106 protein-coding genes, 13 tRNA genes and 1 riboswitch (2 of these 120 only partly in view) are annotated in these 115,343 nt (G+C 39.5%); of the genes, 76 read left to right on the plus strand and 43 right to left on the minus strand.

Annotation, left to right across the window (positions count from 1 at the left end; genetic code table 11):
• The 5 genes in view from I6F47_RS09305 to I6F47_RS09325 are tightly spaced (at most 60 nt apart) and all read right to left on the minus strand, a layout consistent with a single transcriptional unit that may run on beyond the window.
• Window positions 1–384 carry the 5' portion of an XTP/dITP diphosphatase gene (locus tag I6F47_RS09305; RefSeq protein WP_197102166.1) on the minus strand. Its footprint begins 216 nt before the window's first position, so the window shows 384 of its 600 coding nt (coding positions 1–384); it begins with the start codon at window positions 382–384; its stop codon lies beyond the left edge, outside the window.
• Window positions 385–388: 4 nt separating this feature from the next.
• Window positions 389–832, minus strand: coding sequence for a DUF4426 domain-containing protein (locus tag I6F47_RS09310; RefSeq protein ID WP_007376526.1), 444 nt, complete (start codon window positions 830–832; stop codon window positions 389–391).
• 60 nt (window positions 833–892) lie between these two features.
• Window positions 893–1,426, minus strand: a complete 534-nt coding sequence (locus I6F47_RS09315; protein ID WP_007585413.1) for a YggT family protein — start codon at window positions 1,424–1,426, stop codon at window positions 893–895.
• Between the two features lie 27 nt (window positions 1,427–1,453).
• Entirely contained in the window at window positions 1,454–2,275 is an 822-nt protein-coding gene (gene proC, locus I6F47_RS09320; RefSeq protein ID WP_197102167.1) for a pyrroline-5-carboxylate reductase, read from the minus strand.
• Window positions 2,276–2,292: 17 nt separating this feature from the next.
• Window positions 2,293–3,006, minus strand: coding sequence for a YggS family pyridoxal phosphate-dependent enzyme (locus I6F47_RS09325; protein WP_007585410.1), 714 nt, complete (start codon window positions 3,004–3,006; stop codon window positions 2,293–2,295).
• Between the two features lie 2 nt (window positions 3,007–3,008).
• On the opposite strand from I6F47_RS09325, the gene I6F47_RS09330 reads away from it, so the two are divergent.
• Window positions 3,009–4,049, plus strand: coding sequence for a type IV pilus twitching motility protein PilT (locus I6F47_RS09330; protein WP_007585408.1), 1,041 nt, complete (start codon window positions 3,009–3,011; stop codon window positions 4,047–4,049).
• Between the two features lie 9 nt (window positions 4,050–4,058).
• Window positions 4,059–5,195, plus strand: a complete 1,137-nt coding sequence (locus I6F47_RS09335; protein ID WP_010553294.1) for a PilT/PilU family type 4a pilus ATPase — start codon at window positions 4,059–4,061, stop codon at window positions 5,193–5,195.
• Window positions 5,196–5,285: 90 nt separating this feature from the next.
• Here I6F47_RS09335 and ruvX read toward each other — a convergent pair whose 3' ends face one another.
• The 6 genes from ruvX to I6F47_RS09365 form a co-directional block, all read right to left on the minus strand.
• Window positions 5,286–5,735: a Holliday junction resolvase RuvX gene (gene ruvX / locus I6F47_RS09340; RefSeq protein ID WP_008170791.1), complete on the minus strand. Its 450-nt coding sequence runs from the start codon at window positions 5,733–5,735 to the stop codon at window positions 5,286–5,288.
• A 38-nt stretch (window positions 5,736–5,773) separates the two neighbouring features.
• Window positions 5,774–6,331, minus strand: coding sequence for a YqgE/AlgH family protein (locus I6F47_RS09345; RefSeq protein WP_007585401.1), 558 nt, complete (start codon window positions 6,329–6,331; stop codon window positions 5,774–5,776).
• A gap of 171 nt (window positions 6,332–6,502) precedes the next feature.
• On the minus strand, window positions 6,503–7,453 hold the full coding sequence (gene gshB, locus I6F47_RS09350; protein ID WP_007585399.1) for a glutathione synthase: 951 nt from the start codon (window positions 7,451–7,453) through the stop codon (window positions 6,503–6,505).
• A 54-nt stretch (window positions 7,454–7,507) separates the two neighbouring features.
• On the minus strand, window positions 7,508–8,242 hold the full coding sequence (rsmE, locus tag I6F47_RS09355; RefSeq protein ID WP_007585397.1) for a 16S rRNA (uracil(1498)-N(3))-methyltransferase: 735 nt from the start codon (window positions 8,240–8,242) through the stop codon (window positions 7,508–7,510).
• 69 nt (window positions 8,243–8,311) lie between these two features.
• Window positions 8,312–8,812, minus strand: coding sequence for a hypothetical protein (locus I6F47_RS09360; protein WP_007585395.1), 501 nt, complete (start codon window positions 8,810–8,812; stop codon window positions 8,312–8,314).
• A 62-nt stretch (window positions 8,813–8,874) separates the two neighbouring features.
• Entirely contained in the window at window positions 8,875–9,768 is an 894-nt protein-coding gene (locus tag I6F47_RS09365; protein ID WP_007585393.1) for a DUF350 domain-containing protein, read from the minus strand.
• A gap of 77 nt (window positions 9,769–9,845) precedes the next feature.
• On the opposite strand from I6F47_RS09365, the gene glnE reads away from it, so the two are divergent.
• On the plus strand, window positions 9,846–12,641 hold the full coding sequence (glnE, locus tag I6F47_RS09370; protein ID WP_197183731.1) for a bifunctional [glutamate--ammonia ligase]-adenylyl-L-tyrosine phosphorylase/[glutamate--ammonia-ligase] adenylyltransferase: 2,796 nt from the start codon (window positions 9,846–9,848) through the stop codon (window positions 12,639–12,641).
• Between the two features lie 122 nt (window positions 12,642–12,763).
• Here the strand turns inward: glnE and I6F47_RS09375 are convergent, their stop codons facing one another.
• The 3 genes from I6F47_RS09375 to tolC form a co-directional block, all read right to left on the minus strand.
• Complete coding sequence (locus I6F47_RS09375; RefSeq protein WP_024590684.1) at window positions 12,764–13,336, minus strand: toxin co-regulated pilus biosynthesis Q family protein; 573 nt, start codon at window positions 13,334–13,336, stop codon at window positions 12,764–12,766.
• Between the two features lie 41 nt (window positions 13,337–13,377).
• A complete protein-coding gene (lpxL, locus tag I6F47_RS09380; protein ID WP_197183732.1) occupies window positions 13,378–14,307 on the minus strand; it encodes an LpxL/LpxP family Kdo(2)-lipid IV(A) lauroyl/palmitoleoyl acyltransferase in 930 nt (309 codons plus the stop codon).
• 109 nt (window positions 14,308–14,416) lie between these two features.
• On the minus strand, window positions 14,417–15,772 hold the full coding sequence (gene tolC, locus I6F47_RS09385; RefSeq protein ID WP_197183733.1) for an outer membrane channel protein TolC: 1,356 nt from the start codon (window positions 15,770–15,772) through the stop codon (window positions 14,417–14,419).
• A gap of 151 nt (window positions 15,773–15,923) precedes the next feature.
• Here tolC and I6F47_RS09390 point away from each other — a divergent pair, with 151 nt between their 5' ends.
• The 10 genes from I6F47_RS09390 to I6F47_RS09435 all read left to right on the plus strand — a co-directional run bounded on the left by I6F47_RS09390 (window position 15,924) and on the right by I6F47_RS09435 (window position 27,301).
• Entirely contained in the window at window positions 15,924–16,550 is a 627-nt protein-coding gene (locus I6F47_RS09390) for an NUDIX domain-containing protein (protein WP_165725184.1), read from the plus strand.
• Window positions 16,551–16,576: 26 nt separating this feature from the next.
• Window positions 16,577–17,035 (plus strand): DUF1249 domain-containing protein, encoded by a 459-nt coding sequence (locus I6F47_RS09395; protein ID WP_197183734.1) that lies wholly within the window; start codon window positions 16,577–16,579, stop codon window positions 17,033–17,035.
• Complete coding sequence (locus I6F47_RS09400; RefSeq protein WP_024590689.1) at window positions 17,022–17,807, plus strand: metallophosphoesterase; 786 nt, start codon at window positions 17,022–17,024, stop codon at window positions 17,805–17,807. Before I6F47_RS09395 ends, I6F47_RS09400 begins: the two co-directional genes overlap by 14 nt.
• Window positions 17,792–18,352: a YqiA/YcfP family alpha/beta fold hydrolase gene (locus I6F47_RS09405; RefSeq protein WP_007585377.1), complete on the plus strand. Its 561-nt coding sequence runs from the start codon at window positions 17,792–17,794 to the stop codon at window positions 18,350–18,352. The genes I6F47_RS09400 and I6F47_RS09405 overlap by 16 nt, the downstream gene beginning before the upstream one ends.
• A gap of 108 nt (window positions 18,353–18,460) precedes the next feature.
• Window positions 18,461–20,350, plus strand: a complete 1,890-nt coding sequence (gene parE, locus I6F47_RS09410; protein WP_197183735.1) for a DNA topoisomerase IV subunit B — start codon at window positions 18,461–18,463, stop codon at window positions 20,348–20,350.
• Between the two features lie 29 nt (window positions 20,351–20,379).
• Window positions 20,380–21,474, plus strand: coding sequence for a PQQ-dependent sugar dehydrogenase (locus I6F47_RS09415; RefSeq protein ID WP_010553286.1), 1,095 nt, complete (start codon window positions 20,380–20,382; stop codon window positions 21,472–21,474).
• 10 nt (window positions 21,475–21,484) lie between these two features.
• On the plus strand, window positions 21,485–23,779 hold the full coding sequence (gene parC, locus I6F47_RS09420; RefSeq protein ID WP_024598878.1) for a DNA topoisomerase IV subunit A: 2,295 nt from the start codon (window positions 21,485–21,487) through the stop codon (window positions 23,777–23,779).
• A gap of 185 nt (window positions 23,780–23,964) precedes the next feature.
• Entirely contained in the window at window positions 23,965–24,678 is a 714-nt protein-coding gene (locus I6F47_RS09425) for a 1-acylglycerol-3-phosphate O-acyltransferase (protein WP_197183736.1), read from the plus strand.
• Window positions 24,678–25,013, plus strand: coding sequence for a ribonuclease E inhibitor RraB (gene rraB / locus I6F47_RS09430; RefSeq protein WP_007585369.1), 336 nt, complete (start codon window positions 24,678–24,680; stop codon window positions 25,011–25,013). Before I6F47_RS09425 ends, rraB begins: the two co-directional genes overlap by 1 nt.
• A gap of 1,115 nt (window positions 25,014–26,128) precedes the next feature.
• Window positions 26,129–27,301: a polysaccharide lyase family 7 protein gene (locus I6F47_RS09435; RefSeq protein ID WP_197183737.1), complete on the plus strand. Its 1,173-nt coding sequence runs from the start codon at window positions 26,129–26,131 to the stop codon at window positions 27,299–27,301.
• 88 nt (window positions 27,302–27,389) lie between these two features.
• Here the strand turns inward: I6F47_RS09435 and I6F47_RS09440 are convergent, their stop codons facing one another.
• Entirely contained in the window at window positions 27,390–28,361 is a 972-nt protein-coding gene (locus I6F47_RS09440) for a zinc transporter ZntB (RefSeq protein ID WP_007585782.1), read from the minus strand.
• A gap of 285 nt (window positions 28,362–28,646) precedes the next feature.
• On the opposite strand from I6F47_RS09440, the gene I6F47_RS09445 reads away from it, so the two are divergent.
• The 3 genes from I6F47_RS09445 to I6F47_RS09455 are packed head-to-tail and all read left to right on the plus strand — an operon-like array spanning window position 28,647 to window position 31,034.
• Window positions 28,647–29,081, plus strand: coding sequence for an ATP-dependent zinc protease family protein (locus I6F47_RS09445; RefSeq protein WP_002961974.1), 435 nt, complete (start codon window positions 28,647–28,649; stop codon window positions 29,079–29,081).
• 2 nt (window positions 29,082–29,083) lie between these two features.
• A complete protein-coding gene (gene rimK, locus I6F47_RS09450) occupies window positions 29,084–29,989 on the plus strand; it encodes a 30S ribosomal protein S6--L-glutamate ligase (RefSeq protein WP_002961977.1) in 906 nt (301 codons plus the stop codon).
• The gene (locus I6F47_RS09455; RefSeq protein WP_007585786.1) at window positions 29,976–31,034 is read left to right on the plus strand and encodes a succinylglutamate desuccinylase/aspartoacylase family protein; all 1,059 of its coding nucleotides are present in this window, start codon (window positions 29,976–29,978) and stop codon (window positions 31,032–31,034) included. Before rimK ends, I6F47_RS09455 begins: the two co-directional genes overlap by 14 nt.
• Window positions 31,035–31,387: 353 nt before the next feature.
• On the opposite strand, the gene I6F47_RS09460 is transcribed toward I6F47_RS09455, so the two are convergent.
• The 4 genes from I6F47_RS09460 to recQ form a co-directional block, all read right to left on the minus strand.
• Window positions 31,388–31,963 (minus strand): mechanosensitive ion channel domain-containing protein, encoded by a 576-nt coding sequence (locus I6F47_RS09460; protein ID WP_010553281.1) that lies wholly within the window; start codon window positions 31,961–31,963, stop codon window positions 31,388–31,390.
• Between the two features lie 69 nt (window positions 31,964–32,032).
• Window positions 32,033–33,742: a ShlB/FhaC/HecB family hemolysin secretion/activation protein gene (locus I6F47_RS09465; protein WP_024609055.1), complete on the minus strand. Its 1,710-nt coding sequence runs from the start codon at window positions 33,740–33,742 to the stop codon at window positions 32,033–32,035.
• Between the two features lie 171 nt (window positions 33,743–33,913).
• Window positions 33,914–34,198, minus strand: coding sequence for a DUF3630 family protein (locus I6F47_RS09470; protein WP_007583724.1), 285 nt, complete (start codon window positions 34,196–34,198; stop codon window positions 33,914–33,916).
• A 7-nt stretch (window positions 34,199–34,205) separates the two neighbouring features.
• Window positions 34,206–36,029 carry a DNA helicase RecQ gene (recQ, locus tag I6F47_RS09475; RefSeq protein ID WP_010553279.1) on the minus strand — a complete coding sequence of 608 codons (1,824 nt, stop codon included), beginning with the start codon at window positions 36,027–36,029 and terminating at the stop codon, window positions 34,206–34,208.
• A 384-nt stretch (window positions 36,030–36,413) separates the two neighbouring features.
• On the opposite strand from recQ, the gene I6F47_RS09480 reads away from it, so the two are divergent.
• Window positions 36,414–36,869, plus strand: a complete 456-nt coding sequence (locus I6F47_RS09480; RefSeq protein WP_007583728.1) for a thioesterase family protein — start codon at window positions 36,414–36,416, stop codon at window positions 36,867–36,869.
• Between the two features lie 51 nt (window positions 36,870–36,920).
• Window positions 36,921–37,838 (plus strand): EamA family transporter RarD, encoded by a 918-nt coding sequence (gene rarD / locus I6F47_RS09485; protein ID WP_101216526.1) that lies wholly within the window; start codon window positions 36,921–36,923, stop codon window positions 37,836–37,838.
• 10 nt (window positions 37,839–37,848) lie between these two features.
• Here rarD and I6F47_RS09490 read toward each other — a convergent pair whose 3' ends face one another.
• Together I6F47_RS09490 and I6F47_RS09495 are read right to left on the minus strand one after the other, a co-directional pair.
• Window positions 37,849–39,084, minus strand: a complete 1,236-nt coding sequence (locus tag I6F47_RS09490) for a diguanylate cyclase (protein WP_197183738.1) — start codon at window positions 39,082–39,084, stop codon at window positions 37,849–37,851.
• Between the two features lie 86 nt (window positions 39,085–39,170).
• On the minus strand, window positions 39,171–39,545 hold the full coding sequence (locus I6F47_RS09495; protein ID WP_002961378.1) for a DUF413 domain-containing protein: 375 nt from the start codon (window positions 39,543–39,545) through the stop codon (window positions 39,171–39,173).
• Window positions 39,546–39,636: 91 nt separating this feature from the next.
• Between I6F47_RS09495 and I6F47_RS09500 the strand changes: the two genes are divergently transcribed.
• The 8 genes from I6F47_RS09500 (at window position 39,637) to ung (ending at window position 47,724) form a co-directional block, all read left to right on the plus strand.
• Window positions 39,637–40,509, plus strand: coding sequence for a LysR family transcriptional regulator (locus tag I6F47_RS09500; protein ID WP_010553277.1), 873 nt, complete (start codon window positions 39,637–39,639; stop codon window positions 40,507–40,509).
• A gap of 166 nt (window positions 40,510–40,675) precedes the next feature.
• Window positions 40,676–41,608 (plus strand): porin, encoded by a 933-nt coding sequence (locus I6F47_RS09505; protein WP_007583738.1) that lies wholly within the window; start codon window positions 40,676–40,678, stop codon window positions 41,606–41,608.
• Window positions 41,609–41,642: 34 nt separating this feature from the next.
• Window positions 41,643–41,792, plus strand: a riboswitch (cobalamin riboswitch).
• Window positions 41,793–42,305: 513 nt separating this feature from the next.
• Window positions 42,306–43,118: an ABC transporter ATP-binding protein gene (locus tag I6F47_RS09510; RefSeq protein WP_197183739.1), complete on the plus strand. Its 813-nt coding sequence runs from the start codon at window positions 42,306–42,308 to the stop codon at window positions 43,116–43,118.
• Between the two features lies 1 nt (window position 43,119).
• Window positions 43,120–44,124 carry a FecCD family ABC transporter permease gene (locus I6F47_RS09515; protein WP_197183740.1) on the plus strand — a complete coding sequence of 335 codons (1,005 nt, stop codon included), beginning with the start codon at window positions 43,120–43,122 and terminating at the stop codon, window positions 44,122–44,124.
• Window positions 44,125–44,128: 4 nt separating this feature from the next.
• A complete protein-coding gene (locus tag I6F47_RS09520; protein ID WP_197183741.1) occupies window positions 44,129–45,613 on the plus strand; it encodes a cobyric acid synthase in 1,485 nt (494 codons plus the stop codon).
• Complete coding sequence (gene cobO, locus I6F47_RS09525; RefSeq protein WP_007376484.1) at window positions 45,606–46,205, plus strand: cob(I)yrinic acid a,c-diamide adenosyltransferase; 600 nt, start codon at window positions 45,606–45,608, stop codon at window positions 46,203–46,205. Before I6F47_RS09520 ends, cobO begins: the two co-directional genes overlap by 8 nt.
• A complete protein-coding gene (locus I6F47_RS09530) occupies window positions 46,205–47,065 on the plus strand; it encodes a cobalamin-binding protein (RefSeq protein ID WP_197183742.1) in 861 nt (286 codons plus the stop codon). The genes cobO and I6F47_RS09530 overlap by 1 nt, the downstream gene beginning before the upstream one ends.
• Entirely contained in the window at window positions 47,062–47,724 is a 663-nt protein-coding gene (gene ung, locus I6F47_RS09535; protein ID WP_197173933.1) for a uracil-DNA glycosylase, read from the plus strand. Before I6F47_RS09530 ends, ung begins: the two co-directional genes overlap by 4 nt.
• A 107-nt stretch (window positions 47,725–47,831) precedes the next feature.
• Here the strand turns inward: ung and I6F47_RS09540 are convergent, their stop codons facing one another.
• Both I6F47_RS09540 and tal read right to left on the minus strand, forming a co-directional pair.
• Complete coding sequence (locus tag I6F47_RS09540) at window positions 47,832–48,020, minus strand: DUF3545 family protein (RefSeq protein ID WP_007583746.1); 189 nt, start codon at window positions 48,018–48,020, stop codon at window positions 47,832–47,834.
• Between the two features lie 202 nt (window positions 48,021–48,222).
• A complete protein-coding gene (tal, locus tag I6F47_RS09545; protein WP_007376481.1) occupies window positions 48,223–49,173 on the minus strand; it encodes a transaldolase in 951 nt (316 codons plus the stop codon).
• A gap of 225 nt (window positions 49,174–49,398) precedes the next feature.
• Between tal and yaaA the strand changes: the two genes are divergently transcribed.
• Both yaaA and I6F47_RS09555 read left to right on the plus strand, forming a co-directional pair.
• Entirely contained in the window at window positions 49,399–50,178 is a 780-nt protein-coding gene (gene yaaA, locus I6F47_RS09550) for a peroxide stress protein YaaA (protein ID WP_197183743.1), read from the plus strand.
• 121 nt (window positions 50,179–50,299) lie between these two features.
• Window positions 50,300–51,256, plus strand: a complete 957-nt coding sequence (locus I6F47_RS09555; protein ID WP_197183744.1) for a mechanosensitive ion channel family protein — start codon at window positions 50,300–50,302, stop codon at window positions 51,254–51,256.
• A 772-nt stretch (window positions 51,257–52,028) separates the two neighbouring features.
• Here I6F47_RS09555 and I6F47_RS09560 read toward each other — a convergent pair.
• Together I6F47_RS09560 and srmB are read right to left on the minus strand one after the other, a co-directional pair.
• Window positions 52,029–52,349 carry a BON domain-containing protein gene (locus I6F47_RS09560; protein WP_010553266.1) on the minus strand — a complete coding sequence of 107 codons (321 nt, stop codon included), beginning with the start codon at window positions 52,347–52,349 and terminating at the stop codon, window positions 52,029–52,031.
• 272 nt (window positions 52,350–52,621) lie between these two features.
• Window positions 52,622–53,848 carry an ATP-dependent RNA helicase SrmB gene (srmB, locus tag I6F47_RS09565; RefSeq protein ID WP_007376476.1) on the minus strand — a complete coding sequence of 409 codons (1,227 nt, stop codon included), beginning with the start codon at window positions 53,846–53,848 and terminating at the stop codon, window positions 52,622–52,624.
• A gap of 75 nt (window positions 53,849–53,923) precedes the next feature.
• On the opposite strand from srmB, the gene I6F47_RS09570 reads away from it, so the two are divergent.
• The 4 genes from I6F47_RS09570 (at window position 53,924) to I6F47_RS09585 (ending at window position 57,986) form a co-directional block, all read left to right on the plus strand.
• Entirely contained in the window at window positions 53,924–54,622 is a 699-nt protein-coding gene (locus tag I6F47_RS09570; protein ID WP_197141955.1) for a tRNA1(Val) (adenine(37)-N6)-methyltransferase, read from the plus strand.
• Between the two features lie 156 nt (window positions 54,623–54,778).
• Window positions 54,779–56,788: an alpha-amylase gene (locus I6F47_RS09575; RefSeq protein ID WP_197183745.1), complete on the plus strand. Its 2,010-nt coding sequence runs from the start codon at window positions 54,779–54,781 to the stop codon at window positions 56,786–56,788.
• A gap of 144 nt (window positions 56,789–56,932) precedes the next feature.
• Window positions 56,933–57,379 (plus strand): DUF2147 domain-containing protein, encoded by a 447-nt coding sequence (locus I6F47_RS09580; protein ID WP_197183746.1) that lies wholly within the window; start codon window positions 56,933–56,935, stop codon window positions 57,377–57,379.
• 139 nt (window positions 57,380–57,518) lie between these two features.
• Window positions 57,519–57,986 (plus strand): YHS domain-containing (seleno)protein, encoded by a 468-nt coding sequence (locus I6F47_RS09585; RefSeq protein ID WP_197183747.1) that lies wholly within the window; start codon window positions 57,519–57,521, stop codon window positions 57,984–57,986.
• A 329-nt stretch (window positions 57,987–58,315) separates the two neighbouring features.
• Here I6F47_RS09585 and fldB read toward each other — a convergent pair whose 3' ends face one another.
• On the minus strand, window positions 58,316–58,837 hold the full coding sequence (gene fldB, locus I6F47_RS09590; RefSeq protein ID WP_007583764.1) for a flavodoxin FldB: 522 nt from the start codon (window positions 58,835–58,837) through the stop codon (window positions 58,316–58,318).
• Window positions 58,838–58,931: 94 nt separating this feature from the next.
• On the opposite strand from fldB, the gene xerD reads away from it, so the two are divergent.
• The 16 genes from xerD (at window position 58,932) to I6F47_RS09670 (ending at window position 75,445) form a co-directional block, all read left to right on the plus strand.
• Entirely contained in the window at window positions 58,932–59,858 is a 927-nt protein-coding gene (xerD, locus tag I6F47_RS09595) for a site-specific tyrosine recombinase XerD (RefSeq protein ID WP_169044283.1), read from the plus strand.
• A gap of 63 nt (window positions 59,859–59,921) precedes the next feature.
• A complete protein-coding gene (dsbC, locus tag I6F47_RS09600; RefSeq protein ID WP_007583768.1) occupies window positions 59,922–60,650 on the plus strand; it encodes a bifunctional protein-disulfide isomerase/oxidoreductase DsbC in 729 nt (242 codons plus the stop codon).
• A gap of 81 nt (window positions 60,651–60,731) precedes the next feature.
• The gene (gene recJ, locus I6F47_RS09605; RefSeq protein ID WP_007583770.1) at window positions 60,732–62,453 is read left to right on the plus strand and encodes a single-stranded-DNA-specific exonuclease RecJ; all 1,722 of its coding nucleotides are present in this window, start codon (window positions 60,732–60,734) and stop codon (window positions 62,451–62,453) included.
• A 143-nt stretch (window positions 62,454–62,596) separates the two neighbouring features.
• A protein-coding gene (gene prfB, locus I6F47_RS09610) for a peptide chain release factor 2 (RefSeq protein WP_139016071.1) occupies window positions 62,597–63,695 on the plus strand; the annotation gives its coding sequence in 2 pieces (ribosomal slippage) (window positions 62,597–62,671 and window positions 62,673–63,695; 1,098 coding nt in all).
• A gap of 26 nt (window positions 63,696–63,721) precedes the next feature.
• Complete coding sequence (gene lysS / locus I6F47_RS09615) at window positions 63,722–65,257, plus strand: lysine--tRNA ligase (protein WP_197183748.1); 1,536 nt, start codon at window positions 63,722–63,724, stop codon at window positions 65,255–65,257.
• A 323-nt stretch (window positions 65,258–65,580) separates the two neighbouring features.
• On the plus strand, window positions 65,581–65,763 hold the full coding sequence (locus I6F47_RS09620) for a hypothetical protein (RefSeq protein ID WP_024597674.1): 183 nt from the start codon (window positions 65,581–65,583) through the stop codon (window positions 65,761–65,763).
• A 128-nt stretch (window positions 65,764–65,891) separates the two neighbouring features.
• Window positions 65,892–65,984, plus strand: a tRNA-Ser gene (locus tag I6F47_RS09625).
• 38 nt (window positions 65,985–66,022) lie between these two features.
• Window positions 66,023–66,099 (plus strand) — tRNA-Arg (locus I6F47_RS09630).
• A 179-nt stretch (window positions 66,100–66,278) separates the two neighbouring features.
• Window positions 66,279–66,355, plus strand: a tRNA-Arg gene (locus I6F47_RS09635).
• 148 nt (window positions 66,356–66,503) lie between these two features.
• A tRNA-Arg gene (locus I6F47_RS09640) sits at window positions 66,504–66,580 on the plus strand.
• A gap of 115 nt (window positions 66,581–66,695) precedes the next feature.
• Window positions 66,696–66,772, plus strand: a tRNA-Arg gene (locus I6F47_RS09645).
• A gap of 1,130 nt (window positions 66,773–67,902) precedes the next feature.
• The gene (locus tag I6F47_RS09650; protein ID WP_165722101.1) at window positions 67,903–69,078 is read left to right on the plus strand and encodes an exo-beta-N-acetylmuramidase NamZ family protein; all 1,176 of its coding nucleotides are present in this window, start codon (window positions 67,903–67,905) and stop codon (window positions 69,076–69,078) included.
• Window positions 69,079–69,087: 9 nt separating this feature from the next.
• Complete coding sequence (gene pbp4b, locus I6F47_RS09655) at window positions 69,088–70,746, plus strand: penicillin binding protein PBP4B (protein WP_165722100.1); 1,659 nt, start codon at window positions 69,088–69,090, stop codon at window positions 70,744–70,746.
• A 191-nt stretch (window positions 70,747–70,937) separates the two neighbouring features.
• The gene (locus tag I6F47_RS09660) at window positions 70,938–72,314 is read left to right on the plus strand and encodes a Na+/H+ antiporter NhaC family protein (protein WP_007583783.1); all 1,377 of its coding nucleotides are present in this window, start codon (window positions 70,938–70,940) and stop codon (window positions 72,312–72,314) included.
• A 252-nt stretch (window positions 72,315–72,566) separates the two neighbouring features.
• Window positions 72,567–74,309, plus strand: coding sequence for a potassium/proton antiporter (locus I6F47_RS09665; RefSeq protein ID WP_197183749.1), 1,743 nt, complete (start codon window positions 72,567–72,569; stop codon window positions 74,307–74,309).
• Between the two features lie 368 nt (window positions 74,310–74,677).
• The gene (locus I6F47_RS09670) at window positions 74,678–75,445 is read left to right on the plus strand and encodes a hypothetical protein (protein WP_024590089.1); all 768 of its coding nucleotides are present in this window, start codon (window positions 74,678–74,680) and stop codon (window positions 75,443–75,445) included.
• A 163-nt stretch (window positions 75,446–75,608) separates the two neighbouring features.
• On the opposite strand, the gene I6F47_RS09675 is transcribed toward I6F47_RS09670, so the two are convergent.
• Genes I6F47_RS09675 through I6F47_RS09685 form a run of 3 tightly spaced genes read right to left on the minus strand, consistent with a single transcriptional unit; the run spans window position 75,609 to window position 77,470 of the window.
• Complete coding sequence (locus I6F47_RS09675; protein ID WP_197183750.1) at window positions 75,609–76,232, minus strand: hypothetical protein; 624 nt, start codon at window positions 76,230–76,232, stop codon at window positions 75,609–75,611.
• Window positions 76,219–76,827, minus strand: coding sequence for a sigma-70 family RNA polymerase sigma factor (locus I6F47_RS09680; protein WP_101216854.1), 609 nt, complete (start codon window positions 76,825–76,827; stop codon window positions 76,219–76,221). Before I6F47_RS09680 ends, I6F47_RS09675 begins: the two co-directional genes overlap by 14 nt.
• 13 nt (window positions 76,828–76,840) lie before the next feature.
• Window positions 76,841–77,470: an energy transducer TonB gene (locus tag I6F47_RS09685; protein WP_197183751.1), complete on the minus strand. Its 630-nt coding sequence runs from the start codon at window positions 77,468–77,470 to the stop codon at window positions 76,841–76,843.
• 155 nt (window positions 77,471–77,625) lie between these two features.
• Here I6F47_RS09685 and I6F47_RS09690 point away from each other — a divergent pair, with 155 nt between their 5' ends.
• The 3 genes from I6F47_RS09690 (at window position 77,626) to I6F47_RS09700 (ending at window position 79,225) form a co-directional block, all read left to right on the plus strand.
• Window positions 77,626–78,132, plus strand: a complete 507-nt coding sequence (locus I6F47_RS09690; RefSeq protein ID WP_197183752.1) for a DUF3087 domain-containing protein — start codon at window positions 77,626–77,628, stop codon at window positions 78,130–78,132.
• 34 nt (window positions 78,133–78,166) lie between these two features.
• Window positions 78,167–78,616, plus strand: a complete 450-nt coding sequence (locus I6F47_RS09695) for a low molecular weight protein-tyrosine-phosphatase (protein WP_010555493.1) — start codon at window positions 78,167–78,169, stop codon at window positions 78,614–78,616.
• 99 nt (window positions 78,617–78,715) lie between these two features.
• A complete protein-coding gene (locus I6F47_RS09700) occupies window positions 78,716–79,225 on the plus strand; it encodes a hypothetical protein (protein ID WP_024607634.1) in 510 nt (169 codons plus the stop codon).
• Between the two features lie 67 nt (window positions 79,226–79,292).
• Here the strand turns inward: I6F47_RS09700 and I6F47_RS09705 are convergent, their stop codons facing one another.
• The gene (locus I6F47_RS09705) at window positions 79,293–80,408 is read right to left on the minus strand and encodes an energy transducer TonB (RefSeq protein WP_121954067.1); all 1,116 of its coding nucleotides are present in this window, start codon (window positions 80,406–80,408) and stop codon (window positions 79,293–79,295) included.
• Between the two features lie 248 nt (window positions 80,409–80,656).
• Between I6F47_RS09705 and I6F47_RS09710 the strand changes: the two genes are divergently transcribed.
• The 6 genes from I6F47_RS09710 to csrA all read left to right on the plus strand — a co-directional run bounded on the left by I6F47_RS09710 (window position 80,657) and on the right by csrA (window position 86,729).
• A complete protein-coding gene (locus I6F47_RS09710; protein WP_010555489.1) occupies window positions 80,657–81,280 on the plus strand; it encodes a GTP cyclohydrolase II in 624 nt (207 codons plus the stop codon).
• A gap of 81 nt (window positions 81,281–81,361) precedes the next feature.
• Window positions 81,362–82,150 (plus strand): BPSS1780 family membrane protein, encoded by a 789-nt coding sequence (locus I6F47_RS09715; protein ID WP_007378958.1) that lies wholly within the window; start codon window positions 81,362–81,364, stop codon window positions 82,148–82,150.
• Window positions 82,150–82,602, plus strand: a complete 453-nt coding sequence (locus I6F47_RS09720; protein WP_024600766.1) for a regulatory protein RecX — start codon at window positions 82,150–82,152, stop codon at window positions 82,600–82,602. Before I6F47_RS09715 ends, I6F47_RS09720 begins: the two co-directional genes overlap by 1 nt.
• Window positions 82,603–82,621: 19 nt before the next feature.
• Entirely contained in the window at window positions 82,622–85,222 is a 2,601-nt protein-coding gene (alaS, locus tag I6F47_RS09725) for an alanine--tRNA ligase (RefSeq protein WP_197183753.1), read from the plus strand.
• 6 nt (window positions 85,223–85,228) lie between these two features.
• Window positions 85,229–86,446 carry an aspartate kinase gene (locus I6F47_RS09730; protein WP_007583808.1) on the plus strand — a complete coding sequence of 406 codons (1,218 nt, stop codon included), beginning with the start codon at window positions 85,229–85,231 and terminating at the stop codon, window positions 86,444–86,446.
• A 91-nt stretch (window positions 86,447–86,537) separates the two neighbouring features.
• A complete protein-coding gene (csrA, locus tag I6F47_RS09735; RefSeq protein ID WP_004587515.1) occupies window positions 86,538–86,729 on the plus strand; it encodes a carbon storage regulator CsrA in 192 nt (63 codons plus the stop codon).
• Window positions 86,730–86,779: 50 nt separating this feature from the next.
• Here the strand turns inward: csrA and I6F47_RS09740 are convergent, their stop codons facing one another.
• The 3 genes from I6F47_RS09740 to I6F47_RS09750 all read right to left on the minus strand — a co-directional run bounded on the left by I6F47_RS09740 (window position 86,780) and on the right by I6F47_RS09750 (window position 87,803).
• On the minus strand, window positions 86,780–87,247 hold the full coding sequence (locus I6F47_RS09740) for a YcxB family protein (protein WP_007583811.1): 468 nt from the start codon (window positions 87,245–87,247) through the stop codon (window positions 86,780–86,782).
• A 132-nt stretch (window positions 87,248–87,379) separates the two neighbouring features.
• Entirely contained in the window at window positions 87,380–87,571 is a 192-nt protein-coding gene (locus I6F47_RS09745; RefSeq protein ID WP_007378921.1) for a hypothetical protein, read from the minus strand.
• Window positions 87,572–87,629: 58 nt separating this feature from the next.
• A complete protein-coding gene (locus I6F47_RS09750; protein ID WP_197183754.1) occupies window positions 87,630–87,803 on the minus strand; it encodes a DUF1328 domain-containing protein in 174 nt (57 codons plus the stop codon).
• A 519-nt stretch (window positions 87,804–88,322) separates the two neighbouring features.
• Here I6F47_RS09750 and I6F47_RS09755 point away from each other — a divergent pair.
• The 5 genes from I6F47_RS09755 to I6F47_RS09775 all read left to right on the plus strand — a co-directional run bounded on the left by I6F47_RS09755 (window position 88,323) and on the right by I6F47_RS09775 (window position 92,806).
• Window positions 88,323–88,565, plus strand: a complete 243-nt coding sequence (locus I6F47_RS09755) for an OadG family protein (protein WP_007583814.1) — start codon at window positions 88,323–88,325, stop codon at window positions 88,563–88,565.
• 11 nt (window positions 88,566–88,576) lie between these two features.
• Complete coding sequence (oadA, locus tag I6F47_RS09760) at window positions 88,577–90,358, plus strand: sodium-extruding oxaloacetate decarboxylase subunit alpha (protein ID WP_165722092.1); 1,782 nt, start codon at window positions 88,577–88,579, stop codon at window positions 90,356–90,358.
• A 13-nt stretch (window positions 90,359–90,371) separates the two neighbouring features.
• On the plus strand, window positions 90,372–91,502 hold the full coding sequence (locus tag I6F47_RS09765) for a sodium ion-translocating decarboxylase subunit beta (RefSeq protein WP_076925246.1): 1,131 nt from the start codon (window positions 90,372–90,374) through the stop codon (window positions 91,500–91,502).
• Between the two features lie 142 nt (window positions 91,503–91,644).
• On the plus strand, window positions 91,645–92,616 hold the full coding sequence (locus I6F47_RS09770) for an aldo/keto reductase (protein ID WP_101217460.1): 972 nt from the start codon (window positions 91,645–91,647) through the stop codon (window positions 92,614–92,616).
• A gap of 13 nt (window positions 92,617–92,629) precedes the next feature.
• Window positions 92,630–92,806 carry a hypothetical protein gene (locus tag I6F47_RS09775; protein ID WP_007583822.1) on the plus strand — a complete coding sequence of 59 codons (177 nt, stop codon included), beginning with the start codon at window positions 92,630–92,632 and terminating at the stop codon, window positions 92,804–92,806.
• Window positions 92,807–92,888: 82 nt separating this feature from the next.
• Here the strand turns inward: I6F47_RS09775 and I6F47_RS09780 are convergent, their stop codons facing one another.
• The gene (locus I6F47_RS09780; protein WP_007585425.1) at window positions 92,889–94,202 is read right to left on the minus strand and encodes a peptidoglycan DD-metalloendopeptidase family protein; all 1,314 of its coding nucleotides are present in this window, start codon (window positions 94,200–94,202) and stop codon (window positions 92,889–92,891) included.
• A gap of 322 nt (window positions 94,203–94,524) precedes the next feature.
• Here I6F47_RS09780 and tyrS point away from each other — a divergent pair, with 322 nt between their 5' ends.
• Window positions 94,525–95,724: a tyrosine--tRNA ligase gene (gene tyrS / locus I6F47_RS09785; protein WP_007585427.1), complete on the plus strand. Its 1,200-nt coding sequence runs from the start codon at window positions 94,525–94,527 to the stop codon at window positions 95,722–95,724.
• Between the two features lie 95 nt (window positions 95,725–95,819).
• Here tyrS and I6F47_RS09790 read toward each other — a convergent pair whose 3' ends face one another.
• The 4 genes from I6F47_RS09790 to folE2 all read right to left on the minus strand — a co-directional run bounded on the left by I6F47_RS09790 (window position 95,820) and on the right by folE2 (window position 99,228).
• A complete protein-coding gene (locus tag I6F47_RS09790) occupies window positions 95,820–96,764 on the minus strand; it encodes a cobalamin biosynthesis protein CobD/CbiB (RefSeq protein WP_197183755.1) in 945 nt (314 codons plus the stop codon).
• A complete protein-coding gene (mtnN, locus tag I6F47_RS09795) occupies window positions 96,765–97,472 on the minus strand; it encodes a 5'-methylthioadenosine/S-adenosylhomocysteine nucleosidase (RefSeq protein WP_024594517.1) in 708 nt (235 codons plus the stop codon). It lies immediately after the preceding gene.
• 122 nt (window positions 97,473–97,594) lie between these two features.
• Complete coding sequence (locus tag I6F47_RS09800; protein WP_007582968.1) at window positions 97,595–98,191, minus strand: DUF2726 domain-containing protein; 597 nt, start codon at window positions 98,189–98,191, stop codon at window positions 97,595–97,597.
• 116 nt (window positions 98,192–98,307) lie between these two features.
• The gene (gene folE2 / locus I6F47_RS09805) at window positions 98,308–99,228 is read right to left on the minus strand and encodes a GTP cyclohydrolase FolE2 (protein ID WP_024589695.1); all 921 of its coding nucleotides are present in this window, start codon (window positions 99,226–99,228) and stop codon (window positions 98,308–98,310) included.
• Between the two features lie 232 nt (window positions 99,229–99,460).
• Between folE2 and arcB the strand changes: the two genes are divergently transcribed.
• Window positions 99,461–101,779, plus strand: a complete 2,319-nt coding sequence (gene arcB / locus I6F47_RS09810) for an aerobic respiration two-component sensor histidine kinase ArcB (protein ID WP_165722089.1) — start codon at window positions 99,461–99,463, stop codon at window positions 101,777–101,779.
• Between the two features lie 16 nt (window positions 101,780–101,795).
• On the opposite strand, the gene arcA is transcribed toward arcB, so the two are convergent.
• The 4 genes from arcA to trmB all read right to left on the minus strand — a co-directional run bounded on the left by arcA (window position 101,796) and on the right by trmB (window position 106,577).
• Window positions 101,796–102,512: a two-component system response regulator ArcA gene (arcA, locus tag I6F47_RS09815; protein WP_002962549.1), complete on the minus strand. Its 717-nt coding sequence runs from the start codon at window positions 102,510–102,512 to the stop codon at window positions 101,796–101,798.
• Between the two features lie 491 nt (window positions 102,513–103,003).
• Window positions 103,004–104,608, minus strand: coding sequence for a sensor histidine kinase (locus tag I6F47_RS09820; protein WP_197183756.1), 1,605 nt, complete (start codon window positions 104,606–104,608; stop codon window positions 103,004–103,006).
• A gap of 151 nt (window positions 104,609–104,759) precedes the next feature.
• Window positions 104,760–105,785, minus strand: coding sequence for a methyltransferase (locus I6F47_RS09825; RefSeq protein WP_197183757.1), 1,026 nt, complete (start codon window positions 105,783–105,785; stop codon window positions 104,760–104,762).
• Window positions 105,786–105,851: 66 nt separating this feature from the next.
• On the minus strand, window positions 105,852–106,577 hold the full coding sequence (gene trmB / locus I6F47_RS09830) for a tRNA (guanosine(46)-N7)-methyltransferase TrmB (RefSeq protein ID WP_007582957.1): 726 nt from the start codon (window positions 106,575–106,577) through the stop codon (window positions 105,852–105,854).
• Between the two features lie 161 nt (window positions 106,578–106,738).
• Between trmB and mutY the strand changes: the two genes are divergently transcribed.
• Both mutY and I6F47_RS09840 read left to right on the plus strand, forming a co-directional pair.
• Complete coding sequence (gene mutY, locus I6F47_RS09835) at window positions 106,739–107,800, plus strand: A/G-specific adenine glycosylase (protein WP_024594521.1); 1,062 nt, start codon at window positions 106,739–106,741, stop codon at window positions 107,798–107,800.
• Between the two features lie 35 nt (window positions 107,801–107,835).
• A complete protein-coding gene (locus tag I6F47_RS09840) occupies window positions 107,836–108,108 on the plus strand; it encodes an oxidative damage protection protein (RefSeq protein WP_007582954.1) in 273 nt (90 codons plus the stop codon).
• 52 nt (window positions 108,109–108,160) lie between these two features.
• On the opposite strand, the gene I6F47_RS09845 is transcribed toward I6F47_RS09840, so the two are convergent.
• Window positions 108,161–110,938: an ATP-binding protein gene (locus tag I6F47_RS09845; protein WP_197183758.1), complete on the minus strand. Its 2,778-nt coding sequence runs from the start codon at window positions 110,936–110,938 to the stop codon at window positions 108,161–108,163.
• A 342-nt stretch (window positions 110,939–111,280) separates the two neighbouring features.
• On the opposite strand from I6F47_RS09845, the gene I6F47_RS09850 reads away from it, so the two are divergent.
• The 10 genes from I6F47_RS09850 to I6F47_RS09895 all read left to right on the plus strand — a co-directional run.
• Window positions 111,281–111,356, plus strand: a tRNA-Phe gene (locus I6F47_RS09850).
• A 71-nt stretch (window positions 111,357–111,427) separates the two neighbouring features.
• Window positions 111,428–111,503: transfer RNA gene (locus I6F47_RS09855), tRNA-Thr, on the plus strand.
• A 55-nt stretch (window positions 111,504–111,558) separates the two neighbouring features.
• Window positions 111,559–111,634: transfer RNA gene (locus I6F47_RS09860), tRNA-Phe, on the plus strand.
• Window positions 111,635–111,691: 57 nt separating this feature from the next.
• Window positions 111,692–111,767, plus strand: a tRNA-Thr gene (locus I6F47_RS09865).
• Between the two features lie 55 nt (window positions 111,768–111,822).
• Window positions 111,823–111,898, plus strand: a tRNA-Phe gene (locus tag I6F47_RS09870).
• Between the two features lie 57 nt (window positions 111,899–111,955).
• Window positions 111,956–112,031, plus strand: a tRNA-Thr gene (locus tag I6F47_RS09875).
• A 51-nt stretch (window positions 112,032–112,082) separates the two neighbouring features.
• Window positions 112,083–112,158, plus strand: a tRNA-Phe gene (locus tag I6F47_RS09880).
• A 102-nt stretch (window positions 112,159–112,260) separates the two neighbouring features.
• A tRNA-Thr gene (locus I6F47_RS09885) sits at window positions 112,261–112,336 on the plus strand.
• 546 nt (window positions 112,337–112,882) lie between these two features.
• Complete coding sequence (locus I6F47_RS09890; RefSeq protein WP_165722085.1) at window positions 112,883–114,298, plus strand: efflux transporter outer membrane subunit; 1,416 nt, start codon at window positions 112,883–112,885, stop codon at window positions 114,296–114,298.
• Window positions 114,288–115,343, plus strand: the 5' portion of a protein-coding gene (locus I6F47_RS09895) for an efflux RND transporter periplasmic adaptor subunit (RefSeq protein ID WP_010554901.1). Its footprint extends 261 nt past the window's final position; only the first 1,056 of its 1,317 coding nucleotides appear in the window; the start codon lies at window positions 114,288–114,290; its stop codon lies beyond the right edge, outside the window. Before I6F47_RS09890 ends, I6F47_RS09895 begins: the two co-directional genes overlap by 11 nt.

Consider the following 115,343-nt stretch of genomic DNA (forward strand, 5'->3'; position numbering starts at 1 on the left):
ATCTGCGTGGCGCATTAATACCAGTACACACCAAAAACGAGCACTACGGATAGGGTTATTACCCAAGTCTACGAGTAACTTATCAATGTTATCTTGATCGCTGGCACCTGGGCCTGCAAAACGGGCAGAGTAAACACCGGGTGCGCCATTTAGGCCATCAACTTCTAAACCTGAGTCATCGGCAATAGCAGGCATGCCAGTGATTTTAGCGGCATGACGCGCTTTAATAATGGCATTTTCAACAAAGGTAGTGCCGGTTTCGGCAACTTCACCTACGTTAAAATCGCTCTGTGGAACTACATTAATATTCAGAGGGCTTAGCATGTTAGCTAGCTCATTTACTTTGCCAGGGTTACCTGTAGCAAGTACTAAAGTTTTGGTCATGTTATTAATCTACGTAAAATTTTTGCTGAAACTGTAATTTTTGAAATTGATTACTTTGTTGTATTTCAATCTCAAAGCGTAAAATCTCTTCGTTGGTATAATCAACTTGGGCAAGGTAATAAATTGAATCACCTTCTTTTACTTCTTTAAAAGTAAGCGTTTGTTTATTGCCAAGTAGGTTTCTAGCTGTGCCAGTAAGCTTTGCTGTTTGGGCTGTATTTTCGGCATCATTTTTTAAAACAGAAATATTCACAATGCCTTTGTATCCGCTTCGCTCAAGGCCATACGCTTTTGCTATTTTTGGCTGAATAAAAGTAGAAGGAAAGGCGATGTAATGCACTTGCCAAGGGCCAAGCTCTTTATATTGTGCGCCTTGCATTTCTTCGCTTTGCGCGTTAAATGCAAATGCTAAACAAGCAATAAAACAAAACTTAATTAAACGGTTCATTATGTATTCCTCAAAACATATAAAAAAGAGGCCTTTGGGCCTCTAATTAAAAAATCCATATTAGACTAAAAAATCCATAAGCAGCATTTGCAAAAACTGAATACCAATAATAAGCACTAAAACTGATAAATCTAAGCCACCCATTGATGGCAATATTTTACGAATTGGTTTTAGCATTGGTTCAGTAAGCTGATGGAAAACCGCTTCTATAGGGTTATAACCTTGGCTAACCCAACTTAAAATAGCGCGAATAATAAGTACCCAAAAAACTAAGTTAAGGCCTTCTTTTAGTACCGTTATAAGTGCTTGTATAATTACTGGCTGTATTGCCCACGCATTATATATAACAAGCATTAAAGTACTAATTTTGGCTACAGCCACTATAAATGCCAACAACAGAGATGCTAAATCAAGTCCGCCAAATCCCGGAATGATTTTACGCAGTGGTTTTACCGCAAACGAAGTGGCTTTAACCACAAACTGGCTCATTGGATTATAAAAGTCGGCTTTTGCCCACTGCAGCCAAAAGCGCAGTAATACCACCATTAAAAACAAATCAAACAGGGTACTGATTAAAAATTGCATGGCATTCATAGTGTAACCTTCAATAAAAAAGTGGTTTTAAAGTTCTTTTTCCATTTGCATCGCACGCGCAATACACGCATCCATTGCATCGCCAACGGTTTTAGTTAAGCCTTCATCTTTTAAGTGCTCAACAGCTGCGTGAGTAGTACCGCCTTTAGATGTTACGTTTGAACGTAGTTGCGAAATAGTAATATCAGGCTGGCTAAGTGCCATTTCTGCGGCGCCAAGGGCTGTTTGTTGTACTAAACGACGAGCGTCTTCATCATTAAAACCCAGCGCTTTGGCTTTTTCTTCTATGGCTTCCATAAATAAGAAAAAGTAAGCTGGTGATGAGCCGGTCACAGCAATAATATCGTTAATTTGTGATTCTTTTTCGACCCATACAACAATGCCAGTGCATTCAAAAACTTGTTGTACAAACTCGTGTTCGCTTTGTGTTTCGCCCGCGCCATATAAACCTGATACACCACGGCCTAATAAAGACGGTGTATTTGGCATGCAACGTACCATTTTAACGTCTTGACCTAGCATTTCACGTAAACGTTTTACAGTTAAGCCAGCAGCAACAGAAATAAACAGTTTATCGCTAAAATCTACGCCCGACTCTTGAAACGATTTACATAAATCGCCCATCATTTGTGGTTTAACAGACAAAACAATTACATCAGCATCGCGCAGGGCTTCGTTATTGTCACTGGTGGTTTGCACCTTGAAATCAAAGGCTACCTTTTCAAGCTTTTCTTGGTTGCGGTTAGTCGCAATAATGTTACTTGCGTTAAAACCGTTTTTTACCATGCCACCAATAATGGCGTAGCTCATATTACCTGTGCCTATAAATGCGATTTTTTTATCTGACATAAATCTATTATCACCTTTTAAGTTCGTGTTCCAAAAATGTCTGTGCCGATCCTTACCATGGTTGAACCTGCACTAATGGCAGCTTCAACATCGTTACTCATACCCATCGACAAAGTATCTACTTGAGGATATTGGGTCTTTAGTTTATCAAAGCAAGTTTGTAATTGCTCAAAAGATTGAATTTGCGTATCCAGATCGTTGCTTTTAGCGGGAATTGCCATTAAACCTCGAAGTGTTAAGTGCTCACATTGGTTAATAAAATCGGCAAGTTCATCTATTTCATCGCGGTGGCAACCCGACTTCGCTTCCTCATTACTTATATTTACTTGAATAAGTATATTAAGAGGCTGTTTATCGTCTGGGCGCTGGGAATCTAATCGTTTCGCTATTTTTATGCGATCAACACTTTGCACCCAATCAAAGTTGGCAGCCACTAAAGCACTTTTATTAGATTGAATAGGGCCAATGAAATGCCAAATGATGTCGCTATATGACTGTAGTTGAGCTATTTTATCTATAGCCTCTTGAACATAAGATTCACCAAATTCGCGCTGACCATGCTCATAAGCTGCAATAACATCTTCGCTTGGTTTAGTTTTAGACACTGCCAGTAGAGTGACTTCGTTAGTGTTTCGTTGTGCAATTTTTGCCGCGTCTGCAATTCTAGCGTAGGCGGATGTGAGTCGTTCTGCTATTGTAACCATATATTTATCAGTTAGTTGTGGAGTCATAAATGGATATTACCGAATTATTAGCGTTTAGTGTGCAACACAAAGCATCCGATTTACATTTATCGTCGGGTGTTTCACCTATGATACGCGTAGACGGTGATGTTCGCCGCATTAATATACCAGCCCTTGCAGACAAAGACGTAAACAGTCTGGTTTACGATATTATGAACGATAATCAACGCAAGGACTATGAACAAAATCTCGAAGTGGATTTTTCGTTTGAAGTGCCTAATTTAGCACGTTTTCGTGTGAATGCGTTTAACTCTAATCGCGGGCCTGCTGCGGTATTTCGTACCATACCAAGTGAAGTGTTAACGCTTGATGATTTAGGTGCGCCAGATATTTTTAAAACAATCTCCGATACCCCACGTGGACTCGTGTTAGTGACAGGTCCAACGGGCTCTGGTAAATCAACAACACTTGCCGCTATGGTCGATTATATAAATCAAAATAAACATCACCATATTCTAACAATAGAAGATCCAATCGAGTTTGTTCACGATAATAAATTAAGCCTTATTAATCAACGTGAGGTACATCGCGATACTCATAGCTTTTCAAACGCGCTACGTAGTGCATTGCGTGAAGATCCAGATGTAATATTGGTCGGTGAGTTACGTGATTTAGAAACAATTCGTCTTGCAATGACCGCTGCTGAAACGGGTCACTTAGTGTTTGGCACGTTGCATACAACATCTGCACCAAAAACCATTGACCGTATTATCGATGTATTCCCAGGTGAAGAAAAATCAATGGTACGTTCAATGTTATCTGAATCTTTGCGTGCTGTTATCTCGCAAACACTGCTTAAAAAGATTGGTGGCGGGCGAGTTGCAGCACACGAAATTATGATTGCAGTACCTGCTATTCGTAACTTAATTCGTGAAGATAAAATTGCACAAATGTACTCGTCTATTCAAACCGGTGCGTCTGTGGGCATGCAAACAATGGATCAATGTTTAACTAATTTAGTTAATCACGGCATTGTTACAAATGCGGCAGCGAAAGAAAAAGCACAAGACAAAACACAATTTGGTGGGTAAGAAACTATTATGGCTTTATCTTTAAACGACTTTTTACTCATCATGATTGAGAAAAAAGGTTCTGACTTATTTGTATCGAGTCAGCTACCTGTAAGTGCAAAAATAAACGGCGAGCTAACAGCCCTCAGTGACGATAGGCTTACAGATGAGCAATCGCTTGAGTTAGTTGAATCTGCAATGAGCGAAAAGCAAAAAGCAGAGTTTCATACAACGAAAGAATGTAACTTTGCGATTGCCACCGACGAAGGGCGCTTTCGTATTTCTGCCTTTTGGCAACGCGATAAAGCAGGTATGGTTATTCGCCGTATTGTGACGCAAATACCTGATGTGAGTGAGCTAGGTCTTCCTTCTATTCTTACCGATGTAATTATGTCTAAGCGTGGCCTTGTTTTGTTCGTTGGTGGTACTGGCACGGGTAAATCAACCTCGCTAGCCGCACTTATTGGCTACAGAAACCGACATCAACGTGGTCATATACTGACTATTGAAGATCCGATTGAATTTGTTCATGAGCATCGCAAAAGTATTATTACTCAACGCGAAGTAGGGCTTGATACCGAAAGCTTTGAGTCAGCACTTAAAAGCTCATTACGCCAAGCTCCCGATGTAATTTTGATTGGTGAAATTCGCTCTCAAGAAACTATGGAATACGCACTAAGCTTTGCCGAAACAGGTCATTTATGTGTTGCAACACTGCATGCTAATAATGCTAACCAAGCGATTGACCGTATTATGCATTTAGTTCCAAAAGAAAAACACGATAAGCTTAAGTACGATTTAGCACTTAACTTACGTGCAATTGTGGCCCAGCAATTAGTACCGACTGCTGATGGTGAAAGCCGTGTTGCAGCTATTGAAATATTGCTTAACTCACCAATGGTTGCTGAACTGATTAAAAACGGTGATATTGGTGGTATTAAAGAGGCAATGGCTAAATCGAAAGAAATGGGCATGCAAACCTTTGACCAAGCATTATTTGAGCTGTATAGACAGCAGCGAATTAATTACGCTGATGCACTGCATCATGCTGATTCGCCAAATGATTTACGTTTAATGATTAAACTGCGCAATAACGAGCAGCAAGGTGCGGGCTTTTTACAAGGCGTTACTATTGATGGCCTTGACGATAAAAATAGCGATCAATAATTTAAAAAGTAATAAATATAAATACTTAATATAAAAAAAAGCGCCAATTGGCGCTTTTTATTTATATAACAGATTATTTATATAGCCTGTTTATTCACCGTAACTAGACTCAAAAAAACTTTCTAAAATAATAACCGCAGACATATTATCTACGTTACCTTTGCCTAAGTTTTTATAGCCACCACTTTCAAAAAGTCGCGCTTTAGCATCCGCAGTCGTTAAACGCTCGTCTTGTGTTTGCACTGGAATGCCATAATGATTATGTAATCTGTTGGCAAACTTTTTTGCTTTAAAGGTAACCTCTTGTGACGTTCCATCCATATTTAGTGGTAAGCCAACAACCATTAAGTCAGGCTGCCATTCGGTTACTTGTACAGCAATATGGTCCCAGTTAGGAATGCCATCTTGTGCTTTTACAGCCTTAAGGCTAGAGGCGCTGCCTGTTAGCTCTTGCCCAATAGCAATACCAATACTTTTGGTGCCAAAGTCAAAGCCCATTACAGTGCGTTCGCCTTGCGGCTTAAGCGATTTTTTTGTCATGTGTATCTTGTTTAAATTTGCTAAGGGTTAAGTTACTATTATGCGTGACCAGCTTCAGGGCTGAGTTGGCTAATATCAAAGCCCAACATTGAAACTGCTTTTTCCCATCGTTTTTCAACGGGGGTATCAAAAATGATCTTCGGATCGGCTTCTATTATCAACCAACTGTTATCAAGTAACTCTTGTTCGAGTTGTCCTTGCTCCCATCCTGAATAACCCAATGTAATAATAAATTGTTCAGGTGCTTGTGCGGTAGTTAAGCTTGCTAAAACATCTTTTGAGGTAGTGATCATAATATCGCTACTGAGTTTTTGGCTTGCTGAATAACCTGATTGAGGAGAGTGCAAAACAAAACCACGGTCAGTTTTAACGGGTCCGCCTGCAAACACACTTACTTTTGCTGCGTTTTGAGTTTTGTCGTTATCAATTTCTATTTTATCTAAAAGTTCGCCAACGGTAACATCAATAGGTTGGTTTATTACCAAGCCCATAGCCCCATCTTCATTGTGCTCACAAATATAGGTAACAGCACGTTTAAAAAAAGGGTCTTGCATCGACGGCATCGCGATTAAAAAATGATTTTCTAATGACTGCATAGATTTCACCCTTTTTAGTTAATGAACTTTGAGTATGGCACATACCTTTGTTTTTAAAACTAAAAAAGCACTTTCATACAGTTTAAAAATTAATAGTTAACAACTATATTAAAATTTATGACACGAAAGTGCTTTTAATAACGATAGGTAGATACTTATTTATTTATTTATTTATTTATCTAGCTTTCTTTCAATGGCATCAAACAAAATACCTGTAATAGAAATATCATAAGCAGCTTCAATTTCGCGCACGCACGTTGGTGCAGTTACGTTAATTTCAGTTAATTTATCGCCAATAATATCTAAACCTACAAATATTAAGCCTTTTTCTTTAAGCGTTGGTGCAACCGCTTGCGCTATTTTTAAATCTGACTCGCTAAGTGGACGGGCTTCGCCTCGACCGCCAACAGCTAAATTACCGCGTGTTTCACCATTTTGTGGAATTCGCGCTAAACAATACGGAATAACCTCACCATCAATAACCAATACGCGCTTGTCGCCTTGTTTGATCTCTGGGATGTAATTTTGCACCATAGCAAAGCGGCTGCCGTGCTCGGTTAGCGTTTCACAAATTACACCAATGTTGGCATCGTCTTCTCTAAGGCGGAAAATAGATGCGCCACCCATGCCATCAAGGGGTTTTAAAATAATGTCTTTATGCTCGGCTAAAAACTCACGAATTTGTTTTTGGCTACGTGTAACAAGTGTGTCTGGCGTATGTTCGCTAAACCATGCTGTAAATAGCTTTTCGTTAGCATCGCGAAGGCTTTGTGGCTTGTTAATTATTAACGTACCTTCTTGTTCTGCACGCTCTAAAATATACGTCGCGTAAATGTATTCAGTATCAAAAGGAGGATCTTTTCGCATTAAAATAACATCAAGGTCGGCAAGGGCTATAGTGGCTTTTTCTTCAAGCTCGTACCATTTTTCTGCATTATTAAACACTTGCGCTTTAGACGCTGTAGCGTACGACTTACCTTTACGAAGAGATAAATCATCCATCTCCATATAATAAATTTCGTAGCCGCGTTCTTGCGCTTGCATCATCATTGCAAAACCGGTGTCTTTTTTGATGTTAAATCCACTAATAGGATCTGAAATAATACCTAACTTAATTGCCATGCGCTGTGCCTTACTATAAATGTTACTGTTTATATGAGGGTGCTTTTAGTTATTTCAATTAGCTAAATCGCCAAATTGAAGTTGTAATGCACTTAAGACCGTTAAAGCGGCTGTTTCCGTTCGTAAAACGCGCGGGCCTAAGCGAATATCCACAAATTCTAGTTGTTTAGTTAGTGCCATTTCATCGTCGGTAAAGCCGCCTTCTGGGCCGACTAAAAAGCGTACGCCATCTTTAGGTACCGTAATGGTTTTAATGCTGTGCTCAGCACGAGGGTGAAGAGTGAGCTTAATTGCATTGGTTTGTTGTGCAAGCCATTGTTTTAAATCTACAGGGGGATGAATAATTGGCACAAAATTACGCCCAGATTGCTCTGCCGCTGCTATTGCAATTTTTTGCCATTGTTGGTGTTTTTTCTCAAGACGATCGCCCATTAGTTTCACGCCACAGCGCTGACTAAAAATAGGGGTGATTTCGGTAATACCCAGTTCAACTGACTTTTGAATTGTAAAATCCATTTTATCACCACGGGATACACACTGGCCTAAATGAATTTTAAGCGGAGATTCTACATCATGAGGATTAAGCTCTAACGGCATTACGACGACTGTTTTTTTTGTTACCTCAATTATTTCACTAAGGTATTCGCCGCCTTCGCCATTAAAAATAGATACATGCTCGCCTACTTTCATGCGCAGCACTCTGCCAATATGCCCTGCAGCATCGTCATCTAAAGTTACAGGGGTGTTTAGGGCAATACTCGATGTTTGATAAATATGAGGAACTCGCATAGGGCGTCACTTATTACTTAGCGTAAAAATATATACTGCTATGGTAAGTAAGCTGGGAGCTGTGCGCAATTATTTATTTTTATTAAGTTGCTCTGCAAGGTCTATTAAATCTTGTGGTGTGTGCGCTATATCGTGGTGATTTTGCGAAGGTTCCGTTAACGTCTCGTCAGTAACTAGGCTTAGTGTATAGCCTGTATCATCAAAGCTTATTAAAAAGCGCTCTTCATGTAACGAGTTATAAATAAAGCGTTGTTTATCGCTTGCTAGTAAGTAATCGGTACTATTAAAAAGGACTCCGTGTAAATCGTGATGCTCTTTTAGATAGTTAATTAATTCAGAAACGCTTATTTCGTTTTCAAGGTCGCAATAACTATAGTCTTTAATAAGTTCGTCAAACATCATTTTTACTAACTGGCGGGTATTGCTGCCTGCAGCAATAAGCGTACTCGCTTTTGTTTTACCATTATTATTTACATAGTATTCGGCAAATGCTCGGCTAAATTCGTTGTCTATGTCAATTAACAAGTAATTCGTTATTTCAAGTGGCATAGAGCTAGGACCTTGTTGCATTTAAGTAATTACCATTATTACTTAAATGCAGACTTTTAATGGCTGTATTTTAGTAAAAAGGTCTAAAGAGAAAACATGCTAATAAGTAAATAGCCTATAGCACAAAAAACAGCAAACTCTATACATGCTACCCCAATATTATCTTGATGGTCTATTTCAAGAGCCGTATCAATATTTGGTAAAGAGATAACTTTTATCACATACGTTAAGCTGTAAAGCAGTATCCACATTACACCGCAATGCATAACGAGTGTAAATATGTTTTCTACCATTTTACCGTTTTGAAATGCTGCGCTAGATAAACCAGCATACACAGCCAATGCTAAGCCGATTGATTTACCAGCATACCTTATACCAATAGATGTATTCTCTAGGTTAAAGTTACTTTGTAGCGAAGCTCCTTGATTTGCTTTTGCAAAACGGTGTTCTCGTATTTTACTATCCAGTGCAAACATTCCCTGAAGCGTAAAAAAGCTAACACAAGCAATAAGTAAGTTGCTGAATCCTTGGGTGTGCGTCCACGTGTACAAGCCAAGTGCGATAATACAGTTAGCGATTAACATGCCTGAATCTACCAATGCAGCACATACATTTTGTTTTAGTATGGCAGCTTCTTCGTTAAACCTGTGAAGTATCCATTTTCTGTGAATTAAATGACCCACTTTTATAAAAGTGAATAAAAGAATAATAATAATTAACACTTTTAACGGGTTTGACTGTGCGGTACTTATGCTTATTTCGTCAAATAAGAAAGCCATAGTGGCTATAACAACTGATATTTCAGATGCAAAACTAATACCCATGGCAAAGTTGTCGTGTTGTGCTAGCTCATCTTTAAGCGCTTGTTTTGCTTTAATTTGAGTGACAACTCGTAAACAAAAAATAGTTATGCAAATAACCGCAAAACTAATGGCAATCGCAATAAAACTAGTGTTAGATAAAGACAAATATGACATGGTGATCCTAATTAAGTTAACCTTTCTAGGTTTTAATCATTCTAGTACGGTTATTGATGATATAAAAGAGAGGATTGATGAGTAACTTAAAGCAACTTCCTATTCAATTACAAAAACTTGGCTTGATGCGCTTTGAAAAGTTATACCCGCAGCAAAGTAAACAAAGTGAAGTTGTAAGGTTATTAGCATTAAGCGACTTTGCTTGGCGCAGTTTAGAATCACAACCTGATTTAAATACTTGGCTATTATGCAAAGACGAAATACAAAATAGAGTAATAGATTCTCCTTTTAAAAACCTCAACTTAGCTGACATTAATGAAGTGCAGTGCCATAAAGTACTTCGCCAATATCGTGAAAAGTACTGGCTTAAAGTCGCCTTTTTAGATTTATGCTGTAATAACCCCATTGCCGATAGTATTAATTACATAAGCCAATTGGCTGACATGCTAATAAATAGTGCTAACCAATGGGCGCATGCACAGGTGGCAAAAGTAAATGGTGAGCCGCTTGATGAGCAAAACCAAGCAATGCCATTAATGGTTTTAGGGATGGGGAAGCTCGGCGGACAAGAGCTAAATTACTCCTCTGATATTGATCTCATTTTTGCATATCCGCGCAGTACAAAAACCCAAGGTGGCCGCAGAAGCCTTGAGGCCCAAGTATTTTATACCAAAGTTGCACAAAAGCTCATTGCATCACTTAACCAAGCCACCGGTGACGGGCAGGTATTTAGGGTTGATATGCGCCTACGCCCGTTTGGCGAAAGTGGCCCTTTGGTTATGAGCTTTAATGCCATTGAAGATTACTACCAAGAACAAGGTCGCGACTGGGAACGCTACGCAATGTTAAAAGGGCGCCTAATTGGCACACCTAATAAATATTGGGATGAATTTATTAAGCTTTTAAAGCCGTTTGTTTATCGCCGGTATATTGATTTTTCGGTAATTGAATCTTTGCGTAAAATGAAGTTAATGATTGCACAAGAGGTTCGCCGTAAACGCTTAACTAATAATATAAAACTAGGTGCTGGTGGCATTCGTGAAGTTGAATTTATAGTGCAAGCCCTGCAAATGGTACGAGGTGGGCGAGAGGCTAACCTACAAACTCAATCATTACTTAAAGCATTAAATGAGTTGGCCCTCATCCAAGTTATAGATGAGCAAGAAGCAAGCGAGCTTAAACGCAATTACCTTTATTTGCGAAAAGTTGAGCAGTACTTACAAATATTTGACGATCAGCAAACGCAAACACTCCCCGATGATGAATTGAATCAGCAGCGCTTAAATTTATTATTAGAACAAGCTGATTTTTCTGCCACTTTAAGGACTATTGAAAAGGTAATGAAGCAAGTTAACGGTGAGTTTGCTCTCGTTATTGGTGAAGAAACCGCGCCACTAGATACCTGTGAAGGCGCATTTATTAGTGCTTGGGATCATGGTGATGTGAGCTTTTTAAAAGAGGCTAGAGATGAATGGCAAACACCCCTTAGCGATTTTAAATTAAGACTGTCTAAGGTAAACATAGGTAACCGAGGGCGTGAAACCCTTGATAAATTAATGCCTGTTTTATTGAGTCAGTTAAATGACTTTAATGCCAGCGCAGCTGCTTTTACAATGGTTTGCCAAATTTTTAATAAGATAATTTCACGTACTGCTTATTTAGAATTGCTGTACGAAAACCAAGGTGCATTAAAGCAACTTGTTTTACTGTGTTGTCATAGCAAATGGATAGGCGAGCATATTTCTCGCTACCCTATATTGCTGGATGAGCTAATAGACCCGGCTGTTCTTTATAAACCGACACCGTTAACCGCTTATAAAGATGAAATAAGGCAGTATTTTTTACGAATAGAGCATGACGATTTAGAACTGCAAATGGAGTCGCTTAGGCAATTTAAGCAAACGCATCAATTACGAATTGCTGCTGCTGATGCAACCGGTGTTCTTGATGTAATGAAAGTAAGCGATCACTTAACCGTACTGGCCGAAGCGATTGTTGATCAAGCTGTTAATATTGCATGGCATAACACCGTTAAGCGTTTTGGTATGCCCCCTGGCACTGATGATGAAAACAAAGGCTTTGCTGTTATTGCATATGGTAAAACAGGCGGCTTAGAAGTAGGGTACGACTCAGATTTAGATTTGGTGTTTGTGCATAATCATGATGGCTCAAGCCAAACCAATGGTGAAAAACCGATAGATTCTCGCCAGTTTTATTTAAAACTCGCTCAGCGCTTAATGCATTTATTTAATACTCGTACTGCATCAGGTATTTTGTATGAGCTTGATACTCGATTACGCCCTGAAGGTGCATCAGGTTTACTTGCTATCAATCTAGAGAGTTTTAATCACTATCAGCAAACTCAAGCATGGACGTGGGAACATCAAGCACTTGTGCGGGCTCGGTTAATTTTGGGTCAAAACGATCTGATAGATCGTTTTTCACAAATTCGTAAAAATATACTTTGCCAGCAGCGAGATGATACCGTGCTAAAAGCTGATGTAATAAAAATGCGCGAAAAAATGCGCGACCATCTAGCGAAGGGAAATACTGAGCAATTTGACTTAAAACAAGATGTTGGTGGTATGGCTGATATTGAGTTTATTACGCAATATTTAGTACTTAAACACGCTAATGAATTTGAGCAGCTTACCGTTTATTCAGATAACGTAAGAATATTAACGGATGCAGCAAATATAGGCTGTATTACTAAAGAGCAAAAACAGCAGTTGATCAAAGCGTATATTGATTATCGCTCGTGTTATCACGTGTTGAGCTTGGATCAAAAAGGCAAATTGATCTCGCGAGAAGCTTTTTTACAAGATATTACTAACGTAACGAATATTTGGAATAGTATTTTTGAATTGAATTGAATTGAATTGAATTGAATTGAATTGAATTGAATTGAATTGAATTGAATTGAATTGAATTGAATTGAATTGAATTGAATTGTAAAACCCAAGCGCTTGCTTGGGTTTTTTGTACGTGTAAACCCTTAAACCTTTAGCTTTAAACAGTTTGTTCGCACAAATTCTGATGGTAACTCGGTAATAACCGCTGCTCTTTGTTTGTGGCAAAAGTAAGTGTAAACCTCATGCTCAAAGTCGTCATTTATAGCACGACCAATTTGATAAAGTGCTGAAGTAAAGTTGCTGTCTACTCTAAAATGATCTTTAACTACGTAATCTTTACTTAAGTACCAGTAAAGCTCAATCCCCTCATTTTTAGCATATTGATTAAGTACATCTTTAAGGGTTGTGCCATTTTCAAAGCGTCTAGGCTCAACTTCTCCAGTCCAATTTGTAGGCATTGGATCTACTGTTCGCGCACGTTCAGCCAATACTCTATCTAAGGTTTGTTCTGGTGTTTTAAGTTTTAAAACAAATTGATCTCGTTCTTTATTACTTTTTACTTGGTTACGAATAGAGGAGTAAAAACGTGATAATCCTTCGGCAGCTGCATTTTTAGATTTTTTAATATCAAATAAAGAACCATCACTCAACAAAAAATATACGGCGAGTGCTATTAGTACAGCTGCAAATGATAAATGTCTAATCCAAAACCACATGATTATTCCCCACCTTATTTGTTCCTATTATTGTTATACCATTACTTTTTATAAAAAGAAGGGGTATTTTTATTAGGTCGAGTTTTAAAACGACGGTGTAGCCACATATATTGTTCGGGTGCGGCATTAACAGATTGTTCCATGCGTTGATTTACACGTGTTACATCAGCCTTATTATCACCACTGGGGAAGTTTTCAAGCTCTGGCAGTATTTCTAAGTGATATTTACCATTTTCATCACGGCGAGTTATTAAACTCATTGTTTCGCAGTTTTTACTGCCTGCAAACATAAGAGTACCCGTTGTAGTTGCAGCGTCAGGTACTGCGTAAAATGGGACAAATTCACAGCGGTTACGACCGTAATCTTGATCGGGTAAGTAATAACATACCTTTTTATTTTTTAATGCTTTTAGTAAACCTTTTACATCTTTTCGACCGATTAAATATTCGTTAGAGCGAAGGCGCCCATTAGTCGTAAAGTATTCCATTAGTGGGTTGTTATGAGGGCGATAAAAGCCAACACCCTGACACTCTAAGCCCATAATACGGCTAGCCATTTCAAGATGCAGAATATGAGGTACAAGCAATAAAACACCTTTACCAGACGCTTGTACGCGTTCAAAGTGCTCAAGCCCTTTAAAAGACCCTAATGCTTTTTGTGCTCGCCACTGCGGCCACCACCAGGCCATACCAGTCTCAACCATTGCAATACCGGTGTTTTCCATATTTTTGAGCACAAGTTTTTTTTGATCTGCTTCGCTCATATCAGGAAAACACAGCTTAATATTTACTTCTGCAATATGGCGACGGCGCTTCATAAATTTATGAACTAAGCGACCAAGCTGTTTACCCATTGCCAATTGTAGTTTTTGCGGTAACCAAGAAATTAAATATAAAAATAGAACGCCAATCCACGTTAACCAGTATCGAGGGCCCAAAAAAGATGCTTTAAAAGGAGATGAGGTGACCACAAAAATATCTCTGAGAATAAAAACGATAGTTTAACGCTAAGCGCTGTAAAATACAAAAAGCCAGCATTTAGCTGGCTTCTAATGTTTTTAACTACATTAATTATGCGATTTAAGCGGCTTTTAAACCTTGGTTTATAGCAACTAAATCTTCACTTGTTAATGTACCCGCAGCTTGTTTTAGGCGAAGGGTAGATAACACATAACGATAACGTACATCTGCAAGGTTACGCTTTGCATCGTATAAATTTTGCGTACTTACTAGTACGTCAACAATTGTACGAGTACCTACTTCAAAACCAGCTTCAGTTGCTTTAAGCGCACTTTGAGCTGAAACTACAGCTTGCTCTAGCGCTTTGTAAGTAGCAATGTCTGAAACAACTTGGTTATAAGATGTAATCACTGTGCGAGTTACTGCGCGGTAATTTGTTTCATAATCTTGGCTCGCACCTACGTAAAACGCACGGGCCTGATTTGTTGCAGCAACTGTTGCACCACCTGAATATAAAGGCACGCTAAAGTTAAGCCCTACAGAGCTTGAGTCTGAACGAGGCTGATCATCAAAGTTAGCGCCATTTATTTGATTGTCTGTAAGAGAATCGCCATAACTAGCACTTAGTGTCAGCTTTGGATAATGACCCGCTTTTGCTAATTCAATTTGATCTTTTGCAATATCAACCGTTACTTTAGACACTTGTAGGTTTATATTTTTATCTTCAGCTACTTTAACAAAGTCGCTTGAGCGCTTAGCTGGTTTAGTTGTTGAGAAAGTATCTGTATTTAAAAAGTCTAATTTTTCGTGATATTTACCTGTAATCTCACGAAGTTGCTCACGTGCTGTTTCTACAGCATTACCTGCAATAATTTCTTGAGCTACAGAGTTATCAAACTGAGCTTGCGCTTCGTGTACGTCTGTAATTGCTGTTAAGCCTACCGCATAACGTTGTTTTGTTTGCTCAAGTTGACGTTCAATTGCACGTTTTTCAGCTTCAACAAATTCAAGGTTATCGCTTGCACTTAATACGTTAAAATAACCCTCAGCAACGCGTACAATTAAGTTTTGTTTAGCTGCATCGTATAGGCCGCTTGCTTGAAGCGCTTGCTTGTCGGCAATATCTAACGTATTCCAGGCACCTAAATCAAATAATGTTTGGCTTAAGCTTACACCGCGAGAGAATTGGTCTGTATCACTTTCAACTTTTACTTGGTTAGATAAGTCGCCAACGCTTTGGTACGACGTTGCATCGCTTTTTGTATAACCCATAGTTAAACCAATTTGAGGTAATAGTGCACTCATCGCCAAATCGCTTTGGTAAGACTGCGCATCGGCTTGGGCTTTTGCTTTTAAAACAGTAGGATCGTTAGCTGTCGCTATTTCAAAAACTTGTAGTAAATCTTCAGCTTTCACTGCTGTTGCACCTAATGCGCATGATAAACTAACTAGCGCCGCAAGAATGTTCTTTTTCATGTGGGGTTCGGTCCTTAGACAATTTTTGTACTAAAAGCATGTTAACCTGTTTTACTGCATAACAAAAAAAATAATTAGTAAAACAGTATGTTCAAGTGTAACAGAATATATTAACGCATTTTAAAGCTTTAGATAAGTAGGAGGTATGTACGTGGTTGATAAAAAGCTCGTTCAATTTACACATAAAGATGTGAATTTAAAGCCAACAAAAAACCTTTATAAAGGTTTTTTTCAGGTTGATTTATACCAGTTCGAACATGCTCTTTTTGCGGGTGGAAAATCTAAAGTTATTAGCCGAGAAATATTAGAACGTGGCGATGCAATTGCAGTACTCCCTTACGATCCAATATCAGATACTGTTCTTTTAATTGAGCAAATACGTATTGGCGCTATTAAAAGCAAGCATTCGCCTTGGCTGCTAGAGTGTATAGCCGGAATGACAGACGGCAGTACGGATTACGAATCAGTTGTAAAAAAAGAAGCGTATGAAGAAGCTGGGCTTGAATTAACTGAACTTGAATTTATGCTTTCATACCTATCAAGCCCTGGTGGCACAACTGAGCGCTTACATTTATATTTAGCGCGTACTGACTTAAGCCAAGTGAAATCAGGTGTATATGGTCTTGAAACTGAAGGGGAGGATATAAAAACTCACATTCTATCAGTTGATGATGCGCTAATGCGCCTCAATAACGGTGAAATGGATAATGCGGCAACGGTTATTTGTATGCAGTGGCTTGCGCTTAATCGTGAAAAAATGGCAAGTAAATGGGCATAAACTCTTACTAATATTATGGTGGTACTTTGACAGCACAATTAGCAACAAAGCGATATATTCAGAGCCTCCCAAAGTATTTAACACTTTGTGAGCATAACTATGTGCGACTATTAAAGTTGTTACCGAGCGAGCGCAATATAGGAAGCATTCGTGAAGTTAAACTTGGCAACAGTGAGTTTGCTACAAAAATAGATGGCAGCGCAAAATACACCATGGATATTTCAATTAAGCAGCTAACAGGAATGGTTAAAGGGATTACGCCACTGTATTTAACGGTACGCATGTATCACGATGCCAAAGTGGCTGAAATTGTTCATCACGATTACCATCAACGCATAAAACCATCTTATGGATACCCTAACCCTAAAATGCATCAAAAAGATGAAAAGTATCAACTTAATGCTTTTTTATACGATTGGTTAGTGGCCTGTATAGAGCACGGACAAGCGACGTTAAATTGGGATGTAAATAATGGCTTGGTTTGATGATACATATACATTTGATAAATCATCTTTAAAAATTGCTCATATTACTGACAGCCATTTATTTGCAGACAAAAGCGGTGAGTACTTTACTGTAAATACCGCAGATCATTTTGAACAAGCCTTGGCACACATAGCAAAACAATCAATAGACTGCATTATTTTTGGTGGTGATTTAACACAAGATCATAGTTTTGAATCGTACTTATTATTTAGTGAACTTATAAATGCCAGTGACATTACTTGTCCTGTATTTTGGGTGCCAGGTAATCATGATGAACTAGCAATGCTTAATCGCATAAGTGGTGGGCAAATAAATTCGGCTAAACATATCATTGCTAATGGGATTGAGCTACTTCTTATTAATTCTAAAGGGCCCACGCCCGCAGGATGGGTTACTGGCACGCATTTAGATGAAGTAACGGACGCTTTAGTCAACTCGAATAATAGTAAAGTTATATTTTGTCATCATAATCCGCTGCCAATAAACGGCTACCTTGATAAACACTTATTAGAAAATGGCCCACAGCTTTTAAATATCTTAGTTAATAGTAATAATGTATCTGCGCTTTTTCATGGGCATGTGCACAATGATTACGAACAAAGTTTTAGAGGGCTGCCCATATATGCGACCCCGGCCAGCTCAATACAGTTTGTAAAGCACACTTCACAGTGGGAGCAAAAAAATGCGGGGCCAGCTTACAGAACGCTAAATATAAAGAGTAAAAAAGATAAAGTAGAAGTAAAAACGGAAGTAGTATGGCTAAACGCGTAATTTATATTCATGGCTTTAATAGTTCACAAAAATCATATAAAGCTGTGCGCTTTGGTGAGCTTATGGCAAACTATGACGTTGATTATTGTGTACCGAACTTAAACCACGAGCCCCTACAAGCTATAATTGAGCTTGAACAATTACTAACGCCAAATACCGTTTTATTAGGTAGCTCGTTAGGTGGTTTTTTTGCCACGTATTTATCGCAGCGTTATCAAATTCCTGCAGTGGTTATTAATCCCGCGGTCGCACCCTATAATTTATTACAGTCGTTACTTGGACCTAATTATAATCCGTATCAAGATTATCATTACGATTTAAATAACAGTCATATTGAGGCACTTAAATTACTCGCTGTAGATAAATTAGCATACCCTGAGTTACTGTACTTATTACAGCAAACAGGCGATGAAGTGTTGAACTTTCAACACGCAGTAAAATATTATTCGCAATGCAAGCAATTGATAGAATTTGGTGGCGATCATAGCTACGTTGAATTTGAACGCACCTTTGCAAGTATTGTAGATTTTCTTAAAATCACGTAAAACTAGTTAGCCTGAACTGAGGTTAGTTACTATATTAACGCTTTAGCGCATATAACAATAAAACTAGTAAAACGTATTAGAGCCTTAGCGGATATAAAGACAAAAACTATGAGTGATCAAAATTATAACGCCGAAGCCATTGAAGTACTTAATGGATTAGATCCGGTAAAACGACGCCCAGGGATGTACACAGATACAACACGTCCCAATCATTTAGGCCAAGAGGTTATCGATAACAGTGTCGATGAAGCTATGGCTGGTCATGCTACTCGTATCGACGTAATACTCCACGAAGATAACTCGCTTGAAGTAAGTGATGACGGGCGTGGTATGCCTATTGATATTCACCCAGAAGAAGGTATCCCTGGGGTTGAATTGATCTTCACTAAATTACACGCCGGTGGTAAGTTTTCTAATAAAAACTATCAATTTTCGGGTGGTTTACACGGCGTAGGTATTTCGGTAGTAAATGCGTTATCTACGCGTGTAGAAGTAACAGTAAGGCGCGACGCTCAGCAATTTAGAATGGCATTTGAAAGCGGCGATAAAGTAGAAGACTTAAACGTAATTGGTACAGTCGGTAAGCGTAACACCGGCACTACGGTTCGTTTTTGGGCTGATGTTAGCTACTTTGATTCACCAAACTACTCAATTACTAAACTTAATCATTTATTAAAAGCCAAAGCCGTTTTGTGTCCAGGGCTGCGAATTAAGTTTGTTAATAAGCAAACAAAAGAAACCCAAGAATGGTTTTACGAAACAGGCTTAAAAGATTATTTAGTTGAAGCAATTAAAGGTTTTGAAACATTACCGCAAGACCCGTTTGTTGGCGAATTTAAAAGTTCAATTGAAGGCGCTGACTGGGCTGTTGTATGGCTACCAGAAGGTGGTGAATCAATAGCTGAAAGCTACGTAAACCTTATTCCTACCGCGCAAGGTGGTACGCATGTAAATGGTTTACGCCAAGGCTTACTTGAAGCAATGCGTGAATTTTGTGAGTTTAGAAACTTACTCCCTCGTGGTGTGAAATTAACTCCTGATGACATTTGGGATCGTTGTAGTTACGTGTTATCGGTTAAAATGCAAGACCCTCAATTTGCCGGTCAAACAAAAGAAAAACTATCATCACGCTCGTGTTCTGCGTTTGTATCGGGGGTTGTAAAAGACTCGTTTAGTTTATGGTTAAATGAACATACAGATACCGCAGAGTTATTAGCTGAGTTATGTATTTCAAATGCGCAAACTCGCTTGCGTGCAGCTAAAAAAGTAGTGCGTAAACGTGTTACTGCAGGTCCTGCTTTACCGGGTAAACTTACCGATTGTAGCGCGGCTGATAACGACCGTACCGAATTGTTTTTAGTGGAAGGTGATTCTGCTGGTGGCTCTGCTAAACAAGCAAGAGACCGTGAATTTCAGGCTATCATGCCGCTACGTGGTAAAATTTTGAATACCTGGGAAGTTGAGTCAGGCCAAATACTAGCATCACAAGAAGTACACGATATTTCAGTGGCGCTGGGTATTGATCCAGAATCAACCAATATGTCGGCATTACGCTACAATAAAATTTGTATATTGGCCGATGCTGACTCGGATGGACTACACATCGCAACACTATTATGTGCACTGTTTGTTCGCCATTTCCCAGAGTTAGTAAAAACAGGGCATGTGTATGTAGCAATGCCGCCATTATTTAGAATCGATATTGGTAAAGAAGTTTATTACGCACTTGATGAGCAAGAAAAAACCGCTATTTTGGCGCGCATAGAAGCCGAGAAAAAACGCGGAAAAGTAAACGTACAACGATTCAAAGGTCTGGGTGAAATGAACCCGTTACAACTGCGTGAAACCACGATGGATCCAAATACACGACGTTTAGTGCAGCTTACGCTTGATGAAGAGGTAGAAACCATGGAAATGATGGATATGCTGCTTGCTAAGAAACGATCGCCTGATCGTCGTCAATGGTTAGAAGATCATGGTAACAAGGCACTCGTTTAATTACCTGTGCTTAACACTAGGAGAGGCGAATGAAAAAACTACTAGGAAGTTTGCTGTTACTTGGGCTGACTACCGCTCCTGTAATGGCGAAAAATATACTCGATAAGCTCACCGTAGCACCGGGATTTGAAATAAGCTTATTTGCAAATGATGTAGAAAATGCACGTCAAATAGCTGTTTCAAAAAAAGGTATTGTGTATGTTGGCTCTCGTAAAGCGGGCAACGTATATGCGCTTATTGATCATAATAGTGATGGCGTAGCAGATAAAAAAATTGTTGTGGCTAAAGGCCTAAATATGCCCTCTGGCATAGCAATTAAAGATGGCGATTTATACGTAGGCGAAGTACATCGTATTATTCGCTTTAAAAATATTGATACCCAATTAAAAGATCCAAAATTTGATGTGGTTTATGACGCATTACCGAGCGAGCGTCATCATGGTTGGAAATTTTTACGTTTTGCACCAACGGGCGAGCTAATCATTCCGGTGGGTGTACCGTGTAATATTTGTGCTGAGGATGAACGTTTTGGTCGTATTTTTGCGCTTAATGTAGAAACAAAACAAATAAAAACAATAGCCAAGGGCGTTAGAAACACCGTCGGTTTTGATTTTCATCCAGCTACTCAAGCTTTATGGTTTAGTGATAACGGTCGCGACATGATGGGCGATGATATTCCGCCTGATGAGTTAAACCGTGCAACGCAAGAAGGTGAGCATTTTGGTTTTCCGTATGTTCATGCCGGCGCAATTATTGACCCTGAGTTTGGGGAAGGTAAAAATATTGCCGATTACACGTCGCCAGCTCTTGCACTTGCTGCGCATGTAGCGCCACTGGGTATTCATTTTTATAACGGTAAGCAATTTCCAGCAAGCTATAAGCAACAATTATTTGTTGCTGAACATGGCTCATGGAACCGTTCTAAAAAGTCAGGTTATAAAGTAGGGCTAGCAACAATTGAAGTAGGTCGCGTAACTAAATATACGCCATTTATTACTGGCTTTATGAAAGACGAAACAACATTTGGACGCCCTGTTGCATTTGCAGAATTAGGTGACGGCAGTCTGTTAGTAAGCGATGATTACGCCAATGTAATCTACCGTGTAAGCTATAAGAAAAACTAGGTAAGCTTTAATGAGTGATACAGATACCTTGCTAATGCAAGGAATTGAGCAACAAACAATGGGGCGTTTTACCGAAGACGCCTATTTAAATTATTCCATGTACGTGATCATGGACCGCGCCTTACCGCATGTAGGTGATGGTTTAAAACCAGTACAGCGTCGTATTATTTATGCGATGAGCGAACTGGGTTTGTCGGCTAACGCTAAGTACAAAAAATCAGCCCGTACAGTGGGTGACGTGCTTGGTAAGTACCATCCACACGGCGACAGTGCATGTTACGAAGCGATGGTATTAATGGCGCAGCCGTTTTCTTACCGCTACCCTTTGGTAGATGGACAAGGAAACTGGGGCGCGGCAGATGACCCTAAATCGTTTGCAGCAATGCGTTATACCGAAGCGCGTTTATCTAAGTTTTCAGAAGTACTATTAAAAGAGCTTGGCCAAGGCACCGTCGATTGGACACCAAACTTTGATGGTACAATGGATGAGCCTGTTGTACTGCCTTCTCGTTTACCGCATATTTTACTAAACGGTATAACGGGTATTGCCGTAGGTATGGCAACCGATATTCCGCCACATAACGTACGTGAAGTGGCTAGTGCATGTTGTTTATTACTTGATAAACCAAAAACAGAGCTTGAAGAATTACTTGAGCTTGTACATGCACCAGATTACCCAACAGATGCTGAAATAATTACCCCAAAAGCCGATATTCATAAAATATATAAAACCGGTCGTGGGTCTATCAAAATGCGTGCGGTTTATACCGAAGAGCATGGCGATATTGTTATTACAGCGCTGCCGCATCAATGTTCTGGTGGTAAAGTACTTGAGCAAATTGCAGCGCAAATGAACGCTAAAAAATTACCAATGATTGCCGATTTACGTGACGAGTCAGATCACGAAAATCCAACACGCATTGTAATTATTCCGCGCTCAAACCGCATTAAAGCTGAGCCATTAATGGCGCACTTATTTGCAACCACCGATCTTGAAAAAAATTACCGAGTAAACTTAAACATGCTAGGCCTAGATGGCCGCCCGCAAGTTAAAGACTTACGCTGTATTTTAAGTGAGTGGCTAATATTTAGACGCGAAACAGTGCGTCGTCGTTTGCAGTATCGTTTAGATAAAGTATTAGCACGTCTACATATTTTAGAGGGTTTGTTAGCCGCCTTTTTAAATATTGATGAAGTGATTGAAATCATTCGCAGCGAAGATAAACCAAAGCCTGTATTAATGGAGCGCTTTGATTTAACTGATACGCAGGCAGAAGCAATTCTAGAATTAAAACTTCGTCATTTAGCAAAACTTGAAGAGTTTAAAATTCGTGGTGAGCAAGACGAACTGGCTAAAGAGCGTGATAAATTAGCGCAAATTTTGGGCTCAGAACGTCGTATGTCGACACTGCTTAAAAAAGAAATTCAAGAAGCCGCTGAAATGTACGGTGACGATCGTCGCTCACCAGTGATTGAGCGCTCAGAAGCGAAAGCACTTAACGAAAAAGATTTAATTCCGTCAGAGTCAGTTACTGTTGTGCTATCAGACAAAGGTTGGGCACGCGTTGGTAAAGGTCATGACTTAGATGTACAAGGCTTAAATTATCGCTCAGGTGACGGCTTTAGAGCCTCTGCTCGTGGTAAGAGTAATCAACCTGCGGTATTTTTAGATTCAGCAGGGCGGGCGTTTGCAACTGATGCGCACAGTCTACCTTCGGCGCGTAGCCAAGGCGAGCCAATGACAGGTCGTTTTAACTTAACACCAGGCGCTAATTTTGAGCACGTGGTAATGAGTGAAGACGAGCAAGTATTGCTTATGGCGTCAGATGCAGGTTACGGCTTTATTACCGACTTTAAAGACTTAGTTAGTAAAAATAAAAACGGTAAAGCGCTCGTAAGTGTCCCTAAAGGTGGAATATTACTTTCTCCTATTAGAGTGAACGATGTTGCTAGCGATTACTGTATGGCTATTTCTAACGAAGGTCGAATGCTTTTATTCCCGCTGCGAGACTTACCAAAATTAGGTAAGGGTAAAGGTAATAAAATCATCTCTATACCAGGTGCTAAAGTACAAGCCCGTGAAGAGTTTGTAAAAGTGCTTGCTGTTGTACCACTAGGAAGCAGTGTTACGCTTCATGCTGGTAAGCGTAAACTAACACTTAAACCAAGTGATTTAGAGCATTATCATGGTGAGCGAGGGCGTAGGGGTAATAAATTACCACGTGGCTTACAGCGTGTTGACGAAGCGGTTGTTGAGTTAACACCTCAAGATGATGAACCAAAAGAAGTTATTAGCGAAGAGTAGCGAATGACTTCTTTTGTACAAATAAAAACGGTCTGCATTTGCAGGCCGTTTTTGTTTTAAAACCATTTTAAAGCAATATTAAAACAAGCAGCTTAAATATTTCAGCGTACACTTGTGCGCTATTGACTCGTTTGTGTCACAAAATAACGCTATAATAATTATAATTCATTTTTGGAGAAGCCCATTTGCTAGCTGTTATACGCGTTTTTATTATGCTGCTGTTTATATTATTCAGTTGTATTTTTGGTTTATTACTTTCGATTGTAAGACCATTTCACCCTAATAATGTACATATTATAGCGGGTTGGTTTGGCTCAATGGCTAAAATGGTTGGCGTTAAGCTAGTTCTAACACGTCATAAAGATGCCGTTGATCCAGGTCCTGCAGTTTATGTTGCTAATCATCAAAATAGCTACGACTTATTTACAGTGCCAGCAATGGTGCCAAAAAACTGCGTAAGTTTGGGTAAAAAGAGCTTAAAGTGGATCCCATTTTTTGGTCAGCTTTATTGGTTGTCGGGTAATATATTAATAGACAGATCGAATCGCTCTAAAGCGGCAGGAACTATCTCAAAAGCAGCCGAAAAAATTAAAAATAATGGCTTATCTGTATGGATGTTTCCAGAAGGCACACGAAGCTATGGAAGAGGGGTACTACCATTCAAAACGGGTGCATTTCACACCGCAATGAGCGCAGATGTACCCATAATTCCGGTATGTATGAATACAACACATAAAACCATTAAGCTAAATCGTTGGGATAATGGTACAATTCACATCGAAATGTTAGCGCCTATACCGCTTGATAAAGAAATTAGCGCGCGTGAGCATGCTAAAAGCGTGCATAGCATTATGGCTGCTAAAATAACTGAATTAGATGCTCAAGTGAGAGAAAAATAATGGAAAACTGGCGTGAAATAAGTGAAGACATCGTAAGTTCACTACTTGAAGATGGGTCAGACCCTGAAATACTTTATGAAGTAGAGCACCACTTTGTGTGTGAAGACTTTCCTAAGTTAGAGCAAGCTGCACTTGCTGCTTTTAAATTGGGTTACGATGTTGAAGAACCAGCAGAGCTTGAGCTTGAAGACGGTAACAAAATTTGGAGCTTTGACATTGTAGTTGAAGCTGAGCTAGACGTAGACGTTATTATGGAAGACGTTGATAAGCTAGCGCAACTAGCCGTTGAGTGCGAAGTTGAGTACGATGGTTGGGGTACTTACTTTCAAGAGTAATTAGCTGACTGTTATAAAAAAGGCGATCATTGCAAAGTGTTCGTCTTTTTTAATGCCTGTAAAAGCGTGCTACCAAACATGCGCTTCCCCTCAGGTTTTTTCTAGGGACGATTACTCTTTGTTGCCTAAATGGATGTGGTAAGGGGCGTGAACAGGACGCGGAAGCTTTGCTCGGTTTTTACTTATTTTCACATGGAAGTAAGCCAGTAGCGTAACGCAGGAGTAGTTACCGAGCCCGCTTGATTACAAACCCCGCGCCGCGATTTAACCGCCCCTAGATTAAACTAATTTCAATCCGCAAAGGGTAACATGCCGAGTTCTGCTGAAGCTTTTAATTCGAACTAAATTGAATCAACCTTCTAGGTGTTTTCAATAATTTATTTAAAACTTATTGGTATGTTTTGTATAAATATTATTAATAAATTATCTATAAAAAATAAAATATTCACCTTCACTGAACTCAAACACCTCTTAAGTTTTTTAAGCTACCCTTCACTAATATAATAATACTTTCATCTTTAAATTCTTATTTCAAATGCATTTCGTTCTGCCATTATTTTGTTTTATTTTATATAAACAGTCTAAATTAATTGGTTAACCAGTGGTATTCTAATTAATTAAACTGAACGTAAGCTTTACTGCATAAAATAAAATGAAAACCAATTTTGTTATCACAAGAAATACGATTTTGAATTTTTAATAAATTACCAATTAAAGTTATATTTAATGCTTTTTCATTATTTTATATTTTGTTCCTTATCTGGGGTTTGTTATTTTTTTGATAGTGATTGTTTTTAAGTGTTTGTTTTCATGTATTTTTATTTATTGTTGATTTAATGAATCTAAATGAAATCAATACTTATTACCTATTAAATAAATTGTTGCAAATTTATTACAAGCAATATAACTTGTGTCTCAGCCCAGCTGGCAATAATCATTGGTAATATTTACTTGTAAACCAGGAATGGTTTTTTTTACATTTAACTTATTACCAATTACACATAAAAACACAAGTTAAAACCTGTTTGCAGGCGGTGATCTAGGCTCAAGTGAAATACTCATTTATAGCCATGTAGTAAGATTTTTTCATGTACAGGTTTGGAGAAATAAAGATAATGATTAACCAAAAATCCCTATTTATGCTTGCAGCAATGACTGCTAGCTCAAGTTTTGTACAAGCGGCAACTGTTAATAATGCTGGATTTGAAGATGGTTGGAATAACTGGAATGAAACAGAACCAGCGGCTATTTCAGGTAGTGCTTACAAGGGCTCTAAATCATTAAAAATTCAAGGTAGCCCAGGGCGTGTTTACCAAAATGTAGATGTAGATCGAAATACTCAGTACACGTTAAGTGCGTACGTACTTGGCAAGGGACAAATCGGCATTAACGATCTTAATGGTTTGTTTAAAAGTGAGAAATTTAACGTTTCTTCGTGGACAAAAGTATCTAAAACTTTCACCACAGCTAATACAGGTTCGCTACAAGTATTTGCTAAGCATGATAAGAGCTCAAGCGATGTTCGTTTTGATGACTTTTCGTTAACTAAGGGTAGTTCTTCTGGCGGCGGAGACACAGGTGGTGGTGATACTGGTGGTGGCTCAGGTATAGCAAGCAACATCACCAACGGTAGTATTTTTGACCTTGAAGGTAACGATCCTCATCCATTAGTAAATAGCGACACTTTAGAGTTTGTTCCTCTAGAAGCGCGTCATATCACTCCAAACGGGAATGGCTGGCGTCATGAATATAAAGTAAAAGAAAGTGCACGTGTTGCAATGACTGAAACCTATGAGGTTTTTGAGGCAACTGTAAAAGTTGAAATGTCAGATGGTGGTAAAACGATTATTTCTCAGCACCACGCTAGCGATACGGGTACGATTTCAAAAGTATATGTTTCAGATACTGATGAATCAGGTTTTGATGATAGCGTAGCCGATAACGGGATTTTTGACGTTTATGTTCGCCTGCGTAACACCAGTGGTAAAGAAGAAAAGCATGCACTAGGTACTATCAGAAGTGGTGGTTCATTCAATCTAAAAGTAGTTAATAATTACGGTGATGTAGATGTGACTGCATTAGGTACTACCTTTGGTATTCCGGTAGAAGATGATTCAGAATCTTACTTTAAGTTTGGTAATTATTTACAATCACAAGACCCATATACACTAGATGAGTGTGGCGAGTCAGGAAACTCAGATTCATTTAAAGAGTGCTTTAAAGATTTAGGAATTACAAAAGCTAAAGTAACAATGACTGACGTTAGTTATACGCGTAAAACTAACTAATTATTTAGTAGTTTAGAAAGCCACTCAGTTTAAAGCTGAGTGGCTTTTTTAATGCTTTTTTAATGCTTTTTAAATGTATAAACTTAATTTATAACCATTTTTTATTTTTAAAATACACACCAATACCGCCAGTAAGTACAATCAAAAATATAACAAACGCACTAAACGCATAGGGGCTCTCGGTACCCGGAATACCTCCTACGTTTACGCCTAACAGGCCGGTTAAAAAGCCTAAAGGTAAAAACAATGCAGCTACAACCGACATTACATACATACGCTGATTTAATTGCTCAGACACTTGGTTAGTGATTGTTTGCTGAATGATTTGCGCACGTTCAATAGAGCTATCAAGCTCCTCTAAATAACGAATAAGTAAGTTTGTTGTTTCGTTTAATTTTGCTTTATCGTCATCTAACAGCCACGGGTAGTGATTATTTACCATTGAGCTAAGGGCTTCTTTTTGCGGTTTTAAATAACGCTTTAAGGCAATTGTTTGACGGCGCAACTGTGATAAACCTTGGTTATCAAACTTTTTACTTGGTTCATCTATTTCTTCTTCAAACTCGTCGAGTGTTTCATCTAGTGAGTCAATAACGCTTTGCATGCGAGAAGTTAGTTTTTGTGTAATAGAGCATACTAGCTCAGAAATATTGCATGGGCCTTTATTTTCATTTAAACAGGTGAGCGTATCTTGCACCGATAATAAACGACGCTTGCGGGTAGTAATAAGAATGTCTTCGCTAATAAATAAACGAATTGAAACCATGTCTTCAGGGCTTTGTGCTGGATTTAAATTTACACCACGTAAAAATAACATATGTCCGTTAGTCGTTGATGTGATACGCGGGCGTGTTTCATCAGCAATTAAGGACTCTAATTCGTAGTCGTTTAAATGAGGTTGTGCCTTGAGCCACTCAACAGCCTCGCTTTGGCTATAGTCCATGTGCACCCAAAGTTTTCCGTGGCTTGGTTGCCAGCTATTTAGCTCATTAGTGCTTTCAATAGGGCGAGCGCCGCCTTGTCCATCAAGTACAAGTGCATGTAGTAAACCATTAATCATAATTATTTCTCATAATAGTGTATTTTTAATACCGTTAACTATAGTGTATCTACTTAAGTATTTTAAACTTACCTTTATTTTTAATAAGTTAAGCTTAAATAGCAAAATATATGCAGAGCCTTTGGGCTGAGTAAAGTGGCATAAAGTACTATTCAGCAAGGCGTGCATTGTGTGACCAGTTGTTTAAAAAGATCAATTTAATTTACTAATCGACTAGATAAATTTATTTCGTTGGTGTTTTTTTACCTGTAGCGTATAAGTCACTTTTTTATTAAGGGCACATTTATGACAGCAAAGATCACAGTTGGTTGGCGTGAGTGGTTAAGTTTACCTGAGCTTGGTATTAACGAGATAAAAGCAAAAATTGATACTGGCGCTCGCACTTCATGTATTCATGCAATTAACATTGAAGAATACGAAGTTGACTCAGAAAAATGGGTTAAATTTACGGCCCAGCCACTGCAAGATGATGAGCAAACGCAAGTCACTTGCAATGCAAAAGTTAAAAAAATGAAGTACGTAACCAGCTCAAGTGGGCAAAAAGAGTTACGTTACTTTATAGAAACTACATTGCATGCAGGCGAGCACAGCTGGCCTATCGAGCTTACTTTAACAAGCCGTGCAACAATGAAGTTTAGAATGTTATTAGGGCGTACAGCCATGGAAAATCGTATAGTCGTTGACCCGGCTTTATCTCAACTATTAGGTCGTAAGGTTTAACTATGAAAATCGGTATTTTATCTCGCAACAGAAAATTATATTCAACACGTCGCTTAATTGAGGCGGCAGAGGCACGCGGTCACGAAGTTAAAGTGATTGATGCATTGCGCTGTTATATGAATATCAACTCTGAGCAACCAGAAATTCACTATCGCGGTGAAAACTTAAAAGAATTTGACGCAATCGTCCCGCGTATTGGTGCATCGGTTACATTTTATGGCTGTTCGGTACTTCGTCAGTTTGAAATGATGGGTGTTTACCCTGTAAACGAATCAGTCGCTATTTCTCGTTCGCGCGATAAATTACGCTCACTTCAGTTACTTTCGCGCAAAGGCGTTGGTATGCCAGTAACAGGTTTTGCTAGCAAACCAGATGATGTAAAAGACTTACTAGAAATGGTAGGCGGTGCACCTGTTGTAATTAAATTACTTGAAGGCACACAAGGCATTGGTGTTGTACTTGCTGAAACACGCAAAGCGGCAGAAAGCGTTATTGAAGCATTTATGGGCTTAAAAGCTAATATTATGGTTCAGGAATACATTAAGGAAGCGGGTGGTGCCGATATACGTTGTTTCGTATTAGGCGATAAAGTAATAGCAGCTATGAAGCGCCAAGCACAAGAAGGTGAGTTCCGTTCTAACCTTCACCGTGGCGGTAGTGCTACATTAGTTCGTATTACTCCAGAAGAACGTAAAACGGCAGTAGCGGCGGCTAAATCAATGGGCTTGAACGTAGCGGGAGTTGATTTACTTCGCTCATCTCGTGGACCACTTGTGATGGAAGTAAACTCATCACCAGGTTTAGAGGGCATTGAAATAGCAACAGGTAAAGACATTGCAGGCATGGTGATTGATTTCATCGAAAAAAATGCTTCAAGTAAAGGAACAGCAACACGTGGCAAAGGTTAAAATTAACCGTCCTTTTTCCTTATTAGGAGAGAGTGTAGGCGTAGGCGAGCGTAAAACACTTGCCTTAGAGGCAGCTAAACTTTATACCCATTCACCACTTAATATTCCTATTGAAGTGGTTAACGGTGTAATGGAAGGTCCTGTGCTTATGGTGTGTGCGGCTATTCATGGTGATGAGCTAAATGGCGTAGAAGTTGTGCGTCAGTTAATTGCTAAAATAGACCCAAGCCAACTGCGCGGCACAATAATCGCTGTGCCTATTGTGAATGTGTTTGGCTTTATTCATAAATCGCGTTACTTACCAGACAGACGTGATATGAACCGTAGCTTTCCAGGTTCTGAGCGTGGCTCACTTGCTGGGCGTATGGCTTATATGTTTTTTAATCAAGTGGCAATACATTGTACCCACATTATTGATTTACATACTGGCGCTATTCATCGAACTAACTTACCGCAAATTCGCGCTAACTTAGCTGATGAAGCAACCGCTGAAATGGCTAAAGCATTCGGCACGCCAGCGGTTATAGATGCATCATTGCGTAATGGCTCATTACGAAGTGAAGCTGCAAACCTAGGTATACCGGTTATAACCTATGAAGCTGGTGAAGCACTGCGTTTTGATCCAATCGCAATTGCGGCCGGTGTACAGGGTGTTGATTATGTTATGCGTCATTTAAAAATGATCCGTGGCAAGCGTCCTAAAAAGTTACCAGATCCTATTATTGCAGGTTCAACTAGTTGGATACGTGCCGAAGTTGATGGCATTGTGCGTGCACAAGTATCACTAGGGGAGCATGTAACTAAAGGGCAAGTACTTGCTTATATTAGTAGCCCACTAGGTGACTCTGAGCTTGAGCTTTTAGCGCCTAAAGGCGGTATTGTTATTGGTCAGCAAACTATGCCATTGGTAAATGAAGGTGATGCGGTATTCCACCTTGCTTACTTTGCAAATGACAATAGTTTAGTAGAGCAGCAACTAGAGAACTTTATTGATGAGATAAACGATTTAGATGACGAGCTTAAAACAGCTGAACTAAATAACTAATAGCTAGGGCGTGTTTAACTTTGCGGATTGAAATTTGTTCAATCTAGGGGCGATTAAATCGCGGCGCGAGGTTTGTAACCTAGTGGGCTAAGTAAAAACCGAGTAACAAAGAGTTTATCGCCCCTAGGCAGAACCCGAAGGGCAGCGCATGTTTGGCATTTATGCTGCGTTATCGCCTATTTATGGGGAGTAACCACACTTCATAGGCTCTGCCTTGCCTAAAAACCAAACATACTGCTGCAAATTCCACCATCAAAGATCAACACGCCCTAGTCTTAATTGTGGTTAGTTAAGCATTAAAAAAGCCGCAGAAGTTAATTACTTACTGCGGCTTTTTTGTGACTATTACTTTTTTAACTATGTTTTTTAGGGCCAATAATACGCTTTATAACGGGAGCTTTTGTTGGCTTTGGTTCTTTATTTAAAACCATGACAGGGCGTGTCACAAATAAATTATTAGGGTAAATTACACGGTGCCCATCAATATGCTCAAGTACTACATTCATTAAGCCCATTTCAACAATGCGCCCTTCAATATGATTCGCACCATCAATAATTCGTACCCAATAGCCAACACGGCAATCGTTTTGAATAAACATTAGTAAAAATGCGGTGAGGTTACTCAATAATGACCAGGCAGCGAATAGTGCTACGCCCAACATAGCGAATAAAGAGGAGCCTAAAACCAATAAGCCACGCAGCTCTATACCCCAAAATACTAAAACTAAACACAGCACGACAAAGGCGAGTATAATTTTTAGTAAGAGCTCTGCACGATATTTTCGGTGTAAATCAACTTTCCCCTTAATTGCTTTTTCGAGTAATTTTTTGGTTATTTTTAATAGCAGAGGGAAAACCAAAATAGCGATTATAGTTACAATCAACTTATATTGTGATGCAAACAATTCTAAAACTTCTATTATTTCCACATTAGACCCTGAACTTTTATACCAATTTAATTTAATGCAATTGGTATTAGTTTAACGCGTTTGTATTATTTAAAAAGTATTTTTAACGCTCACTAACCACTGTACTGAGTCTACGTCATCGTAGCTATCAACTGGGGCTGCAATATCAATGTGAATCATGGTTCCTGAATTTGCACGACTCGGTGCTAAACGAAGACCCACGCCTATATTTTTTAATACATGTGCGTTTTCACCATTATCTTTATCGTTAAACCATGCTCTGCCCACATCCACAAAAGCTGCGCCACCCACTTTAAATAGTTGTAGTAAATCGTACTCCCAGTAATAGCGCTTTTCTAGATTAACTAAAAAGCTGCGGTCGCCATGTTGATAATCCATAGGGTAACCACGCAGGCCTGTTTCGCCGCCTAAAGTAAGCTGTTGATCAGCAGTAAGGTTTTTTGCGTATTGCACGCGGGCTTTAACATACCAAGATTGGTCTTCACTGGTATTTAAATAATATTGTACTTGGCTGGTGGCCATAAAGTTTTCGAGTTTTTTCTGTTCTTTATTCCAATAGCCATCAATATCAGCACTAAAACGCCATAAGGTATTATCGTTAGTAAAGTGGGCTTTTTTAAAGTTAAAAGAATACACCGCGCGGCTGTCGTCATTACTTAATGATTCGTCTGAATAGCCAATTAAGCTTTTAATATTCCAACCTAAGTTTAAATCCTCAGTGCGAGATATACTGTCAAAATTGCGTACTTTTATGTAGTTATCTTCAAACCAATGGCCGCTTATAAAGGGATAACTTAAACTTCTGTCATCGGCAAGTGGTGCAAATGTAGTGTCTATAGCTTCAAAGGTATGCTGCTCGTCGGTATAACCTAAGGTTAAGCGTTGGGTCCAATTATTATTAAGCGCTTTAGAGTGTCCTATAAATGCACGGTTTAAATCGGTAGTTTGATCAAATTCGCTAAACTCTTCGCCGCGTTTATATAGTGACTCTTCGCGCTGCTCAGAATAGCTTAAAATACCGTAACTAAAAGGGGTGTCTATCGCGTAAAATGGATAGGTTAGCTCAAGTAAATGGCGCTTGCCATCGCTGTTATCAGCGTACTCTAAACGGCCGCGGTAGCGAGTAGATAAAATATTAGGATCGTCGTAAACAAATAAATAACCGCTACGATCGCTGTCGGTCGTGCGTGACAAAGAAAGGCGCTTCCCCCAACCAAGCAGGTTTGATTCTCTAAAACCTATACTCGATTTATTTTCTCCGCCGCTACGGCTAAAGTTTACTTCAGGTAAAAGTGTCCATAAGTCGCGGGTAACCACTTCTACATTAACGTCACCGTCGCAGTTTTCGATTGCACTAATTTGTGCATCATATAAGTAGCTTTCTTTACGAAGTAGGCGCTCAGACTCTGCAAGCTTTTTAGCATCGTACTTGTCACCAGGGGAGAATAATAAAAGGTTATTAATGACATCGGGCTCTGTTTGAATATGAGCGCGGTTAGCAAATCGGAATAGGGCATTATTTTCCTCTTCAAGCTCAGTATTAAATACATTAAGTTGCTTGAGCTTTATTGAGGCTATTTTAGCGTTACTATTACTGTGCGTGAGGGTTGTTTTGTCTTGAACTTCTCGGCGTAAGTTTTTATTTGTGCTTAAATCTGTCTGTTCTACAAGGCAGTTATCAGTTTTCGTTGAAGATTGTTGTGCGAATGCATTAGGCACATAAAAGCTTAAAACCGTTAAGCTAATACAACATTGTGCTATCCATTTCTTGTTCACCATTAAACCTCTTTACTGCTACGTAGCAAATGACTATCGTAATATCAGCTTACATCATTGTTATTATAATGTAAGTAAAAGGTATGGATTTTGAAACTAATTAATTGTTACTCATATTCACTTATGTTAATAACCAACCTGGTTTAGAACCGCCTGTGGGCGGGGTATTAAAAGCTAACTTAAATAAAATGCTAAAGCTGCTAATAAGTGCTCAGCTTCATGGCCTTCGGCATTAATCCAAATACTTTGGCTGTAATGCTCATAGTTTAAATTAAAGGTCTGCTGATTATAGGTAAAGCGGACTTGATGGCGATCGGCGCCTGCAGAATACTCATTGAGTGTTACATCGTCTGAGTGTAAAAAGAGTGTGCTCCACAGTTCAAAGTCTTCATCGTGTGGAGGCTCGACTGGCGTAATTAAAATGTATTTATGGGCGTGGTCATATTCTATTTGGGTCATAACATTCTTAATTTGTAGCTAGGTAATTGCGAATTGCAGTTAAAAATTCGCCGCCGTACTTATTTAACTTAGTAAAACCCACACCCGACACTTTTAAAAATTCACTGTCGTTTGTTGGCATAAGCTGCGCCATTTCGGCTAGCGTTTTATCATTAAATACCACATAAGGTGGTACATCATCGGCATCAGCAAGTTCTTTACGTAGTGCGCGCAGGCGAGCAAACAGTTTTTTGTCGTAATTAAATTGTGCTAATTTATCTTGATAAACGTGTTTGGCTTGCAGGCGTGGCTCGGCTAATTGCAGTGCGTACTCACCTTTTAAAATTGCACGCGCGGCTTCGGTTAACCTAAGTGACGCACCTTGCGTTATATCTTGGCTAAGTAAGCCTTGATGAATAAGTTGGCGTAAAATACTAAGCCAAAATTCACTGCTTTTATCTTTACCTATGCCGTAAGTGCTTAGCTCATGATGATTGTTATCGCGTATGCGGCTAGTATTTGCACCACGTAGTAATTCAACAATGTACCCAAGACCAAAGCGCTGGTCAGCTCTATACACACAAGAAAGCGCTTGTTGGGCAACCAATGTACCGTCAAAGCTTTTAGGTGGATTTAGACAAATATCGCAGTTACCACAAGGTTCGCGCTGATACTCACTAAAATAGTTAAGCAATATTTGGCGGCGACACGTTTGTGCTTCTGCAAAGCTTGCCATTGCGTTAAAGCGTTGTTCTTCTACACGGCGGCGTTGCTCGTCGTCTATGTCTTCAAAAAAGCGTCTTACACGGCCAATATCAGCTGGGTCAAAATACATTATGGCTTCTGCGGCAAGTCCATCTCGCCCAGCACGCCCCGTTTCTTGATAGTACGACTCGATACTTTTTGGAATATCGTAATGCAATACAAAGCGTACATTGGGTTTATTAATCCCCATACCAAAGGCAACGGTTGCGACCACTATTTGTATATCGTCACGTGCAAAACCAGTTTGTACAAATTGTCGTTGCTCGTTACTCATACCTGCATGGTAAGCGGCAGCGTTTAGCCCTGCATCTGCAATTTTTTCAGCAATGTCGTCTACGCGTTTACGGCTAGTGCAATAAATAATACCGCTTTGGCTTTTTTGCTCTTTTAAGTAGCGAAGCAGTTGTACCATAGGTTTAAATTTTTCTTCTATGGTGTAGCGAATATTGGGGCGATCAAAGCTGCCAGTATGAATATAAGGCTGTTGTAGTTTTAGTTGCTCAACTATATCAAAACGGGTGGCTTTATCGGCAGTTGCAGTGAGCGCCATCATGGGTACATGTGCAAAACGTTGCTTTAATTCGTTTAAGCGAAAGTAATGAGGCCTAAAATCGTGGCCCCAATGCGACACACAATGCGCTTCGTCAATGGCAAATAAGCTTACATTTAAATGCGATAAACGCTCTAAAAATTCGCGTTGTAATACTTTTTCAGGTGCCACATATAAAAGCTTAATTTGCCCCTGATGAAGCTGTTGATACACCAATTGCTGCTCTTCTCGCGCTAAGCTGTTATTTACGTAAGCGGCTTTTACCCCAAGTGCTTGAAGTTGACTTACCTGATCTTGCATTAGCGATATGAGCGGAGATATGACAATAGTTACGCCTTCGAGCACTAAAGCGGGTATTTGATAGCAAACCGATTTTCCGCCGCCAGTAGGGAGCAATACAAGCGAGTCTTGGCCGTTAATAGCAGCATCAATAACTGTTTTTTGGCCGTCGCGAAATTCACTGTAGCCAAACACTTGTTTGAGGACAGTTTCGGGTTTACGCACAAGGGTGCTAGAAGGTGGTGTTGATGTATTCATTGGCGGGTATTTTAGTGGTTTTTTAGTGAGATGTCTTTAGCTGAGTTACTTATACCAATCCGCAATACTACTTAATCAATTTGAGGGATCAAATCTGACGCTAGCTGCGTTAAAAATTTCTGATATAGAACAACTAAATAACGAGTTTTTGCCTTGTTATAGACACTATTTTCTTACCTCCAGATAGATCACTTAATTAAGCTAATTGGTATTAACCTCAACTCTATTGTAAGTAAATTAAACTCTGGTAGTGTTGAAACCGCTTATTAAGATAGATCTGCTTTCTTAAAGTTAGGTTGCTAAGTAAATGATTTAACTAGAACCTCGTAGTTTTGCTTAAGTTATGCTTTACTCATCGTACCAGTTTAAACATAGAGAATAATAATGAATAAAGAAATGTTAATTGAACAAGTGGGCGCATTATTTGTAAATGGCATGCCATTTAACCAGTTTTTACAAATATCGGTTGAGTCGTTGAGCCCTGAACAGGCCAAAATTACGTTTCCGTGGCAGGATGTACTCATTGGTAACCCTGCGCAAAAAATACTGCACGGTGGTGTTATTTCAGCCGTACTTGATAATGTAGGCGGTATGCTCGCTGCAGCAAGCGTGATTGATAAGCTCACCGATTTAGATATAGGAAGTGTGCAAACAAAATTAGCCACGCTTGGGACTATCGACTTGCGCACTGATTATTTGCGCCCTGGTAAAGGAGAGAGCTTTACAGCGAGTGCCACACTTATTCGCTCAGGTAATAAAGTGTGTGTTTGTCGAATGGAATTACATAACGAACAGTCTGTTCAAATTGCTTTTGGGACAGGCACGTATTTAGTTGGATAAAACGTGTATGGGAAGTAAACTAGCGGCCTTTTAAATCACTAAGTGTTTATTATGTCGATTGATACTGAGCAGCGTAAAGGTGCTATTTTTGCTTGTCTTGCTTTTTTTATGTGGGGCCTTGCGCCAATATATTTTAAGTTAATTCAGCATGTTTCTGCCTTTGAAATTTTAATGCATCGGGTTGTTTGGTCGGTTGTATTTTTAGTACTAGTAGTAAGTGTTTTAAAGTATTGGGATAAAGTTAAACGCATTATTGTTCAGCCTAAGCTTTTGCTTATGCTTGTTATTACCTCAACATTACTAGGGTTTAACTGGGGTTTATTTATATGGGCTATAAATAATAACCATATGCTTGATGCGAGTTTGGGCTATTACATAAACCCTCTTTTAAATGTATTACTGGGTATGCTCTTTTTAGGTGAACGCCTGCGTAAGTTTCAAGGTGTAGCAGTGGCACTGGCCTTTACCGGTGTTGTGCTGCAGTTAATTAGTTTTGGCTCGTTTCCGGTAGTGGCATTTTCATTAGCTATATCGTTTGCGCTTTATGGGTTGTTACGTAAAAAACTACCCGTTGAAGCCTTACCTGGCATTTTACTTGAAGCACTTATATTACTGCCTGTTGCACTCATTTATTGGTGGTTAATGGTGCCTACAGCAACATCAAGCCTGCCAGCTAACGATTGGCATACTAATGCATTACTGATTAGTGCAGGTATTGTAACTACATTACCACTGCTGTGTTTTACTGGCGCCGCTAAGCGTTTGCAATACACTACATTAGGCTTTTTTCAGTATATTGGGCCAAGCCTAATGTTTATATTGGCAGTGGTGTTTTACGGTGAAGTGTTTGACGCTGAGAGATTAGTTACGTTTGCATGTATTTGGAGTGCGCTAGCTATTTTTAGTTGGGATTCTTACCATCAATCACGCAAACGTAAAAAGGCGGCAATAACAGCCGCCGAGGTGTAGGTGTTACAGCCTAGCTGACTACTTTATTACGGCCGGTTTCTTTAGCGTCATACAGCTTTAAATCGGCCTGTTTTAATAGCTCATCAATTTGATAAACAGAGCCACTTACAAAACCAATTGAAATAGTAAACTTAATCTTAGCGCTACTAAACTCATGGCTATTAGCTTCTATAAAGTATCTAAATCCTTCAAGGCGTTTAAGGGCTTCTTGTTTATCTACATCTATAAAATAAACCGCAAACTCTTCACCACCCAAGCGCGCTACTAAGTGCTTTTTAAAGTATTTACTGAAGCAAATAGAGAGCCCTTTTAATACTTCGTCGCCAACATCGTGCCCGTATGTATCGTTAATTGATTTAAAGTGATCAATATCAAGCATAGCTAAAGCACCATCACCTTTAGTATGTTTTATTTGCTTTAATGATTTTTCAGCTTCTTCAAAAAAGTAACGACGATTTGGTAAATTGGTTAAATAATCCGTGTTGGCTTGTCGCCTTATGGTGGCTATAAGTTCTAACATATCGACGTTTTGGCTAAGCCTGCAGTAAAACTCTTCACTATTAAAAGGTTTATGTAAATAATCGTTTGCGCCATTTTTTAAAAATAAACTAGAAAGCCCTACATAGTCAGAGCCCGAAATACCAATAATGGCTTTTTCGTCGTTGCTATATAAGCGGCGAATTTCGCTACATAACTCATCACCATTCATGTTTGGCATTTCGTTATCAGTAATGATGACTGAAATGTCGGGTGAATTTTCGAGCATTTTTAATGCTTCTTTTCCGTCTTGTGCTTCAATAATTTGATATTTGTGACGAACTAATAGGCTGCAAATGTATCGGCGAGTCGATTTAGAGTCATCAACAACCAGTACTTTTACATTTTCGTTGCGGGGTAAGCGATGCAATTGTTTTTCGAGGTATTGGTATGCTTGTTTGTTTTCTTTAATGATGTAATCGATGATTGGGTATTTTTCTACAGTGTCGCGAGTTTTTTTATCAATATTGCCCGTCATTACAATAGTTGGAATGTCTGCATTAATAGTACAAGGTACAGCTTCACCAGATGGGGCATCAGGTAATATGAAGTCAACTACAGCGCAAAAATAGCTATTTTTACTTATAAGCTCTTTTGTTTGCGCTAATGACTCAGCTATATCAACTTCATAACCAGCCTTAAGCGCGATGTGCTTTTGCACTCGCGCCATTGCAGGTGTATCTTCAACTATTAGTATTTTTCGCGTCACGGAACAACCCTGTTTATATTTTGCAAAAATATTTGCTTATACAAGTTGTAACTGTTAAAACGCAAAAAAGCAAATAACTTAAGTACTTACAGATTATCCGCTTCTGAATAATACTCTTGGCTAATCGGTGCCGGCCCTGACATTTTTGAGCGGCCAAATAAAGTATGAAACTTAGTTTTGCAAGTCGTTAGTTTTAAGTATTTTACCCAAGCTCGTTCGATTGGGTTGGTAGGTTCTTGTGAGCCAGTTACGACTGCTACAAACTGTTCTTGGTGTTCGTTTTGCGGCTCAATTGTTTTACTGTATAAGCCTTTTAAAACAACTCCGTGTTGTTCAAGTATGCTGGCTTCTAATAAGGTGAAGTTTCCGCTGCGGCTAAAGCCTCGTGGAAAGTTTTGATCATCATAAAATTGACGTTGGCTAACAAATGCTTGGCGTAGTAATGAAATGTTATTGCTCATAGCTTTATCCTCATACCTTAGTAATTAGCTGGAGTATGATGCAAGTTTGGCAATTTATTAAACAAATTATTTTTATCGTGAGGATAAAAAATTGGATATCGATTTATTAAAAACATTCGTTGAGGTAGTGCGTACGCGTCACTTTGGTAAAGCGGCCGAAAACCTTTATATTACGCAGTCTGCAGTGAGCTTTAGAATTCGCCAATTAGAGCAAGGACTTGGTGTTAATTTGTTTATTCGCCAGCGTAATAACATTCAACTTACAGCACCTGGCGAGCGTTTATTACCCCATGCACAAATGATTATTACGGGCATGCAGCGGGCCAAAGTCGATGTTGCACTTGCCGACAATATGCATAAGCAAATTAGCTTAGCAGGAACGCCTAATATTTGGGATGCTTTTTTACAGTTTGGTATAACAAATATTGTATCGGCGATGCCGGGCGTGTCGCTGGTTGCAGAAGTTAAAGCACAACAAGAAAGCACTCGGCTGTTATTAGAACGCACGCTTGATTTGGCAATATTGTTTGATCCACCAAAAGTAGACGAGTTAGTAGTAGAGCGAATCTGTGAGTTGCCAATCATTCCAGTAAGCGGATACGACACTGCAACGAACGAAAACTTTTTTGATAATCAGTATGTGTATGTTGATTGGGGAACTACTTTCTCACTTTGGCATGCACGCCAGTTTACTGGAAAAACCCCTCCTTATTTTAGAACTAGCACAGGACGTATTGCACTTGATTTAATACTGCAATGTGGCGGCAGTGCGTTTATACCTCAAGTATTGGTAGAAGGGCATTTAGAAAAAGGTGAGTTGTTTCATGTTAAAGGGGTAGAAAACACCTCAAGAGACGTATTTATTGCGTATCACAGAGACAACGAGCAAAAAGAGCTAATAGAAACCTTAGTTAATTTACTTTCGCAAATGACGCCAAGCTTGTCATTAAAGCAAGGTAAGTAAGTTCGGCCGTTTATTACGCTTTCATGTTATTTTGATTTCACATTTAATGCATTTTTATTAATAAAAAAAGACATTAATATTTCCATTGTAATATTACTGTCATTTAGCGGTGACAAAATGCAGCAGTTTTAAAAATTAGTCTTTTGTGATTATCCAAGGAAATAACATGAAATTTGTAAAATCGAGCTTATGCTTAGCACTATTAAGTGGTTTATCTTTTAATGCACTTGCCGACGTAGACATTTACGGTAAAGCGAATGTAACAGTGCAATCATCTGATGATGGCGAAGGGTCTTTTACCGAGATAAAAAGTAATGCATCTCGTCTTGGTGTTAAAGGTTCTGAAAAAATAAATGATAGTTTAGAAGCGGTATATAAGTTTGAGTTTCAAGTTGATGTGTCTGATGCTGATTCAAAAGGCGATAACGACGACAATATTTCTGCGCGTAACCAATATGTTGGTTTAAAAGGTGCGTTTGGTCAGGTTGTAATTGGTCGTAACGATACTGCGCTTAAGCAATCTCAAGGTAAGTTAGATTTATTTAACGATCTTGAAGGCGACATTAAAAATGTATTTAAAGGTGAAAACCGCTTAGGAAATACAGTTAGTTATTCATCAAACTCATACGAAGGTTTTAAAGTACTAGCTACTTTTGTAGCTGAAGATGATGTAGACGCTGATAACGGTTACTCAATGGCGGTTACTTACGGCGACGTGGCACTTAAAAAGAGCGCTGTATATGCCTCGATTGCAGCCGATAGTGAAGTAAATGGCTACGATGTAGTACGTGCATCAATCCAAGGTAAAATCGAAAACTTTAAATTGGGCGCAATGTACCAAACACAAGAAGCAGTAGATGGCAGCGCAGAAGCGGATGGTTACTTGCTAAATGCTGCTTACAGCATGGGTAACAACACATTTAAAGTGCAATACCAAGATATGGACTTTGACGACAGCGACGATAAGTCAGCAATTTCAGTTGGTCTTGATCACAAATTAAATAAAAATATTAAAGTATTTGGTTTTTACTCAAGCTTCGATATGGACAACAACGTTGACCAAGACTACGTAGGCTTAGGTATGGAATACAAGTTTTAACGATTAGTTAAAACACTCCCTTTTTAACCGCGCTCTTTTGAGTGCGGTTTTTTTTGCTTTAAATTATTTACTTAGCCGCCCATAATAGAGCTTCATTTGGAATGAGGTGCGAGTCCTCGACTGTTCCCGCAACTGTAAGCAGCTGAGCTGTAAGTCAGATACAAATGGTATAATACCAATTTTATTAAAAACATGATCTTTCTAGCGAATTAAATAACTTCCTAACTTCGTTAAAAATTATTCATATATAACAACTATATGTCATAATTTCCGCCTTGTTATTAAGCTATTTCTTTGTCGCTATAATAAATCACTAATTTAATGCAATTGGTATGATTTTTTTTAACGAGCGGGTTTACTCATTTTTTCTTGTAGTGCATTAGTATTTTTATCGCATTTTTAGTGAGTTTAACCTAGGGTCTGTTGAACTTTGCGGATTAAAATTTGTTCAAACTAGGGGCTATTTAATCGCGGCGCGAGGTTTGTAACCTAGTGGGCTAAGTAAAAACCGAGCAACAAAGAGTAAATAGCCCCTAGGAAGAACCCTTTGGGCAGCGCCTGTTTGGCATTAATGCTACGTTATCGCCCATTTATGGGGAATAACCACACTACATAGGCTCTGCCTTACCTAAATACCAAACAGACTGTTGCAAATTTAACCTTGAAAGATCAACCGACCCTAGCCTAGGACTGACTATTGCACACTCAAACGCCATTAAATACACCATTACTAAACGTTAAAAACGTATCGTGGGGTATTGGCAATAAAACGATTCTCAAAAAAATAAACCTTAAAATAACCACAGGTAAATTTGTTGGTTTAATTGGACCTAATGGCGCAGGTAAATCGAGCTTATTGCGTTGTTTATATCGTTTTAATAAACCCAGTGATGGCGTTGTAGAGTTTAACAACACCGACATTTGGCAGCTAAAAAGCGATGAGTACGCAAAAAAAGTAGCGGTTGTTTTACAAGAAACCCCGTCGCAATTTAACTTAAGCGTATTTGATGTTATTGCGCTTGGGCTAACGCCTCATAAATCGCTATTCAGCTCAATAACTAACATTGATAAACAAAAAATTATTCAAGCTATCAATACCGTAGGGTTGGCAGATCATAGTGAGCAAAGCTTTGAGTCACTTTCGGGCGGTGAAAAGCAACGTGCCTTGATAGCCCGCGCCATAGTTCAGCAACCTCAACTGTTAATAATGGACGAGCCAACTAGCCATTTAGATGTTAAATACCAAATACAGGTAATGGAGCTTGCTAAATCGTTGGGTGTAACGGTGTTTGCATCGTTTCATGATTTAAACTTAGCCTCTGCAATGTGCGATGAACTAGCTGTTATTAAAAATGGTGAAATTACGCATTCAGGCGCGCCAAGTGAGGTATTAACCGAAAACATGCTAGGTGAGGTTTTTGGTGTATGTGCTCAAGTAAATAACCACCCACAAATATCGAAGTCGGGAAATAGCATTCCTCATATCACTTACTTTTATGGTTACAAATAATATGAGCGCAGTTAATACTCGCCAATCACTTGCGCTATTTATAAGTGCTGCAGCTGCTTTATTTAGCTTATTTGCAGCACTTAGTTTTGGTGCGGCAGAGACCTCACTTCAAGACGTACTTAATAGTTTTTTGCTCTCAAATAATGCGTCTTTTAATACGCGTATTATTTACGAACTAAGAATGCCACGCACATTACTCGCCTTTTTAGCTGGCTCTGGTTTAGCAATTGCGGGGCTTATTTTACAAACGGTAACGCGTAACCCTTTAGCCGACCCTTACTTATTTGGTATATCGTCGGGTGCTTCATTTGGCGTAGTGTTACTTATGGCGCTAGCAGGTATTAGTGCAGGTTTTATGTTATCGGCAGCAGCGTTATTAGGTAGCTTACTCGCTATGAGTTTATTAATTCTTATTGCAGGTAGGCAGCAAAGTGCACAGGTAGAATCAATGCTATTAGCTGGCGTTGCTCTGTCGTTTTTATTTAGTGCGTTTACCAGTTTGTTGCTTTATTGGAGTGACCCTCAGGCGGTAGCCGCTATTTTATTTTGGACACTGGGCAGCTTTGCTCGTGCGCAGTGGGCTACGCTTTGGTTGCCTTTATTGGTAATTACATTGTGTACGTTTGTAATGCTGAGCTTTAGAAGACAACTCAATGCCATGTTACTTGGCGATGAAAGCGCAATTACATTAGGTGTTAGGGTACAGCGCTTTAGAATACTCATGCTGGTTTTAAGCTCATTAATTACCGCAGTGCTGGTGGCTATGTGTGGTGGTATTGGGTTTGTAGGATTAATGGTACCGCACATTGTGCGCTTTTTTATCTCCCAAGGCACCATCGCGGGATTGCTAGTAACCAGCTTAGTGGGCGGTACATTTATGGTGTGGGTTGATGTACTTTCGCGCTCCTTACTAAAAAATCAAGAGCTGCCTGTAGGCGTTATTACCGCTGCTATTGGTAGTGTGTTCTTTTTAAGTTTATTATTTTTTAGAAAGCGAAAGGTGTAACTCCATGAAAACCTTAATGGTGCAAGGCACTACATCAGATGCTGGTAAAAGCACCCTAGTTGCAGCCCTTTGCAGAGTGTTTACAAAGCGCGGAGTAAAGGTAGCGCCTTTTAAACCACAAAATATGGCACTTAATAGCGCAGTAACAAAAGATGGCGGCGAAATTGGTCGTGCGCAAGCTTTGCAAGCAATAGCGGCTAAAGTAGAGCCCGAAATAGATTTTAATCCCATATTGCTTAAACCTAATAGCGATACCGGCGCACAAGTGATTATTCACGGAAAAGCCATTAGTAATATGGAAGCGGGCAAATATCACGACTATAAAAAAGTGGCGATGGATGCAGTAATTACCTCACATAACCGCTTAGCTAAACGCTTTGATTTACTCCTTGTTGAAGGGGCTGGCAGCCCCGCTGAAATAAACCTGCGTGAAAACGATATTGCCAATATGGGTTACGCCGAAGAGGTAGATTGCCCCGTTATTATTATTGCCGATATAGATAAAGGCGGTGTGTTTGCACATTTGGTAGGTACGCTTGCGTTGCTAAGCGAGTCAGAACAAGCGCGCGTAAAAGGCTTTGTTATAAACCGCTTTAGAGGCGATATAGGTTTGCTGCAAGGTGGGCTTGATTGGCTTGAAGAGTACACAAACAAACCCGTACTTGGCGTATTACCTTATTTGCACGACCTCGCGCTTGATGCTGAAGACGCCGTCGCAATTGATAATAACGTAACCAACGCCACAATTAATATTGCAGTGCTGCTTGTACCACACATTAGTAACCATACTGATTTTGATGCACTGCGCCTGCACCCAAACATTAATATAAATTATGTGCGCCACACGCAAACGATCCCAGACGTTGATCTGATAATTCTCCCAGGCAGTAAAAATGTGCTGGGCGATTTAACCTTTTTGAAAAATGAAGGCTGGGACACTCAAATTAAGCGCCACTTACGCTATGGTGGCAAAGTACTTGGCATTTGTGGCGGCATGCAAATGCTGGGCAATACGCTCAACGATCCCGATGGTATTGAGTCATCATTAAAGCAAGTAAATGGGCTCGCTCTATGCGACTTTGAAACCACGCTAACAGCGCAAAAATTATTAACTAAAATAACCGCTACACTGTTTTTAAATAACCAACAAACACCCTGTAGTGGTTACGAAATACATGCAGGAATTAGCCAAGGTGCAGCGCTTAATAAGCCATTTATAACCTTTAATAAAAACCACCCAAATGGCTTTAAAACAGATGGCTTTATTAGCGATGATAATGCCATTGCAGGCACCTATTTACATGGCTTGTTTGATGAAGCCGATGCTACATCGCAAATTTTAAAATGGGTAAAACCAGGCGCCTCAATTAATCCAATTAGTATTGCCACTCATCGCGAGCAGCAGTTAGAACGATTAGCAACCATGTGCGAAACGCATTTAAATATACAGCAAATTATCTCGATTTATGAAGGGCACAATAATGACTGAACAAAACAACGATAAGCACAAGCAACGTCAGCAAAAAGTAAAAGAACAAGTGGATGCGCGCGTTGCTGCAGCACAAGATGTAAAAGGTATTTTTCAGGTAATCACCGGTAACGGTAAAGGTAAATCAACTTCGGGCTTTGGCGTTGTAGCACGTTGCGTAGGGCATGGTAAAAAAGCAGCCGTCTGCCAATATATTAAAGGTACGTGGGAATGTGGCGAGCGTAATTTATTACAAGGTGCAGGTGTTGAGTTTGTTGTAATGAACACCGGTTTTACCTGGGATACGCAAAATAAAGAAGCCGATACTGCAGCCGCCCAAGCAACATGGCAAGAGTCAAAACGCATGCTTGCTGATAGCAGTATTGATTTAGTATTACTCGATGAGCTTACGTATATGGTGACCTACGGCTACGTTGATTTAGATGAAGTAGTAACGGCGCTTAATAACCGCCCACCAATGCAGTCAGTTATTATTACAGGGCGTGCAGCGCATCGTACTTTAACAGACCTTGCCGACACAGTAAGCGAAGTGCGTAATGTAAAACACGCATTCGACTCAGGCATAAAAGCGCTCGAAGGGTTTGATTACTAATGTTTAAAGCGTTTTTTATTGGGCTACTGCTTTTTAGTGTATCGGGCAGTGCACTTGCAGAGCAGGTTAATGATTCTAAAAAACTGCGAATAATCGCGCTTGCACCACATATAGTCGAAAACCTATTTGCCATAGGGGCGGGCGATAATATTGTGGGCACAGTTGATTACGCCGACTACCCTGCTGAGGCCCAAAGTATTGAGCGCATAGGCGGTTATTACGGTATCTCGCTTGAAAAAGTATTGGCGCTTAAACCCGACTTAGTTATTGCATGGAAAAGCGGAAATCAAAGCGAAGATTTAGCCCAAATAGAGCGCCTTGGCATAAAAGTATATTTGAGTAACCCCACCACAATCGCTGGTGTAGCCGACGAGTTACTTACTTTTGGTGAATTTACAGGGAACATTAAGCAAAGCCAGCAAGCGGCAAGCGCATTTAAACATAAGCTAAATGGTATTGTTAAAAGCCAGCAAGATAAAAAAAATATTACCGGGTTTTATCAGTTATGGGCTGAGCCCATGATGACAGTAAGTAAAAATACATGGATAAGCCAACTGATTGAAACATGCCATGTAAGTAATGTATTTGCACAGAGCGTTACAGATTACCCGCAAATTAGTATCGAAAATGTCATTGTTACTAAGCCACAAGTTATTATTATCCCTGATGAAAAATCAAAAACGCCACAGCCGGTTGTTAATTGGCAAAAGTGGCCAGAAGTGCCTGCAGTTAAAAATGATCAATTTATTAGCGTAAATGCCGATTTATTACATCGTTTTACTCCGCGCATGCTAGATGGACTCGCGGATATGTGTGATAAAATAGACGCATCACGTAAACAGATTAAGAGTACACAATGAGCGATTGGGCTACATTTTTAGAAAGTGAATTACAGCAACCTTACATGCAGGAAACGTTAGAGTATGTGGCTAATCGCCGCAATGAAGGTGTTGCTGTTTATCCGCCTGAACCTCAAGTATTTAGTGCTTTTGATGCCACAGCACTAAATGACATACGCGTTGTAATTTTAGGACAAGACCCATACCACGGAGAAGGGCAAGCGCATGGCTTGTGTTTTTCGGTATTGCCTGATGTAAAAAAGCTGCCGCCGTCGCTTAAAAATATGTACAAAGAGTTAGCTACCGATATCAGCGGTTTTGCTGTTCCTGAACATGGGTACCTGCAAAGCTGGGCAGATCAGGGCGTGTTTTTACTCAATACAGTATTGACCGTTGAGCAAGGGCAAGCGCATTCTCATAAGCATTTAGGGTGGGAGCAATTCACCGATAATGTAATAGCGCATATTAATAAGCACTGCGAAGGTGTGGTATTTATTTTATGGGGTGCACATGCACAAAAAAAAGGGAAAGGCATAGATAGCGCTCGCCATCATGTTTTAAAAGGACCGCACCCATCGCCGCTTTCGGCGCATAGAGGCTTTTTTGGCTGTCAGCATTTTTCAAAAACGAATGAGCTATTACAAGCCCAAGATGAAAAACCGATTAACTGGCAGGTGTAAATAACCTGGGCTCTGAATAATAAATTTATCTCATGCAGCTATTTTCAGCGCATTAAAAAAGGCTTCCATATATCGGAAGCCTTTTTGTTTAGTTGGGGCGTATTGAATTAAAAATCGAGCTCTTCAATTGCAATACTGTCTGTAAAGTAGTCTAGTTCTTGTAGTTCTTTACGTAGGCGCTGTTTGTCTTTTATTGCTTCTATTTCGCGCCATTTTCTTTTTTTATTTTTCTGAGAGGTTTTCCTTGTTGTATCTGGTCCTTCTAATATCTCTAATATATCGTTTAGGCTATCCATGAACTTCTCCTATTGATTTTATTGACCTCAAGAATACCTATACCACAGGCATAACTAAAATAGAACAAAAAAGTGACAGTTATGTTACGAGGATGTGATGAGTTGATGAAGGTTTATACGAAGATTATATAGAGGAGTAGCGTATTTTAGGCATAAAAAAAACGCCGCTATTGCGACGTTTTTAAAACACGATTATAGCAAGTTACATTGCTTTAAAGCGCGCCTCTAGTTGTTCTTGTGCATCAGCAAAAGAGCGAATACCTTCAGCTAGTTTTTCAGTAGCCATAGCATCTTGGTTATGTAACCAACGGAACTGTGCTTCTGTAAGTGGCTCTGGTTTTGGCTCTTGTGGAACATCGCTTTCAAGCAAATATTCTTGTGCGCCTTCAAGGTTACCTAAATCTTCTAAAAGATTAGGGCTAATAGTTAGCTTGTCGCAACCTGTAAGTGCAATAATTTCGCCTGTGTTACGGAAACTTGCACCCATCACAACTGTTTTGTAGTCATGGCGTTTGTAAAATTCAAAAATGCTGCGTACAGACTGAACACCTGGATCTTGTAGCGGATCGGTTGGTTTTTCCATACCGTTAGCAACGTGCCAATCTAAAATACGGCCAACAAATGGCGAAATTAGAAATACGTTTGCATCGGCACAAGCACGGGCTTGGGCATCGCTAAATAATAAAGTAAGGTTACATTTAGTCCCTTCTTTTTCTAGCTGCTCAGCGGCTTTAATACCTTCCCATGTAGACGCTACTTTAATTAAAATTTTGTCTTTGCTTACACCTTCTTTTTCGTAAAGGCTAAGTAGGGTATGTGCTTTATCAATCGTAGCTTGCGTATTAAACGAAAGGCGTGCATCTACTTCAGTAGAAATATAACCAGGTACAATAGCGCTAATTTCTTTACCTAGTAATACGGCAAAGTAATCACATGCTAGTTCAAGTTGTTTAGCAGGCTCTTGCTCGGTTTCTTTTGCGTAGCTCCAAGCTTTATCTAGGTAAGGCTTATATGCTTCAATCTCGCTCGCTTTTAATAAAAGCGACGGGTTTGTAGTTGCATCTTCTGGTTGATGCTTTTTAATAGCTTCAATATCACCAGTGTCGGCTACGATAGATGAATGTTGTTTTAGCCTTTGTAGAGCTGAAGTCATTTGCTTTCCTCATTCCAAGCAAGTTAAAAGAAAAATCTAATCACTCTTAATATATCTAATCCATACTGCAACAGTGTGACAATGCTTGATAGGTCTTATGTCCTGATCAATAAAAAAACGGCAATGCATGGGTTATTAAGAGAGGATTTATTTAAACAAAACGTGCTTTTCGTTTCATTTAATGTTGAAATTGACACTAAATAAATTACAAGTCAATAGCTAACTATGATCACTGTTATTTCACCTGCAAAAAATCTTGATTACGAAACGCCACCCGCAACAGACAAGTTCACTCAGCCTGAATTACTAGAGCACAGCGAAGAGCTCATGAAAGTATGCCGTGAACTAACACCAGCGCAAATTGGCAGTTTAATGAAAATTAGCGACAAGCTATCTGGGCTTAACGCAGCACGCTTTAGTGAGTGGGCACAGCCGTTTACACAAAGTAATGCTAAACAAGCCGCACTTGCCTTTAATGGTGATGTATATGGCGGTTTAGATGCAAGTACGCTTAAAGCTAGCGAGCTTGATTACGCACAAAACCACTTACGTATTCTTTCGGGTTTATACGGCTTATTAAAACCACTTGATTTAATGCAAGCTTACCGTCTTGAAATGGGCACCAAGCTTGAAAATTCACGTGGCAAAAACTTATACGAGTTTTGGGGCAGCGTAATAGCGAATAAACTAAACGACGTATTAAAAGCGCAAGACGCACAATATTTAGTTAACCTTGCTTCAAACGAATATTTTAAAGCGGTAGATAAAAAAGTGCTTAATGCACAAATTATTACCCCACACTTTAAAGACTGTAAAAACGGTCAATACAAAGTAATTAGCTTTTACGCTAAAAAAGCACGCGGCATGATGGCGCGCTACATTATCGAAAATAAAGTAACGCAGTTAAGCCAACTTAAAGAGTTTACGGTAGCAGGTTATTACTTTAGCCCAGAGGCAACAGTTAAAGAGCTTGAGCCGGTATTTATGCGCGACGAACAAAATTAGGTTTATAAGCTTAAATAAAAAATTTAAAAGCCATGCATTGCATGGCTTTTTTGATGTTGGCGTTATATTTGCAATCTCATCTAATATTAATGAGAACACTAATTAAATAGGTGCAAATAAAATGATCAGCATTCCGTCAATTGACGAAGCCGAAAAACTAATAGAAGAAAAGCTCGGAGGGTGGTTTGATGTTGTAATAAGTCATATCCCTAATTTTATAGTTGCGATACTGATCGCAATTGTGTTTTCAATATTGGCACGCTTTGCTGGCAAGCTGATGAAAAACGTATTACGCCGCTCACTTGACTCAACACAAATTGCCGACTTAATGGCGTCAATTTTTAAAGTTATTGTGTTGTGCATAGGTTTATTTATAGCGCTCGATTTTGTTGGCTTAAAAGGCACCGTTACTTCGCTACTTGCTGGTGCGGGTATTGTGGGTTTAGCCATTGGTTTTGCGTTTCAAGACATGACCGAAAACCTAATTGCAGGTATAGCAATGGGTGTACGTAAGCCATTTAAAACAGGTGACGTAATAGAAACCGATGATGTGTTTGGTTCAATACATTCTATAAACCTACGTAACACGCTAATAGAGAGCTTTTACGGGCAACTAATACTTGTACCAAATAAAGTATTATTTAGAAATGTACTAAAAAATTACACCACGCTAGGTATAAGACGTATAGAAGTACCCGTAGGTATTTCGTACGGCGACGACATAGAAAAAGCAAAAGACGTTATAGTCGATAAAATTAACGAATTTGACTTTGTAATACGCAAAGATGAAACCGCCGTATACGCTGAAGGCTTTGGTGACAGCAGCATCAACTTACTGGTGTGGTTTTGGATTAAATACCCAGGCGAGCCTGACTTTATGACGGTACGCCATAAAGGTATAGTTGCCGTTAAGCAAGCACTAGATGAAGCTGATATTAGCATTCCATTCCCAATTCGTACGCTCGACTTTGGCATTAAAGGGGGCGAAAAACTCGATGCTATGATTAGCGATAAAATAAGCCAGCAGTCACCAAATAAAGACAGTAGCGACGGTACTGACTCTAGCCAAAGTGAGTAATTTAGTTAAAGCTCATTAGGCAAAAGCATTGGGAAATAGTTACTTAACAACAGCGCATTTTTACAGAGTAAAAATGCGCTGTTGTTTTTTATAAACGGATTATTAGCTAAAAGTTTAAATATCTAGTGTTATGTTTATTGAATATAGGAGTGTTTAATAAGTAAAAGTAGTATTTATCCACCGACTTCCTTACTGCCTTTGCGGCAAACTCTGAAATAACGCTTCCATCTATTTCAATAACTAAATCATCCTCTTTCAGTCCCGCTCGATCGGCTGAAGAAACAGTGTAAACTTTTACAATATTAACTGAGTTTATTTTAGGGCTAAAAAAATCAGAGATAGCCACGCTAGCATCAAATCCAAATCACTCTTCTTCAGCATTACAAAGACTGAATATAAGCAATAGTGTAAAAATTAGGGCGTCATTTTTAGCCTCTTTTTACGCATAACAAGTTCGTAGAGTTGTGCGCTTATATTTATAAGTTAAACAGTAACCAAACGATCTATTGGCTCAATTGTTTACATAGCTGTACTACAACGAGGATGGTAACTAATGCTGACGTAACTTGTTCTATTAGCCAAGCTACTAGTATGTTTGGTATTAATGGGATCTATCGCTTTTGTGGGAGGAATAATTGCATTACATAGGTTTTATTTTATCTTTGTGCTCAGCAAAACTTGCCTTAAACAGGGTATAAAAAAGCGCAGCTTGTGTTGGAGTAACAAGCCGCGCTTATGAATTAGTTATACAAATAAGTTTATGTGGTGCGTATTAAATAACGCTAATTTTATTACGAATGATTTTAACCCCATCCATATTTTCTAAAAACTTTTGAGCTAGTGCGCGCTGAAAACCAGTTTGTGCTTCACCGTATAAATCTACTTCACCATTTTTTACCTGCACACGAATATCACTTAACGCTAGGTTAGGATTAGTTCGTAGGGTGTTGGTGATAGCTTGTTGTAAGTTAGGTTGAGTGGCTACACTGCTTACTACGGCCATGTTGGTTGCTGCACTTACTTTTGTAGCGCAAGCTAATAAAAATAAACAACAAAATGATACTAAAGCGATAGTTAACTTGAAGCGGTTCATAACTTAATCCTTACATTACGGTGAATAGTGCAGCCACAATATGGAAATTCCATCGGCTAGGTTATCTTTGTAGTTACAATTTCGGTGCCAATATTAACGCTATGAAATATAAGGGAATTTTATTAAGTGGGAATTCAGGTGGGCAAAAATTACATTTAAATGAGTATGAGTTACATGCTTGGGTTACATATGTAACAGGTACAAACAGCAGAGCCAGCAAGGCTTGCATTAAAAAGCCGACAAAAGTCGGCTTAGTATAAAAATGTTTTAGGTTACTTTTTCTTTTTAACCTTAGCCTTTTTCTTGGCTTTCATTTTTACTGGATCTTTACGCTTTTTAGCTGGTGGCTTAGCTTCTTTATGCTGTGGCTCAACACCTCTAATTACACGGCGTTTTAATTTTTGTTCAACGTAGCGCTCTACTTTATATAAAATACCAATATCGTGTGCTTCAACTAGCGATATTGCTATCCCTTTTTTACCAGCACGGCCAGTACGACCAATACGGTGTACATATACGTCGGCAGTACGCGGCATATCAAAGTTAATAACGTGGCTGATGTCAGATACATCAATACCACGTGCAGCTACGTCGGTAGCAACTAATATGCTTGTTTTGCCACTGTGGAAGTTTTCCATGGCTTTCATACGTTTGTCTTGTGGCATTTCGCCGCGTAACCACGCCGCTTTTACATCATTAGTTGTAAGTTCGCCAATCAATGTTTCTAAGCGTTCGCGAGTTTTAACAAACACAATCGCTTTAGTTACGTCAGGATTTTTTAGCGTATTAACTAATAATTCAAGTTTGTGATGATAATCGTCGGCTAAATGTACCCATTGGTGAATTTTAGCCTTTTCTTTACGTGACGATTCGGCTTCTAATAGAGCTGGGTCGTTTAATGTTTTTTCAGCAAACCTTTCTACGCTGTCACCTTCAAGTGTTGCTGAGAATAAAAAACATTGGCGACGATTTTTAGCTTCGTCACAAATACGGCTCATTTCTTTTTTGAAACCCATATCTAACATGCGATCTGCTTCATCAATAATAAGCATTTCTACGTGTTCAGCATGAAAGTTTTCGGTTTCTAGGTATTCCATTAATCGACCTGGTGTGGCGATTAAAATATCGTTATTTTTTTCAAAAATTTCTTTATGCGTGCCGTAGTTAATACCGCCTGTTACTACACCAATTTTTAGGTGTGTGCGTTTAGCTAGCAGTTCACATTGTTCATGAATTTGATAAGCCAGCTCACGAGTCGGGGTCATAACGAGTACGCGCGCAAAACCAGGGTCACGACGTGGGAAATCCAGTAAGTACTGAATAGCCGGAATTAAAAATGCCGCTGTTTTACCTGTACCAGTAGGCGCAGATGCTAAAATATCGCGCCCCTGTAGTGCTTCAGGAATAGCTTGTTGTTGAATGCTGGTTGGCGTCTCGTAGCCCATTTTATTAATGGCATCGAGTAGCTTGTTATCAAGATCAAATTCAGAAAATTGCATAGAGTGTCTAAAATAAGGGACAATTACCCTGATTATACGCGCTATGCTGCGCTTGGTGAATGAAAAGGTGAAAAAATGTCTGGTTTTGTATTTAAACAATTTAAAGTTGAACACGACCACTGTGCAATGAAAGTTTCTACCGATGGTATTTTGCTTGGCGCATGGGCTAATTTAAGCGGTGCAAAGTCGTTACTTGATATAGGCACCGGCACCGGCTTACTAGCACTAATGTGTAAGCAGCGCAGTAATGAGCTTGATATAACTGCGGTAGAAATTGACGAAAGCGCCTATACCCAAGCATTACAAAATGTAGCTAATAGCCCGTGGCCAACTATAAGTATTACGCACCAAACTATTCAACGCTTTAGTAGTGAAGTTAAATTTGACGTGGTTATCTCTAATCCACCGTATTTTAATCACAGTTTAAAAGGCGATAATGTTGCGCGTAATACCGCACGCCATACCGACGGCCTAAGTTTTGAAGAGTTAATTAATGCGTTTAAACATTTAAGCCATAGTGGTTCCCGCTTTAGCTTAATACTCCCAAGCGTTGAAGGCGCATTATTTATTGAGCTTGCTACTCAAAATGGGCTTTATTTAAATACTCATTGCCAAGTAAAAGCCACGCCCAATAAAGATATTAGCCGCAGTTTAATGACATTTAGCTACGTAAAAAGCGATATAGAATCATCAATCCTGTGTATTAGAAACTTAGATAATACCTACACTGCTGATTATATAGCCCTATGCAAAGCATTTTATTTGAAAATGTAAATTGCCTAGTTATGTAGGTTATCTAGTAATAAAGGATAATTTACCTATTATGCATACGTATTCAGTTTTTATTTAATCAATTACCAATCTAGTGTTAACCACTTGTAAATAACATCGAGTAGTTGTTTTGCTCGCTCAACAATTGGATCACACACTATGAAACTCAATAAAATAATCACCACCGCAGGTTTAAGCCTAGGGTTGCTCTTACCTAGCATTGCGACTGCTACGCCCACCACATTTGTACATTTGTTTGAATGGAATTGGCAAGATGTAGCGCAAGAATGTGAGCAATACCTAGGACCAAAAGGCTACGCTGCAGTACAGGTCTCGCCACCTAATGAGCACATTACAGGAAGCCAATGGTGGACACGTTATCAGCCAGTAAGTTATGAACTGCAAAGTCGTGGCGGAAACCGTGCACAGTTTATCGATATGGTAAATCGCTGTAGTGCAGCTGGGGTTGATATTTACGTTGATACGCTTATTAACCATATGGCAGCAGGAAGTGGCACAGGCACAGCCGGAAATAGCTTTGGTAATAAAAGCTTTCCTATTTATAGCCCACAAGATTTTCATGAAAGTTGTACCATTAATAACTCTGATTATGGCAACGATCGCTACCGAGTACAAAACTGTGAACTAGTTGGACTTGCCGATTTAGATACCGCTTCAAACTATGTGCAAAATACCATTGCAGCATATATTAACGACTTACAAGCTATTGGCGTAAAAGGCTTTCGGTTTGATGCTTCTAAACATGTTGCAGCAAGCGATATCCAAAGTTTAATGGCCAAAGTAAATGGCTCGCCAGTGGTTTTTCAAGAAGTGATCGATCAAGGTGGGGAGGCTGTTGGTGCCTCTGAATATTTAAGCACAGGTTTAGTAACTGAATTTAAATATAGCACTGAGCTTGGTAACACTTTTAGAAACGGCTCGCTTGCATGGCTGAGTAATTTTGGCGAAGGGTGGGGCTTTATGCCAAGCTCTTCTGCGGTGGTTTTTGTAGACAATCACGACAATCAGCGCGGGCACGGCGGCGCTGGCAATGTTATTACCTTTGAAGATGGCCGCTTATATGACTTAGCCAATGTATTTATGTTGGCTTATCCGTACGGTTATCCAAAAGTAATGTCGAGTTATGATTTTCATGGTGATACAGATGCTGGTGGGCCAAATGTACCGGTACATAATAATGGTAACTTAGAGTGTTTTGCGAGTAATTGGCAGTGTGAGCATCGCTGGTCATATATTGCAGGCGGGGTCGATTTTAGAAATAACACCGCCGACAATTGGGCAGTAACAAACTGGTGGGATAACACAAATAATCAAATTTCATTTGGCCGAGGTAGCTCGGGTCATATGGCTATTAACAAAGAAGACTCAACACTTAGTGCAACTGTGCAAACCGATATGGCGTCAGGGCAATACTGTAATGTGCTAAAAGGCGAACTGTCAGCTGATGCTAAAAGTTGTAGTGGTGAGGTTATAACGGTTAATTCCGACGGTACTATTAATCTTAATATTGGCGCTTGGGATGCGATGGCAATTCATAAAAATGCCAAGTTAAATACCAGTTCTGCCTCAAGCACTGAAAGTGACTGGCAGCGAACGGTTATTTTTATTAATGCACAAACACAAAGCGGACAAGATATGTTTATCCGTGGTGGAATTGACCACGCTTATGCAAACGCAAACCTTGGTCGAAATTGCCAAACAAGTAATTTTGAGTGTGCAATGCCTATTCGTCATAACAATTTAAAAAATGTCACAACAAGCCCTTGGAAAGCAAATGATAACTACCTTGATTGGTATGGTATAGAAAATGGGCAAAGTAGCGAAGCAGAAGGTTCTGCTACCGACTGGACAACGAACGTTTGGCCAGCAGGTTGGGGCGCTGAAAAAACGGTAAACACAGATGGTTTTGGTGTAACACCATTAAATATATGGGGCGAACACTATTGGATGCTTGATGTAGATATGGATTGCAGTAAAGCGGTTAATGGATGGTTTGAACTAAAAGCATTCATTAAAAATGGCCAAGGATGGGAGACTGCCATTGCACAAGACAATCCACTTTATACAAGTACTAATCATATGGCGCAATGCGGAAAAATTAATAAATTTGAGTTTAATAATTCAGGTGTAGTAATTCGTAGTTTTTAAAAGTAAGCAAAAAAGCTCATATGACAACCTAAACTAATGATTATTAGTTTAGGTTTTTTATTTTATGTACAGCGCTTTAATAGTGTGTTTATAAATCACCTGATATGATTTAGCCATTGGCCACTTAATTTAAAAGGCAACACAATGAAAAAGTTAAATAAATTAGCATTACTTAGCACGTTAGCAGCCACCATTTTTGCAAGCCAAGGTGTGTTTGCTGCTATTTCGCCAGTAGGGCTTTGGAAAACGATTGATGAGGATACAAACCAAGCTAAGTCGTATGTACGTATTACCCAAACCAACGGTGTATTAAGCGGCAAAGTTGAAACCATTCTTAACCCTGCAAAACAAAATGATATATGTAGTAAATGCGATGATGAGTTAAAAGATCAGCCTATTTTAGGAATGACTATAATCACCGATGTAAAAGCACAAGATGATGGCATCTGGGGAGACGGAGAAATACTCGACCCAACAAATGGTAAAACCTACACTTTACAACTAACCCCGCAGGATGAAGGTAAAAAGCTCGAAGTACGCGGCTACATTGGCTTTTTTTATCGAAACCAATATTGGCTAAAAGTAGAGTAAGTTTTACTACTTATTTAATTACTAAACGTTAAATAATTAAGTATTAACTGAAATCATTTTTGCGCTTTGCCTTTCTTACTCACTAAGCCAGCTATATTTAATTGGCATTCAATTTTGAGTAAATAATAAAGGAAAAAAGATGATTAAGTACATAGTTGCTTTAATAATGCTGAGCACACTGTTAATAAGCGGTGGGGCAAATGCAAAGGATGATGCTGTAAATACAGGTTGGTTTAATAACACGGCTATTAAAGGGTACGACAGCGTTGCTTATTTTACGCAAAATAAAGCCGTTAAAGGCAGCGACAAATATACGTTTAGTTATTTAGGTGCTGACTGGCATTTTTCGAGTGAAGAAAATAAAACGGCATTTGCAGAAAACCCAAAGGATTATGCACCGCAGTACGGTGGCTGGTGCGCTTATGCAATGGCTGATGAAGGTAATGCCGTAGGGATAGACCCTGAAGCATTTTATATTCACGAAGATAAGCTTTACTTAAACTATAGCGAAAGCGTGCAGCAAAAATGGTTAAGTAATTTACTACCGTACATTGTTATGGCAGATGGGTACTACCCACAAACAACCAATGTGATGACGTTTCAATAAATTACTCATATTGCTAGGGCGTGTTGATCTTTGTGGATTGAAATTTGTTCAATCTAGGGGCGATTAAATCGCGGCGCGAGGTTTGTAACCTAGTGGGCTAAGTAAAAACCGAGCAACAAAGAGTTGATCGCCCCTAGAAAGAACCCAGAGGGCAGTGCATGTTTGGCATTTATGCTGCGTTATCGCCTATTTATGGGGAATAACAACACTACATAGGCTCTGCCTTGCCTAAAAACCAAACATACTGCTGCAAATTCACCCACCAAAGATCAACACGCCCTAATTAAAAAGCCCGCAACTAAACTAGTTGCGGGCTTTTTGCTTATTAATTAAAGCGTTTCGCCGTATTCAGTCATTACCTGTTCAACCCATGTTGCAATGCGGTCGTCGCTTAGCTCGTATTGACTGTCTTCGTCGAGCGCGAGTCCTACAAACTGTTTACCATCAGGCGTTAATGCTTTTGAAGCTTCAAACTCGTAACTACTGTCGTTTGGCCAAAAACCAAGTTGAGTAAATGTTTGCGTATTTATTTCGTCGTGTAGCATGCCTAGCGCATCTTGAAACCACTGCCCGTAACCTTGCTGATCGCCCATGCCAAATAAAGCAATGGTTTTACCATTTAGGTTTACGTCGGCTATGTCGTCCCACTTTGACTCCCAGTCTTCTTGTATTTCACCAAAATCCCATGTTGAAATACCAAAGATGATAAAGTCATACTGCTCTGCATTTTTTAGTGGCTCGTCTTTAATATTGTGCAGGGTAACTATATCGGCACCAATAATGTCGCGAATCTTTTCTGCTGCCATTTCGGTGTAGCACGTAGTAGAACCAAAAAATAAACCAATTTGCATCGTATTTATCACTGTGTAATTGCCTGATATGATAGGCTCAAGTTTACCGTAAGGTATTTTTAATTGATACCTTAGCAAAGCATGAGAGCATAATGTGACAACGCTATCTGACGATTCTTTTGAAAATAACAGCAGTATGAGCAGTAATAGCGACTACCTAGAAACCTTTTTAGATAGCCTGTACTTAGAACAAGGCGTAAGCGAAAACACATTAAGTGCTTATCGCAGTGATTTAGATAAGTTTTGCCTATTTTTAAAGGGCGAAAATTTAATGACGGTAACAGGGCTTGATGTTGAAAGTTACTTAGCGCACCGAGTCGATTTAGGATTAAAACCACGCAGTACTGCACGTAGTATTAGTGCGCTTAAGCGTTTTTATCAGTACTTTGTGCGCGAAAAACTAATTAGCGACACCCCCATGCTAAATATTTCTCAGCCAAAAGCAGGGCAGTCGTTACCTAAAACACTTTCAGAGGCTGAAGTTGAGGCATTATTAAATGCGCCTAATACCGAAGAACCGATGGGACTGCGCGATAAAGCCATGCTAGAGCTACTTTATGCAACGGGTTTGCGTGTAAGTGAGCTTGTTGGACTGCGCATGGAGCAAATTAATTTGCGCCAAGCAGTGGTGTTTGTAAAAGGTAAAGGTAATAAAGAGCGCTTAGTTCCACTGGGTGAAGAAGCCATGTATTGGCTTGAGCAATTTTTAAAGGGTGGGCGTGCGCAAATGATAAAACATGCCACCGATTTTGTGTTCCCATCTAAACGCGGAGTAGGCATGACGCGACAAACCTTTTGGCATAGAATTAAACACTATGCTATTTTGGCAGCAGTTGAGTCTCCATTATCGCCCCATACTATGCGCCATGCTTTTGCTACGCATTTATTAAATCATGGGGCAGATTTACGTGTGGTACAAATGATGTTGGGCCATAGCGATTTATCAACGACGCAAATTTATACCCATGTTGCCAATGAACGGTTAAAGTCGGTACACGCAGAGCATCACCCGCGTGCGTAAGTTTGAAAGTAAATATCATTAAGCCGGTCAATATATTAAGTATTTTTAGGATAGAGAGAAGTTATGAAAAAATTAATGTTAGCAGGTGCCATGTTGTGCACAAGTATTAGTGCATTTGCAAATGGCGTTGCTGTAACACCAGATGCTAATGATCCTATTATTACTAAATTTGCCGAGCTTGGTGTAACTGTAAAGCAAATTAATCCAAGTCCAGTAACGGGTTTAAAAGAATTGATTACTAATAAGGGCGTGCTTTACGCAAGTCCAGACGGTCAATATTTAATGCAAGGTACGTTAATTGATTTAAATAATCGTAATAACCTAACAGAGCAAGCATTAAATGGCGTGCGTGTTGAAGGTCTTAAAGAATACGAAGAATCGATGATTGTGTACAAAGCGCCAAACGAAAAGCACAGTATTACTGTATTTACCGACATTAGCTGTGGTTACTGTCGTAAATTACACCGCGAGTTAGACGATTTACTTGATGCGGGTATTACCGTTAAGTACCTTGCGTTTCCACGTGGTGGCTTACAAGGTTCAGGTTACGCAGATTTAATGAACGTATGGTGTGCACGCGATCAGCAAGAAGCACTAACAGAAGCTAAATCAGGCACAAGCACTAAAGTAGTTGCAGGCTGTAGCGCACCGGTTGCAGAGCATTACCAATTAGGTCAAAGCTTTGGTATTAGCGGCACACCCGCTATTATTTTAGAAGATGGTACAATGATCCCTGGTTACCAGCCAGCAGCAGCACTAAAAGCAGCATTAGAAGCTAACAAAGCGTCGTAATTAAACGCTTAGTTATTATTAAAAAGGCCTTAATGGCCTTTTTTTGTCTTTTTAATACGACTCAATAAGTTAAAACCCTGCATGAAAAAACTAATCATTGCGCGTGAAAACGTTGACGACTCGCATCTGCCGAGTAATTTACACCCTGTAATTAAACAAATTTATGCTAACCGCAATGTATTCAATGCCGAAGAGCTAAATAACAGCGTAGCTACGCTTCACGACTTCAAATTGTTTAAAGACATCGACAAAGCCAGCGACTTATTAATTGAAGCATTAAAAGCGCAAAGCCAAATATTAATAGTTGGCGACTTTGATGCCGATGGCGCAACAAGCACTGCAACATTAATGCAAGGCCTTGAGATGTTTGGCTTTAAGCATTTAGATTACTTAATTCCTGACAGGTTTAGCTTAGGTTATGGCTTAAGCCCCGCGCTTGCTGAGCAAATAGTACAAATAAAACCTGATTTAGTGATCACCGTAGATAACGGCATATCGTGTATTGCCGGTATTGATATTTTAAAAGCGGTTGGCATAAAAGTGCTGGTAACAGATCACCACTTACAAGGTGAGCAGCTGCCAAATGCAGATGCAATCGTAAATCCAAATAGGCACGAATGTGATTTTCCGTCTAAATCTATTGCAGGCGTTGGCGTTGCTTTTTACTTATTAATAGCGCTGAGAAGCGTAATGCGAGATTTAGGTTATTTTGAGCAGCAACCGCCGCCTAATTTAGCTAACTTGCTCGACATTGTAGCGCTTGGCACGGTTGCCGATGTAGTGGCACTTGATGCAAATAACCGTACCTTAGTACACCAAGGTTTAGCACGTATTCGCAGTGGTAAAACACGCCCAGGCATTACCGCGCTTATTGAAGTGGCTAACCGCAATGCTGCGCGCTTAAGCGCAAGCGACTTTGGCTTTTCACTTGCGCCGCGTTTAAATGCAGCAGGGCGATTAGACGACATGAGTTTGGGTATAGCGTGCTTGCTTAGCACCGATATAAACCAAGCGCGTAGTATAGCCGGCGAGCTCGATAGCTTAAACTTTGCAAGGCGCGAAATAGAACAAGGCATGCAAGCCGAGGCGCAAGCCGTGCTTGATAGGCTCGCATTTAGCGACGATAACATCCCTGATGCTATTTGTTTGTTTCAAGACGATTGGCATCAAGGTGTTATTGGGATTTTGGCTGGTCGCTTAAAAGAAAAATACCACCGCCCAACAGTTATATTTGCTGGTGGCGAAAACGGTGAAATTAAAGGCTCGTGCCGCTCTATTGAAGGGCTACACATGCGCGATTTACTCGAAGGGCTTAATACTGCCGACCCACACTTAATTAATAAATTTGGTGGCCACGCAATGGCTGCTGGTTTAAGTATTAACGAGCAGCACTTTAACGACTTTAAAAAAGCGTTTGATGCCGCAGTTAGCGCGCAACTGAGTGAAGAAAGTAAGCGCTGCATTGTATTTACCGACGGTGAGCTGCCAAACGACTGCTTTACGATGGAATTTGCCCAGCTATTAAAGCAATCGGGCCCGTGGGGTCAGCAATTTCCTGAGCCGGTGTTTGAGCATACATTTGAAGTAATACAGCAGCGCATAGTAGGCGAAAAGCATTTAAAGCTCGTGTTAAAGCACCAATCTGGTCGTTTAGTTGATGCCATTGCTTTTGGTATTGATGTAAAAGAATGGCCAGATACTGAGGCGAAGTTTGTAAAAGTAGCGTACCAGCTCGATATAAATGAGTTTAGAGGTAAATTTACGCTGCAATTAATAGTTAGAGAGCTTGAAAAAGTACACTAAAAAATATGTAATATCATGCATAAAATGCTAATAAAGCGCGCGGTTTTTTGTTAAAATCGGGCGTTTTTATCATTTGACGATAATTTATTGCGAAAATCCCATTTAAAGGGGCGCAATTACCTAGCCATTTTGGAGTGATGTACATGTTTGAAGTGAATCCTGTGATTAATCAAATCAAGGAAATTCGCGAACGTACTGAATTGCTTCGGGGGTACCTTTGACTACGCTCTTAAACAAGAACGCTTAGAAGAAGTTAACGCCGAGCTTGAAGATTCAGCCGTGTGGAATGAACCTGAACGCGCACAAGCGCTTGGCCGTGAAAAGTCAGCATTAGAAGCTGTTGTTGAAACAATCGACAACCTTGTAGCCGGTACTGATGACGTTGAAGGCTTACTTGAGCTTGCTGTAGAGGCTGAAGACGAAGATACCTTTGTTGAAGCGCAAACTGAGCTTGCTGATTTAAACGGACAGTTAGAAGGTTTAGAGTTTCGTCGTATGTTTTCAGGTCCTCATGACTCAAACGATGCGTACCTTGATTTACAATCAGGTTCTGGCGGTACTGAAGCACAAGACTGGTGTAATATTCTACTTCGTATGTATTTACGTTGGGGCGAGGCTAAAGGCTTTAAAGTTGAGCTAGTTGAAGCGACCGACGGTGATGTTGCTGGTATTAAAGGCGCAACTGTCCGCTTTGTTGGCGAATACGCTTACGGTTGGTTACGCACAGAAACTGGTGTGCATCGCTTAGTACGTAAAAGCCCATTTGACTCAAGTGGTCGTCGTCATACTTCATTTGCTTCTGCGTTTGTATACCCAGAAGTTGACGATAATATTGAAATTGATATGAATCCGTCAGACCTGCGTATAGACGTTTACCGTGCATCGGGCGCGGGTGGTCAGCACGTTAACACCACCGAATCGGCGGTTCGTATTACTCACGTACCAACAAATACCGTAGTGCAGTGTCAAAACGAGCGCTCACAGCATAAAAATAAAGCCCAAGCGATGAAGCAGTTAAAAGCTAAATTATTTGAGCTTGAGCTACAACAGCAAAATGCTGAAAAACAAACGCAAGAAGACGCTAAATCTGATATTGGTTGGGGTAGTCAAATTCGTTCATACGTACTTGATGACGCACGCATTAAAGATTTACGTACAGGCGTTGAAAACCGCAATACCCAATCGGTACTTGACGGTAACTTAGATAAATTTATTGAAGCCAGCCTTAAATCTGGCCTATAACCACCAAGCTAATAAAGAGCTAAAAAATGACTGATAAAATCCAAGACGAAAACAAGTTAATCGCTGAGCGTCGCGGCAAGTTAGACGCTATACGCGAAAATTGCCCAGCCAACGGTCATCCAAACCAATTCCGTCGTGAGCATTACACGGCTGATTTGCAAGCCCAGTTTGGTGATAAGAGCAAAGAAGAATTAGTAGAGATGCAAGAAGTTGTGTCTATTGCTGGACGTATTTTAGCAAAGCGTGGACCGTTCTTTGTAATTCAAGACATGAAAGGTCGTGTACAAGCGTATGCATCTAAAGACGTTCAAAAAGATCTTAAAGAAAAATATGGCCAACTAGACACTGGCGATATTATTGGTGTTAAAGGTGCGCTAAATAAATCGGGTAAAGGCGATTTATATGTAGAAATGACTGAGTATCAACTATTAACTAAGTCACTTCGTCCGTTACCTGAAAAATTCCATGGCTTATCAGATCAAGAAACAAAGTACCGCCAACGTTACGTTGATTTAATTACTAACGAAGCAACGCGCGAAACATTTCGCATTCGTTCACAAGTAGTTGAAGGCATTCGTCGCTTTTTAGCAGACCGTGACTTTATGGAAGTAGAAACACCAATGCTGCAGGTTATACCTGGCGGTGCATCTGCACGTCCGTTTGTAACTCACCATAATGCACTTGATATCGACATGTACTTACGTATAGCTCCAGAGCTTTACTTAAAGCGCTTAGTGGTAGGTGGTTTTGACCGTGTATTCGAAATTAACCGTAACTTCCGTAACGAAGGGTTATCTACGCGTCACAATCCAGAATTCACAATGATTGAATTTTACCAAGCATACGCTGATTACATCGACCTGATGAACATCACCGAGGACATGCTACGTACGGTTGCAGAAAGCGTACTTGGTAGCGCTGTTGTAGTTAATACAACTAAAGACGAAAACGGCGAAGTTATTGATTCAGTTGAGTACGACTTTGGTCAACCGTTTACACGTTTAAGTATGGCGGACGCAATCTTAAAGTATAACCCTGAGTTTGATGCTGCGGTATTTAACGACCCAGAAAACCACTTTGACGAATTAAAAGCGTACGCTAAACAAGTGCACGTTAAAATTCCTGAAAACTGTGTTTGGGGCCCAGGTAAGTTCTTGTGTGAAATATTTGAAGAAACAGCAGAGCACATGCTTATTCAACCTACGTTTATTACTGGCTACCCGTGGGAAGTTTCTCCACTTGCACGCCGTAACGACGAAAATGCATTTGTTACCGACCGTTTTGAATTTTTTGTTGGCGGTCGTGAACTTGCAAATGGTTTCTCTGAGCTTAACGATGCACAAGACCAAGCAGAGCGCTTTACACGCCAAGTTGAAGAGAAAGACGCAGGCGATGATGAAGCAATGCATTACGATGAAGACTACATACGCGCACTTGAGTACGGCTTACCGCCAACTGCAGGTGAAGGTATTGGTATTGACCGTTTAGTAATGTTGTTTACTGACTCATCTACAATTAAAGACGTTATTTTGTTCCCGCATATGCGCCCGCAAGCTGACTAAGCTTTGGGTAGAACAAAGTAAGTTAATAAACGCCGCTTAATAGCGGCGTTTTTTTATTTTGTATTAGTATTTTAATTAATAAGTACTACACTAAAAATTAAATGTAGTTATTAGTGCTGGTTAATGTGCAATTCAGCTTCGCTAATTTATTGTTATTGGCAGTTTTTAATATTAAAACTAACAGTGCTATAACTTTTTAGTATGATTGTTTTTTAAACATATGTTGTATTTATGTAAAGGTTTTAGCTAGAATACGCACGAAATTTACACTGCTTGGTATTTAGCAGTTAAATATAGATTCTTAAAGGACTTAGAATAATAGTATGAAAGACAAACGAGTAGATGATTTTTCAGAAGAGGGCACATCAGAGCAAGAACGAAATGCTTATTACCGTGCTTGTATTGCTGAATTTCAACAGTTAGGTTACCAAGAACAGTATTTGGCTCAGTTAACTGATGACTTAGTTCCTGTGCTAGGTGTTAATCCTTCAAATAAAAACGCGTAACCCGCTTAAATTTCAAACTAATTACACTTTTAAACCAAGCATATGTGCAATCTATAACCATATAGTCGTTTTTGGTAGAAAAGTGTTTGACATATTTTCTGAAATCTTTATTATACGCCCCACAAGACGGAGAGGTGTCCGAGTGGCCGAAGGAGCTCCCCTGCTAAGGGAGTATAGAGTTTGTAGCTCTATCGAGGGTTCGAATCCCTCCCTCTCCACCATTTCTTTTAATGGCGTGTTTTGTAAAGTTTTAAAGTATGGGTGCATAGCTCAGCTGGATAGAGTACTCGGCTACGAACCGAGCGGTCGGAGGTTCGAATCCTCCTGCGCCCACCATACTTTAATAACTCTGCTTAGAGTCTAAATAAGCAATTAAAGTGTTTGGTTTTATAACCAAGCGGTCGGAGGTTCATTCTTAGAAGATACGTCCTGCGCCCACCATACTTTAATAACTCTGCTTAGAGTCTAAATAAGCAAAAGCTCTACTTAGAGTTAAAATAAGTAAACTATAAAGTGGGTGCATAGCTCAGCTGGATAGAGTACTCGGCTACGAACCGAGCGGTCGGAGGTTCGAATCCTCCTGCGCCCACCACTTTATAGACTCATACTTAGAGTATAAAAAAGTAAAGTGTTGGCTAAAGCCAAACGGTCGGAGGTTCATTCTTACAAGATACGTCCTGCGCCCACCACTTTATAGACTCTCACTTAGAGTAAAAACAAGTAATAGTAAAAATGAAAGTGGGTGCATAGCTCAGCTGGATAGAGTACTCGGCTACGAACCGAGCGGTCGGAGGTTCGAATCCTCCTGCGCCCACCACTTTCATGTTTTCATACACTTTTAAGTGTAAGAAAAATAAACCGATGGAAATCGGTTTTTTTATGTCTGAATTTATACGCTCTGCTTAGAGTTTAAATAAGCAATCTATGAAAGTGGGTGCATAGCTCAGCTGGATAGAGTACTCGGCTACGAACCGAGCGGTCGGAGGTTCGAATCCTCCTGCGCCCACCACTTTCATAAACAAGCCGACATTAAGTCGGTTTTTTTGTGCCTAAAATAAAGTGAAATGTATACTACCACTCCTGTAGCCGCAGAGCTTGCTCGCGTGAGAAGCGGAAGCTTCTAATCACTTACCACCGATATAACTGATACTTTATTTACGAGCTTCGCTCGTCGCGTCAGCAAGCTGTACGCCTACAAGTAAAACCAGCCCTAATCCTTAAATCTAAACTCCGAGTTTATTTATCCGTTGTAGACGCTGAGCTTGCTCGCGTGAGAAGCGCCAGCTTCTAATCCCCCTCAAAGTATAATTTATAAGATTTTATTCGTTGGCAACGCCAGAAATAAGTAATTTATTCACAAAGAGGTTAAGAGGCGCTGCGCTTTTAGAGGTAGTAATAAAGCTAAGCTAAACTAATAAACCCGGGCTTATGTCTTCTCATTTACTTCTCTTTCGCTTCTCTTTGTGTAATAGATCTTTAAGTGGTTCATTGGCCAATAAATCAGATAACTAGAAGCGTTTAGCTCTAAGAAGGTTAAATACGGTCTTTAAGCTTAAAATGAGAGGTGGTATTTTAAAGTAAAACCAGCCCTAATCTTTAAATCCAAACTCCGAGCTTATTCATTCGTTGTAGACGCTGAGCTTGCTCGCGTGAGAAGCGCCAGCTTCTATTCCCCCCTCAAAAATATAATTTATAAGATTTTATTTGTTGGCAACGCCAGAAATAAGTGATTTATTCACAAAGAGTTTAAGAGGCGCTGCGCTTTTAGAGGTAGTAATAAAGCTAAGTTAAACTAATAAACCCGGGCTTATGTCTTCTCATTTACTTCTCTTTGTGTAATAGATCTTTAAGTGGTTCATTGACCAAGAAATTAAATAACTAGAAGCGTTTAGCTCTAAGAAGGTTAAATACGGTCTTTAAGCTTAAAATGGGAGGTGGTATTTTCAAGTAAAACTAGCTCTAATCTTTAAATCTAAACTCCGAGTTTTATTTATCCGTTGTAGCCGCAGAGCTTGCTCGCGTGAGAAGCGCCAGCTTCTAATCACTGTATCTGCTCAAGCCCACTTAACCCTTTTCTAAAGCTGCTCTTTAATATTACCTATGTTATTTTAAACGCCTTGTTTAAAAGGATATTGCAGTATGTTTAAAACCCTATTTATTACGTTATTTTTTATTTTTAGCGCTATTTTTATTTCCAGCGCACAAGCCAACGAAGCTAATAACTCACTTGTGGTAGGTGCGCAGCAATATGCTAAATATTTACCGCAGTTAAAAAATAAACGTATAGGGCTCGTAGTTAATCAAACATCAACGGTAGGGCAAGCTCACTTAGTAGATGCTCTGCTGACTAAAAATATTAATATAACTAAAATTTTTGCACCTGAGCATGGCTTTCGCGGCGATCACGATGCGGGCGCGCATGTAAAAAATGCCGTTGATAGCAAAACCGGTATTCCGCTTATTTCTATTTATGGTAAAAATAAAAAACCAAGCCGAGCTGCTTTAGCCGATGTTGATGTCATTATTTTTGATATTCAAGATGTGGGAGTGCGCTTTTATACCTACATAAGCTCTATGCACTACATGATGGAAGCCGCAGCAGAGCAGGGGATGGAATTTTTAGTACTCGACAGACCCAATCCAAATATTGCCTACGTTGATGGGCCAATATTAGAGCCACAATTTAAATCGTTTGTAGGCATGCACCCAATTCCTGTGTTACACGGCATGACCGTTGGCGAACTTGCCAAAATGATCAAGGGCGAGGGCTGGATCAATAAAGCGCCCGATTTAAAATTAACCGTGATCCCTGTTGATCATTACACTCGCAAAAGTACTTACAGCTTGCCTGTAAAACCCAGCCCTAACTTACCTAACGATCAAGCCATTGCGCTTTATCCATCACTTTGCTTTTTTGAAGCAACGCCTATCAGCATTGGTAGAGGCACCTACTTTGCATTTCAAGTAATTGGCTATTCGCCAGTTGCATTAGGTGATTTTAATTTTACACCGCGCGCAATTAAAGGCGCTGCTTTAAACCCTAAATTTAAAAACCAAGCCGTGCAAGGGCTCGATTTAAGACAAGCAAATACCACAGGCCTAAATTTAACTTACTTAATAAATGCGTACACGGAGCTTAGTAAAAACAACATCTCGTTTTTTGAACGCGCTGACTTTATGGATAAACTAGCGGGTACTAATAAATTGCGCTTAGCTATTGAAGCAGGGCAATCAGAGGCGCAAATAAAACAAAGCTGGCAGACGGGGCTTGCGCAATTTAAAGCGCAAAGAGCGCCTTACTTGTTATATAAATAAGGGCTAAGCATGTTTATCGCTTTAAAAAGTCAAAGGAATGGTTATATAAAAAAAGCATTTATAGCGGCGTTAAGCTTTATTATTGTGGGTTGTAGTACACCACCTGAGCCTATTAGCTCGGTGCTACCACTTACAAAGAGCCAACTTGTAGAGCTGCCTAATGCACAAGTGGTTGTAACGTTTCCTGAGGTCAATCCAAGTAGCCGGTTTTATGTAAATAACCGAGGAACGTTTAAAGCTTACAAAGGGCGCGGGCAATTATTAATACAAAACCACAACGCACAAAGCGCCGATATTTATATTAATAATCAAAAGCTCGACGTTAGCCAACTGAGCGCCAACACTCTATACAATTACAGTTTGGCAAAAAATACTCACAACGGTGTTAATACTTTTAAAGTTGAAAATATTCTCCCTGTTGGCGCAAGTTTAACGCTACGTTTTGCATTTCCTACTTTAAGCGATGAGCCAATAAAGCACATAGATTTTAGTGAAGTAGATGCATTAATTGAACGCGATGTAAAAGCGGGTTTTCCTGGGGCTGTGTTGGCCGTTGTTAAAAATGGTGAGCTAATAAAATTAACTGCCTATGGCGATGCAAAGCAATATCAGCAAAGTGATTTAATGCTACTTCGCCCAGAGCCAATGCAAACTAATACCTTGTTTGATCTTGCCTCAAACACCAAAATATTTGCCACCAACTTTGCACTTATGAAATTAGTAAGCGAAGGGTTATTGAATATTAATAAACCCGTGCAAAGCTACCTAAGCGAATATAAAGGCGAAGGGCGAGCAAAGCGCACAGTAAAAGACTTACTCACACACAGCGCCGGATACCCGCCAGTATTTGACTTTCATCGTAAAGATGGCAGCTACGGCGACGCGTTTTATTCGCAAAACAGTAAAACCACCAAGCAGCTATTACTTACCAGCGTGCCTTTTAGCAGTAAATCATCTGGGCAGCCTATTTACTCAGATATTGATTACATGATTTTAGGCGTACTAATTGAGCGCATTACAGGGCAGCCCCTTGACGAATACCTAGAGCAGCAAGTGTACGCGCCACTAAAATTAACTAACACGTTATTTAATCCACTTAAAAAAGGCTTTAAGCCGCAGCAATTTGCAGCCACCGAGCTTAGCGGCAACACGCGAGACGGGCGCATTAAGTTTGATAATGTTCGAACTGGGGTTTTACAAGGCCAAGTGCACGACGAGCGCGCTTACTATTCTCTTGATGGTGTAGCAGGGCATGCGGGGCTATTTAGTAACGCTCACGACTTAGCAGTGCTTTGCCAGCTATTATTAAATAATGGTGGCTACGGCGACCAACAATTATTTAGTGCAAGCGCCTTAGCGCAATTTTTAACGCCGCAATCAAGCGATGAAACCTACGGGCTTGGTTTTAGGCTTGCCGGTAATAACCAAGCAAGGCGCTGGCACTTTGGCCCTTATGCAAGCGCGCAGGCTTATGGCCACACAGGTTGGACGGGTACAGTGACCGTAATTGACCCCGCTTACGACTTGGCTATTGTTTTACTTACCAATGCTCGCCATAGTGCAATTAAAGGCTCGCTAAAACGTTACGAATTTACAGGCAAACAATTTGAAACCGCACAGTACGGATCGGTAGTGTCGCTTATTTATGAAGCGTTACTAAATCAATAAGCTATCGTATAGGTTAAAACGTACTAACTGTGCCACCTTAAGTGATTTATTTACAGGTGACTTGAGTAAGCCAATCCATTAAGCTAAGCGGTCTATAAAACTAAGCCGGTTTATGTTGTTAGGCTTAACAAATAAGCGTTAAAACGCGTACAAAGCGAGGTTTACTCGCTAATAATTAAGGTTAACTTTTTATGCATTGGTATTCTATTTTACCGCCGCTAATTGCGATTGCTATCGTGTTTTGGCGAAAAGAAGTGATTATGGCGCTACTTGTTGCTGTTGCTTCTTCTGAGTTTTTACTCGCCTTTCAGGGCGAAGGTAATAGCTTGTTTGATACTTTTTTAAATACCATTGAACGTATTATTTCGGTTGCCAGCTCGCCAGGTAATACACGCATATTAATATTTAGTATTTTAATTGGTGCACTGCTTGCCTACATTCGCGAATCTGGCGGCGTTGCAGCAACTGTTAATATGCTAATGAACAAAGGCATCGCAAAAAGTAAGCGCCAAGTGGGCTTTTTAACCATGTTTACCGGCATTGCGGTGTTTATAGAATCTAACCTGAGCGTACTTACCTCGGGTATTTTATCGCGTGGCTTGTTCGACAAATTTAAAATGAGCCGAGCGCGTCTAGCGTACATTATTGACAGCACCAGTGCGCCAGTGTGTATTTTAATACTACTTAACGGCTGGGGCGCATTTGTACTTGGTTTGTTAGGTAACTACGAGCTAGGTGAGTCGGCTGTATCGGTATTGTGGGGCAGCGTAGGGTATAACTTTTACGCCATAATCACCCTTGTTATTGTTTTTTACACAATCGCGTTTGATAAAGTGCATGGCCCAATGAAAGAAGCCGAAGAAAAACTAGAGCTTCAAACAACCGACTTAAAAGATGAAATAAAAGCCTCTAAAGCGCGTTACATGTTAATCCCGCTTATTACGCTCATTACCAGCATGGTTGGCTTTATGTATTACACCGGTAATGGTGTGTTGGCAGAGGGTAGTGGCTCTAAGTCAGTATTGTACGCAACGGTTTTAGCCATTGTTGTCGCTTACTTTTTAATGATTGGTTCTCGTAAATTTACGCACCATCAATTAGTTGATACCGGTTTTAAAGGTATGGGCGAATTAATGCCGCTAGTCGCTATTGTACTGCTTTCGCTTACACTTGGCGCAAGCTTAAAAGAGCTTGGTACTGGCGTATTTGTAGCGTCACTTGTTGGCGACTACTTACCTATTTACCTAATAGTACCGGTGCTGTTTTTAACCGGCGCGGTTATGTCGTTTACTACAGGTACATCGTGGGGTACGTTTGCTATATTAATTCCAATTGGTGTGCCACTTATTCAAGCGCTAGGTTTACCACCGTCGCTTGTGGTAGGTGCTATTTTGGGTGGTGGTATATTTGGCGACCACTGCTCGCCTATATCCGACACCAGTGCTGTATCGGCTATTGCATCGGGGTGTGACTTACTCACCCACGTTAAAACGCAGCTACCGTATGCCTTATTTGGTGGTGGCCTTACGTTTTTAGCTTACTTAGTAACAAGCATTATTGTTTTATAAAATTTGATTATTTAAATACTCAAAAGCCTGCTTAGTCGCAGGCTTTTTTGTTTTCAAAATAAATAAAGCTAATTAAGATAGAGCCAAGCAATACCAAACTCAAAGGCTCTATAATTATTAGAAAAACTATTTAATTATAGACTTAATTACCCGTATTTATATTTTTTAGGTTATTGTATAGCATGAGCTTTAAGCTTTTTAATAGCTATAAATTCTTACTTTTCAACTCATATAAGGCTGTAAATCCACACTATGTTTGCAATTGATAATATCATTCTCGTTAGTGCCATATTAATTTTACTAGGAGTGATCTCGAGCAAGTTATCTGCACGTGTTGGCTTACCTGTGCTGGTGCTATTTTTACTTGTAGGCATGCTCGCAGGTGAAGACGGTATTGCAGGTATTTCATTCGACAACGCAGAGGCTGCACATGCTCTGGGTACTCTTGCGCTTGCCATTATTCTATTTGATGGCGGCTTACAAACGCCTACCAGTTCAATTAAACAAGTGTGGAAACCCGCGTCTGCTTTAGCAACCGTCGGGGTGTTATTTACCGCTGTAATTACAGGCCTTGTGGCCACTTATATTTTAGACCTGCCCATATTACAAGGTGTTTTACTGGGCGCTATTGTTGGCTCTACAGATGCTGCAGCAGTGTTTGCGCTTTTACGAAGTGCGGGTATTCACTTAAACAAAAAGCTTAAATCTACGCTTGAAATAGAAAGTGCCTCGAACGATCCAATGGCTATTTTTCTAACAGTTGGTTTGTTAGAAATGCTCGTTAACGACATGCCAATAGGGCTGGATTTACTACAGTTATTTGCTCAACAAATGGGTGTTGGCGCTATTTGTGGTCTTTTAATTGGTAAGGTATCGGTTTGGTTTATTAATCGAATTAAACTAAATGCATCGGGTTTGTATTTAGTGATGGTAACCGCATTTGGACTGCTTTCTTTTGGCCTTTCTGCAACGCTCGGCGGCAGTGGGTTTTTAGCTGTATTTATAACAGGCGTGATTTTAGGTAACAGTAAATTTGTATATAAACGCGGTATTTTTCTGTTTCATGACGGCTTAGCATGGCTTGGGCAAATAACCATGTTTGTTGTATTAGGACTCCTTATAAACCCATCGTCGTTGGTTGATGTATGGTTAGAAGGACTGCTTATTGCACTGGCACTCATTTTTGTTGCTCGCCCATTAGCTGTAGCGCCTATTTTAAAACTGTTTGGCTTTAATAATCGCGAAACCTTATTTGTATCTTGGGTTGGCCTTAGAGGCTCAGTACCCATTATTTTAGCTATATTCCCATTACTATTTGGCCTTTCAGGGGCTGAACTTATTTTTAATGTTGTTTTTTTCGTGGTGTTAATTTCAGCCACGTTACAGGGCTCAACAATGCCTTGGATGGCTAAAAAACTAAATTTAGTAGAGCCGCCGCCCGACCTAGCCGCTGCAACGCTCGAAATTACAGCGCTAAACGATATTGATATAGAAATTGTAGAATACACCTTAAGTGACGTTTCTCGGGTTTCTGGGCGCAGCTTGTCACATGCCGCACTTCCTGAGAGTGTAGTTGTTGCTATGATCACACGGGGTCCGTCAATCATACCGCCACGAGGCTCAACTAAGTTAAAACCAAACGATCACTTATTTGTTGTTTTAAAACCAGATAACAGACCTTTTGTTGATTTAGTTTTTACAGCAACCGATAAAACAAACCATCAAGATAGCCATTTAGCGCACAACGAACTTAAAGTGAAAGGGGTAACGTTGGTAGGCGATATATTTTACTCTTATCACATGCAAATAGACGCCCCAGAAGAGATAAGCTTGGAAGAAGTGATCAACCAAAAGCTTTCAGGAGAAGTCAGTAAAGGCGATATTGTTGTTATTGGTAATGTGCAAATACGCGTTATAACAATGGTGCATACACGCATAGTTACCATTGGCTTAAAGTACTTAAACAATCCAGAAAAGCGACTTTTAAAGCCGTAATCATTAACAGTGATTTATTTAGCGCTAGGCTCATGTTTATAGCTGCGTAGGTTGGGTTGAGTGACACGAAACCCAACGGATCTCCAATACAATGAGCACACACAAAGCTAGTTATATGTAGTGTTTACTGTAGGCGCCTAGCTTGCTGGCGCGTCGGGCTTTAGCCCGAAATCTATGCATAGCCTTAAGGCCAAAGTCATATTACATTTCTTAGCTAATAAGGTTAGACCCTCGGACTCAATTTATTCTTGGCAGTATTATAAATAACAACCGAGCAAGCACTGCTTTAATCTGGGTATTACTCTGCGTTTGACCAAAAGGAATCTCTTAGGTAGGCTAAATATATAAAATCAACCCGAACTGATTAGATGAAAGATAATAAAAATATAAGGTTTATAGATTTAACCACTAAAAATTTGGGGGTTATTTCTACAATTACCTTCTTTATCTACACTATATTTTGTTATTTCTGGACAGTGATTTACTTTAATAATTGGGGCGTTTTTGCTTTTGATTATTTATCAAATACTGACATTTATAATTTCACTATAGTATCTAGCGGTCTCCCTTTTTCACTAACACTTATTCTACTGACTCTATCAATAATTAAAGCTACAAAGGATATTTTTCATCTATTAGAGGAAAAAGATCGTACCAAGGGAATAGTTTATAGTGATAAGCATACTGGGTATGAAAAAGAAACTAATATGCTATTTGTAAACGCTCTAACTATAGTGATTTTGATGTTAGTGTCATATGCGGCTTACGGTTATCACTTAAAGTCTATTTCATCTAAGATTGAGTTAGCCAAATATAAGATAATAATTAAAAATCGTGAAGATAATATGTGTGGTCATATTATTAGTAACGTAGGTGATAATATAGTTATATGGGATTACAGCTCTGATAAAGTTGTGGCTTTAAACAAGAGTGCAGTCGAAAGTTACAGTGAGATGAGGTTGTCTCCACCTCCATTTGAATACAAATTGATATACCCTGATGGAACCTCAACGCCGCGCAAACATGGCTGGACTTCACAACCCCCCAGAAATATAAGAATAGAAACTGAAGACACTAAGAAAGCACTTAAAGAGTGGAAAAATAGTTTCCTAAAGCAGTGCTCCCACTCAGGATGAAAATATATTTTTAGTGACTATTTAAACGCTAATTGCGCTAAGTTGGCTTCCTAAATAAGTTCTGACTGGTAAATTTTCTCTGTTAATCTTTAAAGTTATTGTCTAATAGTTGAATGACTTTTAAACCTTTGGGGGTTATTTTTGCTTAGTCGCAAACAGTTCATTAACCTCTACACACCTTAACCCCAATTCCCGCATGTTTAAGCGCAATAATCTGCCCCTTACCGTTATGTGCCATAGCTAACATATCACCCGTATTTAGACCACTTTCAACCGCGTGTTTACCTTTTAAATCACTCAACAGCGAATGCTTAATTTGTACGAGTACCTCGTCATTACAGCTGGCTATGTACCAGTCGTTATCTACCTTCACTAGAGTGCCGTATTCTATATGGCGCTGTTGGTGGCGGCGTAAATCGTTAGCTAATTGGCTGTCGAGTGCGTGTTTTTGTTCTGTGATAGAGCTTGCGTAGCTACCAGCTTGGTTTATTTCGTGTGTTTTAATAATTGAATAGTCGTGAATGTCTATAGTGTTAAATACGCTGTTAAGTACGGTTTTAGGCTCTGTATTTATTACGTTGTTATTATCAAACACAATAAAGGCGAACACACCGAGTGCGCAGGCTAGGCTGGTTAGCTGTAGCGTAAAGCCGATCTTTTTAGGCTTAGTGTGGGTGGCTTTATTAAGTAACGCTTTTTTCTGATCGCTTGTAAGTGTAGTGCGCGCTTTTCGCTCTTTGTAGTGTTGTGTGAGCTTTTGATCAAGCGGCTCATCAGGCTTGTTCATTGTTTGCTCCTAATAAACGTTTAAGGTTTTGCTTGGCATAGCGCAGCCTTGTTTTAATAGTCTCAAGGCTGCTCTGCGTTATAAGTTCTATGTCGGTGAGCGAAAAGCCTTCTTGTTGTAAAGTAATGGCTTCGCGTTGTACAAAGCTGAGTTGTTTTAGGGCGGCGTCGAACGCGTCATAGCTTATGTTTGAGCTGCCTATATGCGAGTCTCCACTAGTTAAGTCACTGCTATTTAAGTCGCTTTCGCTTTTATCATTTTGTGCTGCTAAATGCGTGTTTTCGTCAAGCTCTACAAAGTGTTGTTGCCTGCGGTATTCGTCAATGAGTGTGTTGCGGGCAAGTTTAAACAGCCACGCTTTGGGTGTGGTTTGCGCTTGGTAAAGGTGGCGTTTTTCGATTACTTTTAGCCATGTTTGTTGGCTTACGTCGTATGCTAAATGCGTATTAGATTGAGTAACAAGGTAGTGGTATAAGTCGTTACTGTAGAGGGCAATAAGCTGCTCCAAGTAACGATTGTCGCCACTTTTTGCGTAACTTGCCATGCAGTCCTTGCTTGGCGTTTCAAATAACCATGACTTAATACTTAGTAGCATAGGCTCATCGCTTTTATTGTTGTAATTTGAAGTCGAGTTGTACGGTTTGACCTGTTTGTAATTGTGCCACACCTTCAATTACTTTGGGGCGATATTTCCAGCGTTTAATTGCTCTTATTGCTTCGCGATCAAAGGTACGTTTTGGCTCGGCGTTAATAACTACTGGGTCGATTACTTCCCCCGTTGGCGAAATACTAAAACTTAGTTGCACCCAACCTTCAATACCATCGCGCGCTGCTGTGGTTGGGTATTTAGGGTTTATGCGCACTATGGGTGTTGCATCCCCTGTTGGGCGATTAATGGTGTTGTTAATGTCGCCACCAAAATCGTCAATTGTAATCGGCGTAAAGTCGCTAATTGCCAACACAGGATCGGCTGATGTATCAAGCGGTGGAGCTTTTTGCGGCACTTTAGGCATTGGCGGTGGCGGCTGTATTTTTTGTATATGCCTTAGCTTTGAATCCTCAGGGAGGTGAAAAATCTCTACTATAATATCGTCCCCTGGTTTAACCGGTGCGCGTTGCTCGCCACTTATTAAATATTGCATAAACGCAAAAGCTGCAAAGGTCATTGCGGCGCCGCCGATAACGGCAGTCGATGTTTTAATAAATACTGGGTTGTTGGGTATTTCAAGTGTGTGCATAAGCCGCTCCAAATTTTATTGACCACTACAATTAGGGTGTTTTCAAAGCTATAACGGGTGGCAAATCAAAAAGGGGTGAAATAATTTTATAAAAAATGTGGGGTTTAGTTACAATAGCCATTCGGAAATATTAAAACTTAACTTTTTAGGCTGTTATGCAACTCATTGAAATAAATAAAGCACGTTACCGTAAACATTTAAACCGTGTTATTGCAGGATGTGGTATTGGTTTGGCGGTAGGCAGCTTGGCTATATCGCAAACGCTGATTGCTTTATTTCCTGATGAAAGTGGTAGCCATTTTCATTGGAACTTAATAGGTGTTGCTATTACTAGCGTTGGGCTTGCATGGTTACTTCATAAATACCGTACACATACGTTTATGACAGAAGTTGTTTATGTGTGGGAGCTTAAAAAAGCACTTAATAAAATAACCCGTAAAATGGCTAAGTTAAAAGCCGCTGGCCGTGAAGGCAATGCCGATGCGTTATTAGCGATTCATTATAGCTACGCGGGCTCTCGGTTATTGTGGCAGCTAGACGATAATCTAATTACCATGGACGATTTAGCCATTAAACAAGCTGAGCTTGAATCTGTTGCAGCGCAACATAACGTAACGCTTAACGTTGAAGATTACGATGAAAGTATTTTAAAACAGTTTTAAAGCTTAGGTTTTTAAATTAGTTAGAGGAGCCTTAATGAAAAAAGTACTCATAGTTTGTTTAGGTAATATTTGCCGCTCGCCAACCGCAGAGGCGGTATTAAAAGCCCGTGCTAAAAAGCTAGGTGTTAACGTTAAAGTCGATTCGGCAGGGACTATTGGTTACCACGAAGGTAAAACGCCTGATAGTCGCTCAATGGCAGCAGGGGAGAAGCGCGGTTATAGTTTTAAAGGTATTTATTCGCGTAAAGTACGCACAAGCGACTTTACTGAATTTGATTTGATTTTAGCGGCCGATACGCAAAACTTAGCTGATTTAACAGCGCAATGCCCTGAGCATTTACGCTATAAGCTGGCGCTATTTTTAGAATATGGCGAGCAAGCCCAAAGCGCGATTCCCGATCCCTATTACGGCGGCGATGATGGCTTTGAAAATGTACTCGATTTAATAGAGGCGGCTAGCGATAAAATACTCGCTAAAATTTAATCCCTATTTTATTACTAAAGCTAAATTTAACGAGCTTTTTGTCGTATTGCACAGCGTCCCTAAAGTAAGTACATTTTATACTTACTCAAAGGGAACTTTATGAAAATAAAAATATTACTACTCACTTTATCTATCGCTTCTTGTTCTACTTTTGCTAACGATGTTAGTTTTTCGATTGGGGGTGGCTATCCTTACTTAGTTATTCCTGAAGTGTCTTTGTCGGCTAACGACGACACACAACGCTGGTATGCAAACTATAAACTAGGCCTTGATGATGGATTTTCTGCAGGTTTTGAACAAGCAGTTAGCGATAATAAAAAACATGCTTTTGGCGCGCTTGTGGGCGCTATTGGTGCAAGAGATACAGACCAAGAGTGTGAAGGTTCAACTAATGATGTAGCAACTGACTTTGCTAATACGCTAGGTTGTGTAATTGGCGGGATTTTTGATGAAGAAACAACAAACGGAATAGGGCTTACGTACAGCTATAACTTTAATGGACTGAACAGCGCTGGTTTTAGATTAGAGCTAGATGTGGGCTATGGTAAAGCAAGCGACAGCAACGAAAAAAGAGCCGATGGCGGTATTAGCGTAAGTTACGAATTTTAACTACGTAGAATTTGTATTAGTTGGTATTAAAAAAGGCGCATAAAGCGCCTTTTTTAATGAGCCGCTTTTAGTGGCGGTTAATTTTAAAGTCGAGTTGTACCTGAGAAATAGCGCTAACGGGTTTGCCATTTTCAAACTTTGGCGCGTAACGCCATTGCTCAAGCGCTGCTTTGGCTGACTTTTCAAATGCGCTGCCGCCTTCAGAGCTAAGTACTTTTGGGTTTTTTACAAAGCCAGCTGCGTCTACCTCAAACTCCATAATAACGCTACCATCGGTACTAAATCTGGCTTTGTGCACTGGGTATTTAGGATTAACACGATAGAGTGGTGTTTGCTCTTGCGATTCTTTCCATGGCACCATTTGAGCGATAGCGAGGCAATGTTTAGTTGCTTCCTCGCTTTTGCCTTGTTTTTCGTACAGACCTACAAGTTTAGAATGAGCGGTTAGCTCAGCACTGTGATCGTATTTTAAGTTATCGTCAAACGCGGTAACTATGTTGTTTAAGCGCTCAATTGCTCGGTTATATTTTTTACTGCCTTCGGCAAATGCGGCTATTAAAAAATTGGCTTTAATTTGCTCTACCGAGCTACTAGGCAGATTTTCACGGTAGTATTCGTCGGCTTCTTCTAGGTAGTTTTTCGCTTCGCGATATTTTTTAGAGCTAAACTTTTTAGCAAGCAGTGATGCTGCTTCTAGTTTCATGTCGGCTACAAATTTAGGCTTATTTTGTGTTTTAGCTATATCTATTACTTGTTCTAAAAAATTAGCTGCTTTGTAAGCTGATGTTGTGTAGTTAGCTTGGCCGAGCAGTGCATCAATTGTTTCTATTGATAGTTTACCGTGGTTTGCAGCTAAAATAGTATGGGCTTCGTTATAGAGTGCAAAACGCTGTTCGTTTAGCTCATCGCCGTAGCCTTTTATTGCTTTAGCGTAATTAATAGCTAAGTTGGCAGTATTGTCGTCGCTTTTACCGTAAACGGCTTTACCTGATGTGTAAGCAAGTTTGGCAGTTTGTTGTACGTTTTTGTCTGCTTTAACTGCTGCTAAATAGCTTTGGTATGCTTGGCTAAATACCGTTTGAGGATCGCTTGCTTGGCTGGCGAGTGCTGTAGTACTTAAAGTTGTTGCGCTCAAAGCAGATAAACTTAAGCCTATAAATAAAGCGAGTTGCTGACGTTTCATAATAATCCCTATCGTTGTTTAAAATACAAAATACCAAACGTGCCTGTAAGTGTCACTGATTAAGGTAAATCAAAGTAAATAACATTGGCTGTTATTTGTATTAATTTATTGCTAACAATCATTGAAAATAACGCCTGTCGTCGCCATATATTTGCCATAAACAGTCTTGTACTACGGTGTATTTATCCTATTTTGTGATATTATCACTTTATTGTCGTGTCGTAGTTATTTAAATATTTGGATTTGTCGTGGCGCAAGTAAGAGCAAGAGTCCAGCTTAATGTTGGCAGAAATAGTGATATCCCTGCAGAAATAATCTCATTTACTGATTTAAAAGATGGCAAAGAACATATTGCTATGGTGTTTAACAACGCTGATACAGAGCAAGATGTACCGCTTATTCGTATGCATTCTGAGTGTTTAACGGGTGATGTATTTTACTCATCGCGTTGTGATTGCGGCGAGCAGCTAAATGAATGTATTGAAATGATGCACGAGCAAGGCGGTATTTTATTGTATTTACGCCAAGAAGGTCGTGGCATTGGTTTATACAACAAAATTGATGCTTACGTATTGCAATCGCAAGGTATGAACACCTACGAAGCTAATAATCATTTAGGCTTTGCTGATGATTTACGTGACTTTTCGGATGCTGTGTTAATGCTTAATGCGCTTAATTTAAACCACGTTAAATTAATGACCAATAATCCTAAAAAGCTTAACGCATTAAAAGATGCCGGTATTAATGTTGACTCGGTTGTGGGCACGCATGCGCACATTAAAGCGGGTGTTGCGGGTAATAAATCGTACCTAGAAACAAAAATTAAGCATGGCGCGCATATGTTAGATATTAAGAAAATTAAAAAACCTTAATCATTTAATTACGTTTCGTCTATTAATACCCCCTCACGCCAAGTTATACTTGGCGTGTTTCGTTTTAAATTAAGAGCAAGTATGTCTACACAATTACGAATTTTTAAAGCCGATGCAGGGCTAAAGTGGTTAAAAGCCGGATGGCTTATTTTTAAAACCCAGCCAGCAACCTTTATTTTTATGCATTTATTTATTGGTATTGTAGGGCTGCTGTCTTTATTTTTACCGCTGCTGCAAGTAGTAGCAGCACTAGCTACGCCATTTTTAACCGCAGGGTTTTACCAAGCGGTGCTTAGTAAGCAGCAGGGCGGAAAAATTATGCTAGCCGATATTCTCAAGCCATTTACGGCTAAGGGAAATCGTTTAGGGTTATTGCGTTTAGCACTTTATCAGATGGGGGCGGGCATTTTAATGGCGTTACTTGCTAATGGCTTATTTGCCGATGCAGTGGCTGTTATGAGCCAACCGGGACTAGATCCAAACGTAGCACTTGAACAAATGCTTGAGAGTATTTCGGGCGCGAATGTCATTTTGTTTTTTATGGCAATGCTAATTTATTTAACGGCGTTTGCTTACGCTGTACCGCTTGTTTATTTTAGTAAAGAAACACGTATTTTAACGGCGCTTAAAAAATCGTTAATGGTGTTTTATCATAACATTTTGCCACTTGGCGTTTTTGGCCTTATTTGCGCATTATTTATGGCGCTTTCGATGTTCTTATCGTTCTTACCACTGTTGATTTTAATGCCGATTTGCTACATTAGCTTTTTTGTATCTTATCAAGCCATTTTTATGCCTGTTGTACCACCAAGTGACGACATTAATGTTAAGCCACTTAGCAGTGAAACAAGCGGACGTTTTGACGCTTAATGGATGATAAATTAAAGCAAAAACTAAAAAACTATGTACTTTGGTTACTAGGGCGCCAAGAATATTCGCGTCGTGAGTTAACGCTTAAGCTACAGCAAAAAGAAGCCACAGAAGAGTTTATTGAAACGCTGCTTGATTGGTGCGAAAAGCACAATTTTATTAACGAGCAACGATACTGTGAAGGCTTTGTAAGAAAACACATATTTAAATGCCACGGGCTTAAGCGAATACAAAGCGAAGCTATGGGCAAAGGGATTGATCGTTCGCTACTTGAAATGGTAGTTGAAGAGCTTGAAGTAGATTGGTTTGAGCTTGCGCAGGATGCGTACAATAAAAAATATTCAAATACACCGCCAGATCTCGATTACAAAGATAAAGCTAAGCGCGTGCGCTACTTAATGTATCGGGGTTTTAGCTACGATGAAATTAATTTTGCAATGCAAGCACAGTAAATACAGGTGAGACTTTCAAATGCAGCACATGACTACCGCACAAATTAGGCAACAGTTTTTAGACTTTTTTGCCAGCAAGCAACATCAAGTTGTACCTTCAAGCTCGCTTATACCGGGTAACGATGCCACGTTGTTATTTAACAATGCCGGTATGGTGCAATTTAAAGATGTATTTTTAGGCGCAGAAAGCCGCCCTTATACACGTGCGACTAGCTCGCAGCGTTGTGTACGTGCTGGCGGTAAGCATAACGATTTAGAAAACGTAGGCTACACTGCTCGCCACCATACATTTTTTGAAATGTTAGGTAACTTCAGCTTTGGTGATTACTTTAAGCAAGAAGCTATTAAGTTTGCATGGGAGTTTTTAACTGAAGAAGTAAAACTACCAAAAGAAAAACTTTTAGTAACTATTTACCACGATGACGAAGAAGCATTTGAGTACTGGTCAAAAGACATTGGCTTAAGTGAAGATCGTATTATTCGTATTGCTACCTCAGACAACTTTTGGTCTATGGGCGATACCGGTCCGTGCGGTCCGTGTTCTGAAATATTTTATGACCATGGCGAACACATTTGGGGCGGACCTCCGGGCTCTCCAGAGGAAGACGGCGACCGTTTCATCGAAATTTGGAACTTGGTATTTATGCAGTACAACCGTCAAAGCGACGGCACTATGCTGCCACTGCCTAAGCAATCTGTTGATACGGGAATGGGCCTTGAGCGTATTTCTGCTATTTTACAGGGCGTGCATTCAAACTACGAAATCGATTTATTCCAAGGCTTAATTGCCGCTGCTGCAAGTGTTACTAACGCGCAAGATATGGACGACAAGTCACTACGTGTAGTGGCGGATCATATTCGTTCGTGTGCGTTTTTAATCTCAGACGGTGTTATGCCATCTAACGAAGGCCGTGGTTATGTACTACGCCGTATTATTCGTCGTGCTGTGCGCCACGGTAATAAGTTAGGTGCACAAGGTTCGTTTTTCTATAAATTAGTTGCTGCGCTAATTGAGCAAATGGGTCAAGCGTACCCTGAGCTTGCTAAGCAACAAGAAATTATTGAAAAAGTATTACGCATTGAAGAAGAACAGTTTGGTAAAACACTTGAGCGTGGCTTAGCTATTTTAGAAGAAAGCTTAAGCGACCTTAAAGGCGATATTATACCAGGCGACTTAGTATTTAAGCTTTACGATACGTACGGTTTCCCAGCTGATTTAACGGCCGATGTTGCGCGTGAGCGCCAGATGACAATTGATCATCAAGGCTTTGAAGAGTGTATGGCTGTACAACGTAAAACAGCGCAGCAAGCGGGTAAGTTTGGCGCTGATTACAACGACCAATTAAAATCAGATAAACACACTGACTTTAAAGGTTACGACAGCACACATTATAGCGCGACCGTTATTGAAATTTTTGCCGGTGGCGAAGCTGTTCAGTTATTAGAAGATGGACAACAAGGTATTGTAGTACTAGACCGCACACCGTTTTACGCTGAATCAGGCGGCCAAACGGGTGACTCGGGTACTATTACAGTTGCTGGTGGCGAATTTAATGTTACTAATACCACTAAGCTTGGTAATGCTTTTGCTCACCACGGTACTGTACAAGGTCGTATTGGTGTTAATGACAAAGTTGACGCCACTATTGATGATACGCGCCGCGACAGCATTAAGAAAAACCACACAGCTACGCATATTTTACACGAAGCACTACGCCAACTATTAGGTGACCATGTAGGCCAAAAAGGCTCACTTGTTCAGCCAGATCGTTTACGTTTTGACTTTTCGCATTTTGAAGCAGTTACTAAAGATGAGCTACGTGAAATTGAGCGTGTAGTTAATGACGAAATTCGTCGTAACTTTGCACTTAATACTGAGCTTATGGCTATTGATGATGCTAAAGCGAAAGGTGCTATGGCATTGTTTGGCGAAAAGTACGATGACGAAGTACGTGTAGTTACTATTGGCGACTACTCTATTGAGCTTTGTGGTGGTACTCACGTTGAGCGCGCTGGCGATATTGGTTTATTCAAAATTGTATCTGAAAGTGGTATTGCCGCAGGTGTTCGCCGTATTGAAGCCGTAACCGGTGCAGATGCTGTAGCGTACGTTAGCGAGCAAGAGCAACAACTTAGCGATGTTGCAGCTTTAGTTAAAGGCGATAGCGCATCGGTACTTGAAAAAGTAACTGCGTTACTTGAAAAATCTAAAGGCCTTGAAAAGCAAATTGCACAGCTTAGCGATAAGCTAGCAAGTGCAGCGGGCGCGTCTTTACTTGATTCGATTGTTGAAATTAATGGCGTTAAGCTACTTGTAGCAAACGTTGAAGGTACTGAATCTAAAGCGCTTCGCGGTATGGTTGATGACCTTAAAAACAAGATTGGCTCAGGTGTTATTGCACTGGGTGTTGCCAGTGGCGACAAAGTAAGCCTAATTGCCGGTGTAACGAAAGACTTAACAGGCAAAGTAAAAGCCGGTGAGTTAGTTAACCATATGGCAGGTCAAGTAGGTGGTAAAGGTGGCGGTCGTCCAGATATGGCACAAGCTGGTGGTAGTGAGCCACAAAATCTTGCTGCTGCACTAGATAGCGTTACAGCTTGGTTAACTGAGCGTACTTAAGCCTAAGTGGCGCTTATTGTTCAAAAATTCGGTGGCACTTCGGTCGGCTCAATAGAGCGAATTGAAGCAGTCGCCGACCTTGTTGTTAAAACCAGACAACAAGGACATCAAGTGGTTGTGGTGCTCTCGGCTATGTCGGGAGAAACCAACCGCTTAATTAACCTCGCCAAACAAATTGATACTCGCCCGAGTAGCCGTGAACTAGATGTACTTATTAGCACCGGAGAGCAGGTTTCTGTATCACTGCTTGCTATGGCTATTATCAAACGTGGCCACTCTGCTGTGAGTTTATTAGCCGATCAAGTCAATATTCTAACCGACAATATGTTTGGTAAAGCTCGTATTGCTGAGGTTGCTGCTACGCGCTTAAAGCATGAGCTTGAGCATAATCGTATTGCTATTATTGCTGGGTTTCAGGGACGTGATATTGAGGGCAATATTACAACGCTTGGACGCGGCGGCACCGATACTTCGGCTGTAGAAATAGCAGCGGCTATAAAAGCCGACGAATGCCAGATCTATACAGACGTTGATGGCGTATATACTACAGATCCTCGTGTTGAACCTAACGCGCGCAGAATGAGCCAAGTTACTTTTGCCGAAATGCTAGAGCTGGCAAGTTTAGGGGCGAAAGTTTTGCATATTCGCTCGGTAGAAGCTGCAGGTAGACACAATGTGCCACTTAGGGTGCTTTCTAGTTTTAATCCTGATGAAGGCACATTAATAAGTTTTGAGGAGAACGATATGCCAAGCAAGGTGGTATCGGGGATTGCGTTTAATCGTGACGAATGTTTAATTAAAGTAGATGGTGTGCCAAGCGGTACGCAATATCTTTCAAAAATATTGAAACTTTTTGCTGATAATGGCATCGAAATAGATATGATTAATCAAGTTAATCATATCTTTGAAAAAATAGACTATGCTTTTACTGTGCACTCGAATGATTATCTGCAAGCACTTGAATTATTGAGCGAAGATCAAGCTCAACTCAGTGCTCAAAATATAAGCGGATTACCAACGGTAGCTAAAGTTTCTGCTGTTGGAATGGGTATGAAATCGCATTCTGGTGTAGCAAGTTTATTTTTTGATGCATTAGCGCAGGAAAATATTAATGTGGTTTTAGTCTCGACTTCTGAGATCAAAATTTCAGTTTTAATAGATGAAAAGTACCTAGAGTTGGCAGTTCGTGCATTACACAAAGCATTTTTAACAGAAAATGGATAGATTGAGAGTTTTTACTTACTTTTCAGTCTAATTTTCATTAGTATGTTTAAGCGGAATCTTATAATTTTTATTGGAACATGGGAGCAAGAGAATGCTAATACTAACTCGTAGAGTAGGTGAAACCCTAATGATTGGTGACGAAGTAACAGTTACTGTTCTAGGTGTTAAAGGAAATCAAGTTCGAATCGGTGTTAATGCACCAAAAGACGTATCAGTGCATCGTGAAGAGATTTACATGCGCATACAAGCTGAAAAGTCGAACCCTAATCCGGGCAATGCTTAATCAACACGTATACGTAGTTGAGTAATTAACTCAACTAGACTAAAAGCCACTCACTGAGTGGCTTTTTTGTTTATAAAAGCGAGTGTTTCTGGGGTTAGTATTTGTTTTGAAATGTACTGCATGCCGCTTTTATTTTTAATAATAATACCTTGCTGAGTATCTATTACTTCGCTTATGTCTTGCCAAGTTAGCTGAAAGCTTTTGTAATGATTAGCCGATTTAATGCCTTCTTCATCAAAGGTAAGTGTTACCTCTGAGCCTGACGCTCTGCTGAGCATTTGTCTGGTTACCCACCAAGGTCTGCGATAGTAAAAAGCGACGCACTCTAGTACACCTAGCATGATCATAAACGATCCTAAGTAATGATCGTTTAAAACATAAATGCCAAATAAACCAAGCGCAACGAGGAGTACAAGTAAAAAGTACTTAGGTTTGGCGCGCTTACTGTAGGGGAGTGACTCATCAAAGCACTCGTAAAAGTAAGGTTTATCTAGTGTGTAGGTTGTTGTAAATGCCATATTGCCTTGCTTTAAATATCGTTTTTTTTATTTTAACAAGCTAACCGCTAAATGAGCAGCTTTATAGTCAGTGATTTTATTACAGACACAAAAAAACGGCCCTAAGGCCGTTTTTTAGCGATACAAGAAGAATTAACAGTTAGTTTCTTCAGCGTTTACGCCTTCTTTAACATTTTCACATGCATCTTCTACTTTGTTTTGCACGTCAGTTACTGCTTCGTCAATACGTTCGCCTGCGTCTTCTGCATGATTGTCTTCACAACCCATGATGAAGAAACTTGCGAATAGACCGATTAGTGCTGCTTTTACAGTTGTTGAATTCATAATGTAATTCCTTGTAAGTATTAATTAAATTTTAGTGTTTGTTAGTTGAATGCTTTATCTACTTGGGTGATTTACCACGTAGTGCACCTGAAACTAATGAGATCACTAAAAGTACTAAAAATATAAAAAATATAATTTTTGCTATACCAGCTGCGGCACCTGCGATGCCACCAAAACCTAACACTGCAGCGATTAAAGCAATAACTAAAAATGTAATTGTCCAGCGTAACATTGTTTTCTCCTTGGTTATCAAATTTGCTCATAATAACTAATGCCAGTTATATGCCATAATTTATTTTTGTTTTATATCAGTTAGTTATGTTTTTTATCTTTGTTTTTAGTTATTAATGAGTTAGTAACTTTTACCCTTCGTTATGTAAGTTATTCACACTGTTACAAGTTACCGGTAAATATTCACTAAAAATAATGTTTTTGGTAAGACCAATTAACAATTGATGTGTGTTTTTATACTTATTATAAAATTTGGCGGTTATTTTTATTAAGTTGAATAGTTAATTAACAACTTCCATATAACTATTAGCTATAGTCGTTATTTCCTACATGTATTGTAGGGCGCATGATTGCTGGGTTATGGCATGTAAATTTGTTGAGTGTTATGTTGTTTATAGTTTAATTGGTTTTACCAATTTACAAGATGTAGACAAAGCGACTAGTTTTGTTATTATCCAGTGAATAAATATTTAATTAAATCGATTTTTTATTTTCGATATGGGTTTCAAGGGGGAGAAAAATGGATATAGGTGCTCTACTCACAACGGCTGGTAGCTTAATGCTAACTGGTATGGTTGGGGTGTTTGTATTTCTGTCGATATTAATTGGTGCAGTAACGCTTATGTCTAATTTGGTGACGCGCTATAGCGAACCCGAGGCATCACCAGCTAAATCACCGTCTTTTAAATCTCAAGGTGTGCCTAATGAGCACATCGCTGCTATTAGTGCTGCCATTGCTCAGTACAAATCAAATAATAAATAAGGGGCACACACATGGCTAAATTAAAATTAACAGAATTGGTATTACGCGATGCGCACCAATCATTGCTCGCAACACGTATGCGCCTAGACGATATGCTACCTATTGCTAGCAAGCTAGATGATGCAGGTTATTGGTCTATTGAATCGTGGGGCGGTGCTACATTTGATTCGTGTATTCGTTATTTAGGCGAAGATCCTTGGGAGCGTATTCGTGCGCTTAAAAAAGCGATGCCTAATACTAAACAGCAAATGCTATTACGCGGTCAAAACCTATTAGGCTACCGCCATTACGCTGATGATGTAGTTGAAAAGTTTGTAGAACGCGCACATAAAAATGGCGTTGACGTATTTCGTATTTTCGATGCAATGAACGATGTACGTAACCTAGAAACAGCGATTAAAGCGGCTATAAAAGTAGGCGCGCATGCTCAAGGTACTATTTCGTACACGGTAAGTCCTGTTCATACGCTTGATATGTGGCTGACTCTGGCTAAGCAATTAGAAGATTTAGGCTGTCACTCAATTTGTATTAAAGACATGGCGGGTTTATTAAAGCCGTATGATGCTGAAAAATTAATTAAAGCACTTAAAGAAACCGTATCGGTTCCTATTGCTATGCAGTGCCACGCTACAACTGGTTTAAGTACTGCGACTTATCAAAAAGCGATTGATGCAGGCATTGATATGCTTGATACCGCTATTTCATCAATGAGTATGACTTACGGACACACAGCAACTGAAACTATTGTATCGATAGTTGAAGGAACTGAGCGCGATACCGACCTTGATTTAAACCATCTAGAAGAAATTGCTGCTTACTTTAGAGATGTACGTAAAAAATATGCGGCATTTGAAGGTAGCTTAAAAGGGGTTGATGGTCGTATTTTACTAGCTCAAGTACCTGGTGGCATGCTTACAAACATGGAAAACCAACTTAAAGAGCAAGGCGCGGCAGATAAGCTTAATGAAGTTTTACTTGAGATCCCACGCGTACGTGAAGATCTTGGTTTTTTACCTTTAGTAACACCCACGTCGCAAATTGTAGGTACTCAAGCAGTACTTAACGTGCTAACCGGTGAGCGTTATAAAACAATCACTAAAGAAACTGCTGGCGTATTAAAAGGTGAATATGGCTTAACACCAGCACCAATGAATAAAGAGCTACAAGAGCGTGTGCTTGATGGAGCAGAGGTTATTACTTGTCGCCCTGCAGATAACATTGCACCAGAGCTTGCAACGCTTGAAGCTGAATTATTAAAAGAAGCGCAAGAGCAAGGTTTAACACTTGCTGATGAGCAAATTGATGACGTACTAACTTATGCATTATTTCCGCAGGTTGGTTTGAAATTTATTAAAAATCGTAATAACCCTGATGCATTTGAGCCTATTCCTACCGTTGAAGATAAGAGCAATAAGGCAGCACCAAAATCGGGATCAAATAATAACAGCGTTAAAGCTGAGCAATACAGCGTAAAAGTAGATGGTAAAGTTTACGACGTAGTAGTGGCGCAAGGTGGTGAGCTAAAAGAAGTAACATTAAAAGACTCTGAGCACATTCCTCAGTCTGCTTCAGTTGCATCAGGTGAAACGCTTAACGCCCCTTTAGCCGGTAATATTTTTAAGATTAAGGTAAAAGCTGGGCAAGTTGTTAACGAAGGTGATGTAGTGATTATTATGGAAGCCATGAAAATGGAAACCGAAATACGCGCAATGCATACCGGAACTATTGCCGAAGTGTTGGTTGGTGAAGGCGATGCCGTAACTACCGGCGACGCTATGATTGCATTAGCTTAGGAGCAAATAGAGGATGGACGGTATTTTAAACCTCTGGAATGCTACTGGCATTGCTAACTTTACAATCCCATCGTTAATTATGATTGCGGTAGGGTGTTTATTACTGTTTTTAGCGATAGCTAAAGGCTTTGAACCACTATTATTATTACCAATTGGTTTTGGTGCAATTTTAACAAATGTACCAGTGGCAGGTTTGTCAGACCCAGGTGGGCTTTTGTATTACGTTTATTACGTGGGTATTGATACGGGGATTTTTCCGTTATTAATATTTATGGGAGTAGGGGCGCTGACCGACTTTAGCGCGCTTATTGCAAACCCACGTATGTTGTTATTAGGTGCGGCTGCACAGTTTGGTATTTTTGCTACATTGTTTGGCGCTATATTACTTAACTATGTGCCAGGTTTTGAGTTTACTCTACAGGACGCATCGGCTATTGCAATTATTGGTGGTGCAGATGGACCGACTGCAATATTTTTAGCGTCAAAACTGGCACCTGATTTACTTGGTGCAATAGCGGTAGCCGCATACTCATACATGGCACTTGTGCCAATTATTCAGCCGCCAATTATGCGTGCGTTAACAACCCCAGAAGAACGTAAAATTAAGATGCCAGAGCTTCGCAAAGTATCTAAAAAGGAAAAGATTATTTTCCCTCTTATGGTGCTTAGTTTAACGGCTATGTTTTTACCGGCTGCTATACCGCTTGTAGGTATGTTTTGTTTAGGTAACTTAATGCGAGAGTCGGGTGTTGTTGATAGATTAAGTAACAGTGCTCAAAACGAAATCATCAATGTTACAACTATATTTTTAGGTTTAGCTGTAGGTTCAAAGCTTGCTGCAGATAAGTTTTTAACTGTTGAGACGATTGGTATTTTAGTGCTTGGCGCACTGGCTTTTGCAATTGGTACGGCATCTGGCGTATTTATGGCAAAAGGACTTAACCGCATATCTAAAACACCTATAAACCCATTAATTGGGGCAGCAGGTGTATCGGCTGTGCCAATGGCGGCACGAGTAGTTAATAAAGTTGGCCTTGAAAGCAACCCACATAACTTTTTACTTATGCATGCTATGGGACCCAACGTAGCGGGTGTACTTGGTAGTGCAGTTGCTGCGGGTATTTTATTAGCACTTGTTGGCTAATAATTAACGTGGTAGTTAATAAATGATTTAGCGCAGTTTACTGCGCTTTTTTTTGTTCTTAATTTGTTCACCGCTAAATGGTTTCTTGTTCAGCGCTTTTTGTTTACAGTAACAGCTCTTCAAAATTTTAAGGATAGTTATCATGCTTCACACACCTTTAGCAAAGCACTTACCTCATGTTAGTAAACTTGTATTCGGATGCATGGGTCTGGGCGGCGGTTGGAATAAAGACGCAATCACTGATGCACATGTTAAGCAAACTCATGAATGCATAGATAACGCTATTGAAGGTGGCATTAACTTTTTTGACCATGCTGATATTTATACTTTTGGTAAAGCGGAGCAGGTTTTTGGTAAAGCATTAAGCGAGCGACCAGAGCTTAGAGAGCACATGTATATTCAATCTAAGTGTGGGATTCGTTTTGAAGATGACTTAGGGCCAAAGCGCTATGATTTTTCATCAAAGTGGATTGAGCAATCAGTTGAAGCATCCTTGAAGCGATTAAATACAGACTATTTAGACGTACTTATGCTGCATCGTCCTGATCCACTCATGGAAGTTAACGAAATTGCTCGTATATTTAGTTGCTTAAAAGAAAGCGGTAAAGTGCGCAATTTTGCAGTATCGAATATGCAGCAACATCAAATGAATTTTTTACAGCATGCACTTGATATGCCGATTGTGGCTAATCAAATTGAGGCTAGTTTACAAAAACATCAGTTTGTTGATGAAGGAGTATATGCCGGTAACAGTGGCGGTAAAGATCTTAATTTTACGCCCGGTAGTATTGAGTACTGTCGCCATTTTGAAATTCAAATTCAAAGCTGGGGCAGTTTATGCCAAGGATTATACAGCGGCAGTGATTTATCAAACGCATCGCAAGCTGATATAAACACCAGTCTTTTAGTTAATAAGCTGGCTGCACTTTATGATACTTCTGCTGAGGCTATTGTTATTGCATGGTTACTGCGCCATCCCGCATCTATTCAGCCGATTATTGGAACAACTAATGCCAAGCGTATTAAAGCCTCTTGTGATGCTGTAAACGTACAACTAACTCGTGAGCATTGGTATGCACTTTATGTAAGCGCTAAAGGCCATGAGCTACCATAAGAAGGGCATTGATATGAATATATTCGTTATTTTAATTGGTTTGTTTGTCGCGCTAGCGATACTTATTCCATTGCTTGAAAAATATCAAAGTAAAATAGGGCTCAACGGTGCAACCAAATACAGCAAATATATTTGGCCATTAGTGATGGTGTCTTTAGTTATTCAGCTCATTTATGTATTAATGTATTAATGTATTAATGGTTTATAGCGTATACAAAAAAGCCTTTGCAGGCTTAACCTGCAAAGGCTTTTTTAATGTTTATTAATAAACTTTATTTAAGTGCTAACTGTAGCTCGCGATTGCGCTCAAGTTGGGCAATAAAGTTATCTGCAATCGGTTTAAACTTAGCAAGTTCTGAGCGAGGTAATGGCTCTGACTTAGGAAGTTTTACTGTTTTAGGATTACGGTGAACGCCATTTACTAAAAATTCATAGTGTAAATGCGCGCCAGTAACACGACCCGTAGAACCTACAGTACCAATTTGTTGGCCCTGTTTAACTTTTTGGCCCGTTTTAACTAGTTTCTTATTTAGGTGTAAGTACTTAGTTACATATTGTGTGCCATGGCTAATAAATACGTAGTTACCGTTGTACTTGCTGTAACCCGCTTTAACTACCTTACCGTTACCTGATGCAACCACCGGTGTGCCAGTGCGTGCCGCAAAGTCGATACCACGGTGCGCTCTAACTTGCCCAGTAACTGGGTGTAAGCGACGAGGATTAAAGCTCGAACTAATATACTTAAAGCTTACAGGTGCACGTAAAAATGCTTTTTTCATGCTACGCCCTTCAGGCGTATAAAAATTGCCGTCGGTATGGCGAATCGCTGCAAAGCGCTGACCTTGGTTTACAAATTCAGCTGCAATAATCTTACCTGTACCAATAAACTCGCCATCAACATAATGAGACTCGTAAATTAAGCCAAACACATCGCCTTTACGAATGTCGTTTGCAAAATCAACATCCCAACCAAATATGTCAGCAAAGTTCATTATTTGACGTTCGCTTAAACCTGCCGCTATTGCTGAAGTCCAAAAGTTGTTAGATATTTCGCCGCCAGCGGTTTTGGTTAGCGTTTCAATTTCTTTACTATCAATAGCTGTATCGTAGTTACCTTCTTCATTTAAGGTAACAAATAAAGTATCGGTTTTTGAAATCACATAGCGCAGTTGAGCCAAAGAGCCATCTTCAGCTGTCGCAAAGCTAAGTATTTCACCAGGGTGAATTTTAGTTAGCTTGCGCGTTTCTGCGTTAGTGTTAATTAGTTTATGGAGCGTTTGAGCTGAAAAACCAGCACGTTTGAAGATAATTGCTAAATTGTCGCCATTTTTAACTTTATGATCGACAAAGTCGTATTCTGGTAACTTTTCTGCTGCTTGCTCTGAATTTAACTCAGTTAATTTTTCGTTGTCATCAACTTTAACTTGTAACTCATAGCGCTTGCCTATCTCTAATGCATCTGCATTATTGTCTTTAGAAGCAGTCGCTTTTTCAGAAGGAAGAAATGCCAAGCCGGCAATAGCAGAAACTAAACCTAAAATAAGCAATTTGTGTTTTTTTGGGAGAGTGTTAACCACGTGAACCATAACGTGCCTTTTTCTGCTGTCAAGATAATAAATACATAATATTGCAGGATATACTTAATAATGTACGAATACTAGTGCTTTGTAGATTTAAACTAACCTTAAACTACGCTAAAATCAGGGTTAGGAAGCCTTTTTTAACGTCCTATCTAACTAAGACTCAATTCATTTTGTTTAGTTGCATTAATAACTTAAAAAGTTATTTTAATTAGGTAGAAATTTGTTATGTTAGCTACATATATATATTCGGTTTAAACCTATATTAAACCGTGATTACAAGTAACTAGTCCGCCCCTTCGTAGGCAGAATTTTGGAGTAATACAAAGTGGATTTACAAACCGCTCTAGCAGAGATAAAACGCGGTGCAGAAGAAATATTAATTGAAGACGAACTAGTTGAAAAACTAAAGTCGGGCAAAAAGCTAAAAATAAAAGCTGGCTTTGATCCTACAGCCCCTGATTTACATTTAGGGCACACTGTACTAATTAATAAAATGAAAACCTTTCAGGATTTAGGTCATGAGGTTATTTTCTTAATTGGTGACTTTACTGGCATGATTGGTGACCCAACAGGTAAAAACGTAACGCGTAAACCACTTACTCGCGAAGACGTACTAGCCAATGCCGAAACATATAAAGAACAAGTATTCAAAATTCTAGATCCTGCTAAAACCACTGTTGCATTTAACTCTACTTGGATGGAAAAGTTAGGCGCTGCAGGTATGATAAAACTTGCTGCTAACCAAACAGTAGCGCGCATGCTTGAACGTGATGACTTTAAAAAGCGTTACGGCAGCGGCCAACCAATTGCAATTCACGAGTTTTTATATCCACTGGTACAAGGTTGGGATTCGGTTGCACTAGAGTCAGATGTTGAACTGGGCGGTACTGATCAGCGCTTTAACTTGCTAATGGGTCGTGAGCTACAAAAAGTTGAAGGCCAAAAGCCGCAAACAGTATTAATGATGCCATTACTTGAAGGTACTGACGGCGTTCAAAAAATGTCTAAGTCGCTTGGTAACTACATTGGTATTACTGATGCGCCAAACGATATGTTTGGTAAAATAATGTCAATTAGTGATGTGCTAATGTGGCGTTATTACGATTTATTAAGCGCGCTTTCTATTGAAGAAATTGCAGCTCAAAAAGAACGTGTTGAGCAAGGTACTAACCCGCGCGATATTAAAATAGAACTAGCTAAAGAGTTAATTGCTCGTTTTCATAGTGAAGCTGATGCACAAGGTGCACATGATGATTTTATTCAGCGTTTTCAGAAAAAAGCGTTACCAGATGAAATCCCAGAGCTGACAATCACTATTGCAGAAGATACTATTTTAATTGCTAACTTGCTTAAAGAAGCAAATTTAGTAGTAAGTACATCAGAAGCAATGCGTATGATTAAGCAAGGTGCAGTTAAACTTAACGGTGAAGATAAAATTACAGACACCAAACTTGAAATAGCAAAAGGCACAACAGCTATTTACCAAGTAGGTAAACGTAAGTTTGCAAACATCACTGTAGCTTAAATACCGTTTGAAAACTAAAAAACCAGCCTAGGCTGGTTTTTTTGTGCTCGTATTTTGGCTGAAAAATTAGTTACGAGGTAGTCACTAAATAGTCACTAAATCACTTTTAATATTTCGATACTTACAATTACTAACAACCAAAATACACGCGCCTGATTTAATCTATTAATTATTACAGGTACATCCTCGGGTGTAGGTAGTCTATCAGTACCAATACGCATTTTATTAAAGCGAGTACCTAAATAAACTGCAGGCCCGCCCAGCTGCACACCAAGTGATGCAGAGCATGTGCTTAGTAGCCAACCTGTATTTGTTTGGTAAAAATGTCTGCCATAATGCTTTATGTAGTGCATGCTTTTTTTGCTCGCTCTACTTGCTGCAATAGTTAAAGCGAGTAAGCGCATTGGAATATACTCAATAATAAACAAGAGAGTTTTAAGCGGTTTTAAAAAGTAGCTATTTGGGGATATATCACTACGCCAGGCTTGTTGTATTAAAGTAAGCAATCGATAGGCGAGGGCAGTAATAGGGCCAAAGGCTAAAAATATAAATATAACTACGAAATAGTATCGAGCAGTGCGCAGTATTAAGCTTTCAATTAATGCTTTAATAATACCAGGAGATGAAAGCCTATTAACTTCACGGGCAAGCAGTGGTTTTAGTAATTCGCGTGCTGTCGATTTTTGATTTTGTTTAGTTAGCTTTGCAATGCGAAGTGCTTTTTTATCAATACTCTTACTTTCTAAGCATAAGTATAAAATAAGACCTGCGAGTAATTCAGGGTAAAAAGCAAACTCGAGTAGTAGCACTACAATAATGAGAATGACACTTAAAATGAGCGTGCTTGCGAGTATAGCTGCCAAATATTGATAGCTTTTAGGTTCTTTGCTTTTGTATATGCGCTTGCCAATAGCACTAAAAACAGCATTTAACGCTGTATTAGGATGATACCAGCTAATAAGGGGAATAAAGCGCTCAGCAAGGAGCGCTAGTATGAAGGCAATAAAGTCCAAGTGGTTTTGAACAATATTGCTAAGCATTTACAGAGACACTGCAGTTAGCTTTTCTAAAAGTGCGACAACCATTTTAGATGAGTTGATTGATGCTGTTTCTAGGTATTCTTCAAATGATTGTGGTGACTCTTTACCTGCTATATCAGACATTGAGCGAATTACAACAAATGGTGTGTTAAGCGTAAAACACGTTTGTGCAATTGAAGCGCCTTCCATTTCAACGGCAAGCATTGTAGGAAAATCACTGCGTGCTTTATCGATACGCACAGGGTCACACATAAATGTGTCACCAGTACAAATTAAGCCAACAAGTGTTTTAACATCACTGATTTGTTCGATTGTTTGTTGTGCTGCTTCAACTAATTTAGGGTGTGCTGTAAAACCTGCTGGCATTTGTGGTACTTGGCCAATTTCGTAGCCAAAAGCAGTAACATCTACATCGTGATGACGTACTTCTGACGAAATTACTACGTCGCCAACACTTAGAGAAGGATCGAATCCACCGGCAGAGCCTGTGTTAATTACGCAATCAGGTTTGAAGTTATCAATCAGTAAGGTAGTTGCAATTGTTGATGCTACTTTACCAATACCAGATTGAACAAGTGTTACTGTGTTACCAGCCAATTCACCAGTATAAAAAGTGAAACCTGCTTTAGTTAAAATATGTGGGTTTTGCATCGCTTCACGTAAAATTTTAACTTCTGGCTCCATTGCGCCAATAATACCAACATTCATAATGTTTAATTCCTGAGTTTGAATCACTTGATTATACGTGAAGTTAGCAATAAAAAACAAAAAAGCGAGCTTGTTTATGAGCTCGCTTTAAATACTTTTTAGGAGAGTATTTAATTTGGTTTTTAAATTTCAGCTAAAGCAGTTGTTTGTGCTTTGGCTTGAGAAGGTGAAAGTACCGCTGGCTTATGTGAGCGATTACGAACAGGGCGCTGCGTTTGTGTTGCTGCAGGCTTACCAAGTTTAAACATAATTGCATCGCGTACTTCAGAAGGACGGTAGCCCGATTTAACTTTCATACGAATATGTGGAATGCCCGCAGACTCTAGTGCACCGTTTACAAACCAGTCGCGTTGAGCTTTGTGGCCATCTTTATTGGCATTGTTAACTAGGTCAACGGCCGCAACAATAGTTAGTTTTTCTTTATCGATTAATACAAAGTCGAGTTGCTTATTTTTAGCTTTAGCTAAAGCAGCACGTTTAGATTTAATAGAAAGACCTTGCTTACAGTCAATAACGTCAATTAGCTTAACGCGACTAACAATTTTATATTGATCGCCTACAGCACGCTCGAGAAGATTTAGAAAAGCGCCTTCAACCTGCGTAAAAACAGTTTGCTTGCGGGTAAAAGGATACGGGTTTCCGCCATCGTCATTAAATTTTGACGCAACAACAGAAGCCCCGACAACTAATACTAGAATTAATAATAAAGCGAATTCCATACGGTAACTCCATAACAACAAATTGACACTGCTCAAATAAAGCAATTTACGTGCCTAAAAAGTATGAGTTATAAAATAATTACCAACTGTTTATAAAAGCTAAAACTATGTAGCTATTAAGCTTTGTATCCACCTTCAATACCTTTAACCGCAATAGCTACAGCATCGTGTGCATGGAGTGATTCATAATGGTTTATTTGCAGCCAGTAATCGCTGTAATTATCTGTTTCTAATAAAGCTTTAATTTTACGCGCTGCATCTTCACAAAACATAAGATTTTGACCATTTAAACGGGCAAATTCTTGCTCGTCTTCGCGTTTTACTGCCGCTTGTACAGGCGTTTTAAGTTCAGCTTCGAGGGTATTTATTAGAGTCACTACGTCAAATTCTTGAATATTGCTGTCAAGCTTTACTTTTACGTTGGCAATAGAGCGCTGCGAGTGAGGTGTAGCGACTATGCCTTGTGTAGTGCCTAGCCATTCGTGCACATCTTTTTGGCTTAAGGTTTCTTGGTTAAACTTTTCGTTAAACGCGTTTTGTATAAGCTGGCGCGCAAGTGCTGCAGAGCAAGGGCACGTTGAAGAATAGGTAACATCTACAGTTAGCTCGTAGCTAATAATGTTATTTTCAATTGTACTGGTAAGTACAACTGGGTAGCTTTTCCAGCCCGCTTTACCACTTAATAGTGATTTACGGCGTAGCGGTAATTCAAATTTAAATTCAATTTGTGCTTTATCGCTCAGCCCTTCGTGGCTAGTTATAAAAGTATCGAGTGCTTGCGCTATTGTTTGCGGATTGACTTGCTGCTCAGTTGAAAGCAGGTCAAGTGCTAAAAATAGACGTGACATATGAATGCCTTTGGCATCTTCTTTATGCAAATTTACAAATGCACGAGCTTTGGCATTTACTGTAACTGGAGATAAGTCTCGTGACTCAAAAATAAATGGCAGTTCGATTTCGCCCATGCCAACCCAGTCTAATTTACCTGTTTGTAAAGCGGGTGCAGTGTCTGCTATATCTGGCATATTGGTTTGCATGTGCGCTACTCGTATTTTGGAGATAATAAAGCGGGGCATTTTACACTAAATAATTTATTGCTGAAATGATGAGTTTAAGAGATGAGCAAAATCAAACATGAAAAATTCTGTTTTTATCGCACAACATGGGTAGTAGTAGGAGAAAAATGCTAAAATCTGGGAAAATGGCATGTTTATACATGCGCATTGCCTTCTTTATATTTAAGCACACAGCTAAGAGATAAAATTACGTATGACCGATTATTCTTTGAGCCCTTGGGCTCGGGTACTTTCCAGCTCAATAACGCGATTTGGTGAATTTAAAACCGCAGCTATTTGTTACACTTTATTTTTAACTGTATCTCTTATTTTATCGAGCATGTTTTATTATGTTGCGATAGGCGAATTACACCTTGTTGATATTTTGGCTGTGGTATTTTTTACGGCTGTAGTTTCTCCTTTAATTATAAGTGTATTACTTAATTCAATTCGTCAATTAGATGCCTCGTATGCTTATTTAGATAGCGCAACCAAGCAGGAAAAGCTCTTAAACCAAACCTTAAAAGACAACATTAGTCGTTTAAATATTGAAATTGATGAGCGTAAAATGGCATTTCATGCCAAGCATCGCGCTATTGAAGAGCTGCGCCGAGAAATTGCTGAGCGTAAAAAAACACAACAAGAACTTGCCCAACAAAGTATGTTGCAACGCTCAATCGTTGATTCATCTCCCGATCTATTTTATTACCGCGATAACAACGGTGTATTTGCCGGCTGTAATAAAATGTTTGAAGAGGTAATGGGAAAATCAAGTAGTGAGTTAATAGGGAAAACGGTTGAGCAGATATTCCCGAGTCATTTTTTAGCTGAAGTTTTGGCAACCGATAAAGAAGTAGAGCAAAGCCATAAAGCGCTGACTATAGATGTAGGTTATGAAGTAAATGGTGAAACACGTTGGTTTGAGCTGCGTAAATTACCTTTTATAAATGATGACGGTGACTACATTGGTTTACTGGGTTTTGGTCGTGATATCACTAGCCGTAAAGAAGCTGCACAAGCACTCGAAACTGCCTATAAAGACAAAGGTAAGTTTATTGCTACGCTGAGCCATGAACTACGTACTCCTTTAAATGGCATTGTTGGTTTAACGCGTATGTTATTAGATACAGAGCTTAATAAGCAGCAGCGTAGTTGGGGCAATACTATTTTTTCGAGTGCTGAAACACTCGGTAATATTTTTAACGATATTATAGATTTAGATAAAATAGATAGGGATCAGCTCGATATAGCAACCAATTCTATTAATGTGTCAGACTTTATAAACGATGTAGTTAATTTTGCAGGCTTAATAGCTGAGCAGAAAGAGCTTGAGTTTGATATTAAGCGCAATGGCATACTTGATGTTTACGCGCAGCTCGATCCGACTCGATTACGCCAAGTTGTTTGGAACTTAATTAACAACGCCGTTAAGTTTACTCAGCAAGGCAAAGTAACACTCGAATGCAGCAGAGAAAATCGTGTAGAAGGCCCATGGTTAGTTATTAAGGTACTAGATACCGGTCAAGGTATTCCACCAGAGCAGCTTGCCCATATATTTGATATGTATTACAAAGCGCCGGATTTAAAAGGCACTAACGCAATAGGCTCAGGTATTGGTTTAGCTGTAACCAAGGCACTTGTAAGTGCAATGAAAGGGATAATTACGGTAAATAGTACTGAAGGCGAAGGAAGTTGTTTTACAGTGCAAATACCGCTTAGTTTATGTGTTGCACCAACAGAGCAAAGTTATGTTGGCCGTGGTTTGTATATTCTACTAGTAGAAGATGTGCCTCTTAATGCCGAAATTGCTACAAACCTATTAGAGCAACGCGGCCATGAAGTGTTATGGGCTGAAACCGGTGAAGATGCACTCTCGTTTGTCGAAACCGAAGATGACTTAGACTTAGTACTACTTGATATGCAATTGCCAGATATAAACGGTGATGTGGTTGCTAAACAAATACGCTCAGATAGCCACTTCGATAAATTACCTATTGTTGCTCTAACTGCCAATGTACGCAGTGCTGAAAAAGAGCTTGAAGGTATATCAATACAAGGTGCGTTGGCTAAACCAATTAACACAGTCAAGCTTGATAAAATGCTGGCTGACTTATTTGGCATTAAGCAAAGTGAGTGCACAGAGCCACAGCTAAAAGTAAGTGAAGAAGCGCTAGAGGGCATTGATGCACACTTATTAGATATTGAAACAATAGAAGACTTTGTAAATTCGATGGGCTTGGTTGTATTTAGACGCAGTAGTCAGTTATTCGAAAAGCTAAGTCCACAATATCAGCAAGAATTACTTACCTCATTAAATACCGGCGATAGAGAAGAGTATGAATCAGTAGCGCATAAACTTAAAGGTGCGGCTGGATCGGTAGGTTTAAATGATGTGCAGCTTCATGCCAAAATAATGGAGCATGGTGCGATTGATGAATCTGATGAAATGTTAAAGCAGTGGTTAGATGTTTTAGCAGATAAAATAAATGAAGGACAAAAAGCCCTTCATTTATTTTTACAGCAATTAGAGTAAAACTAATTAGCTCTAATTAAGCGTCAATTTTACCAATGAAACGGTAACCTTCACCATGGATGGTGCTGATTAACTCTGACGTTGAGTTATCACTTTCAAAATGCTTACGAATGCGACGAATAGTAACATCAACAGTACGGTCATTTGCGCGAAGCTCACGGCCTGTCATGTGCTTGATTAATTGCTCACGACTAAAAATACGACCTGGAGAATCAAGCATTAAACGAAGTGCTCTGTACTCACCTTTTGGTAAACGTTTAGCGTCGCCATTTGGAGAAGTAAGACAGCGGCTATTTTCATCAAGTTCCCAACCGTTAAACGTAATAACACCATTTGTTTCTAGTGCTGACTCTTCACCGCCTAAAGCAGTACGAGTAATAAGGTTGCGAGCTCTAATAGTTAATTCACGCGGGTTGAATGGCTTAGTAACGTAGTCATCTGCGCCAATTTCAAGACCTAAAATACGGTCAACATCGTTGTCACGACCCGTTAGGAATATAAGACCTACTTTACGCTTTTGGCGTAATTCACGGGCTAAAATAAGACCGTTTTTACCAGGAAGGTTGATATCCATAACTACAAGATTAACGTCATCGTTATTTGTAAGCTTGTCATGCATATCATCGCCATCAATGGCTTCAATAACTTTGTACCCTTCAGCTTCAAATAAACTAACTAGGTTCAGTCGAGTTACGTCTTCATCTTCTACGATTAGAATGACTGGCGTTTGCATTATTAATTAACCTTTTGGAATATTTTATTTATAAAAAAACCGGTGACGAATTTATAACCGATTACTAGAGATTATAGGATTATACCCATTTGTTAACAAGGAAAAAACAAATTGGATAAAAATAAAACAGTAGGGTGTCCAAAGTCTACTAAAAAGGGCAGTGCAAAAACTACTGTTTAATTGATATATACGTGGATGTAGCTATTTGAATCATAAAGTCGAAGCCATTTTCCTTTAATAATTGATACATCATTCAATCAAACAAGGTACTTAAAATAATCAGACTAATTCAAAGCAAAACTATATCACTTTCTAACCTTTCATCAATGTATGTGATACAGCAAAGATAAAAAAGTTCATAAATCGCTTGGTAATATTTATTTAATGCAATTAAATAATGTTACGCGCTTATCACATGCCTCATTAATGAGGTCATTAAATGCTAATTCAAGGATAAATTTTAAATATATGCACTTTTTAGTGATCTTTATTTAAGGAATAGTAATTATAAAGCGAGCACCGTGTTTTTCTTCAAGATCAAACATAACTCTTCCGCCAAGTGCTTGTGTTACTAGGTTGTAGACCAAGTGCATGCCTAAGCCGCTTGCGCCTTGTCCGCGCTTTGAAGTTACAAACGGGTCAAAAATTCTATTTTTAATGTTTTTATCAACGCCTTGACCGTTGTCAGAATAAACTATTGTTAATTTTTTCCCTACTAGTTCTACGTCAAAGCGAATTTCATTATTTTCTTTACCTATAAATCCATGAATCACAGAGTTCATAAGCAACTGCTGAAACACTTGTTGCAGAGGTTCAGACTTACTATGAATAGCCAAGTCGGTCGGGCAGTTAATGATAACGACAGGCTTTTTAGGCAGTAACTCAGATTGTATTGATATTAAAACATCGCTAATTAATTTATGCACATTAATGTAGGTATTAACACCGTCGTCTTGAATAACGGCCACTTTTTTAAAATTAGAAATAAGGTCAGCGGCACGATTTAAGTTACGATAAATTAAGTCTAAGTTTTCAATACCTTCATCTATAAATCGTTTTAAGTGGTTAGAGGTTAGTTTTTTATCATTAAAGCTTTGCTGTATATCTGCCAGTTTATCTCGAAGTAATGTAGAACCTGTAATACCAAGCCCTATTGGTGTATTCACTTCATGGGCAACACCTGCCACCATTTGCCCTAAAGAAGCCATTTTTTCGTTTTCAACAATTTGTGTTTGATACTGATGCATTCGCTCAAGGGTTGATAATAGCTCTTGATTTGCCTCTCTGAGAGCAATAGTTCGTTGACTTACTTTTTCTTCAAGACTTTGGTTGAGCTGTTTTATTTCTTGTTTATCTTTTTCGTGGCGCTCAAGCTGCTTTTTGGTACGGGCAAGCATGATATTTAAACTATTTGAAAGAGCGGTTATTTCTTTTACATCGGTTATTGGCGCGCGTGCATCATAGTTATGATTTTTAGATACATCCTGCAATAGCATGCTTAACTGCTCTATTGGCTTGGCTATACGTCGTTGAACTTTTATAGCAATAAAGTAAACAACGATTAAAATTAATAGAGTTAATAGCACGTCTATTAATATTTTTCTCTCAATATAAGTCTCTAAACTTTCGAGGCTCCCTCGCATATATACATAACCTACCAACTTTTCGTTATCGTAAATAGGGCGGGTTAGTTCAATATGATCGCTCGTAATTCGTGGCGTTTTTAGCTCATCAACACTGTCTATTCTTAACGGCACCGGAGGCGTTTTTTTTGCATTAAAGCTAATAAAAAAAACAGGTTTTTGAGATGCTTTTTCTATTGAATAAATATGTATGTTTTTTACAAGGGGGATATTTTCAAATGACTTGAGGCGTTTTTCTTCTGTTTTTCTATCATCTTCAACTACTGATTTACCAGCATCAAAAGCTACAATTTCAGAAAGTATGACGAGTTTATTAATGATTAATTGCTTTTGCTCTTTTACGCTTAAATAAGTAGATATCGAAATAGATAGCGACAAGCAAATAGCTGTAATAAGCATAATTAAATTTATGAGTGCTTTGCGAATGCTACTTTGATGAACTTTTTTAGGCATTATTTCGTTATCGCCTGAATTAATTTTGATTATTTAGAGTTTTAGTTTAGCAAAGACGGGAGAAAATGAAGGAAAAAAGCTAAATTAATTCTTATATTTATGCGAAGGTTAGCTTGAGCGCGTTTGCACTCAAGCATTTTTAAAAATAATACTAGCTGCTATATACGGCAAACTTGTTATTTTTAAATACCGTTTGGTAGCTTTCAAATTGCGTTTCTAAAATAGGTGGGTATTTTAAAAAGCTGTTAGCAACAATATTCAGCTTTCCTACTTTAGTTAAATGCTGTTTTGCATTTGCTAAAAATGTTTCTGCTACTGTGTAGTCGGTTGCAATACCTGTATGAAAAGGTGGATTGCTAATAATTAAATCAAACTTACCGGTAATGCTTTTAAGGCCGTCACTTAATATCGCTTCGCCTTTGATGCTGTTAAGCTTTAGAGTTTGCTGTGTTGCGTAAGTTGCCAGTGCACTTACATCACTACACACAAACTCAAGTGCTGGATTATGCAGCCCTAAAAAGGTTGCTATTAAACCTGCGCCACAGCCAAAGTCGAGAACCCTACCTTGCTTAATTGTCGGTGCGTTTTCGAGTAGAACTTTCGTTCCCATATCTAAACTACCGTGATTAAACACCCCAGGGACACTAATAGCTGTAAACTCGGTGTCGGCAACATTAACAACGAACTTTTTATGGTAGGCCGTAATATCAAAATTAGGGTGCTGGGTAATCTCAGCAAATGAGTAAAGAACGCAGTGCTTAGCCGAATCAATTTTGTTACTAAACTCTGCTTTGCCAGCTAATTGCTTTTCAATTGATTTAACACCACTTTTATTTTCACCTACCACTAATAGCTCGGCATCATCAGTAATAGCAGCTCGAATATTATCAAGCGCCATTAATAACTCAGGTTTTGATTTAGGATAGTAAAGAATAACTAAATCGTAGCCGTTACCAGGTATTGTGTGATTTACACAAATCTCAACGTCCTTGGTGTTTTTAGCAAACTCACCGTTAGCATGGTTGTAGCTAAATGCAGTTACTTTGCTTTGCGGGTTAAGTTTTTTAAGCTCTGTTAAAAAGCCATCTTGAACAAAGTTGACCACCAAGATAGATTTGCCCGTTAGTGCCTCGCTATTACGAAGTAACAGTAAACTTGGGTTGGTTAGTACGCTCATAAATGGCTTTGCCTTACAGTATGTTTAGTTTTATTAAAAATAAAAGTGAGTGCTTAAAGTTACAAATTACTCAGTACGTTCAAACATTAAATCCCACACGCCATGACCTAGGCGATGTCCGCGCTGCTCAAACTTAGTAAGCGGGCGCAAATCTGGACGTGGAACATAATCGTTTGTTTCTGATTGGTTTTTAAAACCAGGAGCTACATTCATTACTTCGAGCATATGCTCTGCATAGTTTTCCCAATCTGTTGCCATATGAAAAACGCCACCCATTTTCAGTTGGGCTCTTAGTTTTTCAACAAACTCAGTTTGTACAATACGGCGTTTATGATGACGCTTTTTATGCCAAGGATCAGGGAAAAACAACTGTAGTGTTGTTAAGCTTTCATTAGGTATACAGTCTGCAAGTACTTCAACTGCATCGTGTTCAAAAATACGTAAGTTAGTAATGCCTGCTTCATCGGCATCCATTAAACAAGCACCAACGCCTGGGCGGTGTACTTCAATACCAATAAAGTTTAGGTGAGGGGCATTTGTTGCCATTTCGACAAGCGATTTACCCATACCAAAACCAATTTCTACTACTACATCGTTGTTGTTGCCAAAAACTTCGCTTAAATCAAGCATACCGTTTTTATGCTCTAGGCCCATTGTTGGCCAGCATTTTTCGATTGCAGCGGCTTGGCCTTTGGTTAATCGACCTTCGCGTTTTACAAAACTGCGAATGGTGCGGATGTATTTACCTTCTTGCTTAGCTTGCTCAAGGTTAGTGTTGCTTGATTCACTCATATTATTGGCCTGACAAAAACAATGTGTTTAAAAATGGTTGCATATTATCCCTGACCGAGCCCGCAATCACAAGTATTAGCTGGTTTTACACGCCCTATAGCTTGATCTTTTTATTAACTACAATAGACTGAGCCGCCATTGAGCATCAGTAAAAGTACAATATGTTGGATTTAAATAAAGAACAGTCTAATTCGTTTTCTAATCAAGTCGTTGATTGGTATCACCTTCATGGGCGTAAAACACTTCCATGGCAGTTGGGCAAAACACCTTATAAAGTGTGGGTGTCTGAGGTGATGCTCCAGCAAACTCAAGTTATTACTGTTATCCCATATTTTGAAAAATTTATGCAAAGCTTTCCAGATATTATTGCTTTAGCCGATGCTGATGAAGATTTAGTACTGCATCACTGGACCGGCTTAGGGTATTACGCTCGTGCGCGTAACTTACATAAAACAGCTAAAATAGTACGTGACAAGTACCAAGGCGAATTTCCGCAAACGCTTGATGAAGTAATGGATTTACCGGGAATAGGACGCTCTACTGCCGGGGCTGTTTTATCATTGTCGCTTGGGCAGCATCATCCAATTTTAGATGGAAATGTTAAGCGAGTCTTAGCGCGCTATTTTATGATAGAAGGTTGGTACGGTGTTAAAAAAGTCGAAAACCAGCTTTGGCATTTATCAGAGCAATTAACACCTAAAAATAATGTCACCGAATTTAATCAAGCTATGATGGATTTAGGTGCGAGTGTTTGCTCACGCAGCCGGTTTGATTGCGAGGCTTGCCCATTAAATTCAGGTTGTGGTGCTTTTAATGCAGGTAAAGTAAAAGAGTTTCCACATTCTAAACCTAAAAAAGCAGTGCCGAAGAAGAGTTGTCATCAGTTAATTATTCAGTGCGGCGATAAAGTGCTTATGGAAAAACGCCCTAACAGCGGTATTTGGGGAGGACTATTTGGCTTTTTTGAATTTAATGAGTACGAGGAGCTTCAAATATTTTTAGCTCAGCAAGGATTAGAAGCCAACTTAGTAGAGCTTGAAGCGTTTATTCATGTGTTTTCACATTTTGAGCTGAAGATTAATCCGCATGTGCTCAATGTTAAGAACATTCCTGATGTAGTAAATGACAAACAATTAGTGTGGTATCCGCTTGATCAATCAATAGAGGTTGGCCTAGCAGCGCCAACTAAAAAGTTGGTTAAACAAATTACAGCAATAGTATAGAATAGCCCCATATTTAGCGTTAGAGAGAATCAATCATGGCACGTACAGTATTTTGTCAAAAGTTACAAAAAGAAGCCGAAGGGCTTGGCTTTCAGTTATACCCTGGTGAAGTTGGTGAAAAGATTTTTAATAACATCTCTAAAGAAGCGTGGGGTCAGTGGCAGCATAAGCAAACAATGCTTATTAACGAAAAGCATTTAAATATGATGGACCCAGAGCACCGCACATTTTTAGAAGAGCAAATGGTTGGCTTTTTGTTTGAAAACAAAGATGTAGAAATTGAAGGTTATCGACCGCCTGAAAAGTAATATTTTAAACATTAAAAAAGGGCTAAATAGCCCTTTTTTTGTGTGCGATTATTTAATCACTTAACTCATCTTCTTGCTCAGAGATTTTAATTTGTTCTTTTAAAAATTGAGCTGCCTTAGAGTATTCAATTTCTAACTTATCTCTTAAGTCTATTAATTCATCGGTAGTGAGTTCACCTTTTTTACATTTATCTTCAAATGCACTTGAAAGTTCAGCCACCGTTTGGGCACCAATTGTTTTAGAGATCGATTTTAATTGATGACACCCTTCAATAATCTCATCTAAATCGTTAACCATAACGCCTGAATTAATCCCCTTAATTAGCCCTTGGCTTTGTTCTAAATACATTTTGAAAAAGCGTAACTGTTTAGCTTCGTCACCATTTACATATTTAGCAACCGCTTCCATATCAATAGGTAGCGCCATGGTTTGATGGATAACTACATTTGGGTTTTGGCTTTGCTTATCGCTCCAGCGTTTTAAGGTGTCCTCTAACGCGTTTAGCTCTATAGGTTTGGTAATGAAGTCGTTTATACCTACGGCTAAGCAACGCTCTTTTTCGCCTTTAAGTGCGTTTGCTGTTACAGCAATAATGTAAGGCTGTGCATCAATTGATTCTAATAGCTCTGCTTCGTTACGGATTTTTTCGACCATATCGTAACCCGACATTTTAGGCATGTGTAAGTCGGTTAAAATAAGTGAGTAATCACCTTTTCTCCACATATCTAAGCCTTCTTCACCGTTGTTTGCTATCTCAACGCCAAAACCTAGTATGTGTAATTGATCGGTCAGCACTTGTTGGTTTAAAAGGTTATCTTCAACAAGTAAAACCAATTTGTTTGATTTACGAGCTTGCTCAACATTTAAATAGTTATTAAGTGTTTTGGTTTTTTTAATTTGTTTAGGTGTATGCAAACCTGCAGCGACTAAAATAGACAGCATAAAGTTAGACTTACATAAAGGAGAGGCATTAATATAAAAAATATTATTATGATTTATAGCCGCTTCATCAAGCTTGCTTAGTACAACAACTTGTTGGTTATAATCCTCTAATGAATAAAATAAGCGTCTTAGCAGCGCGTTTGTTTTATCCATATTGTCTATGCCATCAGCCACCCAAATAATATCTTGCGAATGTTGATGCTCTTCAATTTCTTCTTCTGTGTGTGCATAAACTATTTTAGCGCCCATAAACGATAAATAACGGTACATTGTTTTTTCACGTTCTAGGTGATTACTAACTACAACAATTTGCTTACCATTTAATGCACCTTTGTGTGCGTACTTAATTCTACCCGATGTGCTAAACGGCAGTTCAACAGTAAACTCACTGCCAATTCCTGTATGGCTAGTTACATGAATAGTACCTAGCATAAGCTCAGTTAAGCTTTTACAAATAGAAAGGCCTAAACCTGTCCCTCCATATTCTCGGGTAATCGAATTTTCGGCTTGAATAAACGGATTAAATATTTCGCGTAGTTGTGCCTGCGACATGCCTTTACCGTTATCAGTTACGCAAAAGCGTAAGGTAAAGTGATCAGTCGTATTATGTACCACCTCTACTGATATTTTTACATGCCCTTGGGTTTTTTCATCAGTGCTCGTAAATTTAATTGCGTTGCTACATAGGTTATAAAGAACCTGACGTACACGTACGCTATCACCGGTAAGGTTTATAGGAATATCTGGTGCTATTGCTAGCTCTAAATCAAGCTCACGTTTTTTAGCAACTGATGAGAGCACACGAGCAACTTCTTCAATAGTATCGGTTACCGAAAATGGGATCGGATCAATATTTAGCTTTCCAGCCTCAATTTTAGAAAAATCTAAAATATCATCCAAAATGCTCAATAACGAAAATGCTGATTCACGAATAATAGTACTTAAACGATGCTGAGCGCCATCAAGTTCGGTCTGGCGCAGTAAATCAATAGTACCTATAACACCATTCATCGGTGTTCTTATTTCGTGACTCATCGTTGCTAAGAATGTTGTTTTAGTTTCGCTTGCTCGCTCTGCTTTTAATGTGGCTTGCTCAAGCGCTAAGGTACGATTTTGCACTTCGGCTTCTAGGCCATTTTGTAATTTATAAAGCTCTTTTTGTGCAGAGTCATTCTCGCTCATTGCAGTTTGTACTTTTTGTAGCAATAAGTTGATGTTTTTTGCTACTACACCTAAACCAATATCAAGTTGCTCATCAACATTACTATTGTAATTAGCATCTTCAGTAATTACCTGTAACTCTTGAGTAAGAGTGTCAGTACTTTTACGTAAGCGCGTATTAATGTACATATTAAACATTAAAGTAAGTATAAATAATGCAGCAACACTCGCTATCGCGATGATGTAAGCGATAACTTGAGAGTCTTGAACGCTTAAAGGCGTGGCTGGTATGTTTTGCTTAATAATAAGCTCGCCAATGGGCTGATCGTTTAACAATAGTAGGTGATGCAGAATACCTTCTTCTTTTAAGTGCTTTTCAGTTTTAACAGAAGCGATGGCTGGTTTACTGCTGCTATATACCAACTGAGTATCTGATGTAGCATTGAAGCGATATAGAGTATATTCAAAGTCACCGTCTAATAAGGAGGTTAAATCAAGTAACTGTTTTACTTTACCTTGACCATACATAGTTAATGCATCAACCATAGGTAAGTCTAATCTATCGGCAAGCGTTACAATATTAATAGATGATGCTGGTTGGGCTGTCTTAACTTCAGTTTGTGTATAAAATGAGTGGGCAACAATGGCGAGCGCTGTTACAGCAATATTAATGATTAAAAAAAGTGGCAGTAAGCCTTTAACTGGCGATGAGAATTTACTCTGCATTGATTGTTTCCAATTGATGTGTTTTTACTACGATAAGTCCCTATCGTACGTATCTAAGCTAATCGTAACATTTACAAAAAATAATTCACTACGGTTTTAGTCTGATTTAGTTATATTTATTTATAGTTATAGCCCGATTTGTGGTAAAAATGAACGTTATTAATAAAAAATGTACTGAGTTGTCTGAAAACCGTTCAAACAGTTATAAAGAAGAAAAAAAAAGTTGACTTGTAAGGGCAAAACTCGTTTAATACGCCGCACGCCCAGATAGCTCAGTCGCTAGAGATGAGTGGGAATTGCATTAAAAATCCTTTTAAGATTTTTAATTAGCACTGTTTAAGTGCCTCGATAGCTCAGTTGGTAGAGCAGAGGATTGAAAATCCTCGTGTCCCTGGTTCGATTCCGGGTCGAGGCACCATTTATTAAAGTAGTGGTGTTTAATCAACAGTTTAAACATTATTACGCGTGCCTTAGCACACAGTTTTGTGTGCCGACTTAGCTCAGCTGGTAGAGCAACTGACTTGTAATCAGTAGGTCAACCGTTCGACTCGGTTAGTCGGCACCATTTATAAAGCTAAAAGTTAAATAATTATTTTATTTTTAGTTAGCACAGTTTATGTGCCTCGATAGCTCAGTCGGTAGAGCAGAGGATTGAAAATCCTCGTGTCCGTGGTTCGATTCCGCGTCGAGGCACCATTTACTTTAAGTTCTCAATCTTTAAAATTGAACGTGCCTTAGCACACAGTTTTGTGTGCCGACTTAGCTCAGCTGGTAGAGCAACTGACTTGTAATCAGTAGGTCAACCGTTCGACTCGGTTAGTCGGCACCATTTATAAAGCTAAAAGTTAAATAATTATTTTATTTTTAGTTAGCACAGTTTATGTGCCTCGATAGCTCAGTCGGTAGAGCAGAGGATTGAAAATCCTCGTGTCCGTGGTTCGATTCCGCGTCGAGGCACCATTTACTTTAAGTTCTCAATCTTTAAAATTGAACGTGCCTTAGCACACAGTTTTGTGTGCCGACTTAGCTCAGCTGGTAGAGCAACTGACTTGTAATCAGTAGGTCAACCGTTCGACTCGGTTAGTCGGCACCATTTATTTAAAGTTAATTGTAAAGTATAACAATTAATTAGCACATTTTATGTGCCTCGATAGCTCAGTCGGTAGAGCAGAGGATTGAAAATCCTCGTGTCCGTGGTTCGATTCCGCGTCGAGGCACCATTTATTGAGAAGCCTTGCTTATGCAAGGTTTTTTTATTTTAAGTGCTTTATAAAAGTTCTCAATCTTTAAAATTGAACGTGCCTTAGCACACAGTTTTGTGTGCCGACTTAGCTCAGCTGGTAGAGCAACTGACTTGTAATCAGTAGGTCAACCGTTCGACTCGGTTAGTCGGCACCATTTATTTAAAAGCCTCGCTTATAGCGAGGCTTTTTTGTTTTCAACTTGAGAATTAAAAATACCCATAGTTAAGAGCAAAGCAACTGACTTGTAATCAGTAGTCTGTATAAGTTATCCGTTCGACTCGGTTAGTCGGCACCATTTATTCAAAAGCCTCGCTTATAGCGGGGCTTTTCTGTTTCTATATGTCTAATACCAATCCGCAATAATACTTAATCAATTTTAGGGATTAAACCTGACGCTAACTGCGTTAAAAATTTCTGATATAGAGCAACTAAATAACGAAATTTTTGCCTTGTTATCGACACGATTTTCTTACCTCAAAATAGATCACTTAATTAAGCGAATTGGTATAATCTCTTAGACACACTACAAAAAGTTAATTTTTTATTATTAAAAATTGCTGATCATTTGCTCATTTTTACCGTATAACTGGCTATTATGTTAGTTCATCGCTAGCTATGTAATGTTATGTAAAGTAGGTTGAGCAAAAGTTGCCAAAGTGCTTGAATTACGTTCATAAATAGCAGTAATTTAGGTTTAATTATGATTTGGCAATGCAAGCCAACCCTATTGGCAATTAGTGTGATGCTGCTTAGCGGCTGTGCGAGTGATTTTAACTCGTCGCAGCGCATGCAAGCGCCTAATAATATGCCACAGCAATGGCAGCAAGAAGCATCAAGCTCGGTATTAAAAGTACAAGAGCAATGGCTTACACAACTACAAAACCCTACGCTTAACAAATTTGTACAACAAGCACTTAAAAACAACCAACAGCTTTTACAAACTAGTTACGATGTAGAAATTCAAAAACAACAGCTTATAGTATCGGGCGCTGCGCTTTGGCCTAGCCTCGATTTATCAACGCGTACTAGCCGTAGTAAAGACAACCGCCCAGTGAGCTACGACAACGCAAGTTCAGTTAGTTTAAACTTAACTTACGAGGTTGATTTATGGGGTAAGCTTTCAGATTCAAAGCGCGAAGCTAATCTTAACTATTTAGCGCAACAGGCACGGTTTGAGCAAGCTAAACAGCAACTCGTTGCTGATGTGGTAACAGGCTGGTTTGATGTTGTTACATCACAACAATTACTCGATTTATTTAAACGCAGAGAAGCTAACGCACAGCAAAACCTAGATATTATCGAGTCTGGCTATCGCCAAGGTATAAACGAAGCACTCGATGTATATTTAGCCCGTAATGAGCTCAATACTGAACGCGCTCGCATTGCCACTCAAACGGCGAACCTATCGGCTTCAGCACGTGTACTTGAGCGTTTACTGGGTGAATACCCAAAAGGTGCCATTACTGCTAGTAGCGACTTACCCGTTATTAATACCGATATTCCACTAGGCTTACCTTCTGAACTTATAACACGTAAACCTACGCTGCGAGCAAGTTGGTATGATCTTTTAGCCACCGACGCTTCATTGGCGTATGCGCACAAACAACGCTTTCCAAGTTTAGATTTAACAGCTTCACTAAGTGATAGCACCGACAGAGTAAGCGACTTGTTTTCTCCATCAAGCCTTGCATGGTCGTTATTAGGTAGTATTTCAGCACCACTTTTTGAGGGCGGACGCTTAAAAGCGAATGAAGAAATAGCGCGCCTTAATACTCAAAAGCAAGAGCAACTTTATTTGCAAACGCTTTACGATGCATTTGGTGATGTAGAGAATGCGATTTCACAGCAGCAGTCTCTTAAATCACAATATAGCAGCACCCTTGAGGCGCAAGAAAACGCACTTGCAGCAGAGCAGTTGTCGTTTGAGCAATATCAAAGTGGCTTGGTAACTTACACTACGGTGCTTGACGCACAAGATAGGTCTTTCGATGCACAAAGCTCCTTAATCGACATTAAAAACCAATTAATAGCTAACAGAATTAACTTACACGTTGCCCTTGGTGGTGATTTTGCAAAGCCCTCAAGTGAACTAAAGAGCAATAATGATGAAAACTAAAACAGCAAAAATTATTATTCCAGCGGTGGTTATTATTGCCACTATTTTAATTGTTATGTTTATTAAAGGTAATCCGCCAGAGGCTAAACGCTTTGGCTCACCTCCTAAAGCATCAATAAGTGTGGCTGCGCTTGAGCTTAAACCACAAAATTACCAAGTGATGATTGATAGCTACGGTACGGTAAAACCACGTACACAAAGTTTATTAGTTGCTCAGGCATCTGGGCAAATAATTGAAGTAAGTGATGACTTTAGAGAAGGTGGCTTTTTTGAAAAGGGCGACGTACTTTTAAAGCTAGACGATAGAGATCATCAAGCTGAAGTTAAATCTGCTCAAGCCAATTTATTAACGGCAGAGCAAGGCTTATTAGAAGAAAAAGCGCGTGGACAACAAGCTATTACTGATTGGAAACGCCTTGGCGGCTCAAATCAGGCAAGCAGCCTAGTACTGCGTGAACCACAACTTGCAGCAGCCGAAGCAGAAGTTTTATCTGCTCAAGCAGTACTTGAAAAAGCCATGCTTGATTTAGAGCGCACTAAAGTAACCGCGCCATATGCGGGTCGTATACTTAGCCGTAGTGTTGATTTGGGGCAAGTTGTTACTAACAATACCCAGCTTGCCACTATTTACGCAATCGATAGCGTAGAGATTCGTTTACCGATTAAAAATAAAGATCTTCCGTTCGTAAATTTACCAGAGCAATATCGTGATGGCGCCAAAAATCAAGCAGGTTCAATTGTTAAATTTACCTCTGACTTAGTGGGTGAGCAAACGTGGCAAGGGCAGCTAGCGCGTACCGAAGGTGCTATAGATGAAGGTGCACAACAGCTTTACGTAGTTGCTAAAATTAACGACCCATATAAAGCAACGGCTAATAACCAGTACCCAATAAAAATAGGGCAATACATAAAGGCGCAAATTACCGGTAAAACAGTCCCTAACGCACTTATAATCCCTAACAGTACTATTTATCAAGGGACGTATGTTTATGTTGTTGAAGAGGGTGTACTCAAGCGTAAAGACATTACACTTGCTTGGCAAAAT

The organism is Pseudoalteromonas sp. NZS37, from assembly GCF_015864265.1.
GTDB lineage: Bacteria > Pseudomonadota > Gammaproteobacteria > Enterobacterales > Alteromonadaceae > Pseudoalteromonas > Pseudoalteromonas arctica.

Coding starts and splice junctions, on each gene's coding strand:
- I6F47_RS09310 (WP_007376526.1), bottom strand. CDS start 832: ATGAACCGTTTAATTAAGTTTTGTTTTATTGCTTGTTTAGCATTTGCA.
- I6F47_RS09315 (WP_007585413.1), bottom strand. CDS start 1,426: ATGAATGCCATGCAATTTTTAATCAGTACCCTGTTTGATTTGTTTTTA.
- proC (WP_197102167.1), bottom strand. CDS start 2,275: ATGTCAGATAAAAAAATCGCATTTATAGGCACAGGTAATATGAGCTAC.
- I6F47_RS09325 (WP_007585410.1), bottom strand. CDS start 3,006: ATGACTCCACAACTAACTGATAAATATATGGTTACAATAGCAGAACGA.
- I6F47_RS09330 (WP_007585408.1), top strand. CDS start 3,009: ATGGATATTACCGAATTATTAGCGTTTAGTGTGCAACACAAAGCATCC.
- I6F47_RS09335 (WP_010553294.1), top strand. CDS start 4,059: ATGGCTTTATCTTTAAACGACTTTTTACTCATCATGATTGAGAAAAAA.
- ruvX (WP_008170791.1), bottom strand. CDS start 5,735: ATGACAAAAAAATCGCTTAAGCCGCAAGGCGAACGCACTGTAATGGGC.
- I6F47_RS09345 (WP_007585401.1), bottom strand. CDS start 6,331: ATGCAGTCATTAGAAAATCATTTTTTAATCGCGATGCCGTCGATGCAA.
- gshB (WP_007585399.1), bottom strand. CDS start 7,453: ATGGCAATTAAGTTAGGTATTATTTCAGATCCTATTAGTGGATTTAAC.
- rsmE (WP_007585397.1), bottom strand. CDS start 8,242: ATGCGAGTTCCTCATATTTATCAAACATCGAGTATTGCCCTAAACACC.
- I6F47_RS09360 (WP_007585395.1), bottom strand. CDS start 8,812: ATGCAACAAGGTCCTAGCTCTATGCCACTTGAAATAACGAATTACTTG.
- I6F47_RS09365 (WP_007585393.1), bottom strand. CDS start 9,768: ATGTCATATTTGTCTTTATCTAACACTAGTTTTATTGCGATTGCCATT.
- glnE (WP_197183731.1), top strand. CDS start 9,846: ATGAGTAACTTAAAGCAACTTCCTATTCAATTACAAAAACTTGGCTTG.
- I6F47_RS09375 (WP_024590684.1), bottom strand. CDS start 13,336: ATGTGGTTTTGGATTAGACATTTATCATTTGCAGCTGTACTAATAGCA.
- tolC (WP_197183733.1), bottom strand. CDS start 15,772: ATGAAAAAGAACATTCTTGCGGCGCTAGTTAGTTTATCATGCGCATTA.
- I6F47_RS09400 (WP_024590689.1), top strand. CDS start 17,022: ATGGCTTGGTTTGATGATACATATACATTTGATAAATCATCTTTAAAA.
- I6F47_RS09405 (WP_007585377.1), top strand. CDS start 17,792: ATGGCTAAACGCGTAATTTATATTCATGGCTTTAATAGTTCACAAAAA.
- parE (WP_197183735.1), top strand. CDS start 18,461: ATGAGTGATCAAAATTATAACGCCGAAGCCATTGAAGTACTTAATGGA.
- I6F47_RS09415 (WP_010553286.1), top strand. CDS start 20,380: ATGAAAAAACTACTAGGAAGTTTGCTGTTACTTGGGCTGACTACCGCT.
- parC (WP_024598878.1), top strand. CDS start 21,485: ATGAGTGATACAGATACCTTGCTAATGCAAGGAATTGAGCAACAAACA.
- rraB (WP_007585369.1), top strand. CDS start 24,678: ATGGAAAACTGGCGTGAAATAAGTGAAGACATCGTAAGTTCACTACTT.
- I6F47_RS09435 (WP_197183737.1), top strand. CDS start 26,129: ATGATTAACCAAAAATCCCTATTTATGCTTGCAGCAATGACTGCTAGC.
- I6F47_RS09440 (WP_007585782.1), bottom strand. CDS start 28,361: ATGATTAATGGTTTACTACATGCACTTGTACTTGATGGACAAGGCGGC.
- I6F47_RS09445 (WP_002961974.1), top strand. CDS start 28,647: ATGACAGCAAAGATCACAGTTGGTTGGCGTGAGTGGTTAAGTTTACCT.
- rimK (WP_002961977.1), top strand. CDS start 29,084: ATGAAAATCGGTATTTTATCTCGCAACAGAAAATTATATTCAACACGT.
- I6F47_RS09465 (WP_024609055.1), bottom strand. CDS start 33,742: ATGGTGAACAAGAAATGGATAGCACAATGTTGTATTAGCTTAACGGTT.
- I6F47_RS09470 (WP_007583724.1), bottom strand. CDS start 34,198: ATGACCCAAATAGAATATGACCACGCCCATAAATACATTTTAATTACG.
- recQ (WP_010553279.1), bottom strand. CDS start 36,029: ATGAATACATCAACACCACCTTCTAGCACCCTTGTGCGTAAACCCGAA.
- I6F47_RS09480 (WP_007583728.1), top strand. CDS start 36,414: ATGAATAAAGAAATGTTAATTGAACAAGTGGGCGCATTATTTGTAAAT.
- rarD (WP_101216526.1), top strand. CDS start 36,921: ATGTCGATTGATACTGAGCAGCGTAAAGGTGCTATTTTTGCTTGTCTT.
- I6F47_RS09495 (WP_002961378.1), bottom strand. CDS start 39,545: ATGAGCAATAACATTTCATTACTACGCCAAGCATTTGTTAGCCAACGT.
- I6F47_RS09505 (WP_007583738.1), top strand. CDS start 40,676: ATGAAATTTGTAAAATCGAGCTTATGCTTAGCACTATTAAGTGGTTTA.
- I6F47_RS09515 (WP_197183740.1), top strand. CDS start 43,120: ATGAGCGCAGTTAATACTCGCCAATCACTTGCGCTATTTATAAGTGCT.
- I6F47_RS09520 (WP_197183741.1), top strand. CDS start 44,129: ATGAAAACCTTAATGGTGCAAGGCACTACATCAGATGCTGGTAAAAGC.
- cobO (WP_007376484.1), top strand. CDS start 45,606: ATGACTGAACAAAACAACGATAAGCACAAGCAACGTCAGCAAAAAGTA.
- I6F47_RS09530 (WP_197183742.1), top strand. CDS start 46,205: ATGTTTAAAGCGTTTTTTATTGGGCTACTGCTTTTTAGTGTATCGGGC.
- ung (WP_197173933.1), top strand. CDS start 47,062: ATGAGCGATTGGGCTACATTTTTAGAAAGTGAATTACAGCAACCTTAC.
- I6F47_RS09540 (WP_007583746.1), bottom strand. CDS start 48,020: ATGGATAGCCTAAACGATATATTAGAGATATTAGAAGGACCAGATACA.
- tal (WP_007376481.1), bottom strand. CDS start 49,173: ATGACTTCAGCTCTACAAAGGCTAAAACAACATTCATCTATCGTAGCC.
- yaaA (WP_197183743.1), top strand. CDS start 49,399: ATGATCACTGTTATTTCACCTGCAAAAAATCTTGATTACGAAACGCCA.
- I6F47_RS09555 (WP_197183744.1), top strand. CDS start 50,300: ATGATCAGCATTCCGTCAATTGACGAAGCCGAAAAACTAATAGAAGAA.
- I6F47_RS09560 (WP_010553266.1), bottom strand. CDS start 52,349: ATGAACCGCTTCAAGTTAACTATCGCTTTAGTATCATTTTGTTGTTTA.
- srmB (WP_007376476.1), bottom strand. CDS start 53,848: ATGCAATTTTCTGAATTTGATCTTGATAACAAGCTACTCGATGCCATT.
- I6F47_RS09570 (WP_197141955.1), top strand. CDS start 53,924: ATGTCTGGTTTTGTATTTAAACAATTTAAAGTTGAACACGACCACTGT.
- I6F47_RS09575 (WP_197183745.1), top strand. CDS start 54,779: ATGAAACTCAATAAAATAATCACCACCGCAGGTTTAAGCCTAGGGTTG.
- I6F47_RS09580 (WP_197183746.1), top strand. CDS start 56,933: ATGAAAAAGTTAAATAAATTAGCATTACTTAGCACGTTAGCAGCCACC.
- I6F47_RS09585 (WP_197183747.1), top strand. CDS start 57,519: ATGATTAAGTACATAGTTGCTTTAATAATGCTGAGCACACTGTTAATA.
- fldB (WP_007583764.1), bottom strand. CDS start 58,837: ATGCAAATTGGTTTATTTTTTGGTTCTACTACGTGCTACACCGAAATG.
- dsbC (WP_007583768.1), top strand. CDS start 59,922: ATGAAAAAATTAATGTTAGCAGGTGCCATGTTGTGCACAAGTATTAGT.
- recJ (WP_007583770.1), top strand. CDS start 60,732: ATGAAAAAACTAATCATTGCGCGTGAAAACGTTGACGACTCGCATCTG.
- lysS (WP_197183748.1), top strand. CDS start 63,722: ATGACTGATAAAATCCAAGACGAAAACAAGTTAATCGCTGAGCGTCGC.
- I6F47_RS09620 (WP_024597674.1), top strand. CDS start 65,581: ATGAAAGACAAACGAGTAGATGATTTTTCAGAAGAGGGCACATCAGAG.
- I6F47_RS09650 (WP_165722101.1), top strand. CDS start 67,903: ATGTTTAAAACCCTATTTATTACGTTATTTTTTATTTTTAGCGCTATT.
- pbp4b (WP_165722100.1), top strand. CDS start 69,088: ATGTTTATCGCTTTAAAAAGTCAAAGGAATGGTTATATAAAAAAAGCA.
- I6F47_RS09660 (WP_007583783.1), top strand. CDS start 70,938: ATGCATTGGTATTCTATTTTACCGCCGCTAATTGCGATTGCTATCGTG.
- I6F47_RS09665 (WP_197183749.1), top strand. CDS start 72,567: ATGTTTGCAATTGATAATATCATTCTCGTTAGTGCCATATTAATTTTA.
- I6F47_RS09670 (WP_024590089.1), top strand. CDS start 74,678: ATGAAAGATAATAAAAATATAAGGTTTATAGATTTAACCACTAAAAAT.
- I6F47_RS09675 (WP_197183750.1), bottom strand. CDS start 76,232: ATGAACAAGCCTGATGAGCCGCTTGATCAAAAGCTCACACAACACTAC.
- I6F47_RS09680 (WP_101216854.1), bottom strand. CDS start 76,827: ATGCTACTAAGTATTAAGTCATGGTTATTTGAAACGCCAAGCAAGGAC.
- I6F47_RS09685 (WP_197183751.1), bottom strand. CDS start 77,470: ATGCACACACTTGAAATACCCAACAACCCAGTATTTATTAAAACATCG.
- I6F47_RS09690 (WP_197183752.1), top strand. CDS start 77,626: ATGCAACTCATTGAAATAAATAAAGCACGTTACCGTAAACATTTAAAC.
- I6F47_RS09695 (WP_010555493.1), top strand. CDS start 78,167: ATGAAAAAAGTACTCATAGTTTGTTTAGGTAATATTTGCCGCTCGCCA.
- I6F47_RS09700 (WP_024607634.1), top strand. CDS start 78,716: ATGAAAATAAAAATATTACTACTCACTTTATCTATCGCTTCTTGTTCT.
- I6F47_RS09705 (WP_121954067.1), bottom strand. CDS start 80,408: ATGAAACGTCAGCAACTCGCTTTATTTATAGGCTTAAGTTTATCTGCT.
- I6F47_RS09715 (WP_007378958.1), top strand. CDS start 81,362: ATGTCTACACAATTACGAATTTTTAAAGCCGATGCAGGGCTAAAGTGG.
- I6F47_RS09720 (WP_024600766.1), top strand. CDS start 82,150: ATGGATGATAAATTAAAGCAAAAACTAAAAAACTATGTACTTTGGTTA.
- alaS (WP_197183753.1), top strand. CDS start 82,622: ATGCAGCACATGACTACCGCACAAATTAGGCAACAGTTTTTAGACTTT.
- csrA (WP_004587515.1), top strand. CDS start 86,538: ATGCTAATACTAACTCGTAGAGTAGGTGAAACCCTAATGATTGGTGAC.
- I6F47_RS09740 (WP_007583811.1), bottom strand. CDS start 87,247: ATGGCATTTACAACAACCTACACACTAGATAAACCTTACTTTTACGAG.
- I6F47_RS09745 (WP_007378921.1), bottom strand. CDS start 87,571: ATGAATTCAACAACTGTAAAAGCAGCACTAATCGGTCTATTCGCAAGT.
- I6F47_RS09750 (WP_197183754.1), bottom strand. CDS start 87,803: ATGTTACGCTGGACAATTACATTTTTAGTTATTGCTTTAATCGCTGCA.
- I6F47_RS09755 (WP_007583814.1), top strand. CDS start 88,323: ATGGATATAGGTGCTCTACTCACAACGGCTGGTAGCTTAATGCTAACT.
- oadA (WP_165722092.1), top strand. CDS start 88,577: ATGGCTAAATTAAAATTAACAGAATTGGTATTACGCGATGCGCACCAA.
- I6F47_RS09765 (WP_076925246.1), top strand. CDS start 90,372: ATGGACGGTATTTTAAACCTCTGGAATGCTACTGGCATTGCTAACTTT.
- I6F47_RS09770 (WP_101217460.1), top strand. CDS start 91,645: ATGCTTCACACACCTTTAGCAAAGCACTTACCTCATGTTAGTAAACTT.
- I6F47_RS09775 (WP_007583822.1), top strand. CDS start 92,630: ATGAATATATTCGTTATTTTAATTGGTTTGTTTGTCGCGCTAGCGATA.
- I6F47_RS09780 (WP_007585425.1), bottom strand. CDS start 94,202: ATGGTTCACGTGGTTAACACTCTCCCAAAAAAACACAAATTGCTTATT.
- I6F47_RS09790 (WP_197183755.1), bottom strand. CDS start 96,764: ATGCTTAGCAATATTGTTCAAAACCACTTGGACTTTATTGCCTTCATA.
- mtnN (WP_024594517.1), bottom strand. CDS start 97,472: ATGAATGTTGGTATTATTGGCGCAATGGAGCCAGAAGTTAAAATTTTA.
- I6F47_RS09800 (WP_007582968.1), bottom strand. CDS start 98,191: ATGGAATTCGCTTTATTATTAATTCTAGTATTAGTTGTCGGGGCTTCT.
- folE2 (WP_024589695.1), bottom strand. CDS start 99,228: ATGCAAACCAATATGCCAGATATAGCAGACACTGCACCCGCTTTACAA.
- arcB (WP_165722089.1), top strand. CDS start 99,461: ATGACCGATTATTCTTTGAGCCCTTGGGCTCGGGTACTTTCCAGCTCA.
- arcA (WP_002962549.1), bottom strand. CDS start 102,512: ATGCAAACGCCAGTCATTCTAATCGTAGAAGATGAAGACGTAACTCGA.
- I6F47_RS09820 (WP_197183756.1), bottom strand. CDS start 104,608: ATGCCTAAAAAAGTTCATCAAAGTAGCATTCGCAAAGCACTCATAAAT.
- I6F47_RS09825 (WP_197183757.1), bottom strand. CDS start 105,785: ATGAGCGTACTAACCAACCCAAGTTTACTGTTACTTCGTAATAGCGAG.
- trmB (WP_007582957.1), bottom strand. CDS start 106,577: ATGAGTGAATCAAGCAACACTAACCTTGAGCAAGCTAAGCAAGAAGGT.
- mutY (WP_024594521.1), top strand. CDS start 106,739: ATGTTGGATTTAAATAAAGAACAGTCTAATTCGTTTTCTAATCAAGTC.
- I6F47_RS09840 (WP_007582954.1), top strand. CDS start 107,836: ATGGCACGTACAGTATTTTGTCAAAAGTTACAAAAAGAAGCCGAAGGG.
- I6F47_RS09845 (WP_197183758.1), bottom strand. CDS start 110,938: ATGCAGAGTAAATTCTCATCGCCAGTTAAAGGCTTACTGCCACTTTTT.
- I6F47_RS09890 (WP_165722085.1), top strand. CDS start 112,883: ATGATTTGGCAATGCAAGCCAACCCTATTGGCAATTAGTGTGATGCTG.